Here is a 115343-nt window from a genome sequence, read left to right on the forward strand (position 1 = left end):
GGGGCTGAACGAATCGATGGAGATGCAGGAGCAAGCGCGGGAGCAGGAACGGGAGGCAGGGCAGTCCATGAAGCAGGCCATGGCTCACTCCACGGATCAGTCCAAGGATCGGTCCATGGAGCAGTCTGTGGGGCAGTCCATGGAGCAGTCCGTGAAGCTGGAGCGCCACGGTCAGGTCGCCATCATTACGCTGAATCGGCCTGGCGAACTGAATGCCTTCAATTATGAGGCCTTGGTGCGGCTGGGCGGGATCGTCGAGGAGATCCGGCAGGACCGCCAGCGGATTCGGGCCGTCATCGTGACGGGCGCGGGCCGCGCCTTCAGCGCGGGGGCCGATCTGAAGGAACGGCGCACGCTGAACGAGCAGCAGGTGCGCCGCAACGTGCGCGCGATCCGTGATGTGTTCACCGCCGTCGAGGAGCTTCCGCAGCCGACGATCGCGGCGGTGAACGGATATGCGTTCGGCGGCGGCTTCGAATTGACGCTGGCCTGCGACTTCCGCTTTGCGGTCCGGGATGCCCGCATGGGACTTACCGAGGTGAGCCTGGGCATCATTCCCGGGGCGGGCGGAACGCAGCGTCTGCCGCGGCTCATCGGACCGGCGCGAGCGAAGGAGCTCATCCTGACCGCGCGGAAGATTACCGCCGAAGAGGCGCTTCAATACGGGCTGCTGAGCGGAATAGCCGAGGATGCGGAGCAGCTCCGCCGGATGGCGCTCGAATTGGCGAATGAGATTGCCGCCAATGCGCCGCTCGCGGTGTATCAGGCCAAGTATGCGGTGAACCGGGGCGGCAGCGTTGATCTGCACTCCGGCTTGGAGGTGGAGGCGCAAGCCTACGAGATGATTATCCCGACGAAGGATCGGGCAGAGGCGCTGGCAGCCTTTGCGGACAAACGAAAGCCTGTCTTCCGTGGGGAGTAGGAGGGTAGCGCGTGATATTCAATGCCGAAATGGAAACGATGCCGCGCGAGCGGATGCGGGCGCTCCAGCTGGAGAGACTCCGGCACACCGTCAAGCGGGCCTATGACCGGGTGCCTTTTCATCGTGCGGCGCTGGATCGGGCCGGCCTGACGCCGGAGGACATTCGCGGTCTGGAGGACCTCCGCCGTCTGCCGTTCATGCAGAAATCCGATCTGCGCGATCATTATCCGTTCGGATTGTTCGCGGCCGAGATAAGCGACGTCGTGCGCATCCACGGCTCATCCGGCACGAGGGGCAAGCCGATTGTTGTCGGTTACACGAAGCGGGACATTGAAGTCTGGGCGGAGATTGTCGCCCGCGCCATTTGCTGCGCGGGCGGCCGGCCCGGGGATATTTTTCACAACGCGTATGGTTATGGCTTGTTCACGGGCGGCCTGGGCCTGCATTACGGCATCGAGCGCCTGGGCGCGGTCGCCGTGCCCGTGTCGGGAGGGAATACGCCCCGTCAGATTACGCTCATTCAGGATTTCAAGCCGCGCGGCCTGTCGGGCACGCCGTCCTATATTTTGAATCTGGTGGAGGAAATGCGCAAGCAGGGCATCGACACGCGGGCGACGAGCGTCGAGTACGGCATTTTCGGCGCGGAGCCGTGGTCGGAGGAGATGCGCCGCCATCTGGAGGATGCCCTCGGCATCAAGGCAATCGACATCTATGGCTTGAGCGAGGTGCTCGGGCCCGGCGTCGCGATCGAATGTCAGGAAGCGCAGGATGGTCTGCATATTGCCGAGGATCATTTTTTGGCGGAGGTGGTCGATCGGGATACGGGCGAACCGCTGCCGTACGGGCAGGAAGGCGAGCTGGTGTTCACTTCGCTGACCAAGGAAGCGTTCCCGGTTATCCGGTACCGGACGGGCGATATTGCGTCGCTTCACCCCGGCATATGCAAGTGCGGCCGCACGACGAGGCGGATGTCGCGGATTAAGGGAAGAGTGGACGACATGCTGATTATCCGCGGCGTCAACGTCTTCCCGACCGAGCTGGAGGCGGTGCTGCTCAACTTCTCCCAGCTCGCTCCCCATTATCAGGTCGTCATCGAGCGGGACAATGCCCTCGACCGCTTCGAGGTTCATTGCGAGCTTACGCCGGAATTCCGGAGCCGGGTAGGCGGAGTTCGGGAGAGCGGGGAAGTGGCCGAATTGGTGAAGGAGATCGGCAAGGCGATCAAATGCTCGCTTGGCGTCTCGGTCCTGCTGCATGTGAACGAGCCGAATTCGATCGCGCGCAGCGAAGGCAAAGCCGTCCGCATCGTCGATAACCGCAAGCGGGCGGCAGCCGTTCAAAAAAGCGAAGGAGTGGAGGCGGGATGACGAAGCTTGGCAGCTATGTGACCGTGTCGTCGGACGGAGCGGTGGGCGTGCTCGCCCTGAACCGGCCTGACGTGCTGAATGCGTTGAATCGCGAGCTGATGGAGGAGCTCGTGGCGGAGTTGGAGCGGATGGACCGGGACGAGGCCGTGAAGGCGATCGTCATTACGGGAAATGATCAGGCCTTCGCCGCCGGAGCGGATATTAAGGAAATGGCGGATGAATCCGCCGTATCGCTGCTGCGGAAGCGGCAGTTCGATGTCTGGGATCGCATCGGCGGCATTGCCAAGCCGATCATCGCCGCCGTGAGCGGGCATGTGCTCGGCGGAGGCTGCGAGCTGATGATGAGCTGCGATCTCGTCGTCGCCTCGGATACGGCGCGCTTCGGGCAGCCGGAGATTCGGCTTGGCGTCATGCCCGGCGCCGGCGGGACGCAGCGCCTGACCCGTGCGGTGGGGCTGCGCAAGGCGATGGAGCTGCTGCTGACCGCGGACACGATGACGGCGGAAGAGGCCCTGCGCCGCGGATTGGTTAACAAGGTGGCGCCGGTCGAGCTCTATCTGGAGGAGGCCCTGAAGCTGGCGCGCCGCATTGCCGCCCAGCCGCCGCTGGCGGTTCGCCTCATCAAGCAGGCGGTCCGCAAGGCGCAGGATCTTCCGCTGGCCGAAGGGCTGGATTATGAGCGCCAATGCTTCCATCTGCTGTTCGCGAGCGAGGATCAGAAGGAAGGCATGCGCGCTTTTCAAGAGAAGCGAAGTCCCCAATTCAAGGGCAGATAGGAGGAGACATGGCCGTGTACGAGACGATTCTGTATGAAGTATCGGCGGGCGTGGCCCGGATCACGATGAACCGGCCGGATAAGTACAATGCCTTCACCGGGCGGATGATCGCCGAAATGATCGATGCGTTCCGCCAAGCGGGCAAAGACGCGGCGGTGCGCTGCGTCATCCTGACCGGGGCGGGCAAAGCGTTCAACGCGGGACAGGATCTGGGCGACGTGCCGGGAGCAGGCGGGCAAGCTGCAGACGGGCGAGCCGCGGCCGGGAATCATGGCGACATGCTGCGATCGCGCTACAATCCGCTGATTATGCAGATCCGCAGCACGGAGCTGCCGGTGATCGCGGTCGTGAACGGGGTGGCGGCAGGAGCGGGGATGAGCCTCGCTCTCGCTTGCGACCTGCGCGTGATGTCCGAGCGGGCTTATTTCGTCAGCGCTTTCGTCAATATCGGGCTCGTTCCCGACTCGGGGGGCTGCTACTTCCTGCCCCGTCTCGTGGGCCTGGCCAAGGCGATGGAGATTGCTACGATTCGGGATCGCGTCACGGCGGAAGAGGCGCATCGAATCGGTCTCGTCAATCGCATCTGTTCCGCCGAACGGCTGGACGAGGAAGCGGACGCGCTTGCGGTTAAGCTGGCTCAGCTTCCGACGCGGGCGATCGGGCTGATGAAGCGGACGATGAACCGGGGGCTGGAGACGGATCTGGCGCAGACGCTGGAGCAAGAGGCGTATGCCCAGGAGATCGCCGGGCGCACGGAGGATCACCGGGAAGGCATGCAAGCTTTTCTGGAAAAGCGGCCGCCCGCGTTCAAGGGGGTGTAGCCGATGGAAGGCCATATTGCCGGGAGCAGCCCTGGCGCGGTCGGCATTGTCGGCGCAGGCACGATGGGAGCGGGAATCGCTCTCGTCTGCGCCCGGCGGGGCCGCCGCGTCTATTTGCAGGACATTAAGCCGGAGGTGCTGGATGCCGCGCAAGCCTATATCGATTCCATCCTGGCGAAGGACGTCGCGAAGGGGAGGATCTCCGAGGAGGAGAAGCGGAAGACGTATGATCTCGTCGAGCCGGTGCAGGACATGGCAGCGTTAAGCTCATGCCCGATCGTCATCGAGGCGGTTCCCGAAAAGCTGGAGCTGAAGCGCTCCGTGTTCGCCCGCTTAACGGAGCTGTGCGGCAGCGAGGCGCTGCTGCTGAGCAATACGTCCTCCCTCTCCATTACGGAGCTTGCGGCGGTCTTGCCCCATCCGGAGCGCATCATCGGCTTTCACTTTTTCAACCCCGCGCCGGTTATGCCGCTAGTGGAAGTCATTCGCGGGCACAAGTCGGGGGACGCTTGCGTCGCCGCCGCGCGCCGGTTCGCGGAAGAGCTGGGCAAGGTGCCCGTGCTGGCGGAGGATTCGCCCGGCTTCATTGTGAATCGCGTCGCTCGTCCCTACTATAATGAAGCGCTGCGCATCATGGGCGATCGGGTGGCTCGCCCGGAGCAGATCGACCGCATTATGAAGCAGGCCGGCGGCTTCAAGATGGGGCCGTTCGAGCTGCAGGACCTGATCGGCCTCGACGTGAATCTGGCGACGACCGAATCGGTCTACACCCGCTTTTATCACGAGAGCCGCTTCAAGCCGAGCCGCATCCAGCAGCGCATGGTGCAGGCGGGGAGCTTGGGCAGAAAGACAGGGGAGGGATTTTATCCATATGACCAATAATGCGGTCCTGTTGGCTGGAGCCAGCCCCTTTCGCGACGGCTTGCACGCGCTGCTGGAACGAAGCGGTTACCGGGTCGTGTCCCTGGCGGAGGCGGAGGAGAGCGGGGGTTCTCTCCCGGTGCGGTATGGCATGGAAGTAACCAATGATGATGCGGCGGAAAAACAGGCCAACATCGTGAGGATGGATCGGCTGCTCGGTCCGGCGGTGCCGATCACGGCTACCTCGCTCGCTCTCGCCGCCACCGAGATTGCGTCGTGGTCTGCCCGGCCGGAGCGGATATGCGGCTTCGGCACGTTCGCTCCGATCGAGGACCGCGGTCTGATCGAACTGGCTCCTGCCCTGCAGACGTCGAAGGAAGCGGTCCGTGGTCTGGAGGAGCTGTTCCGCACTCTGGGGAAGGAGGTGGAGATCGTGGAGGATGAGGCGGGGCTCGTCTTCCCGCGTATTCTCGCCTTGATCGTCAATGAAGCCGCCTTCGCCCTAATGGAAGGGACGGCTTCCGCCGCGGATATCGATACGGCCATGAAGCTGGGAACCGGATATCCGCACGGCCCGCTCGAATGGGCCGACCGCATCGGGCTGGATGACGTGCTGGCGGTCCTGCGCGGGCTGCACCGCGATCTGGGCGAAGAGCGGTATCGCCCGGCGCCGCTGCTGCGCAAGCTGGTGCTGGCAGGCCGGCTCGGCCGGCGCAGCGGTCAAGGTTTCTATTCCTATGAGATTGGGGGGGAACGAGATGGGAACACCTGTAATCATTGATGCGGTGCGGACGCCGATCGGACGCTACGGCGGAGCGCTCAAGGATGTGCGCGCCGATGATCTGGGCGCGCTCGTCATCCGCAGCCTGCTGGAGCGGAATCCGGTCGGCCCGGAGCGGATGGACGGCGTCATCCTCGGCTGCGCGAACCAGGCGGGGGAGGATTGCCGCAATGTTGCGCGAATGTCGCTGCTGCTGGCCGGGATGCCGGTCGAGGTGCCGGGCGTGACGGTGAACCGCCTGTGCGGCTCCGGCATGGAGGCTGTCCATCAGAGCGCCTATGCGATTATGGCGGGGGCGGGGCACGCGTATATCGCCGGGGGAACGGAGAGCATGACGCGGGCTCCGTATGTGATGTTGAAGCCGGAAGCGGCCTTTCAGCGGGGGCATCAGCAGATCTATGACACCACTTTGGGCTGGAGGATGACCAATGACAAGCTGGCCGCCCTCTATCCGCCGATCAGCCTGGGGGAGACGGCGGAGAACGTAGCGGAGCAGTACGGCATCACCCGGGAGGCGCAGGATGAGTTCGCGCTCTCCAGCCAGCGGAAATATGCCGAAGCCCAGGCGGCGGGAAGATTCGCGGCCGAGCTGGTGACGGTGGAGGTAACCGGGCGCAAGGGCGAGATCACGCGGTTCAAGCAGGATGAACACCCGCGCCCCGAGACGACGCTGGACCAGCTCCGGAAGCTGAAGCCAGCCTTCAAGCAAGGGGGAACCGTGACGGCCGGGAACTCGTCGGGTCTGAATGACGGGGCGGCGGCGCTGCTCATGATGGAGCAGGAGACGGCTCATTCGCTTGGACTGCGGCCGCGCGCTCGCGTGGTGGCTTCGGCGTCTGCCGGCGTCGATCCGTCCGTGATGGGAATCGGCCCCGTGCCGGCCGCGCGCAAGGCGCTCCAGCGGGCGGGGCTGACGACCGGGGATATCGATCTGTTCGAGCTGAATGAAGCGTTCGCCGCACAGACCGTTGCCAGCATGCGCGAGTTGAACATCGATCCGGAACGGGTGAACGTGAACGGCGGCGCGATCGCGATCGGCCATCCGCTCGGGTGCAGCGGGGCCCGGATTTTAACGACGCTGCTCTATGAGATGGAGCGCCGGGAAGCCCGTTACGGCTTGGCCGCGATGTGCATCGGCGTCGGGCAAGGCATCGCCACCATCATCAAGCGAGTATGACTGGATTAGGGCAACGAGAATGGACACGGTTGATTGTTAGCCAGGCGAGGAGGAATCGACATGAAGCCAGGATTGATTCCGGGCGCCGAAATTTCTTTTGTCGTGACTGTCACCCCGGATATGCGCCCGGCTTTTGACGGCATCGTCATTCACGAAGTAATGTCCACCGTCTCGATGATCTACTATATGGAGAAGGCAGGCCGCGAGATGATTGTTCCTTTTCTGGAGGAAGAGGAAGAAGGATCGGGGTTCGCCCTCAACATTAAGCATATAGGGCCGGCCGTGGTCGGGCAGGAGGTGACGTTCCGCGCCGTCTGCACCGAGGCGGGGCCGAAGCGCATCATCTGCGAGGTGACAGCGGAGACGACGTTCAATCTGGTCGGGACGGGAACGTTCACGCAGGCGATCTTCGACAAGAGAACGATGGCGGACCGGTTTGCGGCCCTGCGCCGCAAGGTGGAAGAAGAGCAGAAGGTGATCTGACGGCATAAGCGGCGGTTCCTCCACTCCGGCGGCGCCCCCCATTTTGCTTGAGCTATGGAGGGGCAAGTGATACAATTTGACAAAGATGCAGCATTTGGCAATCATACGAACGACTAGGAGTGGTGAACATGAGGCCGCAATCCATGCTGTTTACCATATACGGCGAGTATGTACGTCATTATGGCAGTGAAATCTGGGTCGGGAGCCTGACCGGCCTGATGGGGGAATTCGGCTTGACCGAACAGGCCGTACGGGCCGCCATCTCCCGGATGCTGCGCCAAGGTTGGCTGGAGTCGCGCAAAGTGGGGAACCGCAGCTATTATTCCATGTCCCCGCGCGGCAAGCGGCGCTTGAACGAGGCGGCGGCCCGCATCTATAAGCAGGAGACGGATACGTGGGACGGCAAGTGGTGCATTGCCAGCTACAACATTCCCGAGAAAGAGCGGGGGATACGGGATCAGCTTCGCAAGGAGCTGGCATGGCTCGGCTTCGGCATGCTGACGACAAGCACCTGGATTAGCCCGAATGATCTGACCGACAAGGTGAGGGATATCGTGGAATCTCGCGGGATTTCCGGATATGTGGAAATTTTCAGGGCGGACCATGTCGCTTGGAGCGAGCCTGGACAACTGGTGCAGAAGTGCTGGGACATCGATGAGATCAATGCGGCTTACGCCGAGTTCATTGAGGCGTACCGTCCGAGCTATGAGAGATTGCGGGCGATGACGGAGCAGGGGGAAGCCGTGCCTGACGGCTATTGCTTCGTAGAGAAGACAAAGCTGGTCCATCAGTACCGGAAGTTCCTGTTCATCGATCCCGACTTCCCTGAAGAGCTGCTGCCGGATGTATGGCTGGGCAAGGAAGCGGATCAATTGTTCCAGAACTACTACGATTTGCTGCACCCGGGCGCCAGCCGCTTTTTTGAGCAAGTCTATGAACCTTCGCCCGATGCGCTTTCGGTTCGCGACAGGGAGCATGCCTGAATGAGGCCCGTAAGGGAATATGACCGTAATGACGGCCAGGCGGACCTCCCGAATTTCCGTTCTTTCCGGCCTTTTGCGGCCTTTTTGCTTCCATGCTTTAACGTAGGGTCGCATTAGTGCCGGATATTTTTATGAAGGCTTTTGCTAACCATAGCAGGCATACGCCGGGATATCCGACTGAATGTACTCTTTTCTTTATTGATATGAGATACTGCATGTTCTAACTGTCTGAAAAGTTACCCATCACGACGAGCGGCTGATCCGCAGCCTGATCGATTCGATGGGGAGATGCGTATAGCCAGGCTGCATAAAAGTATCTTCTTGGCACACTTGTCCGTGATATACTAAGAAGTATGGTGGCGAAGCATGCCAAAGTTGGCCGAGACATTCGCACGGCCACTTCGGTGCGAATGTGAAGTGCACATGAAATCCCCGGGAGATTCGCACCAAATGTATTGAAATAATATCCAACAAAGTTAATTTATTTTGGTTTATTGAAGCTAAACTGATTTGTTTTCTTAAAGTTTTAACCAAGAAACGATTGTTTTGGTATGTTTTGTGCTATTTTTCGCTGTCGCATCCTATGTGGATGCGTGGATTGAAATTTAAGCTGATTGGCTACCCCATTCTCACATGCTTGTCGCATCCTATGTGGATGCGTGGATTGAAATTCGCTCAACCCCACAACCACACCATGCTCGTCCCGTGTCGTATCCTTATGATACCTTGCTTTCTTCTTGAGTCAGTCGGGCCGATTCGTTGGATACTTTGTTTGCCTGTGATATACTGGGCAAAGGAATGGTAAGAGGGGATGCCCAAACACGAAATAAGAGCGACATGTCCATTAACGACAGGTGCGAATGTGAAGTGCACATGAAATCCCCGGGAGATTCGCACCAATTTTATTGAAATGTTATCCAATAAAGTTAATTTATTTTGATTGTTGAATCTAAATTGATTTGTTTTCTTGAAGTTTTTAACCATAAAACAGCTTTTTTTGTATGTTTTGTGTTATTTTTCGCTGTCGCATCCTATGCGGATGCGTGGATTGAAATCACATGTACATGTTTATACCTCCCCGCGTACGCCCGTCGCATCCTATGCGGATGCGTGGATTGAAATCCCCTCAATTAAAATAGCCCCCACGCTGCCGTGGTCGCATCCTATGCGGATGCGTGGATTGAAATTCCTAATACCTTCTGCCGCGTTATTACTTGGAAGTCGCATCCTATGCGGATGCGTGGATTGAAATATCATCTGTCGGCGGCACCGGCTCGCCCGTAGCGTGTCGCATCCTATGCGGATGCGTGGATTGAAATCCGACATATGCGCTCGATGAAAACCCGGGCGGTCGTCGCATCCTATGCGGATGCGTGGATTGATCTTTAAACGCTGGCGGAGCACCGTCAAGGGGTAAATGTCACGTCCTAAGTGAATCCTTGCTAAACTGACTTGACGAGTGTTTACTTGCTCTAATCGCTTGGTACAAAATCGGTTGTTGGAGATGATAGGTGTTTGAAGGGATGAAGCGGTCATTGGGGTTCTATTGCGAGAGCCGCCCCAATAATCTTTCTAGTCCTCCTCCCACTATAAAGTAATATTTTCTCCTGTTTTCTCGCTCATTCTTAATATTTCAACAATTGACAGATTGAGAGGCGAGGGTAGCAAATGTGTTAATAGTCCCTTTTCCAGTAAGAGCGTAGGCAGGAATAGAGCTTAGGAATGTTTTTCCAAAACTTGGGTCGAATTATGATCGCACAGTGGATTTCCACGTCTGGGGTTTACCCTCCCATGTCACGCTGGGTCTATGCCCTCACATTCCTTCGTTCTACCTCTCAAGGGGTGGGATGCCGATTCTTGCTCCTTTACGGGGTCGTTGCCCTTATGGAATGTTGTTCGTCGGCTTCTCCGGTGCTTCCGTTGTCATTGTTGTACACATTACAGGCTATTGCTTCTTCTGATTAAGCTGCCTCTAGCTGCATCTGGCTTTGTCGAACAGGGCCAAGCATTTCATCGGCATTGTAGGCTCGTTGCTTTGTCCCCAGGGTATGGAGAACACGTATGAGTTTTCCACACAGAGCGATGAGGGACTGCTTCTTCTTGAGCGGATTTTGACTTCGGTTCGTGTAATGCTTTTGCAGTGTTTTAAACGCTTCATTCTTGGCCAACATGGGCATCACAGCACGGAACAGCAGCGCACGCAAGCGTGAACGCCCGCGCTTGCTTATTCCCGTTTTTCCCTTTCGTTTGCCTGAACTGTTTTCTTTCAGGTTTAGTCCTGCTAGTCGTATGATTTGCTGGCCATGATCATAGTTGCTCAGATCTCCAACTTCTGCCAGAAAACCGGCTACGGTGACCGTTCCAACCCCTGGCACGCTTAGCATGTGCTCTGCTCCAGGGATATTCTCAAGGATCTGCGTCACTTCTTTCATGATCCCTTCAAGCTGCTCACGGAACAATTCAAATTGCCCTAACAAGGTGCTTAGCTCGATTCGGGCGGCTGCCGAACCTTCTGTTAGCCCAATGGAGGCCGCAGCGGCGGCAACCAGTTTCTCTGCCCGTTTGATGCCTACGCCGCGCTTTACTTCCGTCTTCCAGTGAGCCAAGACCTCTCTAGCGCTCTTGGATACGATGTCCGATGGAAGCGGAAACGACCGCATCGTCATGAGCGATGTCTTGCCATCCCAGTCTTTACATACGGTGCTGTATTCCGGGAAGAACCGGTCAAACCAATGGCCAATGCGGCCTTTTACTTGCGTCAGGCTTGCAGATACCTTCTCCCGCAGGTTCATAAGGATTCGTAAATCTGCATACTCCTTCGTCGGCAGCTTCGGCTCGGAGTATTTCCCGTTTCGAATAAGATCCGCGATGACTTTAGCATCCTTGTAGTCACTCTTCGTCTGAGAGTTGTCCTCCAACTCTTTGCTCTTGTTGACATGATGCGGATTTACGACGACGATTTGAATGCCTTGCGCATGAAGATATGCCGCTAGCGGAAACCAGTAGTGTCCGGTTGGCTCGATGCCAAACACAATGTCTGTCTTGCTGTGTGCTTGCCCAAGCTCCTTCATCCACGTTGTTAGCTTCGTTAATCCTTGTTGGTCGTTAGGGAACACGCAATCTTTACCCAGTTCAATGCCCCGGAAATCCACGGCACGTGCGACGTGAATTTTCTTGGCGATGTCTGCACCAACGACTAGCGTCGAATCGGTAATTCTTGTGATACGTTGATTTTGTTTCTGTTTTAGCTTATGCTTCATGATGAGTGCCTCTTTTCGTATTGGGTTGTGTTCTTTGGCGGAACGTTTCCCAGTATACTAGAGGCGCTTTTTTCGTTTAAAGCTCAAATTACTTCATTACAGGAATGGCTTCTTTTGTGATCGCTTTATTTCCTTGGTTTCGCTTATCCGTGCCTATAAGGAATATTTCTTATATCGCGTTAAATACCCTGTCCATCAACCCATCCCCAGCGGGATGGGTTTCGCTTCGCTGCGGAACGACGACTTATCCGCGGCTATTACCACAGCCTTTGAATTAGTTGATTTTTCGCATTTCTTAGATGCTTTCCTCCTCTCCCTCCATTGTGTACGGAACTTGTCGAATCTCATCGTTTCACGTTATCGGTTCCTTCTCTCCCGACTATTTTTTAAGGCTAATGCTCCTTGTTCTTTCATGTGTCACAATTTAGCGAAAGATTGACAACTACAACTCTCACTCTCTCCACAATATGGTATTCTAATAGTGTTCGATGAGTAAATTTCAGGTGTGAATGGGAGGAAGAAGGATGCCGACCGAAGTAGAACGCTGTAAATCCGAAACGGAGATCAAAACGATAAACGACATTATTCACAACTATGTCGAAACCGAGCGTTCCATGGTGAGTCAATTATTTTTCAAGCATCAGCATGGAAGTTCAATTGGGGGATTTCGCGAAGAAATATGGAAGGAATTTTTTCAGCAGATTGTTCCCCGCAAATTTGTTGTTGAACAATCTGTGTTTATTATTGACTCGTTTGGACAAGTGTCGAATGAGGTCGATCTTGCCATCTTTGATGAAACGTATACGCCCTATATTTTTCGCAAGGGGAAATTAAAATTTGTTCCGATTGAAGCGGTTGCGGTAGCAGTTGAGTGCAAAAGTTTATCGGCTAACTATGACAATTTGAAAAAATGGAAAGAGAGCATTACAGATCTGAAGACGTCCCGCAATGCCATTGCGAGAATGCATAGTTATATCGCCACCGAAAATCATGAATATAAATCAACCCAGACAGGCACAAGACCACTGCTTGTTTATTGTTATATGGGCGAAGAGCAGTCTAAAAATGCCGGCCTGTTCGATTTTGCCTTGCGGGCTGATAAGGAGCATTGCCGCATCTCGATCCATCGTAATGATGAGCTATGCACGCTAAAGGAATGGTTTAATTCATTGAACCATAGTGATCCCGAAGTGGGAGAAAGCTTGATTAATGAAGGAACAGGGTTCGAGAACGATTCGAGTGAACAAAAACGGAGAACAAACTATTCCCTGGATGAATATCGGGTTTTTGTCGGCGATCAACAGGAAGTCTCGTTGTTGTCGTTCAACTTCCAGCTCAACCAGCTTCTGATGCTGATCAATAATCCTATGCTGTTTCCGCACAAAGCGTATGTGGATTTGTTTAACAAGAACACATGGATGGCTGCCAAGGCAGGCGTTGGGGAGGCTGCTCCATGAAGACATGCACTTTGAACTGTACGATCATCAGTCCCATGTTCAGTTATGGGAACCAGCGTACCGAATTACGTCCTTCCGAACTGAAGGGCCTTATGCGTTACATGTTCAGAGCGGCGATTCTTGAGCCGGATACAAAGAACTTGTATAAGTTGGAATCGAAATATTTTGGCAACGCTGAAAAAATTGCTTCTCCGGTTCGGCTGCAGATCAAGCCGCCAACGCTCCCGGCAACTAGCCAAAAATTTTTGTTACATAGAAAAGAAGAAACTAAAAATAGGCAGTTCGGTTTCCGGCGCGGCACTTTTGAGCTTGTGATCCGAACAAGGCATAACAATGACAAGGATAACAAGAAGTATCCGGACATCGGGGAATATAAGGAATGGATAGCCCTGTCTCTTGTATTGGGAGGAATGGGCAAGCGAACCCGCCGGGGGAGAGGTTGTGTCGCGCTCGATGAACAACATAGTGTCCCCAAGGAGAAGTTGCTGACTTGGATTGCCAAGAAACTGAACGAATGGAACCACAAAGCAGGCATCACCAACAGTGCGGCTTGCGGCGGTTTTTCCTATCGAGTCATAGACGATCATACAATAGAAACGGCTGAAACGGTTGATCTGAACGGGTTCTGTCGCCCTGTCATCGAAAAAATTATCCTTGGCAAGGAAATCAAGGACATAGATAAATTTCTGGCAGCAGTGGACCGAGCAACTCATACTCATCGCATAAATGAGCTTAAACTTAATCCGCTCAAGAAGAGATTCGCTACAGGATTTGCCGTCGGTAAGGAACGATTCGCTTCCTCTGTCATTGTCAGTGTAACGCGAACCGCCGATCAGATACTGCTGCCAGTGTATACGTATGTCAAGGCCGTCTATCAAAAAGACAATCAGAAAGACGATCAAGAAAACGGTGCTTTTGACACCGATTATAAAGAGCGCGATAAATTCATCTCAATTATCGAGGGGGGAAACTATTGAGCGACGCATTGTTTTTGTTCACGATCGGTCCGGTTAAATCATTGATCGAACAATCCAGAAAAACAAGGGATCTGTATGCGGGAAGCTTCCTGCTATCTTATTTGCTATCCGGGGCGATAGAGGAATTGGAAAAGCAGAGTGAAAATGTGGACATCATTTTTCCCTCCCGGCACAAGGATACGAATATACCGAACCGGCTTGTCGCTATTGTGAAGGGCTACGGTCCAGAGGAGCAAAAGAAGCTCGGACGAACGCTCGCCCGGTACGTCCAGGATCGTTTCATGGACATTTGCCGGGGTGTTTTTCACAGGGCGGGCGTAACGCCGAATCGTTGGGCGCTAGAGCAATTAGAACGGTTTCTGGAAGTTTATTGGGTGTTTGAACCGCTTGAACAATATGAATCATCTTATAAGCAGTTGATCCAGAGCATAAATAACATCAAAAGATTGCGCGTCTTTACGCAAAGCAATGAGCCTTACGGCCGCAAATGCGCGATTTATCCGGAATACAATGCCATTTTTATCAAGAGAACAAGAGATGGCAAGCTTCCTGATTTTGTAGTGCCGGATCATGCGGTGGACGTGTCCAGCGTCCCGGCTTGCATGTATGCGCTCAAACCGGAGGAAGGGCTCTCGGCCATCGCGTTCGTCAAGAGAATGCTCCATCTGTTGACTGAGCCTGAAGCCGGGGATAAGGCGGCGTTAAGCGGGTATCGGTTGAACATCTCATCGGTCGCTTATATGCTTCTGCAGAGCCGACTGGGTTCTTCTTATGCGGACAAGCTGGCACGGTTGAAGGATGAAGCATCGGAAGCGCTTTTTGATCTGCAAAATGGGCAGACGCTTTCCATCGAAGAATACAGTCCGGACAGTATCGGCATCGCACTAAAGTTATACCGTGAAATACAGAATCAGTACCGCATCAGTCCCTACTATGCTCTCGTTAAATTTGACGGCGACGGCATGGGCAGATTGTACCAGGATTATGCGGATAGAGCTGCGCATCGGCAGTTGAGTCAGGATATCAGTCATTTTGCTTCCAATGTCAGGGCGATCATTGCCGAGCATCGCGGCATTTGCATCTATGCAGGCGGAGAAGATTTTTTAGGCTTCCTTCCTTTGGATACGCTATTCTCCGCGCTATTGACATTGCGCGAGGAGTTTTCTCATCAGGTAAGGGCTCCTTTGGGCCACCCGAAGCCTTTAACATTTTCGGCGGGCATTGCCATTGCCCATCTTATGCAGCCGCTTCAGGAGGTTCTTGCCCGAACGGGAGAACTGGAATCGCTGGCTAAGGGGATTGATGAGGACAAAGATTCATGTGCGTTGTCTAGCGATGCCTGCAAGGTGGCCAAAAATGCGTTTGCGATTGAACTGATGAAGCGCAGTGGAGAAAATGTCACGATCAAAAATAAGTTCGGCGAGAAAGGGGAAAACCTGCAAGTTTTGCAACATGCGCTGGCCGCGATAACGAACAAGCAGGATTCCAAAGCGTTTATCCATAACTTATCCAGAATGCTCGCCCGGTTGCAAGACGAGGACGACCACCCTCTGGATGCTGCCGTTCGGGTGCTGATTCGGCAAGCGTATCAGCGTGCCACTCCGGGCATGGGACGGGATGAGCGCGATCAGCAGACGGAACGATTTTATGCGCTGTATCAGGCGTTCGGCGCCAACATTTCCCGCTTTATCCCGGTGTTGCAAATGACGGCATTTTTATCACGGGAGGTGGATCCATGTTCTATGCCATCGATGCGGTAGATACGCTGTTTTTTCGAAATGGCGCACCTTTTGACGCAGGGCTGAATCATGCCGCATCAAGCGCATTCCCTCCTTTGCCATCCGTCTATGCGGGAGCTTTGCGCACAGGGGGACTGTCCCTGGGTCAAAGCGATCAGAAAGCAGCAAGACGAATCAAGATTGGCTTCAGCGGATTAATGACAGGGAATCAGTTCCTGTTCCCAATGCCGTTGGATAGTGTCGTATGGAAGCAAGAGGGCTCGAAATGGTTGCTAAAACGGTTGCGGCTGACTCCAGCCCCGATAAGCAGCGCTCCTCTGGAATGGGGGTTATCGGCAGAACCTTCCGCTTCGAAGGAAGTCGTTCCTCGGGGCGGGGGATATATAAGCGAAAATGATCTGCAAGCTTATCTGGAAGGGAAGGAGTGGAATTGCTCCGTTCAAGCCCTAGCCGATTATATTCATGATGAACGCCATATCGGAATTCAGATCGATCCTGCGTCAGGCTCCGCTCGTGATCGGAGATGGTATTCCATTCACAAGGTGCGGCCCGCAGATCAACAGAATCGCAAGTGCAGTCTCGTCGTGGAGGCCGAAGGGCTGTCGATCAGTCACCCGACGGTTATTAAAATAGGCGGAGAATCGAAAACAGCCAGCCTCTATCCGATAGAACAGCGTTTTTCTCTTCCCCCGGTCGCGGATACGGGACGGTTGTTCAAGCTCTACCTGGCTACGCCGGCTATTTTTAAGCAGGGATGGCTTCCGTGGTGGATTGATCCGGCCACGATGGAAGGGTGGTTTGCCTATAAAAAACGCCGGATCAGGGTGCGGCTGCTCAGTGCTGCGGTTGGCAGGTATGTGCCTGTTGGCGGCTTCGGAACTTTCGAGCATAACGGCAAGTTCAAGTCGAAGCCTCGGGAAATGCGCTATGCGGTTCCGGCCGGGAGCGTTTATTTCTTTCAAATTGTAGACGGAACCTTCGAGGATGCGAGCAAACTTTTTCATCAAAAATGTATTAGCGATTATCGGGAAAACTTGGGGTTTGTCTACGATAACTGGGATCGGCTGCGTTATTGCGACAGAGGCTTCGGATACAGTCTGATTGGTAGGATTGGAGAAGAACAAGGAGGCATGATACCGTGTACAAAATAAAGAAAGCGATGTTTTTGAATGTATTGACTTCTATGCATGCCGGCGGAGGCAGCGAGCTAAGTGTCGTGGATCTGCCTATTCAACGGGAAGGACACACTGGTTTTCCCAAGATCGAAGCATCCAGTCTGAAAGGAAGCCTGAGAAGTGTTGCCCGGCATCGCTTCGAGAAGAGTACGATGGATCAAATATTTGGTTCAGATGATTTGGAAAACAGGGAGGATACGGAAAACAAGTTCGCGTCGGCTGTCGCCTTCTCGGACGCCCGCTTGTTGTTTTTCCCGGTTCGTTCAGCAAAAGGGGTGTTCGCCTTTGTCACCTGCCCGATGGTGCTTCGCCGTTTTTTCGATGATATGGAATTGGCGGGGATCGGCGAATTGGCGCAGCGTTTTGCGTTAACGCCTTGTCCCCTCGTGGCAGAGGGAAGCGCCTTGGTGCTGAAAGACAACAACAAAAAAACCGTGATGTTGGAGGAATATGTTTACGATGTTGCGGAGGAGCAAGGGGATGAGGCGCCTTTTGGAGCTTTCCTGGATCGGTTGTTGAAGGTCATGCCGTGCAATGAGTTGCTCCAGAATCGGCTAAAAACGAATGCGATTCTGGTGTCGGATGATGATTTTTCCGACTTTGTCCGCATGTCAACCGAGGTGGTCACTCGGATTAGGATAAATAATGACTCAGGAACAGTCAAGGGCGGGGCATTATTTAATGAAGAGTACTTGCCGTCTGAAAGCGTCCTGTACAGCCTTCTCTTCATCGCGGACGCGTATCAACCCCAATCCGGGCATCTGCAAGGTGCAGAGACGGTTGCATCGCCACGCACACAGGCTGCGGAGCTTGCCGAACAATTGAAAGAATGTATTCCGCCGACATTCCAGATCGGAGCCAATCAGACTTTAGGGAAGGGCTTTGTCGCATGCCAGCTTGTACCCGGAGGTGGGGCAGATGTCCAATAAATTGGAAAACGGCAGAGCGCTGTTTGCCTATGAGAAAGTTAACCTGGCTGCGAAAAAGAACTATGCCAAGGAGTATCGGGCGCTGGTTCGGGCATTGCCGGCCATGATACATACGAACGGATTCGGAGCTGCCGTCGGATTTTTATTTTCCAAAAGCAACAAAAAAAACGGGAAGGGGGCAGACAGTCCTCACCAGGCGGTGCTAATAGTTCTCGCAGAGTGGTTGAAAAGGCAAGGAATGATCGAGAATCCGAATCCGGATTTTTTGATGAAGGCCATTACCGAACAATCGAGAGACGGCTACAAACGGATGACGCGAGAAACGATGAGTCTGGTGATGTGGATGAAACGCTTTGCAGAAGGGATGATTGAAGGTGACGCGGGATCAGTCGAATAACCGTAATCATAAAAGTCATAAAGATGAAAAGCGTAAAGATGAAAACCATAATGATGGCAAAGGGTTTCTTCCAAAGGATACAGAGGAATTTATTAAAAATGCAAAAATCGATAACCTATTCTTGAGTCTCTATCGGTTGCCTCGCAAAAAAATAATAAAAGGTAAGGTTTCGATTGAGCCGCATGGTTATATTGCTTTGCAGAAGGAATTTCAATCGCGTGGCAAGACGACTATTGAGACGATCCTGAAGTCCCTTCGCAACCGGATGGAGCGGTTTGCGCAACAGTTTCCCAGCGGGATTCCTCCATTGCAATATGAGCCTGCCGACAAACTGTTGCTGGGCATCGGAGCGCTGTCGCCCTATAGCAATATTTTGCTGATGACGCTTCATCCCGTCTATGGGATTCCTTATATCCCGAGCAGTTCCTTGAAGGGAGCCGTTCGCCATTGCTGGATTCAAGAGAGGCATGAAGGCAGTGAAAGCGAAGCGCTGAAGGATGCTCTGTTTGTGAAATGCTTTGGCACGGGTGCTGAGAATGAGGACGCTGTGGCCGGGAAACTTATTTTTTTTGATGCGTTTCCTGCACCATCTTACACGATCGTTCTCGATGTACAGACGCCACATTTCAAAGGCTATTATGAAACCAAAGGGGAGGAGCAGCCAACGGATGCGATATCTCCCGTCCCTATCTTCATTCCGGCGGTCACGAAGACGAAGTTTACGATTTTCATTGGTTCTGCAGAGGGGTTGCTTGCAGAGCAAGAGATAAGCGAAGTGCGCAAGATGGTCGAGAAGACATTAAGCGAATATGGCTTGGGGGCGAAGACGGCTCTCGGTTACGGGCTGGGAAAATAGCAAGGGCTAGCGATTCAGGACACAAAGCAGCTGCTGCCAAGGCGCTGCGGATATTACAGCAGTATATCTCTCAATCATAAGAGGGGCATTCCGCCGCATCATGTCGGCTCGAATGCCCCTTGTTCATATGGCGATGGCTACGCCTGCAGCGCCTGCTTGAACTGCTCGGTCAGAAGCGGCACGACCTCGAACAGATCGCCGACGATGCCATAGTCGGCGATCTGGAAGATCGGCGCTTCCGGATCCTTGTTAATCGCGATGATGACGCGCGATTGGCTCATGCCGGCCACATGCTGGATCGCGCCGCTGATGCCGCAGGCGATGTACAGCTCCGGCGTGACGACCTTGCCGGTCTGGCCGATTTGGAGCGCATAGTCGCAATAGCCCGCATCGCATGCCCCGCGGGAAGCGCCGACGGCGCCGCCCAAGACCTCGGCCAGCTCCTCCAGCGGCTTGAAGCCGTCCGCGCTGCGGACGCCCCGGCCGCCGGAGACAATGATTTTCGCTTCGCTCAAATCCATCTTGCCGGCCGTGTTCTGCACCACCTCGCGAATGACGGCGGCCAGCGGCGGCTCGGGGTACGCGATGGCCGATACCGGGGCGGTCCGGCCCTCTTCGGCTGCCGGCGGCTGGATATTGTTCGGCCGGATGGTGACAATCCACGGGCCCGCCAGGAACTTTTTCTTCTCCATCGCTTTGCCTGCATACAGCGGGCGGGTGAATAACAGCTCGCCGCTGCCGTCCGCCTCAATGGCGATGACATCGGAGATCTGTCCCGCGCCTAATGCGGCGGCCAATTGCGGAGCCAAATCTTTGCCCTGCGCGGTATGGCCGAAGAATACGCCATCCGGCTTCGCTTCCTGCACGATGGCCTGCAGCGCCGCAAAATAAGCTTCCGGATGATAATGAATAAGAGCGGAATGCTCTACGGTATAAATATGATCCACGCCATAGGGGGCCAGATCGGCTGCATAGCGCGCTGCCTCCGCCCCTATCACGGCTGCGGCCACGGTGCCGCCATCGCCTGCGGCCATGCGGGCCGCGCTGATCGCTTCATAGGATACCTGCCGGAGAACGCCGCCTTTCGTCTCGGCTACGACAAGAATCGTTTTGGACATAGTATATCCGCCTCCTCGGGAATATGGGTCTGCTCAAAAAAACGTTTTGAACATGTACTGCTACCTACTGCTAACGGCAGCCCAGCCTGAACAAGACACCGGCTATACGACCTTGGCTTCCGTTCGCAATAGCCGGAACAGCTCCTGCGCCTGCGCCGCCGGCTCGCCGGAGATCAGCTTGCCCGCCTGCCGCTGCGGAGGCAGGAACAGCTCCGCCTGCGCGGTGCGCGCCTCGGCGGTGACGCCGAAATCGTCCAGCGTCAGCTCGCGAAGCGGCTTCTTCTTCGCCTTCATAATGCCCTGCAGCGAAGGATAGCGCGGCTCGTTCAGCCCTTGCTGGGCGGTGAACAGCGCCGGAAGCGGCAGCTCCACGACCTCGGTGTCTCCTTCGGCATCCCGGGAGCAGATGGCGCGCCCGTCGGCGATCTCCAGCTTCGTAATGGCCGACACATGCGGAATGCCGAGCAGCTTTGCTATCCGCACCGCCACTTGGCCCGCGCCGTTGTCGACCGAGAAGTTGCCTCCCAGCACGAGGTCGGCGGATTCCGTCCCGACGAAGGCGGCCAAGGCTTGCGCGACGGCATGTTCGTCCGTGCCGATGCGCTCGTCGTTGATCAAGACCGCTTCGTCGGCGCCCATGGCGAGCGCGGTGCGAAGGGCCTCGGTTGCCCGGTCGGACCCCACGGATACGACAGTGACTTTGCCCCCTTGATCATCGCGGATGCGAATCGCTTCCTCGACCGCATACTCGTCATAGGGGTTAAGCACGAATTTGACATCGTCGTCCACGACTTTGCCGTTTTCGATGACGATCTTTTCCTCCGTATCGAATGTCTGCTTGACTAATACGATGATATTCATCGTTCATTGCCCCTTTCGCTTGATTACCATGCAGGAAAGTGGAAAGTGCAATTCTGGATGAAGGGATGAAGCGCGCGTGGTGATTTTCCCCATGGCGGATAATTATAAGTATTTCTTTCATGGTTCAAAAAGTTCAAAAAGTGCGGTTTTCAGAGTCGAAAGGTTGAAAACCGGACTTTTTCAAAACCTCTAAAAAACTTAGGCCTCCAGTCCTTTGAGGAAGAAGCCGACCATGCCATCCAACTGGCCGATGAGCGAATATTTCTGCCCGGAAATAAGCCAGGACGTCACGACTTCGTCCATGGAGCCGAAGATCAGCAGGCGGGTAAGCTTGACGTCGAGATCGGCACGGAACACTTTCTCTTCGATGCCTTGCACGATAATTTTTTCAATGAGCACAATGTATGGCTTAATGATCTTACCGATTTCTTTGCGCAGCTCGAGCGAGCTTTGCCTCAGCTCGATTTGGGTGACGAAGGCAAGGTCCGGGTTATTCCCCAGTTCGGTAAAGTGAATTTCGCACACTTTGCGCAGCGCTTCCTTGGCTCCGGTCGTGTCTTCGAGGCTCGCGTGAAACTTGCCGATCAGCTCGCCAAGCTTCTCGCGGAACAAAGAAATAAGGATATCCTCCTTTCGCTTGAAATAAAGATAGATCGTACCGTCAGCGACTCCGGCCGTTTTCGCAATCCTGGAAACTTGCGAACGGTGAAATCCGTGTTCGGCGAAGACTTTGACCGCTGCTTCGAGGATTTGGGAATATTTTTCTTTTTTCTGACTTGCCATGGAATCACCTCGGTGCTAAAATGTGAATCACGAATGAATGAACGCTCATTCATTTTCTGCTGATATCATAAAATAGAACCGGATCCTTGTCAATGATTGGATCGGAAACCGGGGATTCGCCCAGCGGAAGAGCAGCGGTATGAGCGCGCTGAAAGCGCTTGCCGCGATGAGTTCATTCATTTGCAAAAGGGGAAAGGAGATGGTTCCGATGCCGGGAGCGATCGTGCAGCTCGTCCTGTTTTTAGCCGTCACGGGACTCGGCGTCTACGCGTTCGCCAAAGCGGTCATTCACCGGTATATGTATGTGAAGCTGGGGCAGCCGGTGGAATGGGGCGGGCGCGCGAAGCGCAATTTGCGCGACTTTGCGGTTCAAGTGTTCGGTCAGACAAAGCTGCTCAAGGATAAGAAGAGCGGTCTGATGCACATTGTCATTTTTTATGGGTTCATCATTTTGCAAGTCGGTGCGCTGGATATTATTTATAAAGGATTGTCCGGCCGCCCGCTTCCGATTCCCGGCTATGAGGCATTCGTGCTGCTGCAGGAAGTGACGGTGACGCTGGTGCTTGCCGCCATGGGATATGCCGCTTACCGCCGGTACGGCGAGAAGCTGGATCGGTTGAAGCGCGGATGGAAGCCGTCCATCGTCGTCTTCTTCATCTTCTCGCTTATGCTGTCGGTCTTGCTGACGATGGCGTTCGAGCGTCTTGTCGAAGGGAAGGGCTTCTCGCCTTACGCGCCGATTGCGTCTCTCATCACGATGCCGCTTCAAGGCATGTCCCAGACCGCCGCGGAGGTGCTGTACATGGCGTGCTGGTGGGCGCATCTGCTTATATTGCTTGCATTTCTCGTTTATGTGCCCCAGAGCAAGCATTTTCATCTGTTATCGGCTCCGGTCAACCTGCTGCTGCGCCGCACCGAGCCTGTCGGCCGCTTGCGGAAGCTGGATCTGGAGGATGAAGAAGCGGAATCATTCGGCGCCGGCAAAGTGGAGGATTTCACCCAAAAGCAGCTGATCGATTTGTATGCTTGTGTCGAATGCGGGCGCTGCACGAACGTCTGCCCGGCGGCGGGAACGGGCAAATGGCTGTCGCCCATGCACATGATCGTCAAGCTTCGCGATCATTTAACAGAGAAGGGAGCGGCCGTCACCTCGCGTTCGCCCTGGATTCCGTCCTTCGTGTTCTCATCGAACGGCACGCACGGCATGCGGGCGGACGGACTGGATCTCGGCGAGTGGCAGGGGGAGGGCGTGACCGACATCGGACCGACCATGCGGGCGCAAGCCACGGCGTGGCAGACGGCGGCAGATCGCGCTCCGGGCGAGCTGGAGCTGATCGGCGACGTCATGTCGGAAGCCGAGCTCTGGGCCTGCACGACGTGCCGCAACTGCGAAGACCAATGCCCTGTCGGCAACGAGCACGTCGACAAAATCGTCGACATGCGCCGCTATCTCGTGCTGACGCAGGGAAGCATGCCGCATGACGGACAGCGGGCGCTGCAAAATATCGAGCGCCAGGGGAATCCGTGGGGCATCAGCCGCAGCGACCGGGCCAAATGGGTGCGCGAGGTCGATCCCGAAGGCATGCTGCATGTGCCGACCGTGAAGGAGAACCCGGATTTCGACATCCTGCTGTTCGTCGGCTCGATGGGCTCGTACGACAACCGCAGCCGCAAGGTGACGCGCTCGTTCGTGCGGCTGATGAACGAGGCCGGCGTGAACTTCGCCATTCTCGGCAACGAGGAGAAGAACTCGGGCGATACCCCGCGGCGCATGGGCAATGAATTTTTGTTCCAGCAGTTGTGCGAGGAGAATATCGCCATATTCCAGAAATATAACGTGCGCAAGATCGTTACAGCCTGTCCGCATACCTACAACACGTTGAAAAATGAATATCCCGAATTTGGCCTGGAGGCCGAAGTTTTTCATCATAGCGAGCTGCTTGACGAGCTGGTCCGGACCGGGAAGCTCGTTCCGCGCCATGAGGTGGAGGAGCGCATCACGTATCACGATTCCTGCTATCTGGGCCGTTACAACGGCGTCTATGAACAGCCGCGCAACGTGCTGCGGGCCATCAAGGGAGTCACGCTGCTGGAGATGGAGCGCAGCCGCGAGAATGGCATGTGCTGCGGGGCCGGCGGCGGCATGATGTGGATGGAGGAGACGGCGGGCAAGCGCGTCAACCTGGCCCGCACGGAGCAGGCGCTGGCCACGAAGCCGACTGTCATTTCCTCGGCCTGCCCGTACTGCCTGACAATGATGGAAGACGGCACGAAGCTGCTGGAGGCGGAAGAAGCGGTGCAGACGCGCGACATCGCCGAAATTTTGGAGCTGGCCGTGTTCGGTTCCGTGAAATCGGACGACAGGCAGCCGGTTTCCGTCTAAAGGGATAACACAAAGCATCTTTTTTGTCATGGAAAGTCATTGAAAGTCATTAAAAGCTATCAAACAATCTCTTCTTATGTAATCGCAAAAAAACCTCTAAGATGCAACACCGCCAATGATTATCGCCAACCAAGACCTACCCAATATATTCATTCATCTATGCGTCAACATCAAGCATACCCAAGTACCTGCTTCAGCAGGGGCATCCAGAGCAAGCCAACCGCATATGTAACGTTGTTCTCATCATGTGAAACACAGACCATTTCAATTTGGGAGGGACTCGCATATGGTTCAACCGATTCAACGCGCCGCCGTCATCGGCTCCGGCGTCATGGGAGCGGCCATCGCCGCCCACTTGGCAGGAGCGGGCATTCACTGTCTCTTGCTTGATCTCGTGCCGGCCCGGCTCACCGAAGCAGAGGCGAAGAAGGGGCTCACGCTTGAGCATCCCGCCGTGCGCAACCGTCTGGCCGTTGACGCCATCGCGCGCTTGAAGAAAACGAAGCCGGCTCCGCTGTACAGCGAGGCATTCGCGGCACGGATTACGCCGGGCAATCTGGAGGACGACCTGCCGAAGCTGGCCGGCGTCGATTGGATTATCGAGGTCGTCGTCGAACGGCTCGATGTCAAGCGCGAGCTGCTCGGACGCATCGAAAAAGTATGGAAGCCGGGCACCATCGTGTCGTCCAACACCTCGGGCATTTCCATCAATGAGATGGTTGCTTCCTGCGGCTCGGAATTCAAACGGCATTTTTTAGGCACTCATTTCTTCAATCCGCCGCGTTATATGAAGCTGCTTGAGATTATTCCGGGAGAGACGACCGATCCGGAGATCGTGTCCTACATGCACGGGTTCTGCGAGCGCCGGCTGGGCAAAGGCGTCGTCGTGGCCAAAGACACGCCGAACTTCATTGCCAACCGCATCGGCACCTACGGCTTGCTCGTGACGCTGCGCAATATGATGGAACTCGGATACACCGTGGAAGAAGTCGACGCCGTGACCGGGCCGGCCTTGGGGCGGCCGAAGAGCGCCACCTTCCGCACGCTCGATCTGGTTGGGCTGGACACGTTCGTGCATGTGGCGGCCAATGTGCATGGACAGACGGCGGCGACGGCGGAGAAGGACGTGTTCAGCGCCCCTGACGTGCTGGGCCGCATGGTGGACCGGGGCTGGATTGGCGAGAAGCAGGGCCAAGGCTTCTATAAAAAAGTGAAGACGGAATCCGGCACGCAGATCCAGGCGCTCCGCTTCGATACGATGGAATACGAGCCGGTGCGCAAAGTCTCTTCCGCTTCGCTCGAAGCGGCCAAGGCCGTCAAGGGAGCCGGCAACAAAATCAAGGCCCTGCTCGGCACGAAGGATCGTTATTCCGAGCTTGCCTGGAACACGCTCAAGCCGGTGCTGCTCTATTCGGCGCACAAGCTGGGCGAAATCGCCGATTCGATCGCCGATATCGACAACGCGATGAAGTGGGGCTTCAACTGGGAGCTCGGCCCGTTCGAGGTATGGGACGAGATTGGCCTGGTTAAGGCCGCCCAGCGGATGGAGGCCGAGGGCGACGTGCTGCCGGAATGGGTCCGCGTCTGGATTGACGCGGGGCATACCAGCTTCTACGAGCAGCGGAACGACCAACGATTCTACGCCCATGGCGGGGCATGGAGCGAGCTGGAGACGCCGGCGGAGCATATTTCGCTGCGGCGGCTCAAGCAGCAGAACAAGGTCGTGCTGTCCAAGCCGGGCGCGAGCTTGATCGATATCGGCGACGGAGTCGCGTGCCTGGAATTCCATTCGCCGAACAACGCCATCGGAGCGGATATCCTGACGATGATTCAGCAGAGCGTCGAGGAAGTGCGCCGCAACTACCGCGGGCTTGTCATCGCGAATGAAGGGCGCCACTTCTGCGTCGGCGCGAATGTGATGCTGCTTCTGATGGAGGCCCAGGAAGAGGAATGGGATGAGATTGATCTCATCATCCGCCAGTTCCAGAATACGATGCTGACGCTGAAAAGACTGGAAAAGCCAGTTGTGGCGGCGCCGCATCAAATGACGCTCGGCGGAGGCGTGGAAGCGTGCCTGCCGGCCGACAAGATCATTTTCTCGGCGGAGACGTACTTCGGTCTCGTCGAGACGGGGGTCGGCCTCATTCCGGCGGGCGGAGGCTGCAAGGAGATGGCGCTGCGCTCCAGCCGGATGGCGGGCAGCACGGACGCCGACCTGCAGGCGTTCGTGAACAGCTATTTCGAGACGATCGCGATGGCGAAGGTCTCGACAAGCGGCCATGACACGAAGCGGATCGGGTATATGGGACCGCGCGATTCGGTCATCATCAATCAAGACCGCCGCGTCTATGAGGCGAAGATGGCGGTGCTGGAAATGGATCGCGCCGGATACGAGCCGATGGAAGAGGAGCGCATCCGCGTCGTCGGCGAACCGGGCAAGGCGGTGATGCAGCTTGGCGCCTATACGATGCAGTTGGGCAACTACATCTCGGATCATGATCGGCTGATCGCCAACAAGCTGGCCCATGTGCTGGCGGGGGGCAACGTGCCGGCGAACAGCCTGGTCAGCGAGCAGTACATGCTCGATCTGGAGCGCGAAGCCTTCCTGAGCCTGTGCGGCGAGCCGAAGACGCAGGCGCGCATGCAGCATATGCTCGCCAAAGGCAAGCCGCTGCGCAATTAATGTTATCCTTCCACACTATGAAATGAGGGGAGATCGCAATGAAAGAGGCAGTCATTGTATCGATGGCGCGCACGCCGGTAGGCAGAGCCAAAAAGGGGAGCCTCGCGCAGACGCGGGCCGAGGACCTGGGCCGCATCGTATTGGAGGAGGCTGTCCGGCGCGCAGCGGGCTTGAACAAGTCGGACGTCGAGGACGTCATCCTCGGCTGCGCCATGCCGGAAGGCGAGCAAGGATTGAATATGGCGCGCATCATCTCGCTGTATGCCGGTTATCCGGATACGGTGCCGGCCGTGACGATTAACCGGTTCTGCGCCTCGGGGCTGCAGTCGATCGCGTTCGCGGCGGAGCGAATTATGGCAGGGGGCGCGGAGACGATCATCGCTGGCGGCGTGGAGAGCATGAGCGCGGTGCCGATGACCGGGTTCAAGCTGGCTCCGCACCCGAAGATGGTGTCCGATATGCCGGAGGTCTACATGGGCATGGGATATACGGCGGAAAATGTGGCGAAGCGCTTCGGCATCAGCCGCGAAGAGCAGGATCGCTTTGCGGCGGACAGCCATCGCAAGGCGGCGGCCGCCATCGCCGCAGGGAAATTCCGCGACGAGATCGTGCCTGTCGCCACGATGCAGAAATGGATCGACAGCGACGGGCGGCCGTGGGAGAAGGAGCTCTCGTTCGACATGGACGAATGCGTCCGCCCGGATACGACGGAGGACGTGCTCGCCAAGCTGAAGCCCGCCTTCGCTCTCGGAGGCAGCGTCACGGCCGGCAACAGCTCGCCGATGAACGACGGGGCGGCGGCCTGCGTGTTGATGAGCGCCGAGCGCGCGCAGGATCTCGGGCTGAAGCCGCTCGCGGCGTTCCGCAGCTTCGCCCTTGCCGGCGTGGCGCCCGACATTATGGGCGTCGGGCCTGTCGAAGCGATTCCGAAGGCGCTGCGCAAGGCCGGCATTACGCTGGATCAGGTCGATCTGATCGAGCTGAATGAAGCGTTCGCCTCGCAGTGCTTGCAGATAATCCGCCAACTGGAGCTGGATGAGAGCAAGGTCAATGTGAACGGCGGCGCGATTGCGCTCGGCCATCCGCTCGGCTGCACGGGCTCGAAGCTGACGGCGACGCTGGTCCATGAGCTTCGCCGCCGGGGCGGCGGCTACGGCGTCGTCTCGATGTGCATCGGCGGCGGGATGGGGGCCGCCGGGGTGTTCGAAGTATTTGCTTAATCACACTTTAAAACGAAAGGAAGATAACGATGACTGTGTTGGATCAGAAAGTCAAAGGCGGCAGCTTTGTCATTGATGATATCGCGCCGGATGCGATCGTGACGCCGGAGGATTTCACCGAAGAGCAGCGCATGATGATGGATACGACTCGCGATTATGTGGAAGGAGAGGTGCTGCCGAACGATGAAGCGATCGAGAAGCTGAACTACGATCTGACGGTGAAGCTGATGCGCAAGGCCGGCGAGCTCGGCTTGCTCGGCGCCGACATTCCGGAAGAATACGGCGGCCTGGGGCTCGACAAGGTCAGCTCCACGCTGATCGGCGAGACGCTGACGAAGGCGTCGGCCTTCGCGCTCTCCATCGGCGCGCATGTCGGCATCGGCACGCTGCCGATCGTGTTCTTCGGCACGCCGGAGCAGAAGAGCAAATATTTGCCTGACCTCGCGACAGGGGCCAAAATCGCCGCTTATTGCCTCACCGAACCGTCATCCGGCTCGGATGCGCTGAGCGCCAAGACGACGGCGAAGCTGTCGGAGGACGGCAGCCACTATGTGCTCAATGGCTCCAAAATTTTCATCACGAACGCAGGCTTCGCCGATATCTTCATCGTGTATGCGAAGGTGGACGGCAAGGACTTCACCGCCTTTATCGTGGAAAAAGGCATGGAGGGCTTTACGATCGGACCGGAAGAGAAGAAGATGGGGATCAAAGGCTCTTCCACCTGCCCGCTCTTTTTCGAGGATGTCAAGGTTCCGGTGGAGAACGTGCTCGGCGAGATCGGCCGCGGCCACGTCATTGCCTTCAATATTTTGAATATCGGCCGCTTCAAGCTGGGCGCGGGTTGTCTCGGCGCATCGAAGGAGGCGATCGAGCTGAGCGTGAAATACGCGAACGAGCGCAAGCAGTTCGGCAAGGCGCTTACTTCCTTCCCGCTTATCGGCCAGAAGCTGGCGGATATGAACATTGCCACCTATGTGACCGAATCGATGGTGTACCGGACGTCCGGCCTGGTGGATTCTGCGCTCAAGGATATCGATTATAGACAGCCGGATTCGGGCCAACTGATGGCCAAGGCGATTGCCGAGTATGCGCTGGAATGCTCGATTAACAAAGTATTCGCCTCCGAGGCGCTTGATTTCGTCGCGGACGAAGGCGTGCAGATCCACGGCGGCTACGGCTTCACGCAAGAATACAAAATCGAGCGCATTTACCGCGACTCGCGCATCAACCGCATTTTTGAAGGAACGAACGAGATCAATCGCCTGCTTATTCCGGGCATGCTGCTCAAAAAGGCGGCCAAAGGCGAGCTTCCGCTGATGCAAAAGGCGCAAGCGCTGCAGGCCGAGCTGATGTCGATCGTCACCATGCCGGATTCGGGCGAAGCGTTGGCCCTGGAAGGACATCTGGTCTCGATGTCGAAAAAGGTATTTCTCATGGCCGGCGGTCTGGCGGCGCAAAAATACGGCACGTCGCTTGAGCAGCAGCAGGAAATCTTGAGCAACCTCGCCGATCTGATGATCCTCGTCTATGCGATGGAGAGCGCCCTGCTGCGCACGCGCAAGCTGATGGCGAAGAGCGGCGAGGAGAAGGCGAAGCTCGCCATGCAGATGACGTCCGTCTATGTGCACGAGACGCTCGCCGATATCGAGCGCATCGCCAAGAGCACGCTGGCGGCGATGGAATCCGGCGACATGCTGCGCACCCAGCTCTCGATTCTGAAAAAACTGACGAAAAGCTCGCCGATCGACGCGATCAGCATCAAGCGCGATATCGCGGCACGTGTCATTCAAGCGGAAAAATACGCGGTCTCGTAATACGCGGGGGAATTCTCCGCGAGGAAGGGATGGTTAGGTATGCCATTGGAGAAGCCATGGCTCCGTCATTACCCGCAGGAAATTGACCCGACGTATCAGTACCCGCGACATAACGTCGCTCAATTTTTAATCGATGCGGCGCGGGATTGTCCCAATCGTCCCGCGCTCGAATTCATGGGTAAGCAGCTGCGGTACGAACGGCTGCTGGAGGAGAGCTGCCGCTTCGCCAATGCGCTTGCGCGCCTTGGCGTCGGCCGCGGGGAGCGGGTGGCGATTATGCTGCCCAACTGCCCGCAGACCGTCATCGCCTATTACGGCACGCTGATGGCCGGCTGCATTGCCGTTCTCACCAATCCGCTCTACAAGGAGCGCGAGGTGGAGCTGCAGCTGGCCGATTCCGGCGCCGCGGCGATCGTGACGCTTGACGCCCTTTATCCGCGGGTGCGTGCCGTAATGGCGCGTACCCGGCTGCGTCATGTTCTCGTGACGTCGATTAAGGATTACTTGCCGTTTCCGAAAAACATGCTCTACCCGATCAAAGCGAAACGGAGCGGCCATGCGGTGGAAGTGGAGTATGGGGAGCAGGTCCATGCCTTCGCTTCGCTGCTGAAAAGCGTTCCGCCCTGGTTCACCTGCGTCGAGGTCGACCCGGAGCAAGATCTGGCGCTGCTGCAGTACACCGGGGGAACGACGAGCACGCCCAAGGGCGTGATGCTGACTCACGGCAACCTGGTGGCCAATACGATGCAATCGCGCGCCTGGTTCTATAAGGTGAAGCAGGGGGAAGAAATTTTTTTGGGAGCGCTTCCTTTTTTCCATGTGTTCGGCATGACCGTATTGATGAATCTATGCACGCTCTGCCGGGGAATGAACGTGCTCGTGCCGAAGTTCGAGCCTGCCGAGGTGCTCCGCATCATCCACCGGCTGCGCCCGACGGTGTTCCCGGGAGCGCCGACCATGTACATTGGGCTCATCAATCATCCCGATCTGCACAAATATGATCTGTCTTCCATCCGCACGTGCCTCAGCGGCGCCTCGTCGCTGCCGGTTGAAGTGCAGGAGCGATTCGAGGAGCTGACCGGCTGCGTGCTTATCGAAGGCTATGGCCTGACCGAAGCGTCGCCGATTACGCATGCGAATCTGTTGTGGGGCAAGCGCAAGCACGGCTCCATCGGGATTCCGTTCCCGGACACGGAGGCGAAGATCGTGGATGCGGAGACGGGAGAAGAGGTGGCCGAAGGCGAGGTCGGGGAACTGATCGTCCGCGGTCCGCAAGTGATGAAGGGGTACTGGAACAGGCCGGAAGAGACGATGAAGCAGCTTCGGGACGGCTGGCTGTTCACCGGCGACTTGGCGCGGCAGGACGAGGACGGATTTTTCTCCATTGTCGATCGGAAAAAAGATCTGATCATCGCCGGGGGCTTCAACATTTATCCGCGCGAGGTGGAGGAAGTGCTGTTCGAGCATCCGAGCGTGCAGGAAGCTGTAGTAGTCGGCATGCCCGATGCGTACCGCGGGGAGACGGTCAAGGCTTATATCGTGCCGTGCCCCGGAAGCGCGCTGACGGCAGAAGAGCTCAATGTCTGGTGCCGCGAACGGCTCGCTTCCTTCAAGGTGCCGCGCCAATACGAATTCCGCAGCGTGCTGCCGAAGACGATTGCCGGCAAGGTGCTGCGCCGCAAGCTGCTTGAGGAAGAAGAGATGCTGCTGAAACGGTAAATGCCGGCCGGCCGCCGCAGCGGCATTGAAGGAACGGCGGAGGTGAGAGAAGATGAAGCGACAATCGGCAGCTCCCGCGTCCATCGGCGGCGTGCCGCTTGAACAGTTGTTCGAGCAAGCGCGGGGCACCTTCTGGGAATATCTCGGCTGCGAATTGGTTACGGCCGAGCCGGGCAAGGTCGTCCTGAAGCTGGATGCCGGGCGGCATCATCTGAATGCCATCGGCATCGTGCATGGCGGCGTGCTGTCCTCCCTGCTCGACAACGCGATGGGCTTGGCCACGATGCTGGCTCGTCCCGGGGAGAATACGGTGACATCGAATTTGAACGTTCACTTCGTTGCCCCGCTGCATGAGGGCGAGCTGCGCGTCACGGCGGACATTGTGCATCAGACGCGCCGATCGATTACATGCACCGGCCAAGTATTCGGCGCCGATGGAAAGCTTGGCTCGCTTGCGACGGCGACGTTCCGCGTCATTTGACGCCGACGGCGGCCGGCAACAATGATAAGGAGAACGCCCCTGCACAGGTGATGTGTCAGGGGCGTTGTTGCGATCCGGCGAATCTGCGCTTGCAGCGCGTATGCGGTCAAGCGGGCGGCGGATTGCGAGCACCGTTCGATCAGAATGTATTTCGACAATACAAATGCATATCCTATCGGAGGTGTCCATGACGGAATCGATCAGCTTTGCCGCGACTGGCGACAGTCTTATCGCCCTTCCCTTTGGGGCGTATCTGTTTACAGGGGAGCATGAAGGGGCGTCTTGCCGGCTGCATCAGGGAGACGTGGACAGGATTGTCCGCTCCATTCGCGAGGCGGAAGACAGGCGGATTATGTCATCGTGAGCATCCATGCCCATCAGCCGCAAGGCCGGAGCTTCGAGCGCCCGGCCGGCTTCGTTGTCGAATTCGCCAGACTATGCATCGATGAAGGGGCTCATGCCGTCGTTGGCCATGGTCCCCATATCGTCAGGGGCATCAAGGTGTATAAGGATCGACCGATCTTTTACAGTCTGGGCAATTTCATTTTTCAGAACGATTCGTTCCTGCGAGAGCCTGCTGATTTTTTTCAGAAATATGGATTAGGACATCACATCAGCATCGTCCGGCAGATGCTTATGACGCGCGCAGCGAGTATGGCACAACCGGCCTTGCGGCCGATACGGAAGTCTGGCAATCCGTCATCCCTTATTGGAAGATGAGGAACGGCAAGCTGGCGGAATTGACCCTCTATCCGCTTGAGCTTGGCGGCGAGCGGCCAAGGTACCGGAGAGGGTGCCCCCAATTGGCGGCTTCCTGCGAGGTATTGACCAGGATGGCCGTCTTGTCGGAACCGTTTGGCGTAACGATTCAGGTAGATGATGGCGTAGGGAAAGTATCATGGTAGGCTACCTTGGTAGGATAGGCTGCTTGATGGGATGGAACTGATCGGCCTTGTCTATCGGCATGGCATACGCGAACGAGGAGGATGGAACGGGATGGGGCAATCGGGATTGGGCTTGCGCGTCCGCGGGACGCGGTTCATTGACGATGCTGGCCGGCAGGTGGTCGATGCCCCAAGCCCGGTGCTGCAAGCCTTCGAGGCCACGGCGCTCTCCGCGCTGCACCGGAAGGTAGCGGCGGCGATTCGGGAGACGGACCCGAACGGCATGCTGTTCCTGGAGACGAATTATTTCTCCAATCTGGGCACCCGCAGCATGATTGAGCCGGTGATCGGCCTGGACGGCATTCGCGACGAGCAGCAGGTATATGCGCCGCACCCCTATGATCTGGTGACCGATACGGAGCTGGCGCATACGGCGAACGATGCGCGCCTGGAGCTGATCCTGACCCGCCACGAAGAGACGCGGCAGCGGCTGGAGATGCCGATGCCTGTCGGCGAATGGGGCGCGTTCTACGGCTCGCGCGACACGGGGCATGTATCGCTTCACATCAAGCGCCTGCTGGAGAAGCTGCTCTGCAGCGCGCCTATTGGGATTACACGCCGGATATGGACCGCAGCCCGTCCTTCCTCGGCGTGCGGCGCGGCTATCCGATGGCGGTCGCCGGCACAACTGAAGCAGTACCGCTACGAGCATGCGCTCGGCTCCTTCAGCATGCGCTGGGAGGAAGCGGGCGAGAGCGCGGCGCCGACGATCGTCTATTTGCCGGATATATGCCATGTCGCGCCCGGGACCGTGACGCTGCAGCCGGAGGGCGAACGCTATACGGTCCAGCCCATCGAAGGCTCGCCTGCCGGATATATGATCATCCCGCCGGTTCAGCGCGGGAACCGCAGCTTGAGCGTTGCGGGCAAGCAGCCGGAAGGATGAGTTTTGACAGCGACAGGGGGTGTGTGATAGAGTGCTAGATATATTTACCATCATCATGATTGGAGAAGGAGTTATTTTTCAATGAAACGATCGATTCACCTCTAACACATTGCTTCCGCAGACCGGGCCCGGGCTCCTCCTGCTATCCGGCAAGATATTCCGGATAGGTTGTTAACACATTTGAGGAGGAGACAAGTATGAGTAAACCGGAAATGAACGTCGCCTTGGTGTGCGGCCCGGATTGCGATATGGACACGCAAGCGATCCGTGCGGCTTTGGAATATTTCGGAGCACGGGTATTTACGTATTGGATTGGAAGACCGAGTGATTTCAATGCGGTGCTGTCGGGAGAGGATCTGTACCCTGGCATGGACCTGATTATCCTCAACTTCCATGGCGATGAAGGACACTTCTGCATGCCGGAATTGGGAGAGGACGTCTATGAGGAGGACGAGCCGCGCGGGGATTACGGCCCGGAGGAGATTCGGCGGTATGCGAAGCTGGCTCATCACATCGTCATCGGCAACGGGTGCTCCCTGGGCGATCCGGCATTGGCGCAAGCCTTCCTGGACGCGGGATGCAAGATGTATATCGGACCGGACGACTACCCGGAAGGCACCTCGGCGCTTATGTTCGTACTGCGTCTCGGCTACGAGATGATTCAGAACAAGAAGAGCGTGCGGGAAGCCGTCGAGGCGGCCCGCGCGATGGATGAGGAGAACCTGTCGATGTACCGAATCTACACGGCTTAATGGATCCAATAGGTGAGAAAGAGGAGTCTTGGCGGTATCCGCCAAGGCTCTTTTTAATGGGCGCGCGCCTAGCCAAGCTAGGCACAACTAGCCGGTGTGAGTCCGGTCGAGGTAAGAGCCAAGTCGCCTCGTAGCTGACAGGCAACTGGTGGAGAGACCCTAAGGTTGAAGCCCTGTGACAAAGTAACTCTCAAGAGAGTGCGAGCAAATCAGCAGGCCGTAACATGAAGTGTGCCGCATCGTCAAAAAGAACCTGCAAAGGACAAGAGAGAGCCGAGCCTCGGAACATTGGGCGAAGGCCATGGAACGCGTGAAGCTCTTGGAAACGCAGCGCGGAAGAACTCTCCGGTGTATGGGGAACGGCATGTTGAGAAAGTTGTGTCTGGAACTGGGGAAACCCTACCTCGCACGGCAACGCCGTAAAGAGCGACCCTATAAGCCCGAAAGGTGAAGTGGCGAGCTGCGAGAAGGGTGGCGGAGGGGGTTGTAGTACCCGTGAAGCAAGGACAACACAACCTTGTGGAGGAAAGAGCCCCTGCTTTGTTCACGTACTGGAGGAGGTAAGAGTCAGTGAATGCCCAAAAGGCTAACTACGCCAAAGTAAAAGCTCAACAACTCCAAAACGTACTATATCTAGCGGCCAAGGAAAATCCGAGGCGGCGATTTCATGCGCTGTACGACAAGGTACACCGCGGCGACATTCTTTGGGAAGCATGGAAACGGGTCAAGGCGAAGGGCGGAAGCGGTGGAGTAGATGGCATAACCATCGACCACATCGTCAAAGAGTTCGGGGAAGAGCGATTTGTCGATGAAATCCAAGGTAAGCTGAGGAACGGAAAATACCATCCACAGCCTGCAAGACGGAAAGAGATACCCAAACCGGACGGCAAGATGCGCCCGCTTGGTATCCCTGTCATCCGAGATAGGGTCGTTCAAATGGCGACCAAGATGGTTATAGAACCGGTCTTCGAAGCGGATTTCAAGGATTGCTCCTACGGATTCCGGCCCAAGCGAAGCCAGCATGATGCAATCCGGCATATCCGCCGAGCAGTAAAGAAAGGCGTATACTGGGTCGTCGACATCGATATCACCGGATATTTTGACAATATCCCGCACGAGAAACTGATGCGACTGGTGGAACAGAGAATTAGTGATCGACGAGTGTTACAACTCATCCGCAAGTGGCTCAAGGCAGGATTCGTGAAAGATGATCAGTTTCATGAAACCGACCTCGGGAGCCCGCAAGGCGGAGTCATAAGTCCGCTCTTGGCAAATATCTACTTGAACTATCTGGATACCATCTGGGAGAAGAAGTTTGCGGAAGCAGGAACACTGGTGCGTTATGCCGATGATCTGGTCATCCTGTGCAAAACCAAAGAACAAGCTCTGAGGGCGATTGATGTCCTCAAAGCGGTATTTGGAAAGCTGGAACTTGAAATGAACAAGACGAAGTCCAAACTTGTTAACCTCTGGGGAGACAAAGAAGGCTTCGACTTTCTGGGGATGCATCACCGGAAAATACCGAGGATGATGAAAAGGAACAAGGAAGTTCATGTTCTTCGCAGTTACCCGTCAAAGAAGGCGATGAAGAACATGAAGCAAAAGGTAAAGGAAGCAACAGAACCGCGCAATCGTCTATTCTGGACGATGAACCGGATGGTAGATGAACTCAACCCGAAGATACAGGGATGGAGGAACTACTATGGTATAGACTCCTTTGCTGACCAGTACCTGAACAAAATCGATTGGTACATCCGTAAGCGTCTCACCCTGTTCTGGAACAAGAAACGTAGCCGTCGTAACAAACACAGCAATTCCCGGCAAGCAGCCATTGCTGCACAACTTGCGGGATTAAAGAAACTCGCCAGCTAAGGGAAGTACCGTAATGCCGGAGGAAGAAGAGCATCGGAAAGCCGTATGAGGGAAAACCTCACGTACGGTTTGATGAAGGGGGAACTGAAAAAGTAAAGAAGAGGGTTTTCGCCCTCCAATGAAATTTCAGTTCTCTACTCTACGTTCATTCAAGCGTGCGGCAGCTCCCCGTCTACGACCTGGGGAAGCGAGGCAATGCCGGCCGTATTCAAAAAGTTCCAAGGCTTGTTAAAGTGAGGCTGGAAGAAGAAGTCGACGAAAGCCAGCTCGTCGATCGTCATCCCGTTTTGGATGCATACCGACAAGGTGTTCACTGCTTGGGTCAGATCGACTTTGGACATGATTTGCGCACCCAGCAGACGGCGGCTTTCTTGTTCATACACAACCTTCAAGGTTACCGTCTCTGCCGTAGGCATAAATTCCGGCCGGTAGGCGTCGGTTACCGTAACCGCTTCGCCATTGATCTTTTCGTCGGCGCATGCGACTTCGGTAAGTCCCGTGGAAGCCAGGTTGAGATCGTATATTTTGAGGCCCGACGTGCCCTGCGTGCCCAAATATTTTGTCGTTGGCCCCATCAGATTGCGGGCCGCCAGCATTCCCATCCGCACCGCATTGGTGGCCAGCGGAATGTAAGCCGCCTTGCCGGTCGGATTGTAATGCACGGCACAGCTGTCGCCGGCGGCGAATACGTCCTGCTTGCTGGTTTGTATATATGGATCGACGATGATCGCGCCATTCGCCAGCATATCCACCTGACCTATAAGCAGTTCGGTCTTCGGGCGGAATCCGATACAAAGAATGACCATATCCGTTTCGATTTCGCCCTTGTCGGTGATGACGAGGTTGACAAAGCCGTCCTTGCCTTCAAAAGCTTTCACGGTCTGCCCAAGCGCAAGCTCGATGCCTTTGCCGCGGAACGCTTCCTCGATCTGGCCGCTGAATTCGGTATCCAGATACCGGTTCAAAATCCGATCTGCGCTGTCAATCAACGTCACCTGCTTGCCGCTTTGCTGGAACGCCTCCACAAGCTCTACGCCGATATATCCCGCACCGACCACCGTGATATGGTTCACCTGTTTTGCCTTTTCGATGATGGTGTTGGCATGTTCGTAGTTTTTGCACAGTAAAATGTTGCCAAGCTCCATGCCTGGAAGCTGTGGAATGAGCGGCCAGGATCCCGTCGTGACAATCAGCTTATCGAAACCATCTGTGAATTCCTCTCCGGTGAGCAGGTTGCGCACCTCAATGGTTTTCGCATCCGTATCGACCGAGAGGACCTCATGGCGCATGCGGGTGACGACGCCCAAATCCGCCAGCTGCTGCGGGGAGGAGTAAAATAGCCCTTCCGGCTCCTTCACGACGCCGCCCACATACAAAGCGATACCGCAAGATAAAAACGAAATGTTATCGTTGCGTTCGTACACGGTAATCCGGGCATCGGGGTAAAGCTTGGCGGCATTGACCACCGCTGCGGTTCCGGCATGAGTACATCCAATCACTGCAATATTCATCGTAAGTCCTCCTTGAGTATAAAATCTAAATAAACCAAATGGTTGAATCCTATTGTGATTTATTTCACACTCACAGTTTACTGTGATTTTTTTTCACAAATCAATAGTCCGAATTGTTCAAATTTTCACAATGCGTAAGTAAAGTATAGCTTCGAAGTGACGAGTTTGGGGATGGTCTTGAGGCAGTCAGTGGAAGGGTCGATACTTTCTGAAGTAAGGCTTAAGGTAAGGGCATGAATGCCTAATTTGTAGTTCAGTTCAATCAAAACGATATATTGTAAAAAAAGCAACACTTTTTCCCATCAACAGCCGTTATAAGAAGTAGGGCCTTTCACGATCCTATGAACCTTCTCGGATAGAAACATAGTCTAATCATTAGGTATCGGAAAAAGGCCTCGAAATGTGCAATCAGGCAGTTGAAAGGAGAAACTTATGAAGTCCGTATTTGAATCAGGAAAAGGCCGCTTCGGGTTTGGTTTGTCCGTTGTTTTTGCGATACTTATCCTTACATTATCGTGGCCGGCAAGCATGCAAGCCAAGAGCAATGCCGCGGCCGCTTCCTTTAAATTGAAGGCTGCGTCCAAATCATTTATTCTCGTCATCGGGAAAGAAACCGATCTTCCCAAGGTGAACGCCATATATAAGGACGGCAGAATCGAGGGCGTGACTGGATCCGTCACATGGCAGCCCAGTTCGGATGTGTTGACGATCAGCGGAGGCAAGGTGAGCGGCAGATATGGCGCCTCGGCGAAGCTGAAAGGCACATACGGCAATCAGACGGTTACCGTTCCCGTTCGTATACAAGAGGATTTCGTGAAATATGAAGCGGAGCCGTCTTCCGTCACAATAAGCGCGGGTTCCTCTAAGCCGATTAAAGTAACGGGTTATTACTCCAACGGGAAAAAAGTATCGATCGCAACGAAAATCCAATGGAAATCCGGAAACGATCAAGTTGCGCGGGTTAGCCGCGGAACGATAAAGGGAGTGGCGGAAGGCAGTACGACCGTTACGGGCATTTTCGGCCAGCAAAAGTTCGAAGTTCCCGTGCAGGTTACGCCGAAGATTAAAAAACTAACCGTAACGCCTGCGAAGCTGGTGCTGACTCCCGGTAAAGCGGCCACTTTTTCCGTTCAGGCGGTTTACGAAGGCGGGCGCACGGTGGATGTCTCCTCACAGGTGACGGCGAAAGTGGCCGGGAAAGGCATTCAAGCAAGCAACGGCACAGTTACGGCGGTGGGCCAGCCGCAGGGGCGTGCCAGCGTAAAACTGTATTATGGAGGAAAAGGAGTGTCGCTTCCAGTCGTCTTCCAGGAAAGCTTGGCTAGCATTGAGGTGCAGCCTGCGTCCCTCGTGATTGGAGCGGGATCCTCCAAACCCATCAAAGTGATCGGCACCTATTCCAACGGTAAAAAGGTGTCGCTTGCAAACAAAGTGGCATGGACATCCGAAAACGCGCAAATCGCCAAAGCAGCAGGCGCCAGCGTAAAGGGGCTGAAGGAAGGCACGACCAAAATCGTCGGCGTTTACGGTGATCGCACATTTGAAATCCCGGTTCAGGTCACACCTAAGCTGCAGAAGCTGACGGTTACGGCATCGAACCCGAAGCTTGCTCCATATCAAACGACGACTTACCGGGTACAGGCTATATCCAGCAGCGGAAACAGCACGGATGTAACGTCGCTCGCCCAGTCCAAGTCGAATGGCCAAGGCACGATTACCGCAGTGAGCAAAGGCAAGGCCGTCATTACCTTTACCTATGGGGGCAAAAAAGTATCCCTGCGCATAACGGTAGAGTAGCATGATTACCCCTCCATTTCTTTAACCGTTTGAATATGATGTGAAGTCTGAGGGCTGTTTCATAGTAGTTCATCTGCTTATGAACAGTCCTTTTTGTGATCCATCAATCCCCGTGCCTACATGTGCTTGATCTGTCAAAAGCACTCCTCTCTCAAATATTCACCAGTAACATTTGTCGTTTTCTTCCTCTGTTTTTAATTATACCCATCCATAAAACTATGTAAGTCGTTTGATTTTCATAGTTTCACGAACCGAAGAGACAACCCCCGAATATAGTAATCTCAGAAAGGCAAGAGGAGGTGATACCATGGCGTTATTTCAAATCGCTTCTATTTTGGGAATTGACCTCGCGGAGGCGCAGGAGGTTCTGGAAGGAATCCTGAACGGCGTCGTTCCTCCAGCGCTTGAGCCTGTCAAAGATTTGATTTTATTCCTTGTAAGCGCAGGCTTGAGCAACATTGCCGTTGTATTGTAAGGCACTCACGAGTTCTGCACAACGAAGCGCACCCGTTATCGGGTGTGCCTCTTTCAACCGCATCGACCTATTACTAGGTTGATCACTTCGGTGTACTTGAATCTAGCACGCATGTACGTTTTTCTACATATGATGTACTTGATTAGAACCATGGTAGAGGAAGGGAGCGGGTTATGTTGCGAATATTCTGGAAGAAGATTTGGCATGATGAAAAGAAGCTGATCCGGGCCGCGGCAATCTGGTTCTTCGCAGGCATTGCGCTCAGTCTATTCATTGGGAACCAGATTCATTTGGATAAATCCAATCTGATAACCGGGTTCGATTACGAATGGTACCAGATTGCGGCGAACAATATCGGTGCAGGGCTTCTCATTGCAGCCAGCGGGATTCTATTATCCGTTCCTGCCGTTCTGCTCACTCTCTTCAACGGGTTTATGCTAGGTTATCTCGTTATGTTGTCTGCCTCCCATTACTCTGCGGCGGCAATTATCGCGGCGTTGGCGCCCCATGGCATCTTTGAGCTTCCGGCCATCCTATTGGCCTGTACCATAGGCTTGAAGCCCTTTAGCTGGGTCCTTCGATACGTACGCACCAAGCAATCGGTTGATTGGAAGAAGGAATCGCGTACCATCGCGGCGCTGCTTGGCTTAATGGTCGCATTGTTTACGGTTGCGAGCTTGATCGAGACGTATGTCTCACCCGTCACTATGAGCTGGTTGCAATAATTCGGAGTTAATGTCTAGCTGATAATGCCAATGGGGGAACCAGCATTATGCTTCTTATTCCGCAGTGCCGTTAAGCTTGCTAGCGTACTACGCGAGCTTGACACGGGGCAATGATAAGACGCGTATTTTGGCGAAGTGTGGGACAGTGGAGTTATCTACGAATTTTATTTCAGGCTTTTTGTAGATTTAAAATAAAGTCGCGACGTTTATCAAAAAGTTGTGAAGCTTTACCCTTTTGGATATGATTATCTAAAGGGGTGTTTTTATGTCGAAAAGAATAAGAACATCTGAAATTGAAAGATCGATTGAGGAATAGTTGAGTGACAATAAGTTATTCCGTTAAAGGGCCAAATTGTTGAGTAGACATCCTGATTAGAGATTGTTTGTGAAAAGGAAGTGCAAAACTATGGATTTCGAAACAGTTATGCAGGAGCTTGAAGCCCTCGGTAAGGAACGAATTAAAAAAATGTACATTTCCAATGGTGCGCACGAGCCGCTTTTTGGTGTAGCTACAGGCGCTATGAAACCAATCGCAAAGAAAATAAAAATAAATCAATGTTTAGCTGAAGAGCTTTATTCCACAGGTAACTACGATGCAATGTACTTTGCAGGCATTATTGCAAACCCCCAAGCTATGAGTGAGTCTGATTTTAATCGTTGGATGGATGGGGCGTATTTTTATATGCTGTCCGATTTTGTGGTGGCAGTAACTTTATCAGAGTCAGATTTTGCACAAGACGTTGCTGATAAATGGATTGCAAGCGGTGACGAGCTGAGAATGTCAGCGGGCTGGAGCTGCTACTGCTGGCTTTTAGGGAATCGCCTAGATAATGAATTTTCCGAAAGCAAGATTTCCAATATGCTTGAAATTGTGAGAAATACGATTCATGATTCGCCAGAACGAACGAAATCCGCTATGAATAATTTTCTATACACCGTGGGGATTTCATATTTGCCGCTACATGAAAAGGCAGTCGAGACCGCAAAGGAAGTAGGTACAGTTGAAGTCAAACGGGACAAGAAAAAAAGCAGTTTCCTAAATGCTTACGAAAGTATTCATAAAGAAATTGATAGAGGGAGGCTTGGTTTCAAACGCAAATATGTAAGATGTTAAAAATTAGCTTAGTATCGGGGTGTTTATCCAAGAAGGATTGACACTCTGGGGAGGCCAATAGTGGTGAGGAAATTGATTCTTAAATCAAGGAAGGGCAGTCTTTTACGACTGTCCTTTTTTTCAGTTTCTCAGCCAAATCCGTTTTGGTTTTATATAACATTAGAAGAAAAGCTAGCCTTTTTCTAATAATAAGATCAGGGAAAGCCGATAAAATGAGAGTACTAAAAATATAGGTCCTAAGGAGTGTATCGTTACAGATTTACTTATACTCAATCACTACTTATTACCCAAAAAGATTCCTGGGGGAATCCAGAAGGGGCTGGCTACTCTTGTTTTGAGCACTAAAGAAAAATAAAAGTGGAGGTTTCAAATGATTGTTAGAAGTATTACCCGAAAAGTTTTGATGATCGTTCTAATAATGAATTTGATGTTTGTCTCAATCGGAGTTGCGTTCGGTGAAATGAATTAATTCCTAAGCCGTCAAGAAGCGGCAGTTATTGTAGCAAAACTATTGAATATACCTAACGAGGAAAAGGGAATAAATGTATTTAAGGATGCTTCATCAATAGCATTTTGGAGTAAAGGTGCAATAGGTGCGGCAGCTTCTCAAAAAATTATTATAGGTTATTCAGATCATAATTTTAAACCCGAGCAGAGGCCGTTGTGATGCTGGATAAAGCGAAAAACTCAACTCTAGAGTTGCCAACAAACAATGACGGCAAGACTCCTGCACCAGATACAAAGCCAGAATCTACCTCTAAAAGTGAACCTAGTAAACCCGAGTCTAAAACTAAAACTGAAGTAGTATATATATCTGAATCACAGCCAGAATCAAAACCGGAAACTAAACCGGAATCAAAACCAGAGCCGGAACCAGTTCCAGAACCAACGTTACCAACTGTTACCGGTGTGACATATACGACTAACGTAGAAAATTTATCGTCTATGGGTATCGCCCAAGTTGCAACGCTATCGATAACGAATGATGCAACAGCAGCGGGAGAACTTCGTGCAACGTTCACAGATGGAATGACACCAGCGACTGTAAATGTTAGATTGACTGGTACGGAAACAGCAGCTGATGTAGCAGCAGAAATTGCTATGAGATTTGGTTCCTCTATTAAGGGGTGGAATGTAACTTCAAGCGGTACAAATGTACTTTTTACAGCTGATACCCCTGCAGCGAATAATGCGAATGTGATAGCTACAGTAGAGGATATCGGAACAGGTGTGGGTACGTTACGTAGTACGATTACTACCTTAGGCGTTGAGGGAAGCGCAGGCACTGCGCAAGTCGCAACATTATCGATTTCTAATGGTGCAAGAGCGAAGGCTTCCTTCTATGCGGAATTCACAGACGGCACAAGGCCTGTTCGCGTACAAATCTACTTAGAAGGAATAGAAACCGCTGAGGAGGTAGCTGCGAAAATTGCTTCTGCATTTGGCAGTTCTATTCCGGGTTGGAATGTTGCGGCAACCGGCTCTGATGTCGAATTCATAGCGCAAACACCTGCCGACAATAATGAAAATGTTTCAATAATTATCTTTGTAGCGTCGGGAGTAGGCGCACCGACAAGCACAATCACTACTCCTGGTGACTTAAACACAAACACGGCACAGGTTGTATCATTGAAGCTTCCCGGGTCTTCAACAAATGCGGGACCTATTAACGTTAAATTTACAGACGGTGTGACATCTGTAACTGTAAACATTATGACATCGGATAAACCTGGAGAAGGGGGAATGCTGGCGGATACAGTTGCTGCAGCATTCGGGTGTTCGATTGCCGGATGGGATGTAGCAGCAGACGGTTCGAATGTACAATTTACAGCCCAAGCACCAGCAGCGAATAATGAGAAAGTTGCCGTAAAGGTAGAAGAACTGTTAACAGGAGTAGGAACGTCGAGTAGCACGATTACCACAGCTGGGGTTCCAGCGACTGAAGGGGGCACGAAAGTTGCAACATTAACGATTACGAATGGCGCCAAAGTAGCAGGAAAACTTCATGTAACGTTTACGGATGGATCGGCACCTATCTCTGTAAATGTGACACTAACGGAACTACGGTCTCTTCTTATATCCGCATATATTACAAACGATCTTCCAGCTATTCCGATTCATGACATCTTACACATATATAGAATTTAGAGCAAAACAGGAAAATCAACCAATATTTTATCGGTCTGACTCGGTTTACAATTCTGCTGAAAAGTTTTATAATAAAGAAGTAATGAGTTACGAAGACTATCACTTCGTGGTGCCGCTCACCATAATAGCTTCGTTCAATCGGGATGCAGAGATCCCCCTTGGACCCAGTATCGATTATGGGTTCTTAGCTCAGTTGGTAGAGCAGTTGACTCTTAATCATCAGGTCGAGGGTTCGAGCCCCTCAGAACCCACTAGTTATGTAAGCAAAACGGCAGAGATGCCGTTTTTTTGATCTTCTCTTTAGAATCTGGTTATACAGTCTGTTCATTATTTCGGTCCCGATGGATTGCATCGGGGCTTTTCTGTGTTTTTACACGTTTAGTAACTAAGGCGCGTTGTCCAAGGATTGGCGGCTACCGGACTAACAATCCGATATGCCCCGCTCCCTTTTTAAGGGCGTCCTTTTTTCGGCAGCCTAATCTCGACCGAGGTGCCTTGCGAAGGCTCACTCTCGACCGTAATGGTGCCGTCATGGGCTTGAGTCAGCTTATCTTGTCGCGTTTAGTCATTGAGGAATACAAGAGCAGCATGATTCAAATGTTGTTTACCTATCCGCTGCCACGGAAAAAAATCATGCAAGCCAAGCTATCCCACGGTTCGTCTCGATAAAATGGCGGCAACCATTCCAGCAACGTTGATGAATGCATTTATGACAGCTGGAATCAGCCTGATTCCTTTATCTATTGGCATCAGAAAAAAATCGACTGCTATACCCATTTGAAATGAATGGAGGGATAAACATTGAAAAAAACGATATTTGCTTCGCTTATCTTGATTACGGTTGGCGGGTTAGCTGTTGGCTGCCAAGGAGCGGGGGGACAGAGGATATTGAGTTCAAAAAACGGAATCCACACAAATCACCATTGCTTGTGAAGGGAAGCAGCAAGACAAGAAGAGCGACCCTGTGACCATTCGCCTGACGGGAATAAAATTGTGGTTACCCAGGAAGATCAGGGGGGATGGAAGGATTCACTTTTGGCAAGAAAGGCATTATCTATATACAGCAAATGAAGGCACCATTGGGGATGCCGCCAATAAATTGGAGCTCATCACCAGCAATGGAACGATAACCGTAAATTAGATGCGCTTTTTTGCGGGCCGCATGCCGGCAGAGCAAAGCCTGGGAGCAGACCCGGCTCGCATGAATGGATATGCGCGTATGGGAGATATGATTTAGAGGCATGCTACAGGAAAAGAATCGGGACAAGGGGTAAATTATGGAACAGCGGCATGCATTAGATCAGGTGGAGGTCTTGGCATTAAAAAAGAAGGCGGCGTGGGACTCCGGCAAGTTTCAGTATCTGCTTCGTTCCATCCTGGCAAGTATGTTTATCGGGTTCGGCATTGTCGTTGCGTTTAAGACGGGCAACCTGTTCGACGAAGGCGCTTCGCCGTTCGCCTATACGGCGGCTGCTGTGACATTCGGCGCGGCTATCGTTTTGATCGGCTACGCGGGCGGCGATTTGTTCACGGGAAATACCTTTTATTTTACCTTCGCTACGCTGCGCGGATCGACGACTTGGGGGGACGTGCTAAAGATGTGGAGCGCCAGTTATGCGGGCAACTTTATTGGCGCCCTCTTCGCCGCTCTCTTATGGGGCACCGGATTATTCCGCGAACCGAACAGCAACGTATTTTTCTATGATGTCGTTACGCATAAGATGGACGCGCCAACGCTGCAGCTATTTTTCCGGGCCATTCTGTGCAATTGGCTGGTCTGCATGGCGTTCTTCATCCCGATGAGTCTCCAGGGTGACGGGCCGAAGCTGTTTGCGATGATTCTGTTTGTGTATTGCTTTTTTATTTCCGGATTCGAGCACAGCATCGCCAATATGACCTCATTTGCGATCGCCTTGATTATGGAACACCGGCCCGGCATCTCGGTATACGGTGCTCTCCATAATCTGATTCCCGTCACCATCGGCAATATTATCGGGGGAAGCGTCTTTATGGGGCTGGTCTATTTCTATCTGGAAAAGGTGAAAACATAAAATCTTTGGAAGCGGGAAAACACAGAGAGGGGGTCTCTGTGTTTTTTTCGTGGCATAGTGAACGAAATCGGAGAAGTTGACATTAAAACGGATCAGAGTATGATAGAAACAAAGTTTTTTAGTATGAATATACTATTTTGTGTATAGGAATTTTAAATTTAAAGTAAATTGTTGATTTACCAGGCTCCTACATTCCTAACTCAATGGAATAAGCGACTGTGCCGCTTGGAACTAAAAATTATAATATTTTGGTTGAGCGGAGTACATATTGCTGTATAAGTATCCAGAGAGAGATATAGTCAAGGGGGCAGAAGCGGATGAAAACACCAAACAGATTAATCAAATTATACCAATATTTAGTAGATCATGAAGAATGGATAACAACTCAAGAATTAGCGGTGAAGATGGATTGCTCCGCCAAAACAGTCAGGAAGGATCTGGAACTTTTGAAGTCTTTCTTACCAGAGAATGGGTTTATCGTAAGCCAAAGAGGTAAAGGGGTTTACCTGCATCGGCCCGATAATCATTCGAATTTGGCTTTTGAACATGTCATCAAAGAAACCGACAAAATGCAAAATTTGATGTCCTTTTTGATTCAGAATGATTCAGGCTGTTCTTTGGTCGAGGTCAGCCGCGCGCTCTTCTATAGTGTAAGCACAGTCAGCAAATTATTAAAGATGGTAAGGAAAGAGTTGAAAAAATACCATCTTCGACTAGACATGAAGCCGCTTAAAATCAATGGAGAGGAATTTCATTTACGTCAATTTTATTATGATTATTACGTAACTAAAAACTGCACGGGATGGATTCAAAAGCAATCTTTAGATTTCATGTACACTTTTATGAAAAAGATTGAAAATGAAGGCGATTTTACTTTTTCAGATAATACGTATATACAGCTCCCGATCATGTTGTCGGTTTGGCAGAACCGGATGGCCAAAAAAAAATATATCACTGAGTTTGTTTACCCTCACTTGCTTGCGGAATTGGGGGAAACGATTGATTGGCTTCTTCCGCTTGTTGAGAGGTATCTGGCGTCATTGCACATTACGTTCCCCACTCATGAACTGCATTATGGCGCAGCGCTGATCCTTGGCGCGTCCAGAATTGCACCTAATCATTCAAGAAGAACCATTGTCCAACACCAATGGGATACGGTAGCGAATTCGGTACGATATATAGAAGAGCAAACCCAATTGCCGTTTTCGCAGGACCATATCTTAGTGCAGCAAATTCATGAATATTGTCTCTCTGCGAGGGTAAGATGGGTGACTCGGATACATAGCTACGTTAACCTGCACAAAGAAGTCATTAAAAGCAGAGAACCTGTGCTCTATCACACGATTGTGGAAGCTGTTCAACTTTACTCCAAGTATGCGGACTCGATCAGGGAAGATGACATTGCGGATTTTACGATGTACTTCGTAGCCAGCAGGAAAGGTCATCATCTCCAATTAAAAGAAAAAACCATATTATTGTATATGAGTGATCCCGGCGTCATGCGATATGCCATGTTGAAGCTGCTGGATCACTTAAATGGACAAATTAAAATAGTTACAACCAACCAAGCCCAAGAAATCGCCCATCTTGTTGCTCATCAATATGTAGATGTCATTATTACAACGAATAAGCATAACTATGCTCTCCTCACGAATGAGGTGCCTGTCATTCAAGTTAGTCCCTTACTCTCCAATTATGAAATTAATATGATTAAAGATACACTGCACCTATAGCGTGGTCATATCAATGGGATACTGTAAAGTATCCTTATTTTTATTCACTGGATGGATTGCCAATCCCTAAATCCGGTCGATGCATGATCTTGTCTCTTTATTAGAAACAGATTTTCATTTTCTAGGGCGTGTACGCAAACTATCGAAATAGCCAAATATCTGGTAAACTTATCCTATGAGAAGACGATATGAGATACGAGATGACCAATGGGAACGACTCAAAGACCTCTTGCCACCGGAACGGAAACCACAGGGTGGACGTCCGGCAATCGATAACCGAAAAATGTTCAATGCCATGCTTTGGGTGATTCGTTCTGGTGCGCCTTGGCGAGACTTGCCAGAGCATTATGGCTCCTGGAGCAGTGTCTACAGTCGTTTCCGCCGCTGGGAGAAAGCAGGCATCTTTGATCGAATGCTAGACGTTCTGGCTGCCAATCCCGATGACGAAAGTGTTATGCTCGATGCTTCCATCGTTCGTGTTCACCAACACGGCGCGGAGGCAAAAGGGGGCAGCAATTCCAAGCCATCGGACGATCACGCGGAGGATTAACCAGCAAGATTCATGCCGTTGTAGACGGCCTTGGCAATCCGCTACGCTTCGAAGTAACCGCAGGCAACATCAATGATTGTGTAACGGGTTATGAGATCCTGCAAACCCAAGACATACAAGGTAAACATGTTTTGGCGGATCGCGGATACGATACCGATAAAATCATTGCGCTTTTGGAAGAGAAACTGGCCCATTCCGTCATTCCCAGTAAGAAGAATCGCACGATCCAACGTACAACCGACTGGTGGTTGTATAAAGAGCGTCATCTGGTCGAATGCCTGTTCAACAAACTCAAACATAATCGTCGGCTGGCAACTCGGTACGATAAATTGGCCTGTACTTTTGTTGCCTTCTTAAAGCTGGCCTCTTCCATGATCTGGTTGGCTTAAGGTTTGCATACACGCCCTAGTACTTTCCTGCCATTTATTTTGCTTCGCAACGGAAAAAATGAGGAAGTTAGCGGTTGGATGTTGCCCTAAAATAAATTAAGTCTGAATCGGCAGCATGAATAATACAGCAAATGGAAAAACAGACGTTCATAGAGATGGAAGAAATGTAGCGCAGAAAGGGGGGGCTCACGGTTCGGGAATAGGGTCTGAACGTTGTACCGGCAACTCATATAAATAAAGGAGTAGTGGAGAAATGAAGACGAAAAAAGGTATAAAGAACGGCCTCAAGAAAGGTTTCTTATTATTCGCGACGATTCTGTTATTCGTGACGCCTGCAGTGGCAAGCGCGGAAGATGCAGGCACGGAGGAAGCGCCAAGCTCCTCTGCCACTTCTACAGGAAGCATTACGATAACGTCACAAGACGCTGTAACGCCGCCGCTTGAACCAAGTGTGCCGGACGGGGCTACGGGAAATGAAGGGACACTAACGATCGACAATGTCTCGCCGCTGCTTTTTGCTTCCCACACTCTATCAGGCGGAGATGTAACCTACACAACAACGACGACAAATCCAAACGTTCAAGTTACCGATATTCGCGGTACGGGAGCGGGATGGACATTGCAAGTATCGGCTACGCCCTTCAAAGATAAGAAGGATAACTCCAAAGTGCTGAAAGGAGCCATTGTCACGCTTCCGGTTGGTACGCTAATAACATCGTCAGATAATGTATCCACAGCCCCAACAGCGAGAGCCGTGCAATTGAGCACCGATTCAGATAGAACGGATCCGCAGAACTTGATGGTGGCGGCAGCCAACGCGGGCATGGGTACATGGGTCGATAAGTTCGACGCCAGCCAAGTGACGATTCAAGTTCCGGCCGGTAACTTGACCGGTGACTATGAATCCACTTTGTACTGGAGCCTGCTGGACGCTCCGCAATAAAGAGATTCAGGAGGGCAAAGAGATGAAGGTGCTTAGATTACTGGCATTAGGGATCATTTTGGCCGGAACGACGCTGTTAAGCTATACGGTAAAAGCGGCAGATGCCAGTACCGCCACTTCCACCAGCTCGATTCGATTTACGGCGAATGATGGACAGACGAAGCCGATCGATCCTGACAATCCGGACAATCCCAATCCAGGCGAGCCTGTTGATCCCCAAGATCCGGGCAATGGAGGCACGGGGAACAGCGGCGCATTGACGCTGGACTATGTCTCCAATATTCAATTCGGAACGCAGACCATCGGAAGCGGGACCATGTCGTATCACGCGAAAAATAAAAGTCCGTTCATCCAAGTCTCGGATAAGCGCGGTACGGGCGATGGGTGGACGCTGAAAGCAATGGCTTCCGAATTCAAAAGCGAGGATGGCAAAGTGCTGGCCGGCGCCGTGTTATCCTTGCGCAACGGTCAAGTCAAATCGCAGTCCGGCAATGTGTCTTCTCCTCCTGCAGCCCATGATGTTGTCTTCGAGAATAAGGATGCCCAATTGGTGATGGCCGCGAAGGAAGGCGCCGGCCGGGGAACCTGGATTGTCGTATTCCCGGGAACGGAGGGCGACAATCGCAATGTCAAGCTTCAGGTGTTGGCGGGTTCGGGGGAAGCGCTTGAAGATTACAGTGCCGTAATCACGTGGGAATTGTCTAACGCGCCAAGTTAACATCGTTGCATTCGTTGAACTTGGCGGTAAACATGTCGAGCCAAGTTCAACGTTACAATCTGGCATGAACATGCGTTCTATGAGGGTGAGGAAGGGGATATCGAATGAAAAAAGGTTTAAGGATGCTGTTAGTTTTATTATGGATTGGACTGGGAATCGTCACAAGCCATGATAGGGTCTTTGCCGGTTCGATGAATTACTCGGTCAAAGCGAATATCCCCGAAAATCAAATCAATAAAAATCTTACCTACTTTGACTTGAAAATGGAGCCCGGTTCAAAACAGACGATATCGTTAACCGTGAAAAACGGCTCGGCCGAACGAATCGAGTTAATGATTGAACCGAACACCGCGATAACGAATCAAAACGGCGTGATTGATTACAGCAAACACGAGCATGAAAAAGACAGTTCATTGAAGTATGCATTTTCCGAACTGATCTCTCCAAAACAAACGGTATCGGTGAAGGGAAAGGAAACGAAGGAAGTTCCGTTTACCATTCAAATGCCCGAAGAGCCGTTCGATGGAGTCATTTTAGGCGGATTCTATGTTTACCAACTCAATCAAACCGATGAACCTGAAAGCAGCAATCAGGTGCAATTAAAAAATCAATTTTCTTATGTCATTGGCGTCAAATTATCTGAAACGGAAAAAACGGTAGAGCCAGTTCTGAAGCTAAATGAAGTTCAGGCGGGCTTGATGAACTATCGTCCGGTAGTTACTGCCAACCTGCAAAATATAGAACCTGTTATTGTGAATAATCTGGAAGTCAATGCCAGAATCACAAAAGAAGGCAAATCAGAGTCGCTGTACGAAACGAAAAAAAGCGATATGTCTATGGCTCCGAACTCTAACTTTGAGTTCCCGGTTCGTTGGGAAGGCGGGCGGCTCGAATCCGGAAAATATCATTTATATGTAACGTCCAGTGACGGCAAGCAGAGTTGGGAATTCGATAAAATGTTCGAGATCAAAGGGGAAGAGGCGAAGCAAATCAACGAAAACTCCGTTACAACCGGGGCTAACACGGATGGCGGCAGCAAGGATATGTTCATCTTCCTCGGAATGGGCGCGATCATTGCAATATTGGCTTTCATTATTGTGTTATTGCTGCGGAAAAAAAGAGGAGAAAACTATGAAGAAGTTTAACCGAAAATTTCCTCGTCCTAAGTTGGCGGTGCTGTTAATCTTCTGCATGCTGCTCCCCAGCTTCGCGTGGTTCGGGCCAGTCAAGGGGGAAGCTGCGAATGCGGAGGCAGAAGATATATTCGTTACGATGCCCGATAATGGCAGTTCGGTCACGGATGCGACTTATGGCCATTCTGTCATGGATGTAACTTATGCAACCTTTCAGCGGATGGCGATGCCGCGCAATGCGAATCTTCCTCCGGCCAGTGTTACCCTGGAAAATATATTTACGACACCAACGGGTTCGAACAGTTCCGTAATTAACGGTTCAATCGTAGAAATCACGCCGAACGCGACGTATCAAAGGGGCGGAATCTGGTCAACCTCGAACAATATGATGGACTTGACGCACGATTTTATGGCATCCATGTATTTATATTTCGGCAACGCAAGAAATAACGCTGCGGACGGCATTGCATTTGTTATGCATAATGATCCGAAGGGCACCAATGCGTTAGCGAACAATGGCGCAAGCCTTGGTGTATGGGCATCACAAGATCATAACGGTCCGTATAATGGAATTCAAAACAGTTTGGCGGTTGAGTTCGACACGTATGTAAATAATAATGGCCTTGGTGATGGCCGGTTTGATACGGACAGTGCCGGCGGGAACCACATTGCATGGAACTATCCGGGAAAATCGAGTACGTATGAAGATTATTATATACCGCTGTTTGAGTGGGCAAGAAAAATGATTCATAAGGATCTTCAATATACGGGGACATTATCGGATGATACATGGCGTAAATTCGAAGTCAAGTGGAACGCGGTTGACAAGCAATTGACATATCATCTGCAAGGCACCAATCCGGTGACGATTCCGATTGATGTCCAGAATGTCTTCGGATCGAACCAGGTCTATTGGGGTTTTACCGGTTCAACCGGAAGTAAATATGCGCAGAATCGGGTTGTGTTCGAAAGCGTGCCGGGACTCGTCAATGGCGAAGTCACGGAAACGATAACGAGAGAAGACGGAAGTGTTGTCGGCCAGGGCGACTTCGTCTATAAGGGGGAGGAATTAACCTACACCATCACCGCGAAATATTTCTCGGGCAAACAGAACTGGAAAAATATATTCGGGATGACAACGATCAATGATCATGTCACCTACGTTCCGAATTCACTGACGTTCACCGATCGCCACGGGACGAAACCGGTGAATGATAGTTACTGGTCAGGGCAAACGTTGGCCGTTCCCCTTCAAGATATGAGCGCTGAATATGAGGAGCAGACAATTTCATTTCGGGTTAAAGTGAATAGCTTACCGCTAAACACACCCGTGACCGAAAAATTCACCGTCGTAGGAAGAAACAATATAAGCACCAGCGACGCCGTTGCTTATGAGATTCACGCCATCCGGGCGCCGGAAGTGACGATCCTTGATGAAGGGCCCGTTCTGTTAAATGCCGGTGAGGACTATATGGTGACGGGGACTTGGAAAGATCTTGATAATCCTGAAGGCAGGCTGCATTTTATCGTAAATTCTTCTCTGCTGCATACGGCGTTGCAGGGGGGCGGACAGTCAGCCGAACCTGTTGAATGGAGCTATATCTTGCTCCATCAACTATTCAGGCTTGGAGAAAATACGTTTGAAGTCTATGCCACGAATGATGACGGCCTGATTTCCAATACAGCCTCGCTCAAGATTATGGTAGGAAATCCGCCAACTATCACGTTAACCGATGCCGGACAGGAAATCCCTGTTGATGCCGGCACGGAATATAACATGACAGGGCATTGGAGCGACCTGGATAGCGACACCGTGGATTTGTATTATGCCATCGACGGCAATGAACCGGTGAACTTTGCTCCGCAAGCGGCCAATTCCGCGAACAAAGGAGAAGAAGTTGCTTATCAATACGCGATTCCGGCAGTTCAATTGCCAGTGGGCACGCATCAAATCGAAGTTTATGCCGTAGATGATACGGGCCGGAAATCCAATATTGAAATCGTAACGGTCCATGTGACGGGCAAACTGGTTTTCACGAATGCTGCAGAAAATATAAGCTTTGAACAAGCAAAAATAGCAAGCCAAGCTTCCTTGTCCACACGAAATCAGGATTGGGATATTCGCGTGAAAGACACCCGCGGAAAAGGCAGTTCATGGCGGCTCTCGGCGACGTTGGCCGAACCATTTACCGATGACCGGGGGAATGAGCTGAAGGATGCATTGATATATGTCGACGAGAATGGAATTGAAACCACGATGGAACCGGGAATTGCTGCGTATGTCTACACCCATGTTACCCAGGACGATCAAGAGATATCCATTGACTGGGCAGAGAAGCAAGGCATTTTGATGAAGATCAATCCCCATGCTTATGCGGGAAATTATAAGGGACGGATTCGTTGGGATTTAGTGGATGCCCCATAAACGAACGTTGGAGATATATCCGATATTCCAACCCAATGTTGATAAGCAGCAATCCACTATCGGATACGAGTCGTTCATTCGAGGGGCAGATTCCGGGAAGGTATTGGCCAAGCTCCTCGCCAGTTCTCTCGAAGAGATGGAGTGCATCAATGCCATTGATCTGCAATGCAAGGCACTGGCCCTCGAACAGTACTCGGGACGCCTGCCTCTATTTCTCAATTCACATCCGTTCTCAAGAAATCCGTTGCCGGAATCGCTGCCATACCATAACCAGTATCCGCTAATTATTGAATTCGCCGAGCCTGCGGCGATTCAAGACGAGCAGTTGGTATTCGGACATATCGAGCGCTTGTCCGCTGCGGGGATTCATTTCGCGATCGATGATTTCGGATACGGGTATATGTCTCTCCCCTTCATCCTGCGGCTGAGGCCACAGTATATGAAGCTGGCCAAGGAAGTCGTCCATGCCTGTGAAGACGACAGTGTCCTGCAATGGGTCGAGAAACTGATGCATCCCTTTCAGGAGATGGGGATTCAGATTATTGCAGAAGGTATCGAGACCGAACAGCATTTTCAGCGCATGCAGGAGGTTGCGGATGGTTTTCAAGGATATTGGATCTCGGAGCCGAAGACTTCGCTTTTGTAGAGTGGCCCATATCAACAGGTCAAACCGAAGCTTTGGCCTGTTTTTTGTACATCATTGCGTGAGGCTGGGGGTGGGCGGGCATGATTACGGTTAGGCGGGACGGGCAGACGTATCTTTTGGAGATGACGCAAGACGGGAATAATCGATGGATTGTCAAATATCAAAAAGTAAAGATTGCTACCTTTTATCGGACACCTTATTCCTGGCGAATGGAAACAAAGCGAAAAAGCGCGTTGCTGCCTGTCCTCTCAGAAGCTATCAAGGAGCTGAACCAACGCGATTTCAACGAGTTTCCCGTCGCAATCGACGAGGAGCGAATCAACCTACGCGTCATTTCGAGGCATCAATATGTCGTGATGATCCGGGAGAATATTGAGCTGCTAGTCTATTTCGATGGATATAAATGGAGGGTTAGAGGAGAGGGAGCGCTGAAGTACCGATCCATCGCAAATTCTGTGATTTCCTATTTGAAGAACTATGCTGCCGCATTTCCTCATCAGGACGATAGGTAAAGATCAAGCTTCTGCTCGAATGCTTGGGGCGGCGCAATGCCGCCCCGCATTCGAATCTATCATTGCGTTCTGAGTTGTGCACGCTTCTTGAGCTTGATAAGCTCGACCACCACGAGCGGGATGACCGACAGCACCGTAACCAGAACCCAGTGGGCCAAGCTCAGCGGCACGAGGTGGAAGATGTCCATCAGCGCCGGGATCACGGCTACGCCGAATACGATCGCCAGTGACAGCATCGCGCACCAGAACAATGGCCGGTTGGACATGAACCCGATCGTGAAGATCGACAAGGTGTTGCTGCGCACATTGAAAATATGAACGACAGAGGACCAGCCCAGAATGATAAAGGCCATCGTTTGTCCAACCTCGTAGGAAGGTCCGATTTGATCAGAGATTTGTACGAAGTTCCCTACATAGAAGCCAATTAACGTCAGAATCGTGTAAACTGTTGCTTGAAAGGCAATCTTCTTGCCTAAGCCATTGGAGAAAATGCCGGCATTCTTCGCGATTGGCTTCTGCTGCATCGCATCAGGCTCCATCTTCTCGCGGCTCAGGCAGAAGCCTGGAATACCGTCAGCGACGACGTTGATCAAGAGCAATTGAATCGCGATGACCGGCGCTCCCCATCCGAGCAGAATCGCAATAATCATAATCATGATCTCCGAGAAGTTGCAGCTTAGCAGGAAGTAGATCGTCTTGCGTATATTTTCGTAGACGCGTCTTCCTTCCCCAACGGCATCGACAATCGTTGCGAAGTTATCATCGGTCAATACCATGTCCGAAGCGCTCTTCGCTACATCTGTCCCGGTGATGCCCATAGCCGTACCGACATCCGCAGCCTTCAAGGCAGGGGCGTCATTCACCCCGTCGCCGGTCATCGCGACGACGGCATCATTGGCCTGCCAAGCTTTGACGATACGAATCTTGTCCTCCGGGGATACGCGGCCGTATACGGCAATATCTTTGACCTTGCGCGTGAGCTCCTCATCGGACATGCGCGCCAGCTCTTCGCCGGATATCGCGAGGTCTCCCTCTTCGAGAATGCCAATCTCGCGGGCAATGGCCGATGCCGTAGCCATATGATCTCCCGTGATCATGACCGTCTTGATTCCTGCATCCTTGGCGGCCTGCACCGCAGCCTTGCTCTCCGGGCGCGGCGGATCAATCATGCCTACGAGACCGGCGAAGCGGAGGCCCTGCTCCAATTCTTCGGCGTCCAGCCTCTCAGGCAGCTCATCATAGTGCTTGTACCCGAGCGCCAGGACGCGAAGGGCTTGCTCTGCGAATCGATCATGAACGCGATGTGCCTCTTCTTGGTGCTGACTCGTGCAGGCTGCATTCGGATCCAACGGAATACGGTCGAAGGCGCCCTTGGTAATGGAGATATAGCCATCCGCGGTGCGGTGCACCGTCGTCATCAGCTTCCGTGACGAATCAAAGGGAAGCTCATGCACACGCGGATATTTCGCTTCAAGCTCTGCCTTGGTCATTCCTTTATTCAGCATGAGACGAATAATCGCGGACTCGGTCGGATCGCCAATCACCGTCTCTTCTCCGTCCTTTTCTTCGATGGATGCGTTGCTTGCCAGGCTGAACATGACGAGAAGATCGTTCTCCGTGTCATTGAATTCAGCACCGGCGTCCTTCGGCTCATGAGAGACCGCCCAGATCTGCTGAATCGTCATCTTATTCTGTGTCAGCGTTCCCGTCTTGTCCGAACAGATAACCGAAGCGCTGCCAAGCGCCTCTACCGCCGGGATACGGCGAATGATTGCATTTTTCTTCACCATGTTCTGAATGCCGAATGCCAGGGTGATGGTGACGATAACCGGCAGTGTCTCCGGCACGGCCGCTACGGCCAAGGATACGGCGGTCATCAGCATTTCCATCATCGTCTCGCCGTGCATGAGGCCAATGAAGAAGACAAGCGCGCCAGATACGACAGCCACGACGCTTAGCTTCTTCCCGAGCTCCATGAGGCGCTTTTGAAGCGGGGTCTTGCTCTTCTTCGTATTGTTGAGAAGGGAAGCGATCTTTCCCATTTCCGTCTCCATACCGGTTGCTACAACAACGGCTCTGCCGCGGCCATTTGTGACCAAGCACCCGGAGAAGAGCATATTCACCCGGTCTCCGAGCGGAGCGGATTCCTTGACTTCGGCATTTGCGTTTTTCTCTGAAGGCACACTCTCGCCCGTCAAGGCAGACTCCTCAACAAGCAAATTGGAACTCTCTATAATACGGGCATCCGCCGGAACCATATCTCCAGCTTCGACCACGATAATATCACCAGGCACGAGCTCTTTCGCACTGATTGGCTGCAGCGTCCCATCACGCACAACCTTGGCCAGTGGAGCATTCATATTTTTAAGAGCGTCGAGCGCTTTTTCCGCGCTAAGCTCCTGACGGATGCCGAGCACCGCATTCAGAATAACAATGGCGATGATAACGATCGGCTCCGCATAGTCATGCCCCTCTGTCACCGCAAGATAAGTGGAAATGATGGCGGCGACAATCAAGATTAATGTCGTAACCTCTGACAACTGATGCAGCAGCTTCGCCCAGATGCTCTCTTTCTTCTCTTCTTCGAACTCATTGTAGCCCTTTTGCTCCAGCATCTCCGCTGCTTGCTTACTGCTGAGTCCGTTCTCTCTATTTGTTCGAAGCGTCTTAAAGATATCTTCCAGTGTTCTCTCCATCCATTTCATTCCATGCACCTCTCTTTATGAAATCTATCCGCCCCATAGGCGAAGCAAAAATTCAACGAGCATTTCCTTTTTCATATTCAATCGAACCGGATGCCCAAAACTTTCTGCCTTCACTTTTTCAAGAATGATGGTCAGCAGCACACTGTTCGCGATGAGCGCGATGCCGCTGATTTCATCCTCCGTGATCGAATCGTCCGCCATCTTGGCAATCTCTTTTTTGAGTTCCTCCGTAATATATTCGAAAATCGAAGGATACATAAATTCGAGCTCTTTGCTGCCCATTTCTCTAATGGTGACTAAGAAGAAAGCTTTATGCTGTTCATATATCTCATTGATAAATTCAATCTTCGCCAGCAGTAGTTCACGAATGTTTTCATGATCGGTGTGGAAAAAGGTATCGATTTTTGTTTTTATCATGGTCATTTGCTGCGCTAATGATTCATGAATGAGATCATCTTTGCCTTTGAAATGCTTGAATATCGTCGCTTCATTAATGGCTGCCTGCCGGGCGATACATTTGGTTGTCGTACCCTTGAACCCATGCACCGCCATATTCTCCAAGGCGGCTGACAGCATTTTTTCTCTTACCGTCTGTTTCACGAATATGGTCTCCTTTCTTTTCATCAAGTAAGTACTTGCTTGATTTTTAGTTTACGGATCTACAGCGCGCATTTCCGTGAAATAGATCACATTTTTTATTTTTTTGTTATCTGCTGTAACCGCAATGGGCAATATAAGAAATTTGTAAGAATCGAGTAAGAAATAAGCAAACAACGATTTTTATAATGAGGCTTGTAACGACGGGAAGCCATAAGATGCTCATCAGCCTGTATAGTGCGGCCGGAATTGGGATCCTAAGCGGAAGCGGATTGCTGGTCATGAGGAAAAAGGGGTAATCGGGAAGAGGAACGTCAAAATCATAACGGGGCTATCCTGAAGTCGATGATGACTATGGGGGCGGCCTCTTATGGAAATGGCGCATCTCTCTCGACGGCCGTCAGCTCGGGATACATAACTATACGCACCTGCCCAATTGGTTGATGACGACCGGGCAGGTGAGGGAGCGGCATGTGGAACGAACGGCTGATATTGTCGATGGTTCAGTCGGGACACGGTCAGGGACTACCCCAACTGTCTAAATGACACTAGGGTAGTCCCTGAAGTTCTTCTTTAATGGTTTCATTCTGTTACACTTCTTGATGATTCGTAAGGAGACGAATGAAGAATCCCCCTACAACCGATCGGTTCTGGAAGTTCATCTGCTTTCCTGTGATCGTATCATACCAATCCGTAACCGGAACTCGATCCGGAGTTTCATTCATGAAGTCCCACAGCGGAGAGATAAGCTGCTCGAATTGGGCAGGGTTCGATGCCATCGAAGCACACCAGACAAGCCAATCTGCTTTCGTATACGTATTTCTGCTGTCAAGCGGAGTTCCATATTTATTTTTCATTGCTTCGTAGAAGGCGAGTTCTTTTTCTATGACATGATTCGGGAATAAATGCAGTCCCAGCAGATGATCCCATACCAAGTTATACTTCATGCTCCACGAGTTCTCCGAACTATCAAAGGTCAACTTGAAGTGATCTCCCGCACTCGCCATGCTCACCCATTGCTCCGCCATCTTCTCTGCTGCGCTTCGATATAACACGCTCTCCTCGAGGTCTTGGAGAGAACACATGTAGGAATAAGCGCCAATTCCTAATATGGCTTTGACCGAGAGGTTAACGTTATGAGCAAGATGACCGGCAAAGTCATCCGTACATAACTGATTCTCAGGATCGAGACCGTACTTCAGCAAATAGTCCGCCCATTGAGTAAGCAGTTCCCAGTGATCCTTGGCAAATTCAGCGCGCTGTTCAAATCTGCATATCGCAGCAGCCATCAGCAGCATGTTGCCGCATTCTTCAATCGGCATCTGATATTCCAGTTTATTTTCACCATATACTTGACCGTTCGCCTTCGGATACGTGCCTACGTCATGCGGCGCAAATTCGAATGCCCAATTTCCGCTCCGGGCATAGTCAAAGATCGGTCTCATCATCCCTTTAATAAGCTCTGTATTATATCGCAAAAAGAGTGGAATCGAAGGATAGCTGACATCTACTGTCGCGATACAACCATTGCTGAAATTTTCTTTGGAGAAAAACAGCACTTCTCCGTTCTTGCTTTCGACGAGCTTGTGCGCCGCAATGGCTTGCCTATACGTTAAAGCTAGTATATCCCTGTATTTATCACCGCCAGCAGCCCGGCTCTCTTCGTTTAAATTCTGGTTAAAGTGTGAACACTTTTGCATAACCTCTTCATATTGTTGCGAGCAGGACAAGAGCATCTCATGGAATGTTGCACCTGTTCTTCTCCAATAGGGTTCTAATCGTGTCTTGCAGTACTCAATGGAATACACGTCATGATAAGCGAGAATCAGGTACTCCGATACTTGAGCGCCGCCAACTTGACCCATGTCGATCGTGGCAGCCATGACGGGCATATGGTCAGATACCTTCCGGGGCTTACTCGTATCATCTGCTTCAGAAAGCTCTCCGGTCTCGATAAATTGTGCTCGGATGTCATACGAATGAATCGCCGTCTGAATATGGTCTGCTTGAGGCACAGCAAGACACATGTACCCCCAATCGATTCGGGTATCGTCTCCGACACGCTGTAGAATGGGCTGATCTATCGTTCCCATGGTCATCAGATTCAGCTGCCGGCCAATGTGATGGCGGCTCCATTCAATCTCTTGCTCCGGTTCATGAACACACCATTCCCCCGTAACATCTATATAGAGCTTAACATCGTGAGATTGGCCATCTACCGCATACGTATGGAAGGTAACGTAGGTCGCTGGTCTGGATATCAGCTCCAGCTCATCCATTAATAGCGGCGTTGTAAATTGGACTTCAAGTACAATTCCATCTCCTTCGAACGTATACGTTGTCGTGAGCGGATCGATTTGTAGATTTGTCTGCGGGATAACTTCCAGCTCGGATTGCTGCATGCCATCCTCCAGATCCATTTTCCCCATGAATCTTCTGACCTTGCCGTCTATCTGAATAAGTCCGACCATTCCATGTCGCTTATTTGTCCAATGCCTGGTGTGATCATCATAGAGATGGTCAGCTCCAGACCAGACGCTAAAATACGGATCTACCGTAACAAGAGGGACAGATGGCGGTCTAAAGGTTGTCGTCATAATCGATATCTCCTTACCTGTGTGTGATTTTGTAGGGGGAGGAGAACGGATGAGCGCTCTCCTTTTTTTGGTCTTCTCATTTTCTAGTTATCTAATTGGAACCTTCTGACTTCCTTGCCTTTGAGTTCTTCATTCACATATTGCATTGCTTCGTTATAGCCTGTATTGACCATTTGTTTTCTGAGCTCATTGATCACCTTCAACGCATCCTCATCCGATTTGGCATAGATCGCTTCTCTCCACACATCGCCAATCTTATCCATCGATGGTTTCAGCGTCTCCCATTGCGGCGCGCTAATAATCACATCACCAGGGCTAATCTCGGTAACCATGCGAATACCGTTCGGGCGGAAAATCTTTCGCGTCTCTTCAATCGCTTTTTGGCGAACCGGGTCAGCATAAATGTCGCCGTTGCCAACAGACCCTAGACGGAATAGTCCGCTGATTGATTTAAAACCAATTTCAATCCCTTCATTCTGGCGTACTTTGCCTGTTGGGTCATTCGCGAATTTTTCGAACCACTCTGGTTTCGCTTTCGGTTTGCCATCTACCATTTCCCAGTGTACACCCTCGACTCCGTATACAGACAACAAGAATCCCTCGTCAGATGCCAGGAAGTCCAGCACTTTAAGAGCGGCATCGACATTTTTCGTCGTTTTCGGAATAACCGTAACGTTAGAACCCTGGGCACTTAAATCAGCGGGTTGATTCGGTTCCGCTCCCGCACGCTCCAATGGCCCGACAGGAACGAATTCTGTACCAGGATGTGCTTTGACATAATCCAAGGTAGCATCATATATTGCCGGGAAGTGTACTCCCAGAACAGCTACACGACCTTGATTGATCTTTTCTTTGGCAATTTGATCCGTCTGGGTGAAAGCCTCAAGATCTAATAATCCTTCTTCGATCAACTTGCGGTTAAATAAGGTATAATCTTCATAACTCTTCGTAAAAAAGCTGTGTTCAAAGGTGCCGTCGCCCTTATCGACATAAGTTGCCGGGAAAAATGCGGAATTCGTTAAATTGACCGCCCATCCGTTGCTGAATCCGCCTAATGGGATCATGGGCATTCCGTTGACCGTAAGGTTGGCATCCTTAATTTTTTTCAGAAATTGATAGAAATCTTCGACGGTCTTAACGGATTGAGGATTGACGCCAATTTGGTCGGCAATATCCTTGCGTACATAGAACCCATACAGCCAGTCTTGAATATCCTGGTCAGTGGCCGGATAGTTCTGATACAGTAAATAGGGCTTGCTGAACATATTGCCTTTTAGGCCACAGAGGCTGACGGCACAGATTCAGCAGCAGTCTGAAAATCGGCAAAAAGAGAACGCGCAGCTTGCGTTCGAGATTCATAACAAGCAGTTGCAGAGCAATGACCGTTTCGCTTGTCTCTCGAAGGCGTGCTCGAATACGCCCCAGTCCGTAGGAGCGTTTGCCTTCTCCGAATTTTCCTTCGATCGCGTTACGCGTTGAAGCATCCTGTCTGGCCTGGTTCCGATCGGGTTCCGCTTCTTTCTTCGGACGTCCTAAGTTTGGACCACTCAGACGGATGCCGTGCTCCTTACAATAGCGAAGGTTCTCCCGGTTTCGGTAGATTTGGTCGGCTAGAATGGCTTCCGGATAACATCCATATCGCTGGACGAACGACTCCACGGAAGCTTTCAGTGTCATGCTTTCGTTGAAGTTATCCCAGGACAGCTTCTCCATTCGAGCGTAACCGTCCACCAGACTGATCGCCAGCTTTGCCCCAAACTCGACGGGAGCATTCACTTTCCCGCGGACAATCGGCCGTACATGCGGTTGGGAAAGACTGACGATTCGATCTTCCACCGAGTGTGTCCGTTTGTCGTACATCTCTTGCTGTTGACGATACAGCTCGGAAATGACGAGCAATTGCCGATACTGCTGCGAACCCAGTTGATTCAAGCTGCTTTTCGCTGCCAGCATTTCGATGATGCCAAGATTACGCGAAACATAACGAAGCTGTTTGCCAACCGCTTTCCGGATGGATTTGGCACCCGTTCGCCGTTTCTTGGCGATCTCGAGGTAGCATTTGCGGGCGGTTTGACGATACGTTCTCGGTTTCTTGGCCTTCCCGACGAAAGGCTCGTGCAGAACATCGATGATCGCTTCGAGTTTTTCCCGCGCCTCGTTCAATAATTTCAAATCGGTCGGATACGAGATGTCGGCCGGTGCGCAGGTCGCGTCGAGCATCAAGGTGCCTTTGTTGCATGGTTTCTCTTTGCTTTTGCCGTCTTCATTAACGGATGTTCCATCAGAGCCATGGCCGCTGCCTGGAGGATCTTGAGGATCGCTCTTGTTTTGTTCCTGCTTCTTTCGCTCTGCGTCCTCTTCCAAAATCCAATCGTTGATTCGTTCAATGACATCCGCACCCAATCGCTTGCGGAAATGGGTCAACAGCGAGTGATGGAACGGAGGCTTATCTTGGAACGCCGGCAGCCCAAGGAAGTACTGGTAGTACGGATTTTCGGTGATCTGCTGGACCGTCTCTCGATCATCGAGCTGCATACGTTCCTGAATGTACAGCGCTCCCAAAGCCATACGAACAGACAAGGGGATCTGGCCGCGCATTGATTTCTTGAACGACTTCGCGTAGAATTCTTCTGCCCGCCACCACGGGATGATAGCGGCCAGTTGAACCCAACGGTTCTCCTTATTTAATTTACCGCCAAACGGCAAGTAGAAATCTTCGAACAACTGAAGCTGGCTTTCGGTTCTACGATACATGTTGGTTCACTCCACGTGCACGATTTTTTGCAAGAAATTCGCATTTTCCTTGCATTTTATTTCGAGTTAGAGTCCAGAAATCCTTGTAAAACCTTTGAAAAATGATTGTTCAGCAAGCCCTAAATATTTTTTTCCATCGTAAGCATCGATCGCATTCTTATAAATCGATTCGGGGAACGTTCTCTTTCTCGATGGTCTTGGCAAGGTTAGGATATTGATCTAACTTGTCCGACAAATCAACCAATTGTCCTTCCTTCGCCGCCTTGACAATGGCGTCCAACTCCCCGCCCCAAGCTGGCCCGGTATAGATATCCGGAAGATTTTGGGTGGCGAACATGACGTTTATTTTTTCCAGCTCACTGCCTTTCGTATAATCAAATTTGACGGTGACTCCTGTCTTTTCCTTAATCACTTCCTGTACGGGGGTCATGTCAATGTCAGCGCCACTGGAGCCATTCCAGTTATGAAGAATGGTCAACGTTACATCTTCATCTGAAGAGCTCTCGCTCTCGCTGCTCTTGTTCGTGCTGGAAGAACAGCCAAGTAAGGCGGTTGACATAAGGGCAGCCGTTAACAAAATGAGTGCACTTTTTTTGCACCATTTCTTAACCATCGTACATCCTCCTATATATCAATTTAGTAAATATAAAGAGCGTGAATAGACGTAAGGCGACGTCATCCTTTGACGGAGCCGATCATGACCCCTTTTACAAAATAACGCTGCAAGAACGGGTACACGCATAGGATCGGGAAGACCGTAATAACCAAAAGAGCCATCCGAAGCGACTCAGGCGTGCTTCCGCCCGTACTCGCGCTCATCGTCTGACCGCCCTGCTGAGCAGCGCGCTGCATCGAAGATGCCAAGGATTCCGCCTCCATCAACATTTCTTGAAGCAGGGTCTGTACCGGCAGCAAGTTTTTGTCGGATACATAGTAGGCGCCTGCAAACCAATCGTTCCAATGCGCCACGCCGTTGAACAACGCAATGGTTGCCAGAACGGGACCGGATAAGGGAAGAATAATCTTGAGGAAGATTTGAAAATCTCCGTATCCATCGATCCGTGCCGACTCTTCCAACTCCTCCGGTATTCCTTGAAGGAATGTACGGATAATGACAATATGCATAAAGTTATAAAGCATCGGAATCACATATACCCAGAACGTATTAATCAGGTGAAGCTTCTGGAGTGTAATAAAGTAAGGAATGAAGCCTGCACTAAAAATCGTTGGCAAAAAGATGAAAAAAGTAAAAAACGTTCGGCCCGGAAGTGTTTTTTTGGAGAGAGCATACGCCATGAGTGTACATAACGATACGTGCAGGAACACACCGAGCACGGTTCTCGTTAATGTGATTTTGTATGCTTGCCATATTCGCGGATTATTGAACACGTCTGCGTAATTATCTAACGTAAATTGGCGGGGGAAGAAATAGAGCGCCCCCATCATGGAATCTTTGCCATCATTCAAGGAATACACGAGAACATAAATAAAGGGATACAGCATCAGAAAACCGAATAACGTTAAAACGGTATAATTGACTATCGAAAAAACATTTATTTTTCGCAGCATCTCACCACCTCCTTAGAATAGCGATACGTCGCTTTTCTTGCGTGCGATTTGATTGACGATCAGAATAAGGACCAGTCCTATCAAGCTCTGGAACAGTCCAACCGCTGCCGCATAACTCAACCTTCCTTCTCTTAACCCGGCCGTGATTACATGTACATCCAAGACACTGCCGATACTAGCCGTTGCCGGTCCATTCAGCAGCAGAAGCTGCTCATATCCGGCATTCATGATGCTGCCGCAAGAGAGGATAAATAAGATGACCGCAACATTGCGAATGCCTGGGAGTGTAATATGCCATATCTGTCTGAAGCCGCCCGCTCCATCCATCTTCGCTGCTTCATAGAGCTGTTGGTCAATCCCTGCGATGGCTGCCATGTAGATGATTGAATTCCAGCCGATGTTCTTCCATATATCCGAACTAATGATAATCTGGTAGAACCATGTCTTGTTGTACAGAAATTGAATCGGGCCGATACCGAATAATTCGAGCAATCCGTTAACGGGACCGCCGTATGGGGTGAGCAACCGCTGCAGCAAGGTAACGACGACGATCCAGGAGACGAAATAAGGCAAATAGGAAAGCGTTTGCACCACTTTCTTGAATCTCGTGTTATGAACTTCATTGAGCAACACGGCTAATAGGATAGGCATTGAGAACCCGATCAATAATTTCAACAAACTAATCACAATCGTATTGCGGATAATCGCATTGGACTGATAATAATCGAAGAACTGTTTGAAATATGTAGGGCTTGCTGAACATATTGCCTTTTAGGCCCACAGAGGCTGACGGCACAGATTCAGCAGCAGTCTGAAAATCGGCAAAAAGAGAACGCGCAGCTTGCGTTCGAGATTCATAACAAGCAGTTGCAGGGCAATGACCGTTTCGCTTGTCTCTCGAAGGCGTGCTCGAATACGCCCCAGTCCGTAGGAGCGTTTGCCTTCTCCGAATTTTCCTTCGATTGCGTTACGCATTGAAGCATCCTGTCTGGCCTGGTTCCGATCGGGTTCCGCTTCTTTCTTCGGACGCCCTAAGTTTGGACCACTCAAACGGATGCCGTGCTCCTTACAATAGCGAAGGTTCTCCCGATTTCGGTAGATTTGGTCGGCTAGAATGGCTTCCGGATAACACCCATATCGCTGGACGAACGACTCCACGGAAGCTTTCAGTGTCATGCTTTCGTTGAAGTTATCCCAGGACAGCTTCTCCATTCGAGCGTAACCGTCCACCAGACTGATCGCCAGCTTTGCTCCAAACTCGACGGGAGCATTCACTTTCCCGCGGACAATCGGCCGTACATGCGGTTGGGAAAGACTGACGATTCGATCTTCCACCGAGTGTGTCCGTTTGTCGTACATCTCTTGCTGTTGACGATACAGCTCGGAAATGACGAGCAATTGCCGATACTGCTGCGAACCCAGTTGATTCAAGCTGCTTTTCGCTGCCAGCATTTCGATGATGCGAAGATTACGCGAAACATAACGAAGCTGTTTGCCAACCGCTTTCCGGATGGCTTTGGCACCCGTTCGCCGTTTCTTGGCGATCTCGAGGTAGCGTTTGCGGGCGGTTTGACGATACGTTCTCGGTTTCTTGGCCTTCCCGACGAAAGGCTCGTGCAGAACATCGATGATCGCTTCGAGTTTTTCCCGCGCCTCGTTCAATAATTTCAAATCGGTCGGATACGAGATGTCGGCCGGTGCGCAGGTCGCGTCGAGCATCAAGGTGCCTTTGTTGCATGGTTTCTCTTTGCTTTTGCCGTCTTCATTAACGGATGTTCCATCAGAGCCATGGCCGCTGCCTGGAGGATCTTGAGGATCGCTCTTGTTTTGTTCCTGCTTCTTTCGCTCTGCGTCCTCTTCCAAAATCCAATCGTTGATTCGTTCAATGACATCCGCACCCAATCGCTTGCGGAAATGGGTCAACAGCGAGTGATGGAACGGAGGCTTATCTTGGAACGCCGGCAGCCCAAGGAAGTACTGGTAGTACGGATTTTCGGCGATCTGCTGGACCGTCTCTCGATCATCGAGCTGCATACGTTCCTGAATGTACAGCGCTCCCAAAGCCATACGAACAGACAAAGGGATCTGACCGCGCATTGATTTCTTGAACGACTTCGCGTAGAGTTCTTCTGCCCGCCACCACGGGATGATAGCGGCCAGTTGAACCCAACGGTTCTCCTTATTTAATTTACCGCCAAACGGCAAGTAGAAATCTTCGAACAACTGAAGCTGGCTTTCGGTTCTACGATACATGTCGGCTCACTCCACGTGCACGATTTTTTGCAAGAAATTCGCATTCTCCTTGCATTTTATTTCGAGTTAGAGTCCAGAAATCCTTGTAAAACCTTTGAAAAATGATTGTTCAGCAAGCCCTATGTAAGACCCGCCCACGGGCTCCCTGTGATTCCGCCTGAAAACGTATAGTCGCGAAATGCAACCTGAATGCCAAAAAGAGGTATGTAGCTGAATAATATGAACCATATAATTCCAGGAAGTAAAAACAAGTAGAATACTTTGTGCTTCCATATCCGTTTCCAAAGTTGCGATTGTGTCATCTGCACCTTCAACCTCCTTCTGAACTAGTCACCTGTCATACTTTCAGGATAAGGGAGCTGCCAAGTGGCCGAAAGTCCAAAATCTTATGCTCAGGTAATACTTTTTTCGGATCGATCCTTGCAGCATAAAGAGACCGTCCTCGGTGATGAGAACGGCCGCGTTCGTTGTTTGCTACCTGATATGTGCTGAAGTGTCTTTTATTTTTCCTCTGTACTGGCTGGGCGTCATTCCGCAATAGTCTTTAAATACTTTGATAAAATATCTGTAATTGCTATACCCAATCTCTTCTCCTATCATGGCAATCGTTTTATCCGTTTTTTCCAGCAAATCCATTCCTTTTTCCATTCGAAGCCTCGTAAGATAATCAACAAACCGATATCCGCTTTCCTGCCTGAACAACGTGCTGTAATAAGTGGGGCTGACTCCTACATATTCAGCCACCTCTAACAGGGAAATATCGCGATTGAGCTTCAGCTTCATATACTCCATTCCCTTTGTTACGGGCCCCATTGTTTTGCTCTCCAACCGAATTGTATTCAGGATAAAGTCAATCAACTCATACAGTTTACGGGACATATCTTCAAAGGTCTCTGCACAGCGAATCTCTTGACAGAGAGACTCCATCACTTCTCTCATGACAGGCAATGATTTGATGTCTCTAAGCTCCTTCAGAAGCTGAGTGAGCATTTCGCTCGCAATAAACCGGATCGACGGAATGGAGCCTTCATCATATAGCTGCTTCAGCATTATGTTCAGAATTTGTTTGCCCTGTTCGTATTGGTGCTGCTTAAAGGCATTCAAGATTTCCTTTTCCCGTTGAACAGGGTAGGGGATATCCCGCGTGCGAATCATCGACGGATCGTAGATATGCATGGATTCCTTGCCTGAAAAAAACTTGTACGCGAGAGCGGTGCTCCCCTGGGCATAGAACTCAGGAATAGCTTCCCACGAGCCGCACACCCTGACACATCCAAGCGATAATTGTATCGGAAATAGACGTATATATCGTCGTAAAGACTCTTGAAAGCTTTGTCCTATCCGCTTCATCCCACAAGTATCAATGTCGTCGCTTGCGTTAATCATCACGATAAATTGGTTAGGCGCAAGGACGATACACTGTGAATTCCCATACCTTGACGCTACCTCATTTAAAATGTTCTGAATCATAAAGCGGCATAAGCTCAAATCCGTCTCGGACATGCCAGATGCCAGTTGGTCATAGCCATCCACCTCAGCAACGTACAGCAGCATACCGTCTCCTTCATAAGGAATCCCATACTTTTTCCAATCCTTCCATAGAACAGGTCCGGTGCTGCTCCCGGTTAACCAGCGGGCAAAAAATGCCTGCTTATCCCTTTCCTCATTTTCCTTCCGTTGTTGATGGGCATACAGCAGATTGTTCGACATCAGTTTACGCTTTTCTAGTCTTGCTACAATGTTCAGCAACAATTCGGTCAATTGCTCCTTGGTAATCGGCTTTAAGATATAGTCGTTCACCTGATATCGCAGCGCTTCCTGCGCGTATTTGAATTCTCCATAGCCGCTTAAAATGACAATTTCCGCGCGGTTACTTGAATGAGAGCGAATATGTTTAACGAGTTCGATGCCATCCATCTCGGGCATGCGAATATCGGTAATGACCAAATCAATGTCCCTATGTTCTTGGAGCAGTTCCCAAGCTTCAAGTCCATGCCGGGCGACTTTCACCAGTTCAAAGCCTAAATCGGTCCAGTTAATCATTTTCGAGAGCCATCTTCGTGTGGAGGCCTCGTCTTCAGCTATCAATACTTTATACACCCTTATCACTCTCCAAAATGGGCAAGATTAATGTTACCTCTGTTCCCTCATCAGGAGCAGACTTCAGGCAGATGCCATACTGATTGCCAAAATACATTTGAATGCGCTCTCGAATATTTTTAAGACCGACGCCACTGGACGACTCCGTCCGATTGAATACAGCATCAACCTGTTCCTCATTCATCCCTGCGCCATTATCCAGGATTTGAATGGCAACCGCTTGACTCGTCAATTTGCCTGTAATCCATATTTCTCCGGGTCCGTTTTTCAAGCCGTGCTTGATAGCGTTCTCAAGGATGGGCTGCAAGATGATTTTCAATGTATAGTAGTCATATATACGTGCATCAATATCCCAATGGATACGATATGGAGTATCAAAGCGAACCTTAAGAATATCCAAATAGTGACGAGCGTGCATAATTTCATCATTCCATCGAATAATGCTCTTTCCTTTAGAAACAGATACGCGAAATAAGTCTGCCAGCGCGACAACCATCCTCGTTGCATTATCTTTTTCATCCAAGTCAATCTCGTTTTTGATGGCATCCAGCGTATTGTACAGAAAATGAGAATCGATCTGTCCTTGAAGGAAGTTGATCTCCATCTCTCTTCGTTCCAGCTTGATCACATAATTTTGATGAATCAGTTCCTGGAGATTTTGTGTCATATGGTCAAATTTACGTTCCAGATAAGCGATTTCATCCAGCTTGCCACTCATTACCGCGCTAGGAGGACGATCATCGAAAACGCCTCTACCGATTCGAGAAACTTTGGTATGAAGCCGCCGAATTCCTTTTGTCATTTTTCTGGATATCAGCAGGACAAGCAGCGCGAACACAATCGCACAGATGGCGGAAATAACTACAGTCGTGCGGCGCATAGTTGATATATCTTCTTCGACGGCGGTTTTTGGAACGATCAGGAACGTACTCCAATCGACATTTTCCAATTTGCGATACCAAGCTACATAATCGTTGGAATCAACCGTGACCGGCAGCTCCTTGCCGCTCTGGGCGCTGGTACGGGAGAGTTGTACAATCTCGCTCGCAAGGGTCTCCCCAATCCGGTTGGATTCAGGGTGATACATGATCTTTCCATTCTGGTCAGTCAGGATCAAAGTACTCATTTTGTCGAGAGACGATGTTTCTTTGACTGTCGTGATGGAGGGGATCTCGATGGTCAGCTTGATATATCCGATCTTCTTATCGAACTCCTTTAGACTGTGGATAGGCCGAATCAGGGAATAATAGTTCTTTCCCTCGATGTGATCCAATCGCCAGAACTTGTGATCCGGAAGAGATTCCAGATGGTACATCCTTCGCATTCTATTATAAGGAAACAGGAACCTTCCGTCAGAGATCACATCCGAACCCAAGGAGTAAAATTCGATACTCTCCACGTCCGTCGCTTGATAAGCTTCGATATACTTAACCGCTTCTTTGATCTCCTTGTGGACTTGCAGCAATCCTTTTTGCTGATTCTTCTCATTGTCCGTAAGCAGGCTCTGAATACTCTCCGACACCGTTAACCGGTCCAAAATACTCTCATAGAAACGAATATTGTATTCAATGCCGCTGTTGGATTGCGTAAGGACTTGTTGATAAGAATCCGACACAAAGCGCGTAATTAACTGGCTCGTTTGCTTAAAAAAATAATTTGATAAAAATAGGATCGGAAGCAGGGTAGTCCCAATGAATACCAGCATGAGTTTTTGATGAATTCGCATTAAATGCTCCTTATCATCCTTATCCGTGCAGAAATTATGATATGCGACACGGTTGTAGCGATTCTGCACCTTAAGCGTGTGCCTTCCCTCCTTATAGCCAAAGTATAACGCAAACAGTAAGCCAGGAATATGATTGTCATATAAAAGACAAGCATACTTTTCCCGTGCGCGGCCTAGCTTGTTCCCATGGGGAAACACAACAGAGAGAGATGACAGGGGAGCAGTACTTGAGAAGGATTGTCAAAAAGATGCTGCCCCGTGTGCTCGCGGTATCGATCATGTTGACAGAAGTGACTGCGCCTGTATCGGCATCGTCGTACCGCGGTACGCAAGGACACTGGGGGCAAGCGGCGATTGACAAATGGAACGGCTATGGTGTTGTGCATGGATATGCTGGAGCATTCCGGCCGGGTGCACCGGTGACGAGAGCCGAATTTGCCGTCATGATGGATAGCCAGCTATACAGAGCTGCGGCAACAGAATTCCCTAAGCATCGGCACTCAAATCAATATGCCGATGAGAGAATAGATAATGACGGTGGAGAACAAGATGGTCATATAAAGGAATTTTCTCCTGTTTTTTTCTCGGTTTTTTGTTTATTCCTGCAAGTTGTCGAGGTAAAATAGATAGGCAATTGCTAGGCTGCAGATTCGAATCGAATAGAAAAGAGGAAGAAACGTGATTATCGTCAGTGCTTGTCTGGCCGGATTGGAAGTAAGATATGATGGAACGCACCGTCTCGATCATCGCATCGCGAAGCTGCTGGAGGAAGGGAAGGCCGTTACCGCCTGCCCGGAGCTGCTGGGAGGCTTCTCGACGCCCCGGGAACCGGCCGAGATTATTGGCGGAGACGGGGACGATGTCCTGGACGGGAAGGCCCGCGTCATCGAGCGATCAGGCAGAGACGTGACCGCCATGTATGTCGAAGGAGCTTGGGAGACGCTGAGACAGGCCCAGGCGATGAAGGCCACGCTGGTTGTGCTCAAAGAATACAGTCCTTCTTGCGGAAGCTCGATGATTTATAATGGCGAATTCGCAGGCAAGGCGAAGGCTGGCCTCGGCGTGACCGCTGCGCTCCTGAGAAGGCACGGAATCGAAGTGATATCGGAGGAGCGGTTCGCCAAGTGGAATATCGAGTAAGTCATTACCTTGCTGCCACAAGGAGATTCAATGGGCTGCCGTCATCCTTGTTCGACAGGCTTCCGGTACGGGTGACAGGCGTGCAGGCTCGTAAAGCCAGGCGTCGAATTTTCTATATGAAGACATGAACAAGTAGGATTCTCGATTCGGGAATCGCTTGATGTGATATCAGGACTGCAGCGTGCGACCTGAGTTGGATGCCAGGCAATGAAGTGGAAGGGGATCGGGAATGTTGTCGTTCAACCCCGGATCCCGAGATAAGGTGGATTATGGTTCATTTTGCGCAAAGAAGATTACTGAAAATGTGGTGGGAACGGCCCATCCTGTTTATTGTTCTGTACGGATTATGTTTATCGCTTACGATATGGATTGACGGATTCCTCTACCCGGATCAGGATATGTTCATCTGGTATCTCGTCGATATCGTGTTTGCCGGATTTGGGTTCTGGCGCAATCCGATGCTGCAGGTTCTCGCGGCGGCAGTGATTACATGGCTCCATTACGCGTTGGCGCCCTTTCCGTTCCCGCATGCCAATGTGTTTATATCCCAGGCTCTTATTCATTTATTGGCGATTTTATCGATATCTTTTGCCATTAAATATTACATCCGCGAAAAAGAGAATACGCTGAACCTGACGCTAACCTTAGCCAAGTCGCTGGATTCGAGAGATCCGTATACGGCTTTCCATTCGGAGAATGTGGCTTATTATGCCGTATGCATCGCGAAGGAGATGAGGCTGAAGCGCAAGCAGTGCGGCCATATTTATATCGGCGGACTTCTGCATGATATCGGAAAAATAGGCGTGCCCGAATCGATTTTGAATAAGCCGTCCAAGCTGACGAAGGAAGAGTATGAGGTGATTAAGCAGCATCCCGTCATCGGCTATGAGATGGTGAAGCATATTTCTTGTTTTCAAAAAAACGGCGTACTCGACATGATTCTGTTCCATCACGAACGCTATGACGGGACCGGATATCCGCATGGATTGCGGGGACCGAAATTCCGTTGGCGGCCCGTATTATGGCCGTGGCCGACTCCTTCGACGCGATGACCTCAAGGCGGGTCTACCGGCCTGAGGCCGATATCCGCTGCGCCCTGGAGGAGATTCGCAAGCATAAAGGCACCCAATTCGATCCCGATATCGCCGATATCTTCATTCAGATTGTCGAACGGGAAGGGGAGCGCATTCTGTCTCAACCTCGCAATATCCTTGCGAGAGCAAGGTGAAGGAAGGCCCAGAAGACAGAGTACAGATACCGTGATGAAAGGTCAGTGCTGTTATCGCCATCATAATGGCCCCCAGTCTCTCCGGATGCCTTCCCATATTACATCGAAATGCTACGGTCACAATAAATCAACGTGCAACAACTTATTGACCATATTATGGAGAGTTTTATTCTGCCGGATTATGTGCTCGAGCTCGACGAGAACGATATCTGCTATGATAGGGAATAGGGAATATATGTTCTAAGGATGAAGGAGGAGAGCGGGATGAGCCGACTCTATCGAGTGATCAAGCCCCATCGTTCCAATTACCCTCAGCCGATCCGGTTGTCAGCCGGACAGCGGGTGATTCTGGGGAAATTGGATGATGGCCCGCCGCTTCCGAAGGAGGCGAACAACCAGCCGCTGCTCTATGTCCGGTGGGTGGTCAATTCGGATGCAAGAACGTCGGGCGAGTCGGGCGGCGTCGGCAGCGCCGGCTCCAGCCGGATCAAAGACGTGCGCATCGCGGGCGAGCGCATGGACGGTTCGGAGCTGGTCGTTCCCACCATCGATAAATTCCGCTATCCGATGAACGGAACCGGCGATGCGGCCGGCAATGTCGCTGTGCAGGTGAAATTCAACAAGTCGATTACGGTCAATCCGGGATACAACGCCAGCATCGTGGACAGCGACAAGCAGGCGGTCGCCAATATTTCCGTCTCGGCGAGCAACGACATGCTGACGATTCAGCATCCGGCGCTGTCTCCGGGCAAGACATACACGGTCGCGGTGCCGAAGGAATTGGTGAAGGGGACAGATAACGGGCCGCTCGTGCGGGATGTCGTCTGGAGCTTCACGGTAAAGGATTCCCCGTATACGCCGCGGCTCGTCAATATGACGTTCAACGGCGATCCGAAGACGAGCATTGCGCTCGCCTGGTATACGGATCAGATGACGGGGACGGTGCTGCAGGTCGTGGAAGCGTCCAAAATGCAGGGAAGCGAATTCCCTGTCCAAGAGGCGCTGGTCTTCAACGGCAGCGCGGAAGCGATCAAGACGTTCATGAGCGCCAAGGATCGCGAGAAGAAAAAGTATACGACCTTCATCAGCCACCGGGCTTCCGCCGCCAACTTGAAGCCGGGCACCGCTTATAAGTACCGGGTCGGCAACGGGGATGACGCAGGCTGGAGCCGGATTGGGAGCTTCACGACCGATGCCGCGGGCAATCAGCCGTACCACTTTATCGTCGGGTCGGATTCCCAGGCTTCGAAGCTGTCCGCCTTCGAGAAGTGGCAGGACACGTTCCGCAAAGCGATTGACCAGATCGGCGATCCGAAGTTCCTGATCAACGTCGGCGACCTGGTCGACAACGGCGATTTGGAGGAGCAGTGGCAGTGGATGCTGGGCGTCGCTCAGGAAGAATTGGCCCAGGTTCCCTTCGTTCCGGTTCTCGGAGGGCATGAAGTGCAGGATTATGACGGCGACGAGACGACGCCGAACCGGAACTTCTACAATCATTTCAACCTGCCGCTGAGCGCCGGCGTGCCAGGGGCGCATGAAGGCTCGATCTACTCGTTCGAATATGGCGACGCGCTCTTCACCGTCATCAATTCGCAGTTCGAAGGCGAGCTGAAGTCCAACGGCAAGGATGTCGATTGGGCGGATGACGAGTTCTGGGCCCAACTGGATTGGATGCGCCTTCAGGTGGCCAAGACGGATAAGAAGTGGAAGTTCGTGTCGCTTCACAAAGGCCCTTATTCGGCAGGCGACAACGCGGGCCAGTGGGAGGACGGCCGGATTCAATTTTATAAAAAATATCTCGTTCCGGTGTTCGATGAGATGGGCATCGACGTCGTGTTCGAGGCGCGCGACCATATGTATATGCGTTCGTACCAGATGCTGAACGACGTTCCGGTGAAGAACGTGCAGAAGGATGGGCAGGGCCGCGTGCTGAACCCGCCGGGCAGCATCTATCTGATGCCGAATTCCCTCGGCGAGAAATTTTACACGAAATATCCGGGCTATGATGATTTTTTTGCGGTCATTAACGATCAGCCGTTCAAAAAAATGTTCGTCGATGTCTCGATTGCGGATGATGTGCTCAAGCTGACGGCCTATACGGCGGACAAGGCGAAGCCGGCGGTCTATGACGAGTATGCGATTAAGCGCACGGACGGCAAGCCGGACAAGGTCGAGCAGGCGAAGCTAACCTTCAGCGGCAAGCGGGCCGGCCTCTCGTGGAAGATGCCTTCTTCCAGCTCCGAGCCGGTCAGAGGCTTCCGCATCTATGAGAAGAACGGCCAGGCCGGCACCAACTGGAGCGCCTATATTCCGGCGGCCGCAGGACAGACCCGGTATACGTATTCCGTGAACAATCTCGACTCGAGCCGTTCCTATGAGTTCGTTATTAAAGCGGTCGGCACACGGAACAACTCGGACCCGGTATCCGTGAAGCGGTAACGAGAGACAGCAGCATCGTACGGTGCAGCTCCATGCAGCCCCTTGCTTGGCCGGAACGGCGAGCGAGGGGCTTCGCCAGCATGAGCGAGAGTCAGCGCCGTCTGAACTGCTCAAGCTTGCGATGGATAAGTGCAAGGTATGGTCCAGGCCGTTCTCTTGCCGTATCGTCTGGGCACTCGTGTGCGCGTTCCGGGACAGGCTCTCGTTCCAGGCAAGCTCCTTCACTCGGTCAGTGAGCGAGTCGACCGTCATTTCCTTCTCGCGGAGAGGGGCAGTCGCTGCGCCCAATTGCTGCCTTCGTCTCGCCCAGAACGGCTGATCGCCGACGAACGGGCAGACGAGCATCGGCTTGCAGCTCGGGGGTGAACAGCCTCCGAGCCGGCAAGCCGAGCGTCTCTCGTCTCCACCGGTTCAACAAGTTCAGGAAAGGAGCAGAGAGCAGACGATTCATGGAATAGCTCATCCGGTTCAACCAGCCCATGCCCGAATCGAACGGGAGGGCCGGATTCGCGAAGCGCGAGGTCGGCATAAGCAAAGGAACGGGATGAGCCGCGAATACCGGAATGTCCAACTTTTCAGCGATATCGGCGCCGGCCAATGCCTTCGGATGGAAGATAAGCGCTTCGGCTTCCTGAGTGTGAGAGGCCGCCCACAGATCGGTAAGCATCTGCTCCATCATCGGATAAATAAACTTCTTTATATTCCGCATGATCGCGAGCGGGTTCCCGCCTAGCATTTGCCTGCCTTCCTCGGACTCGGCCAGATCCAAAAAGCGGGCCCGTATCGGGCTGCAGGAGAGCCCATACCGCTCGACGAACGGCTTGAAGTTCTCCGCTGTTACTACATTGACAATATGTCCCGCTTCCTGAAGCTTCATCCCGATCGCGACGAAGGGCTGCACATCTCCGCGTGTCCCTAATGTGAGAAGATTAATCTTCATAACCGTCTTGTCCTTTTCTGTAGACTCCGTACTTTAACATATCAAGAAAAGGCGTCAGATCCGCGCCCCCTTCTATCGTGGCGCCGTCGCTCGAAGGGGGGCCGTGCTGTGCTATCTGATGCGCAACGAGCGCTTCCAAGGAGATCAGGATAAATTGGAGGGCTTGATCGGGATCGACCCCTTGGCGGAAATGTGCGCGTTTCACTCGCTTCTCCAGCAGCGGAACGTATTGATTCTCCATCTGCTGCTGCATATGGTTCAGTTCTTCCCGCAATGCATTTGGGGGCCTAACCGTCCTTTTTTCGGATCTTCTCGCCCTTGTGCTATAATCGGGACAACATGGAACGACTGCAGGAATAGGGAAGGGGCATGACGGTATGGAACCAAGAGAAGGCATGACATCGCCGGAAGGGCTGGAGATGCTGGAGCGGGTGCGCCGCATCTGCCGCACGCTGCCGGAAGTGGAAGAGATCATTGACGGATTCGGCCACAACACCTTCAAGGTGAAGGGCAAATCATTCGTCATTATGGGGGAAAACGGCAAAGCCCCCGGCCTGTCCTTCAAGTCGGACCGGGAGACGCAGGACATTTTGCTCCAGCAGGGCGGCTTTGTCAAGACGCCTTATATCGGCCATCATGGCTGGGTATCGGTCAAGACGGATGAGCCTTTGGATTGGGCTGAGCTCGGCGAGCTGATCGAGGAGGCTTATTTGCGTGCGGCCCCGAAGCGCCTCGTGAAGCAGGTGAAGCCGGAAGCTTGACGATCACGGAAAACCGCGGCGATAACACCTCGAGAATTGCCGTCTCGCCGGAGAACGGGTATGATGGGGAATACATCACTCATACTGGCGGAGTTGAGATTACTTATGAATTCATTCCCCAAATTGAAGTTGACGCTGTCGATGGCTATCTTCGGATCCGTCGGCTTTTTCTCGCAGCAGACGGGCTTGCCCGCGCTTGAATTGGTGTTTGTCCGCTGCATCTGCGCGGCCTTGTTCCTCAGCCTGTGCTGGGTGCTGACCGGCCAGGCCAAGCGGGAACGATACATTGGACGAGAAGTGATTCAGGTTCTGGCGTGCGGCGTGTTCCTCGTCCTGAACTGGGTCTTTCTGTTCCGATCCTTCGAGACGATGTCGGTCACCATCTCGATTTCGATCTACCATCTCGCGCCAGTCTTCGTCCTCATCCTGGGGAGCTTCCTGTTCCGTGAGAAAATGACGCTGCTGGCGGCGCTCTCTATCCTCGTCTGCTTCGCCGGCACGCTGTTCGTCATCGGCCTCGATCAGGGCTTGTCGTGGCGGGAGGTATGGTCTACGGGCGCCGGCTGGGCGCTGCTGGCCGCGCTGTTCTATGCCGGGACGACGCTGCTGGGCAAAGGCATCGACGTTATGAGCGCCTACCTGATGACGGTGCTGCAGACATTGTTGGGCGTCTTTCTGCTGCTGCCCTTTGTGGACTTCGGCGCGTTCCACAGCCTGACGCCATATAATTGGGCATATATTGCGGCGACCGGGCTGATCCATACCGGTTTTGTCTATTATTTGTTTTTTGACAGCCTCCGCAATTTGTCGGCCCGGATTATATCCGCGCTCATCTTTGTCGATCCGGCGGTCGCCATTTTGCTTGACACGGTCTTTACCGGATTTCGTCCGACTCTGCTGCAGGTTGCCGGCATCGTGCTTATTTTTGCCGGGATGGCCGGATCGCTGTGGAAGCCGCAATCCAAGCAAGACTACCTTTCGAGCTGACAATCGTAAGCTGCGCCAGGATACGGCAGATGTTCTTGCACCCGCAGGTCCAGACAAGTTTTTATGAAGCTTCGCATACAGCCGTGGAAGGAAATAGCCGCGAGGCAGGGAAGTATGTTCTTTATAACGGAAAACACCGGAGTGGAATGGGAAGGAGGCGCAAATGTGGCGATCAAAGCGATTGCGTTGGATTTTGACGGACTCATTGTAGATACGGAGACGGCCAGCTACGATTCCTTCTGCGAGCTCGTTCGGAGCTTGGATCTGGACATGCCGTTGGAGGTATGGAAGGAGTGGGTCGGCGGCATCAAGACCTGGCAGTTGGCCTGCGATTACTTGGATGAGCAGCTCGGCAAGCCTGTCGATCGGGAGGGGCTGCACCGCCGTCACCGGGAAATGTACACCGCCTTAATCGCGGAAATGGATGTGATGCCGGGCGTGAAGCAGCTCCTGGAGGATGCCCGCCGCATCGGCCTGCGCGTGGCCCTCGCCTCCAGCGCTTCGGCGGCCTGGGCCGTAGAGCATATCAAGCGCTGCGGGCTCCTTGATTATTTTGATGTGCTGCAGACGCGGGACGATGCCGCCAAGGTGAAGCCGGATCCGGAGATATACCGCAAGGCGGTGGAGAAGCTCGGCGTGAAGCCGGAGGAGACGATCGCGTTCGAGGATTCTCTTGTCGGGACGATGGCGGCAAAGGCAGCTGGTCTGTCTTGCGTCGCCGTGCCGAATCGGGTGACCCGCCTTTTCTCGTTCGAGCATGTCGATCTGCAATTGGCCTCATTGGCCGATATGAGTCTGGAGGAGATCATCCGCACGTTGGAGTATTCGGCAACATCATCCGCTCTTTCATGATCATCAGAAAGGCAGGCGAATGGATAGGTGGCGGCCGCGAATGACGCCGCCCGTTCCCTTGTGATTCAACGGGCGGCTTCGGAGCACATTGTCCCGCTGCAAGAGCTGTATCTGGAAGCTGCCCGCTGGAGAGCCAGCCGCGGCATTATGCTGTGGGATGAGCGCGCGTTTACGGCGGCGTATATGGAGCGCTTCATGCAGGAGAGAGAAGTGTTCATCGCCATGGCAGGCGGGGACGGAATCGGGTGCTTTGCCATTCAATGGAGCGATCCGGCGATATGGCGAGAACTTGATAAAGAGGAATCGGGCTACCTGCATCGGCTCGTCGTCAGCAGAAAATATAGCGGATTGAGGCTGGGATACAGGCTGCTGGAATGGGCCGAGAATTATGTGAAAAGCCAAGGAAAACGGTTCTTCCGGCTGGACTGCATGTCCGAAAATGAAGGCCTGAACCAGTATTATGGGGAGGCTGGTTTTTCTTTTGCGCGGACAGTAATCGGAGAAGGCTGGAGCGCCAATTTGTACGAAAAGAAGTTAGGCTAAACTCCCGGGGCTCGTTACCCTGGGCATAGAAGGGACAGACACAGGCTGCGGACGGCCTGTGTTTTTTTGCTGTGTGCAGCTATTCTGCGATTTTGCGGGTTGAAGCGGGGCTTAGGTTGTAATAAAATAGAGCTGTGATTAATAATGATAATCATTATCAGTTATCATTGTGAGATAAGGAGGAGTCCCATGTCATTGCCGGGCATACCGGTGCCGAAGGAACGGCTCAGTGATGAGGACATCGAACGGTTCGTCCGCTGCCGGCATTGTTATTATCGCAAGTGCCGGAATGCTCATGAATCGAGCTGGGTGTATGCGGCGCAAGCGTCGGTCAATCGGATCGTGCATGCGTATTATTCACGTGCACCCGAGGCGAGAACGGCCGCTTCCGTCCTGGGCGATATGGAGAGCTATTGGACGCCGGAGCGGGAGCGTTTCCCGTCGGAACAGCATTATTTGCGTACCAAGCGTTCGGTATTTCGCTTTTTAGATGAGTACTTGACGGGGGAAGCCCCCGGTCATGCGCTGCTGCTCGGGGAGAAGCTGTCCGTCCAGGCCGTGGAATTGGGAGCGGATCTGTCGATGACGCTCCAGGTGGCCGAATGCTCGGATTCGTCCTTCGTCATTCGGAAGTACGTGGTCGCCGATGAGCCGCAAGTGTTTAAAGCCTACGTTCAATTTGCACTCGTCTTCGCATACAAGGCTTTTGGCCGGCTGCCGGACCGAATCGAAATCTATGCCTTGATGAACGGCTCGGCGTATGCCTTCCGCCCGAAGGAGGAGCATTATCATTCTTCGCTGGATTTCATGCGCTTGATGCTCGGGGTCATGAATGAGGGGCCGACGGGCAGCGGCCTGTACCACTGAGTCAGCTATCATGTTACTTTTTGCAGGAGAAGGGGATTTACGCGCTTTGACGATATGATTCGCATACCGCCATTGGCGATGCCAGGGCGGTTATGGTCGAAATAAGGAAAGGATGGGATGAGAGAATGGCGAAGATCATTTTGATATATGCAAGTATGAGCGGGAATACGGAGGAGATGGCCGATGCGATTGCAGCAGAGGTTCGCGAAGCCGGAGAAGATCTCACGGTAATGGAGGTTACGGATGCCGATGCGGCCGACTTGGCCGGCTATGACGGAATTCTGCTTGGCGCCTACACTTGGGGAGATGGGGAGCTGCCGTACGAATTTCTCGATTTTTACGATGATATGGAAGGCCTTGATCTGAGCGGCACCAAAGCGGCCGTGTTCGGCTCATGTGATTCATGCTATGCCCAGGTGGGCAAAGCGGTCGATATTCTGATCGACCGGCTGCGGGAGTTGGGGAGCGACATCGTCCAGGAAGGCTTGAAGGTCGAGCTGACCCCGTCCGACTCTGACAAAGAATTGTGCCGGGCGTTCGGAAGGAATTTTGTGAACAGCCTCGTTCAGGGGACGGCCCTGCAGCAATAATGGGATACATGTGATTTATGGCGAGGAGTCTTCCGTGATGGAACGGAAGGCTCCTTTTGCCGTACATTCCTATGAAATACTTACCTATGAAATACTTAACCTGCGGGAAGCGAAGGCGGACGGAGACTGTAACGGAATTGACATTCAAGCGCCGTTCCCGCGTGTAACCGTATTGGCATACATTTCGCCTACCCCCGGCTGGCCAAAGCTGCAAAAGTACAGTATTTTTCACCAGAAAACGCTCATCGGTGGAGAAATCCTGCAGGGCTGCAGGAATTTCACGCTTTGACTGGCTCTGCTCCAATTTGAGAGCGAAAATGATGTAGTTTTGCAGGAACTCCCCAGAGCGGCATATCGCCGATCAGAAATGATGTAAAATCGCAGCATTTCCTACAAATAATCAAGCGCGCCCGGCCTAAGCTCATAACGCACGACATATTTGCCTGACCCTCCGGTGACAGCCTTAAACCAACCCTTGGAGGAGAGCGACTGCAGCGTTCTCACCGCTTTGCGATGGTTTACGCATAAATGGGTCTCCACGTCGATGGGGCGGATCGGACCGCCGAGCGTGCAGGCGAGCCGGATGGTTTCCCGTTCCGCCAGACTATGCAGGCTGACAGGAGCGGAGTCCGCGTGATAGCGGCTCATGACCATGCGCAGCAACGTCATGCACAGTTCGGGGCGGTCAGCGACGTCGTCATAAGCGAAGGAGATGACTTGGAACCCCATGGCCGACAAAAACGTCTCCCGGTTCAGCTCATTGCAATACTTCTGCCTGTCCATATTCCGGACGTGCGGTACGAAGCCTTTGATCTCGATGATCAGCTTGACATGCGGGGACAGCCAGGCGAAATCGCAGAAATAGGACAGGCCCCGCCAATCAAGCACTTCGTATTCCGGATGCAACTGGTCAAAGCTGCCCCGAAGCGGCCACCAAACGTTGCGGCAAAACAGCTTCTCCGCCTCACGACGTCCCCGCTCCAGCCGTCCCTTTCGCTCCCCCGTTCTTCTCTTCAAGTGATACTGGAAAAACGCATCATGCGCCTCTTCAAAACTCACCCTACCGCCTCCTTCGACAAAATAAAAACGTCCCGCTTCCCTTCGCGTGGGAAGGATCGGGACGTTCTTCGTCTCTTACGTTGATTATACTGTTAATACAGTTTCTTGACCAGTTCGGCTTCGTGACCGGCAGCGGCGAGCGAGCAGACATGGTGGAAGTCGCTTGCATTCCTTTGCCGCTTCGCTGCGCCAGGCAACTCGGATCATCGGCATTTTGTTCTCCGTTCGATTGCTACAGATCTTGAGCCAGCCGCACCATATCCCGCAGCAGCATGCCGTTCTCGTAGATTTCCTCCTCATAATGGCGAACGAAGAAATCGCGGTCAATGCCCGTCAACCGGAACCCGCATTTCTGGTAGAGCGCGAGCTGGCTTATGCTGGTGCTGCCTGTTCCGACTTCTATCGTCTGGTAACCGAGCGCCTTGCCGGTCTCGACCGCGTGAAGGACGAGCCGCTTGCCGATGCCCTGTCCTTGATGGCTCTCTGCGACGGCCACGTTGACCAGCTCGATCGTGCCCGGCCGGGTCGGCAGCAGCACATAGACGCCGATGACTTCTCCTTTCTGCTCCGCAACGAAGCAGGTTCCCCGCCCGAGATATTCCTGCACGAGCTCGGCAGAAGGGTCTGCCAGCAGCAGCAATTCCATCGGAGGCTGCTCCTCGGCATTCCATTTTCGAATCTGCATAATTGTCTTGTTCTCCTTTGATGCAGCATATTGCTCTATCTGTCTCTGTTTCTATCTATTTCGGCACTAGCGTTGCATAGAACCTGACATGAAGAAGACTTTAAACTCCAGATACGGAACTAATAATCATTATTTATATATATTTACAGTTTCTTTTTTCCTAGCAAAGCCAAAAGTCGATCTCCTACTAAACCATAGGAACATGTTACCATCAAATGTTAATATGCCATTATTACCTATTTAATCACCACTTTAACGGTCTTACATTGCTTTGGGTGTTTTCGTGGTCGACCACCCTTTCGTTTCTTCCGCCTGCCCTTCGAGTGCTTGGTTGGTTTGCGGTGCAGTGCCATCAAAAATTGATCCCACGTTTTATTCATATAGACCCGAAGCAGCTTTAGAAATGACCATAGCGTTTGAGTGGTGTCAGCCTCCTTCCGGACCAACATGACTAAACCATATGCGATGAAGGCTAAAAAAATCTGGTTCCATACTGCCTCTGGATGGAAACTGTACAAATGGACTAAGCTCATATGTTGCTTCATCCATTTAAAGAATAATTCAATCATCCAGCGGCGCCGATAAATCTCGCAGATTTGGGCTGCGGACTTATCCCAGACATTCGTAAGCACACGGTACTGGCGGTTCTTCTCATCGGTATACTCCACTAACCGGAGCTGGGCTTCTATCACATGGCCTTCTTCATCCTTGTAGCTCACGATCACGTCAGCATCACGCACCACAGGCGTCGTTTCATCGATCTCGTGCTCGCAGATGATCGCCGTCTTGTTGCTTTTCTTAATGCGTGCCACGAAGCGTAGATTATCATCCAGCCACTGCTTATAGTGACCATATGTGATGTACCCGCGATCCAAAACATGAATGGCATCTTTATCGATCACCAGATCCAAAGCCACTTCGCTGTCAGCAACGCCTCGTGTGGAACAAACAATGTTTTCGGGATAGACGGTATCCGGGTCGCAAACAGCAAGTTTGGTGTGGATCTTTACCCCGTTGCTGTGTTTGGAGCAGTAGGCCCATTTTCCAGCGACATCAGGGAGTGTAAGTACCGTTGAATCGACAATGCTCAGTTTCCCGATGCCGGGGATACCCTGCTTCGGATAAAGTTGTTGCAAACGTTGTGTCACTTGAATCCATAGCTGCTGCAACACCGGTAAAGGCAACGCTCTGAGTGTACGTACGAGTTGGGAAGCGCTAATGGATTTCAAGTGGATCGCCTGCTGCAGCTGTTCGTTCGCACGCAACGCGTTGCAGATATCTTCGAGGTCCGTGCGTTTATTCAATTGAGCATCAATGAGTAGTTTGATCGCTCTCACGAGTGTAAACTTTCGTCGATAATTGAAGATTGGGAATTCGTCGTCCGAGAGCTGAATCAAATTTAGGCATTTACAAATGACGGTCTGATCTGGTATAGTACCCATGGTCTTTTCTCCTTTTGGTGAGGGATTGGGTAACATGCCTATCCTTCAACATTAGGAGATTTTTTTATGAGTTACCAGATATAATCGATCAATAAATTGAAGAAAAAGTCATTAATGAGAAATATATTTTCATGTCAGGTTTGGTGCAATGCTAGTGCTATTTCGGGGCCGTTCCACGCATCTCCTGTTTTTTCTGAAAAGATTTCCGTCCCTCAATGGGCTTGGCGGGGACAGCGCTGCTGCACGGCGGGCGTCAGTACGCGCAGGACGACTGTCTGGCTCCTGCTGCGACAGCCGAGCGGCGTTAGCGGCGCGAATTGGCGGGTGGCTGGCCGCCTCCCTCGTCCGTCAGGAGGCTTCGTTCCCGCCGGCAGCCTTGGCGCGTGCGGCCCGAGTCTTTATCGCCTCCGTCACGACGAAGGCCAGATCATCGTTGCCGTATAGCGACAGGACGCCGAGCACCGTGTCGTCCGGAATGGGGCCGGCCTCTTCCTTCGGAACCGTGAGCCCGATGGCCTGGTGCAGCGCCGGATTGGCGCCCTGCCGCGGATAGGCCTGCTGATAGAGCTCGGCCGGATCAAGGTCATGATTGACGCACCACTGGGCGAATACGAGGATCATCATCTGCTCGTCCCGTTCATAGTTGCGGATAATCTGTTCTTCGATTTCTTTGCGAGACATTGATATATCTCCTTCCAGACGGTAATATGGGTTCATTATAGCGAATGGGCAGGAGGATTCACAATGATTAAGAACGAGAAGATACGGGCTGCCGAAGTCGAATTGACCGGTCTGAACGGGGAAAAGCTCGGCATCGTGCCGACCTCGGAGGCGCTCGCGATGGCCAAAAAGCTGAAGGTGGATCTCGTCTGCCTGTCGCTCATGAGCAGCCCGCCTCCCTGCAAGCTGATCGGAGCGGGGGCGGCCAAGCAGGAAGCGCAGCAGGCCCGCAAGACGGAGCGGCAGCCGAAGGTGAAGGAGATTCGCATGACGCCGCAGATTGAGGAGCATGACTATGAGACGAAGAAAAATCAGGCGGAACGGATCCTGCGCGCCGGAGATTCGGTGCAGCTCGTCATCCGCATCAAGGGCAAGGAAGGCGCGCTGGCGCAGCAAATCCTCGAGCGGCTGCTGCAGGATTTGCGTCCAGTGGGAACGAAGCGCAGCGGCATTCAACTGAGCGGGAAGCAGGCGATGGTACAGGTCGATCCGGCGCCAGGCGCGGAAGCATAATCGAAGCAATCCGCTCCCATCCGTCCGTGTACCGGACAAGATGGGAGTCATCATCGTCTTCATTCAAGCCCGGACCCGCTGCGCCGCGGAATCGGTCCGAGGCGTGATTGGCGCATGCCCCCGCGCCTTGGCCAGGCCGAACTTCGGCATATTGCCGTAGACGGCCTCGAACTGGCCTCCGCGCACGATATACGTTTCGTGATAGATGCCGACCGCATTCGTTTTCCCGACCGCCTGATAGAATCGCCGCCATGTCTCCAAATGCTTCGTCCCCCGCGCATAGGCGGTCAGTTCCTCGAAGGACCGCCAGTATTGAACCATCAAGATCGTTCTCAAATTGACGGTCGTCTCCAAGGAGAGAAAGCCAAGCTCCGGGTGCGTGTACAGTTCGCGAATCATTGGCGGCATCGCTTTAAAGACCGGCCACCATTGATGAACAGCCCGCCATTTATTGACCCTCATCCCGATCAGGAAGACGACAATATCCTGCTCTCTGTCCTCTACCGTGTAGCGTCCGCCAAAGATTGATTTTCCCATCGTGTCTCCTCCTCACCTTTTCAGTCGGAGCTTCCGCGTCGCCGCATCGCTCCACTCCATCTCCGCCCGCACGACGCGCTTGCCGTAGTCGAGCGTAAGCAGCCAATATTGCAAATCTTCTTCACCGGAACAGTGCGTCATGATCCGTTTTTCGATCGCCTCGTACATCTGATACCGCTCCTCCAGCATCGACTTGAAGCGCTCGATCTGCCGGATTGTCGTGTCCGCCTCTTGATGACGATGGAAGAACAGCTTGAGCAAAAATTCATTTTTGTACGTGTGGAGCTGTTGTAGCGGCTCCTGCAGCCAGGCCTGCAGCGCCTGGATTCCTTGGGGCGTAATATGGTACTCTTTTTTGTCGGGCTTCGATTCCTGGGCGGTATCGGTCACTACGGCCCACCCCTCCTCGACCAGCTTTTTCAACGTCGGATAGATTTGCCCGTAGCTGATCTTCCAGAAATGATTGAGGCTGGTATCCATCATCTGCTTGATCTCATAGCCTGTGTGGCAATCGGTCGTCAGCAGCCCGAGAATCGCATAGGCCGTGTCGCTGTGCTTAGCCATTGCATCACCTTCTAATGTATCATAATGATATATATCATTATGATACATAATTCATTGAAAGGTGGCAAGGGGGATTTTCCTGAGCAGTGGAGTAGGCAGAGAGGCGCTCAAATCGTTTTTGTGGGGCGAATAACAGACCCGACAACGTAACGCGCACGCAGCAGGGTTCCCCGCAGTTGATGATCGCGGTGCCGCATAAGGGAGATTCTGCTATAATGGGAATGAGGTGAGTGCGATGGCGAAGAAGAGAGGCCGGAACGCCGCTCCGCAAGGGACTGCCCCATCTGCCCAAGATAAGCCGGCGACGCTGAAGGATCTGCTGCGGCCGGATATCGTAGCGCAGCTGAAGGAGCAGGCTACCGTATTGAAGGCGGAGGAGACGCAGCGGAAGGAAGAGGAGAGACGCCAGGCGGAGGAAGCCCGTGCGGCCGAACAGAAGCGGCTGGACAATGACTTCAATTATTTGTTGAACAACAGCAGCATGGATTGGCGCAAGTATAAATAACATGATAAGAGAAGGTCCGATGATCTGTTCATCGGGCTTTTTTGTATTTGGTAATTGTCATTCGCATGCATGATATGTTAGTATATTGAAATGTGCTTGCAAGAGGAACATTTGTATTTATAGGGGAGACAAAATAGTAATCTTGTTTTTCTGAGGTAGGCAGAAGGGAGAAGGTCTATAAATATGCGATTGGGATTGTTTCCGCGCATTGTCATTGCGATTGTGCTTGGCATTGGAGCAGGACTTATTATGCCGGATTGGTTCATACGAATTTTTGCGACATTAAATCATGTATTCGGGCAGTTCTTGAGCTTCCTCATTCCGCTCATTATTTTGGGCTTCATTGTTCCGGGGATCGGGGAGCTTGGCAGGGGAGCGGGGAAGCTCCTCGGATTGACTGCATTTATCGTATATATATCTACGGTACTTTCCGGGATGCTGGCTTACGGCGTTGCGTCCTCGTCTTTTTCCTGGCTGCTGTCCGGGGCTTCCGGGCTGGCAGCCAAGAATCCGGAGGAGACGCTGCTGACCACCTACTTCGAGCTGCCTATGCCGCCCGTGTTCGACATTATGACGGCGCTGCTGTTGTCTTTTCTGATCGGGGTCGGCATCACCTTCGTGAAGACGAACGCGCTTCTTACCGCTTCGTTGGAATTCAAGGATATCGTAGCCAAGGCGATACAGGCGATTATTATTCCATTGCTGCCGTTTCATATCGCGGGGCTCTTTATGAATATGACGCAGGCCGGCGAAGTCGCGTTCATCCTGCAAGTGTTCGTGAAGGTATTTGCGGTCATTCTCGTCATGCATTTCGTGGTCATCCTGTGTCAGTATGCGATCGCAGGGGCCGTGAACAAGCGCAACCCGCTGGCAATGCTGCGCACGATGCTCCCTGCATACCTCACGGCGCTCGGCACGCAATCTTCGGCGGCGACGATTCCGGTGACGATGCAGCAGGTGAAGAAGCTCGGGACAGACGAAGAAGTGACGAACTTTGTCGTACCGTTATGTGCGACGATTCATATTACCGGATCGGCGGTTACGATTACTTCGGTCGCGAGCGCCATACTCTACATTCATGGCGTGCCGCTGACGGTGAGCACCATGGTGCCTTTCATATTCATGCTCGGCATCGCGATGATCGCCGCTCCCAGCGTGCCAGGCGGCGGAGTGATGGCGGCCATCGGATTGTTCCAGTCGATGCTCGGCTTCGATGAGGCGATGGTAAGCTTGGCGATTGCCCTGTACATCGCGCAGGACAGCTTCGGAACGGCGGCCAACGTCACCGGCGACGGTGCGATCGCACAGATCATTCACGCGATGAAAAAGCGGGTGCGCCAAGAGCCGTCTGCCAACTAGCTTATGACGACGATATCTAGGAGCAAGGGACGATCTGCTGACAGTCCAACCTCCTGATAGCCCGGTGATGCATTCACCGGGCTTTTTTTCGCAGGCGCAATCGGCCTTACAAGCGTGAAGAACAGCTTGCTGGTCCTCTTTTGGCGGGTATCACCGCGGCTCAGCACAGGCCGACAGACTAGCTTAGGCGGGCTCTTTTACAGCGCCGAAGTAGGGCCGCACCGCTTACGAACAGGCGGTTCGGAGCGGATGAAGCATCGCGTCATCCGCAGCCCATCCGATCGTTTTTATCAAATAATTTCACTATAATAACAATTCTAATTGAGAACGATAATCAATTATTTTGGCCAAATCCATTGACTTTCACGGGAGAACCGCTATAATCATAACTGTTACAACGCGTTAATGATAATGAATATCATTATTATACATGCGGGTGAACATGGGGAATGCAGACCATACATCCGGAACGCCTATACTCTGATTTATAAGGAACGAGACATGAAGAAGAGATATCTGGTTATTGCGCTTATCCTGTTTGCCTTCATCTCCCTGTTTATCGGGGTCATCGACATCAAGCCATGGGATTTGTTCAATCTGAACGACGATAAGGTTCATACTTTTCTCGTCAGCCGGGTGCCAAGGCTTATCAGCATCATTCTCGCCGGGGTCAGCATGAGCATCTGCGGCCTGATTATGCAGCAGCTCAGCCGGAACAAGTTCGTCTCGCCCACGACGGCAGGGACGCTTGACTCGGCCCGCTTGGGGATACTCGTCTCCTTGATGCTGTTCACGTCGTCGAGTCCGTTAGTGAAGATGCTCGTTGCGTTCGTCTTCGCTTTGGCAGGCACGATGCTGTTCATGAAAATACTGGATCGCATCAAATTCAAAGACACCATCTTCATTCCGCTCGTCGGATTGATGTTCGGGAATATTATTAGTTCCATTTCCACCTTTTTCGCGTACAAGTATGATTTGATTCAGAACATGTCCTCGTGGCTCCAGGGCGACTTCTCGATGATTATCAAGGGGCGCTATGAGCTGCTGTACATCAGCATTCCGCTTATCGTGGTTGCATACCTGTATGCGAATAAGTTCACGGTAGCGGGGATGGGCGAGGATTTCTCGAAAAATCTCGGACTCAACTACAAGCGCGTCGTCAACATCGGCTTGATCCTGGTGGCGCTTGTGACGTGCACGGTGGTGCTCACGGTGGGGACGATTCCTTTCCTGGGTCTCATTATTCCGAATATCGTCTCCATATACAGAGGCGATAATTTGAAAAATAGCTTGTCGCACACGGCGCTTCTCGGGGCAGTATTCGTTCTGTTCTGCGATATTTTGGGGCGCATCATCATCTTTCCGTATGAGCTGTCGATCAGCTTGACCGTCGGCGTCATCGGAAGTGCCATATTCGTCTATATGTTAATGAGGAGAAGGGCACATGGGTTATAAAGCGAAAACGGGGGTTCTTGCTGTCCTTGCTCTTGCGCTTATCGGGTTGTTCCTGTTCTTCAAGCTGGGGGACAACTGGGACTACGTGCTGCCGAAAAGAACAATCAAAGTATTGGCGATTGTGCTGACCGGCGCTTCGATCGCATTTGCCACGACCGTATTCCAGACGATTACGAACAACCGCATACTGACACCGAGCATTTTGGGCCTGGATTCGCTGTATATGCTCATTCAGACCATCGTCATCTTTGTTTTTGGCTCGAAGACGCTGATGATAATGAACAGCAATGTCGACTTTCTGGTGTCCGTCGGACTCATGGTTGTATTCTCGGGCCTGCTGTTCAAGCTTATATTCAAGGGCGAGAATCAGAACATATACTTTCTGCTGCTTATTGGCATTATTTTTGGCACTTTTTTCGGAAGCATGTCCACCTTCATGCAGGTTCTGATTGACCCGGCAGAGTTCATGATCGTGCAGGACAAAATGTTCGCCAGCTTCAACCATATCAACACGAAGCTGCTGCTTATGGGAGGCGTCCTGCTTCTGCTCGTCACGCTCTACTTTCTGCGCTTCATCAAGTATTTGGATGTGCTGGCGCTGGGCAGAGAGCAGGCGATTAATCTCGGCGTCAATTACGACTATGTCGTGAAGCGGCTGCTCTTTATCGTGGCCGTGCTGATCTCCATCTCCACGGCGCTTGTCGGGCCGATTACCTTTCTCGGCTTGCTTGTCGTGAACGTGACGTACCAGTTTCTGAAGACGTACCGGCACAGCTATCTTATCGCCGGCTCCGTCCTCATCAGCATTATCGCCCTTGTGGGCGGCCAGCTCATTGTGGAGCGGATATTCACCTTCTCCACGACGCTTAGCGTCATCATCAATTTCGTCGGCGGGGTCTACTTTATTTATCTTCTATTGAAGGAGAACAAATCATGGTAGAAGTAAGAGGAGTATCCAAACAATACGGCGGCAAAAACGTGATCGAAGACATCTCGGTTACGATTGCCAAAAGAAAAATCACGTCGTTTATCGGTCCGAATGGCGCAGGCAAAAGTACGCTGCTCTCAATCATAAGCAGACTCATTTCGAAGGATTCCGGAGAAGTGCTCATTGACGGGAAAGAAATCAGCCAATGGGACAGCAAGGAACTGGCGAAGAAGATTTCGATTCTGAAGCAGTCGAACCATATCAATCTGCGGCTCACGGTTCGGGAACTGGTCTCCTTCGGGCGCTTCCCTTATTCGCAGGGGAGATTGTCCGACGAAGACTGGAAGTACGTCGATGAAGCGATTGAATATATGGGGCTTGCCGAGATGCAGCACAAGTACCTGGATCAGCTGAGCGGCGGCCAGAAGCAGCGGGCTTATATCGCGATGGTCATCGCGCAGAACACGGAATACATTTTGCTGGACGAACCGCTGAACAATCTGGATATGAAGCATTCCGTGCAGATTATGAAAATATTGCGCAGACTCGTCAATGAGCTGGGCAAAACGATTGTCATCGTCATTCACGACATCAACTTTGCCTCCTGCTATTCCGACTATATCGTGGCGTTGAAGAACGGCAAAGTCATCAAGGAGGGCGCGACCGATGACATTATCGACAGCGCGGTTCTCCAGGACATTTACGATATGGATATGAGCATCGAGAACTTCAATGATAACAAGATCTGCGTTTATTATGCATAGCTCGACACAAAAAGGGGTCACACCGTTCGGTAATATCGCATTGTCGTGCCCGAATAGCACGAATTTGTGATATTAACGGCGATAAATATATTTTCAAAAAATATGTGGTAGAGGTGAAAAGAAATTGAAGAAAACAGTCCTAATTCTGGTCATAGCCATGATGGCAACCCTCGTTGCAGCATGTGGTTCCAATAAGACAGACAGCAGCAATGGTTCGACATCTACTGGAGCCGAAGCGAACAACACGGCGGAAGAAATCGTCATTAAGCATGAGCTTGGCGAAACGCCGGTGAAGAAGAACCCGTCCAAAGTCGTTGTATTCAGCTACGGAGTCGTAGATTCCCTGGACAAACTGGGAATTGACATCGCGGCGCTGCCGAAGAACAACCTGCCTCCTTATTTGAAAAAATTCGAAGACGAAAAGTATGTGAATGCGGGCGGATTGAAGGAGCCGGACTTCGAGACGATTCACGGCCTGAAGCCCGACCTGATCATCATTGCCGGCCGACAAGCGTCGTCCTATGAAGAGTTCAAGGAAATCGCGCCGACGATCTATATGGATATCGACACGGACCGTTATATGGAGTCCTTCAAAGAGAACGCGGAAACGATCGGCAAAATCTTCGGTAAAGAATCCGAAGTCCAAGCGGAGCTTGCGAAGATCGATACGGATATCAAGCAATTGAATGAGAAAGTGACAGCGGCGAACAAAAACGCGCTTATCATTTTGGCGAACGACGGCAAAATCAGCGCCTATGGCGCCAACTCCCGCTTCGGCATTATCCATGACGTATTCGGCTTCCCGCCGGTCGATCCGGACATTAAAGTATCGACTCATGGAGACCCTGTGTCCTTCGAATATATTGTGGAGAAGGATCCGGACTATCTGTTCGTTATCGATAGAGGCGCCGTCGTCGGCGGCGAATCGTCTGCGAAGCAAGTCGTAGAGAACGAACTGGTCATGAAGACCAAGGCTTACAAGGAAGGACATATCGTCTACCTCGATCCGAGCTACTGGTATCTGTCTGGAGGCGGCCTCATCTCCGTCGAGGAAATGGTGAAGGAAGTCGGAGCGGCCATTCAATAATCATCTGCCGGCTTGCAGCAAGCCGGAACGGCAACCGGGGCGCCTCGTGCGTCCCGGTTTGTTTAATTTGATGGAAAGAGAGATAGTAAGACGATATACGGCGAGGTTAAACGCCCTGATTTTCAAGCCATCTTGTCCATCGCTCCGGTATTAGACATTCCCCATAACGACATCGTGGAACAGTACATCGAGATTGGGCATAAGTCGGAAGTCATTTACTCTATTTTACAGAATGAGTTGATGACACTTGAACATCCTTCGCTGATACCGAAAATAGCCGCAAAGTTCCTTGAATCACCGAATGAAGACAGCCTGTATGTAGTAGGCAGATTGTTCCGCGATACAGACTCCATACATAACGACTCCATTAAACTTTCATTGTACGGCCTCATTGTTAATTACTCACGCGCTCATGGAATCATGCCTTACATTGCAAAAGGATTATTTCGGAAGTACATGATTGAACGAAATGATTTCAGCAGGCTGAAGGAAACTTACGAAAATGGATAGTATATTCTGCATTATGTTGATTTTCTATCGTCCGAGGAACGTGTGTGTTTGTATTATAAATTAGGCGTTCATGCATACACTCTGAGCAATCATTATGAGTGCATTGATTATTGCAAAGAAGTATTGAAATGTGGAGAAAGCCACTATAAAGCAGATGCGCTTGGTATCCTTATAGATGCGTATTTCAGTATTGGAGCGTATAAAGAGTCAGAATTGTACCTTATACAGTACAAAAATTTCACATACCCTCAAACAAAAGATAATGTCGTACTTATGGATACATTCTTCAATGCAAAAAAAGGTAATATCGGCCAAGCAATTAAACAGTTGGAATCATTTCTTGAAACGTGCAGAAGTGCCTCCGTTATTCCGGCGACCAAGCAACTTGTTCAATTGTACTTACAGCAGAACAACCTCGAAGGCGCTAAAGTTATTTTGGAGAACGACAAGGCCACTACCTCTGTCGTTGATGAGAGTACTCCATTAGTTTGCGCTACATATGCTGATTATATTCGAGTCAAGGGAGAATATTATTTGACTGCGGGTGACATCGACAAAAGCATTACGAATATGGTGGAATCTGCCTTTTGGTATTCCAAAGTAGATGATGCAGCCAAGGAAAAAGAAGCTCTCAATACTGCTATGCATATCCATTTAACGAATAACGTTTCACCTCAGTTTACGCTAGAAAAGTTAAGCAATTACTACCAACGAATCGTTAAAGAATTGGAGGAATTAGCGTGAGAAATAAAATGAAAAAACTCATTTTCAATACCCTTCTTAGCACTGTTCTTATAACAACAACCGCGTCATTGTTAACTGGCGGTTCAGGAAGTGTCCACCCTTGGTAAAGCACCTTAATGGTGCTTTTTTTAATACGCAAGTTCCGGACATCTATTCATATATCCACAAAAGTCGTGTTTTTGTACTAGAGTCTATTTAAGAAAAGAATGACCTTCACTGACCATGACCTTTTGAAGATCCCCCTCCTTTATAGAAAAAGGGTACTTTTCCCTATGCTGTCACAGAATCAGTCCTTGTCATATATGAAACTAGGTTGAATGTAAAATAAATCAGAAACAATATTACAATCGTTCAAACAATCTTTTCCGTTTTTGATTTCTTTTGTCTTCGTTTTCCATATCAACAGCTCCTATAATCAGTATATCAAAGGCGGATTCTATACTTGAACTGCTTCGGAATTATCTCACGTGTCTAGATCCATCCCAGAGCTGATATGATAGAATCATACGATAAAACGAGAAATCAGGTGGACGGTGTGGAGCTCCGATGGAAATGGCGGGAATGAGCGGCTTCTCATGAACCTTATCCGGCTTCGATAGCCAGGAGCGATTAGGCGATGACGTCCACCGCATACCATGCTTCTCCTATAAATCAGCAAAAACCCGATCTATTGTTCTTTCCGTTCCGCTTACATCCGTTTGTTTTATTCGGTATGGCGAAGATGATCCGCCTCTTCAACATATTCAGCCCAAACGTGTTGACTATTGCGCTTTGCTGCATCTTTGCTCTCGGTACATCGGGCCCGGAATGGACAAGCTTTACAGGCTCATTCCAGAACTCGAACTTCCAGATCACCGCTTTCCCTCCGGGCCGTAACGATTGAGGCAGTGACGCAGGACCGGTCCGCGGGCAGGCGCCATCGGTCGAGCGATTGCCGCGGGTTGCCGCAGCTTGACGCAGCCTGCTCGGCCATACGCGGCTTGACGCAATCTGCTCCGCCAATACTGCAATAATGCAGCAATTTCATTGACACGAGTATGCGAAAATAGGATTGCTGCAAAAATACAGCAATTCCACTGCGGCAAGCTATAGATAGCGTCTGAAATGGAAAAGTGATGTAATTTTGCAGGATTTTCTCGGAATTTAGCCTCTTATGATTAAAAATGCTGCGCCTGTGCAGCATTTTTAATATGGAGCAGCATGCTCTAACCTAACCTAACCTAACCTGCCCTGTCTTTCCCTGCCCCGCCCTTTATAAGAAAAAAGACTGTCGACAGGATTTTGCCGGCAGTCTGAAGCGGGGCGCATGAGGAACCACGCTTGTTCTATATCAGCCGGAACCGTTCGAGCTGCTCCCATTGCCGCTCCTGCCGCAGAATCTCCCGCTGGCGCGGGCCGATGAGATCAAAATGGGGAAAGGGGCGGCGGGCATGGATATAGCGCGGGTTCAGACCATGCTTTACGCACCAGGCGGTCAGGCGGGCCATGTCGGCACATCCGACCTTGGTGACGGTCGTGATTCCCGGGAAGCGTTCATCCTGCCAATAATGCGTCAAATAAGCGATTTCCCCGCGATCGACGCGACGCTTCCACTCGTTGAGCTCCGTGCGGGATATGCCGAAGGCCATCATACACCATCCTTATTGCTCTGAAGTGCTACCGCAAGCCGTGTCCCGGGCATCTTCCTCAGGAACGGAAGGTACCCGCTGCGGAGCAAGCAAGCACTCCTTCATTCTACTCCTCATTATATAACATCCGGGCTATCGCTTCCCGCCATTCCGCATTTTCCGGCTTGACCCTCTCGCCGCGTCACCCCGTACACTGCATAGGAGACGCCAGTTCAGCGCGTTGATGCGCAGTAAGAGCTACAGAAGCGCAGTAAGAGCTACAGAAGCGCAGTAAGAGCTACAGAAGCGCAGTAAGAGCTACAGAAGCGCAGTAAGAGCTACAGATGCGCAGTCGACAGATGCACAGTCAGAGCAGCAACGGCGCTACATAACAGGAGGGAATTACTATGAAAATAAACGTCATCGACACGATGGCCATGTATGAACGAATGTACGATTAACCGGCCGCAAAGCGGGAGCAGCTGTTCCGATATGATCTGATGAAGCCGTTCGAGCCGATGTGGACGACGATACAGGTGCCGCTCAAGGCTGCGCAGCCTGGCGGATATGATGTCGTGATGGCCGCCGGGATGCTCGGCTGCCTCGATGCCGGACGCGATGACCTCGGGCAGCCTGCGGTGAAGATGCTGCGGGAGCAGGGCTGGCCGGAGAAGGCAGGCCAAGTGCTGGAGCAGTGTGCCGCCTATGCCGGCCGCTTCGGATTGAAGGTGAAGGCGGATGAGATTTTGTGCGGCTTCTTCCTCGCCGATCCGGACAAGCTTCGCCTGCAGCGCAGCTACACCGGCTTCGGCGGCATCCCGGGGTATATCCAGATTATCGTGTATCCGACGGAATATAATCTGACTCGGCTGCCGTCGATCTTGGCTCATGAATTCCACCACAATCTCCGCTTCTCTTACACGGATTGGGATCATGGCAACGTGACGCTCGGCGAATACCTCATCATCGAAGGATTGGCCGAATCGTTCGCCCAGGAGATGTACGGGGAGGAGCAGTTGGGGCCGTGGGTCACCTCATTCGACGAAGAGGATCTCGCTTATTCGATTGAGGTGATTGGGAAACGGCTCACGATGAAGGGATTCGCCGAAGTGGCCGCCTATATGTTCGGCGACGAGATCGCCCGGGCGCAGGGCTTTCCGCCGGCGGGCCTGTCGGAATGCTCCGGATATGCCGTCGGATACCGGGCCGTCCAGTCATTCCTCGCGCGCACCGGCATGACTGCGGGCGAGGCGACGACGCTGGATAGCTGGGACATTGTGCGGGAATGCGGCTTGTTCTAAGGATGGATTTCCGACTTTTCTATTTTGCAAGCAAATGAAGGTCTAAATTTGTCTAATATGGGCGAAAAACGTTCATTTTCTGTGAAATCAGTGAATGAACGTTTTTCTGTTGCGGTTTTTTATTTGTTTTTCTCTTCCGAGAGCGGATTTATAAAATTCATATCATGCCCTATAGGGAAGGATATGGGAGGGATTTTTTGGATCCCTCCTCTAATCTCCCCTGTTCCCAGGTCAGGAGGGCTGAGGAGGAATAAAGTGGGAATATCAAGGGTGAGATACAGACAGGAACATGTTACCCTTGAATAGGGCCCCAAAAAAAGGAAAAAGGAGTTGTCGGATGAAGAAATGGTATTCGTATGCGTTATGCTGCGCCATGGCCATCCTGCTGGTAAGCTGTGCGCCGCAGCACGGCGATAGCCGGACCGAAGCCGACGGCGGAACATCGCCCCGGCAGGAGACGGCACTGGAGAAAGCGAGGCGGGAAGGATATGTTACCGTAGGCTTCGCGAATGAGAAGCCGTATGCTTATGCCACGCCGGATGGCCAACTGACGGGCGAGGCCGTGGAGGTGGCCCGGGAAGTATTGAAGCGGATGGGCATCGAGGAGATGAACGGCGTCCTGACGGAGTTCGGTTCTCTCATTCCGGGGTTGAAGGCGAAGCGGTTCGACATCATCACCGCGGGAATGTTCATCAATCCCGAGCGGAGCAAGGAAGTGGCCTTCGCGAACCCCGAATACAGCATTGGCGAGGCGCTGGCCGTCAAGAAAGGGAATCCATCCAATCTGCGCAGCTACGAGGATATTGCCGGCAGCAAGGATGTCAAAGTCGCCGTCATGGTGGGGGCCATCGAGCTCGAATATTTAGCGAAATCAGGTGTCTCGAAGGAGCAAATCGTAACGGTGCCGGATCAACCATCGGCCATCTCGGCTCTGCAGGCGGGACGAGTGGATGCGGTGACCATGACGGGACCATCCTTGCAGGCGATGCTTGACTCCACGAAGGATGATCAGTTGGAGCGAGTCATGGATTTCGAGCAGCCTGAGATAGAAGGCAAAAGCGTAAGAGGGTATGGCGCGGCGGCGTTTCGCAAGGAAGATGCCGACTTCCGGGAAGCATTCAATCAAGAGCTGGAAGCGTTGAAGCAGTCGGGCAAGCTGCTTGAACTGCTTGAGCCGTTCGGGTTCACGGAGCAGGAGCTGCCTGGAGATATGACGGCCGAACGGCTGTGGCAAGAGTGAAGCCATGAAGATCGCTTCCTCCATGCTTGAATATGTGCCTGCGCTGCTGCAAGGAGCATGGGTCACGCTGCAAATTGTATGCTTCTCTATGATACTGGCCTTTTTCTGCGCTTTTGCGGCAGGATTGGCCCGCCTGTCCAAGTACCGCATCATCCGCTTTGTCAGCGGGGTCTACGTAGAGGTGTTTCGGGGAACTTCCTTGCTGGTTCAGTTGTTCTGGTTATATTTTGCGCTGCCCATGCTGCTCGACGTCCGCATGTCGGCGATGACCGCGGCCGTGCTCGCGCTTGGCTTGAACTATGGCGCGTATGGTTCCGAGGTGGTGCGGGGTTCGATCCTGTCCGTGCCCAAGGGCCAATACGAAGCGGCCATGGCGCTGAATATGAGTCCGTGGCTCCGGATGAGAAGAATCATTTTGCCGCAGGCGATGGCGCTCATGCTGCCTTCGTTCGGCAATCTGCTTATCGAGCTGCTGAAGGGAACATCGCTTGTTTACCTCATCACCTTGATGGATTTGACCTACCAAGGGATGGTATTACGCTCCTTTGACAACTCCAGCACGCCGCAGATTTTTGCGTTATTGCTCCTGATGTATTTCATCATGGCCTATACCTTGACGCTCGGTATTCGATTTTTGGAGCGCAGGGCCGTGAAGGGGAGGATATAGCGTATGTGGAGTTGGGACTACGCATTGGAGATTCTTCCTCAGCTGCTGCAGGTGCTCCCGATTACGATCGGAGCGACGCTGCTCGGATTTGCGGCGGCATGCCTGCTCGGCTTGCCGTTGGCGCTGGCCCGCCGATCCCGATATCGAGCCTTATCCGTGCTTGCGAATGCGTGGATGGAATTCATCCGCAGCACTCCGCTGCTCGTTCAGTTGTTCGTGCTCTTTTATGCATTACCGCTTTACGGTATTTCATTCTCGCCGTTTGTCACCGGCGTCATCGGATTGGGCTTGCATTATAGCGCTTATCTGTCTGAAGTATTTCGCTCGGGAATCGAGGCGGTGCCCGCCGGTCAATGGGAAGCGGCCAAGGCGCTTAACTTCGGCAGGCGGCATTCGTGGACGAACATCATCCTTCCCCAAGCCATACCGCCAATCATTCCCGTCATGGGCAACTATTTGATTACGATGTTCAAGGAGACTCCCGTCTTATCGGCAATTACGCTGGTCGAACTGCTGCAAACGGCCAAAGCGATAGGTTCCGGCTCCTTCCGTTATCTGGAAGCCTTTACGCTGGTCGGTTTATTATTTCTGCTGCTTAGCTATCCGTCATCTCTGCTTGTGAGCAGGTTGGAGAAGAAGTTGCAGATCAAATAGGGGGTGGAGAGCAAAGATGGAGAGCGTTCCATGCAGGCCGCTGGCCCCGCACACGGCACATCATCCGATCGTCATTTATCGGGATATCTGCAAGTCATACGGCTCTGTGAACGTCCTGCAGGATATCAATCTGTCCATTTATTCGGGGGAAAAGGTTGCCGTCATCGGCCCAAGCGGATCGGGCAAGACGACGCTGGCCCGCCTCCTGATGACATTGGAGCGGCCCACCTCGGGAACGATTCAAGTCGACGGGGAGTGGCTCTGGCACCAGGAAGTGAAGGGCAAGCTTGTCGCGGCGAAGGAAAAGCATCTGCACAACGTACGCGGAAAAATCGGCATGGTCTTTCAGCACTTTCACCTTTTTCCGCATATGACCATTTTGCGCAATGTAACGGAAGCGCCGGTGCATGTACTAGGATGGAGCAAGCAGGAAGCCGAAGCGCGCGCGCTGGAGATGCTGGCCAAGGTCGGGCTGGCAGACAAGGTGAATGAATACCCTGCACGCTTGTCCGGCGGGCAGAAGCAGCGCGTCGCGATTGCCAGAGCCGTAGTCATGCGTCCGAAGGTGATGCTGTTCGACGAAGCGACCTCCGCGCTTGATCCGGAGCTGGTCGGCGAGGTGCTGGCGGTCATCAAGGACTTGGCGGCCGAAGGCGACATGGCGATGATGCTCATCACGCATGAAATGGATTTTGCCAGGGAGATTGCCGATCGGATCATCTTTACGGATGGCGGCTCCATCGTCGAACAGGGAACACCGGAGCAAATCTTCGAGAACCCGCAGAGCCCGCGTCTGCAAGCCTTTTTAAGCCGCTTCAGACAGACGTGGTACATGGGAGGAATTGAGCAAGCTTCACCATCTGCGGAAGAGGGGGGAATCTGAGTATGGAAGTCAACGTGACGCGATCCTTGCCCTGCACGATCCGCAACGCGCGAAAGGGCGATGGAACGGAATTATGGAAGCTGGTGACAGAGAGCGGGACGCTCGATGTCAACTCGGCCTATTGCTATATCATGCTGTGCGAATATTTCGCCTACACCTGCCTCGTGGCTGAACGCAATCGGAAACTTATCGGTTTTGTATCCGCGCTTCGGCCGCCAGAGAGGACGGACACGCTTTTCGTCTGGCAGATTGCGGTGCGCGACGGCTATCGAGGCAGAGGGATCGCCGAATCGCTGCTCCGCACCTTGTACGATACGGCATGCCGGGCTCAGGTGCGATTCATGGAGACGACGATCACGCCGAGCAACACGGCTTCCCAGCGCCTGTTCGCCAAGATGGCGAAAACATGGAAAAGCGCGCTCGTGACGAAGGAGGGATTCTCCGCTCACCTGTTTCCGGAAGGAGCGCATGAGACGGAGAAGCTGATCCGCATAGGGCCATTGCGCCACAATACACACGATAGAATGGAGACGGTGACATGAAGGTATTGGATGGAAGAACGCCATCGCTGCAAGTATTCGATTCGTTGGAGTCTGAGGTGCGAAGCTACTGCAGGTCGTTCCCGGCCGTATTTACGAAGGCGCAAGGCTATAAGCTGTGGGATGCCGACCATCGGGAATATATTGATTTCTTCGCCGGAGCCGGCGCGCTCAACTACGGGCATAACAACCGGGCGATGAAGCGGAAGCTGCTGGACTATATTCAGCAAGACGGCGTGACGCACAGTCTGGACATGGCCACGAAGGCGAAGGAACGATTTCTGCAGAAATTTCACCACGTCATTTTGAAGCCGCGCGGACTTGAATACAAGGTGATGTTCCCCGGACCGACCGGGGCGAACTCGGTGGAGAGCGCCTTGAAGCTGGCGCGCAAGGTAACGGGGCGAGCGACCGTCTTCAGCTTTACGAACGCCTTTCACGGCATGACGCTTGGCGCCTTGTCCGTCACGGGCAACAAGTTCAAGCGGCAAGGGGCGGGCATCCCTCTGCATCATACGGTCACGATGCCGTATGACGGGTATCTTGGTCCGGATATCGATACGCTCGACTATATGGAATGCTATATGAATGATAGCGGAAGCGGTGTGTCGCTGCCGGCCGCCATCATCGTGGAGACCGTTCAAGGGGAAGGCGGGATTAACGAGGCGAGCAATGAATGGCTGCAGCGGCTGGAGCGGATTTGCCGCAGCCACGAGATAGTGCTCATTGTGGACGATGTGCAGATGGGCTGCGGCCGGACAGGGACCTTCTTCAGCTTCGAACGGGCGGGCATTACGCCGGACATCGTCTGTCTATCCAAATCGATAGGGGGATATGGGCTGCCGATGGCGCTTACGTTAATCCGCCCCGACCTCGATATTTGGGAGCCCGGCGAGCATAACGGCACGTTCAGGGGGAATAATTTGGCTTTTATCACCGCGGCCGAGGCGCTTGATTATTGGAAAGATGAACGCTTTACGCAAGAAATTATGGCAAAAGGAAAGATCATTCGCTCTTGCTTGGAAGAGCTAGTCGCACAATATCCTGAACTACAAGGAACGGCGAGAGGCCGAGGATTGATGCAGGGGATTGCCTTCGGCATCCCGGGCATGGCGGAGCGACTCTGCGCCAGAGCCTTTGCGAAAGGGCTCATCATGGAGACATCGGGTACAGACAGCGAGGTGGCGAAGATGATGCCGCCGCTCACGATCGATGACACGGGTCTGCTTGCAGGCTTGGATATTTTGCGAACATGCATGAAGGAAATGGCGGAAGAGTTGTAGCAAGCCATCCTTTCACGACACATCGAATAGGAAAATGAACAAATAGGAGGAATTTGCGATGATCGTCAAGCAACTGTCTGATATTCTCGGCACGGAACAGGATGTGAAGGCGGAGACATGGAACAGCCGCAGATTGCTGCTCAAGAAGGACGGGGTCGGTTTTTCCTTGCATGATACGCTGATCAAGGCAGGCACGGAGACCGAAATCTGGTACAAACATCATGTGGAGGCGGTCTACTGCATTGAAGGAGAAGGGGAAATCGAGGTTGTTGAGAGCGGAGCCGTCTATCCGATTCAACCCGGCACGTTATATGTGCTCGATGGTCACGAGAAGCATCTGCTGAGAGGGAAGAGCCAGATGCGCATGCTGTGTGTCTTCAATCCGCCTTGCACGGGCAATGAGGTGCATGATGCGGAAGGCGCATATCCATTAGAAGTCTAATCGCGGGTGCATGTGAACGAAGGCTAGGTCATGACGTAAACAGCCGGAACGCGAACGGCCATACTTTTTCACGGAAGGAGCTTGATCATATTGACAGGACAAAGCCAAGTTCAGCAGGCCGCAAGAACGCCGGATCTGTATCCCTCCAGAGTGAATACGGAGACGTTATTGTTAAAGCGCCCGGACCCGGTTGTCTACAACCACACGCTCGGGCAGGCGGAGATAACAGCCGAGCAGCTTGCTTCTTATGAAGCGGACGGATACTTGTTCCTGGATTCGTTCTTCAGCGAGGACGAAGTGCAGGTATGGAAGCGGGAACTGCTCCGCATGTTCCAGGATCATAAGGACAGCGCGAAGCCGGAAGTGATTCGGGAGCCGGGCAGCGACGAGATTCGCTCGATTTTTGCCGTGCATCGGGAGGGCCTGTTCCGGCAGTTGGCCAATCACCCGAGAATCATACCGATCGTGGAGCAGATTCTCGGCAGTCAAGTCTATGTGCATCAATCGCGCATTAATTTCAAGCAGGGCTTTACGGGCAAAGAGTTCTACTGGCATTCCGACTTCGAGACATGGCATGTGGAAGACGGCATGCCGCGCATGAGGGCATTGAGCTGCTCCATTGCGCTGGAAGAGAACAATGCGAACAACGGTCCGTTAATGGTCATTCCCGGCTCCCACCGCACGTTCGTCTCCTGTATCGGGGCCACGCCGGACGACCATTATAAGTCATCGCTGCGCCGCCAGGAATACGGCATTCCCGATCGGGACAGTCTCATACATCTGGCCAATCAAGGCGGCATCGTGGCGCCTACGGGCAAGGCCGGCTCCATTCTCTTGTTCGACTGCAACGTGATGCATGGCTCGAACAGCAATATTACGCCGTTCCCGCGCAGCAATGTCTTCATCGTCTATAACAGTGTCGATAATCAGCTTGAACCGCCGTACTCGGGCAAGCCGCCAAGACCTGATTTTATTGCGGCCCGTTCATTCTAGCAGGAACAGAGAATGGCGCAGCATTTATGATATCAATATGGAGAAGACCCATCGCCCGATGGGTCTTCTTTTGTCGGTCCGCCCAGCATGAGCGTCATCGATTGCCTTGCGATAGCCGACACTATGAAATTGATAAAAAAACCAAATATGGATTTTATGATATAATTGGTATATAATGTGTATGCAAGAAAATATTACTAATGGAGGTAATAAGAGTGAAAAATTTTTTGAGCAAGTTGACCGGATTCCAGCCTGCCGCCGCACGTTGCATCTTAACGCGCAGAGTCGTCTCCTGCCGCTCTGACGCCCTTTGCCTTATCCAAAAAGTTTCCTCCTGGGAGTACTATGTGGATCGAGATACGGGAGAAGAGTGTACAACGCCAAGAAAGGTACGATGCGGTTGCTAGGAACAATCCTACTTTTGCTAGAATGAGAATGTGATGAACCCAGGGAAGCGATTTTGCCTCTGCCAAGATGCAAAATCGCTTCTTTTTTGCCCGTTCTTCTTACCATGCGAACTCTACTCATTCATCACCGGCAAGACCCGGTCATGGGTCCGCGCCGTTTCATTCTCCAGCATATTCCACAGCATGTTCGAATTCATTAACGAACGATGGGATTCAAGTATTCCGTTTTGATTCACTAGAAAAGCATAGGGAACTTTGGTTACGCCATAAGCTTCCATGATGTCCGCAGAGCGAATATATTCGATGTCGGAAGGGAGCATCGCCTGAATCTCTTCGTCATTGGATTGCTTATCCGTATTGATAACGACGATATGTATATCCCCATTCTCAGCCGCTCTTTTTAAGTCAGGCAATATGCTTTTACAGGTTTGGCATGTCGTATTGATAAAGAGAAGCAGCACTTTTTTTTGGCCGAATAATTCCCTTAAGATCACTTTGCGCCCATGTGAATTCCAGTCACGAAAAAGCGGAACTTGCTCACCGATTTGAAGCTCGGTTAACGAAATCCCGCCGACGCTTTTTATTTTCGCCAGAAATTGACCAATGAGCCTCGCCAGCATGTAGATAAGCAGCAGCTGGATGAGCACCAGCATTAAAGTGACGATAATGATAAAATCGGTCATTCGAATCTCACTCCCCGTTTGTTTTCAGGTGAACATCTTCATGAGGCGAACAAGTTTTTTCTTGATTTGGAACAAATCCTTGAACAGATAGAGCAGCGAAAAAAGGATGAGCGACAGCATGAACAGTTCAAGTTTGTGGATAAGCGCAATCTCTCCTGCGTATGATGAACGAAACTTCCATAGCACCACAACCGAAAAACTGAGAAGAAGATTACGAAGCACCAATCCCCAGTTCAACTGTTCATTTTCGAGTATCCCGCCACAGCCGCAATTGATATGCCGATGCCCGCGCATCAAATTGAAACCGATTGCAAAGGTATAAACACTCAGGAGTGAACATAGGGAAACCGCATGATAAACCGTTATGCCGCGCAAGAGAAGCGAGAGGCCTAGCGCAAGCTCGGCCGCGGCAAACGCGATAAAAGACGGAACGATAAATCGGGCTGGCACCATTTGATAGGCATTCATGATGCGAATGTGTTCGCGGTAGTTCAGCGCTTTATGCAAAAAGGTGGAGAGAAACAAGAAGGCAAGTACATTTTGGAACATAAACACGAGAGCCATGTTTAGACGAGAACCCCGCTTTCCTGGTTATAAATTTTGGTTTGCGCGCGATATAAACGATGGTATTCTCCCTGTCGGCGCAACAGCTCCTGATGTGTGCCTTCCTCGACGATTCGGCCTTCCCTCATCACCAAAATATAGTCTGCCTGCACGGCGACGCCAAGACGATGCGTTATGATTAGCACCGCTTTGTCATTGTTCCCTTGAAATAATTCATGGATAATATCAAGCTCCGATTCCGGGTCCATGGATGAGGTGGGCTCATCAAGTATGATTAGATCGCTGTTCTTGAATAGAGCTCTGGACAAGGCCAGCTTTTGCCATTGCCCGCCGGATAATTCATGGCCTCCTTCAAAATGACGCCCTAGCAATGACTCATATCGCTCAGGCAGCTTTGCGATATGTTCATGAATTTTCGTTTTTCTTGCGGCAGCGATCATTTCGGACTTACTCGGGTTGTTCAGATTGCCAAAGCCGATATTCTCCCGGGCGCTGAATTCATATTCAATGAAATCCTGAAATAAAGCGGCAATCCGTTGGTGATAAGATGCAATATCATAGCTGCGCAAAGGAATTTGGTTGACGCATATCGTATTTTCACCCGTTTCATACAGACCTAGCATGCATTTAATCAGCGAGGTTTTGCCGGAGCCGTTTTCTCCGATGATGACTACCTTTTGTCCTTTTTTAATAGACAGATGAATATTTTTGAGGGTCGGTTTTGTTTGATTCGGATAAGTAAACGTGAGATTTTGCACGCTGATCTGATGGATGGCGCCGCATTTGATGTGAGAAGATGAACTTTCCAGCTCCTTTTTTTGTTGAAAAGTTTTGAAATCCTCTATATACAAACTGATTTCATACATATTGGACAGCGATGCGGAAATTTCGGTCAAACTCGACTGAATATTTTGAATCGATTGCAGGGCCGCCACAAACGCCCCGATTTCTATCCTCTTGGCCGAGATCAGGAAGATAATGAGAATCCCGGAAACAATATAGGTTAACGTGAGCAGCATGCTGCCGGCAAGCTCCCATATGCCTTGATTTTTGGATAAATTGTATTTTTCTTGCGCGCTCCGCTTATAGAACGAAGACCATTTTTCGATCAGATGCGAGCCCAATCCAAAGAGGCGAATTTCTTTCAAAGAATCTCGTTGGCTCAGGAGATCGGATATGTACATTTCTCTTCTGTGGTAGGGAGTCAAAAAGCGAGTGAGAACATATCTTTTATTGCCAAAACGGATATGAATCATCAGGATCGGAATTGAAAATACAAAGATAATGACCAGCAAGCCCCAATGGATATTGGTAATGTAGCCAACTAAAGATAGAACCGTGACGATGGTGCTTCCTAAAGACATGATGGTCTTAACCATGGAAACGATCTGGAAGTGGCTATTGATAATTCGCTGGTTCTGATCGTAAAAAGACGGATCCTCAAAGGTGGAGTAGGGCAGATTCATAATTTTGCCGAAGATCTGTTTTTTGAGCACCAGTCCGAGCAGATTTTCAAGTTTTTGATCATTTAATTGAGAAAAAAATTGAAGAATATAAGCAGAAAGAATGATCACCATTTGGAAGCTTAAAATCGATAACGCCGTGGCAAATCCATGTCCAGGTTGAGCGATTAAAATAACCTCGTTCACGAGTTCTTGCATCGTCCATACGCTAAGCAAAGGCAATAAACCTAGTGCGAGATGAAGCGCAATGGAAACGTAAAAATAGGGTTTGTGCAATCTCCAAATATAAAGAATGGCAAACCGGGACCCGTGCCAAATATTTGAAAAGGAATACATCATTTCTCGCCTTTCATCAATATTTGCCATCATAGTAAAAAACAAGTATGATATGAATTGAGTATATACATAATTTGGTATATGCGCAAGGACGAGATTTTTTTGGCGGAGGTTGAATGTGGTTATCTATTTTCAATTCGCTTTGCTAGCGTGCGTTATATTCGCCACTATCTTTCTGTACAAATCCTTGTCCTCTATGCTTCATCGGACGAAAAGCATGGAAGGAGAAGGGGAGAGCCGCCGCCTCTACCCCTTGCTGCACCAGCAAGCTCCCTCGTTTGTCTTGCCGGATGCCGACGATACCCTCTTTGATTTAACCGATGCCATAGGGAAGAAGGGAATACTGCTTATTTTTATCGATTCAGACTGCCCTTATTGCATTCCTTCACTAGAGAGATGGATTCAAGCAAATATGGAGCAGGGATCCGATCTGCATGCTGCCGTTTTGCTCAAAGAAGGGGGAATTGGCGGCTACCAAGAGCTGTATAGCCATAGTAAAGGAATCCGTTTTTTGCAAGCCGGGTATAAAATATTTGAATCCTACCGGATTACGGAATATCCGTACTTTGTCTATGTGAATTCCAAGCAAGAGATTGAGTATGCTTCTCCGGATCCGGAGGGAGGGCGGGGAAGGCAGGAGCTGCTGCTTCACAGTTGCGCAGAGTAAAGAGGATAGAGACGGGGAGACGCGTCCTTGGCACAGCTCCCCGAATTGTGCTGCTAGAACCTGCCGGATCGGAAAATCGACAGGAGCAGCCAGATGAACATCAAGGCCGCGATGAGGAAGCCGATCTCGATCGCGGGAATGTCCCAGAGCAGCGTCGGCTTCCTGCTGAGCGAGGAGCCGACGATCAGCCCGACCATAATGATGCTGAAGGCAAGCAGCACAATGCTGAAGGAGAGCCGGTTGCTGATCTGATCGAGCTTGTGCAGCACATGCTCCAGATCGCGCAGCTCCATCTCGGCCTTGATCTTGCCCCGGCTGAGGAGGGAGGCGAGCCGATTCGCCTGCATCGGCAGATCGGACACCGCTTGCGCCAGATCGAGCGCGCCGCCGACAACCTTCTTCTGAATGCGGCGGAAGCTGTATTTCTCCTTCAGCAGCTTGACGCCGAACGGCTCGGCCATATCGAGGATGGAGAGGGTCGGATCGAGCCTCTCCACGATGCCTTCCAAGGTGAGCAGCGCCTTGGCCAACAGAATCAGATCGGGAGGGAACACGATCCGGTGCTTCTTGGCGACGGCGAACAAGTCATGGAGAGACTGGCCGAGGCTCATCTCGGAGAACGGCACGTCGTAGTACCGGTCCCGCAGCCGGTCCAGGTCGCGGCGAAGCGCATCCATGTCCGTCTTGTCGGAGATGAGGCAGAGCCGGGCAATCGCCCGGAGCATGCCCGACGTTCGATGCTGCATCAGCGCAATAATCAGCTCCGCTAAATTCTCTTTCATTTCCCCATTCAGTTGGCCGACCATGCCGAAGTCGATCAGGGCGATCCGGTTCTGATCGAGCACCATAATATTGCCCGGATGGGGGTCGGCGTGGAAGAAGCCGTCGATGAAGATCAGGTGCAGCATCGCATGCACGAGGCGCTCGGCGATCGACTTGCGCTCCGGCCCCTTCGGGAACCGTTCCGTATAGTGGTTCAGCATCATGCCGTCCACATATTCCATCGTCAGCACCTTGGCCGAGGATCGTTCCCAATCGATGCGCGGAATATGGATGCCGGGGTCTCTGCGCAGCAGCTGCGCGATCTTGTCGTTGTTGCGCCCTTCATGCTGATAGTCGAGCTCGGCAATCATCGATTTGGCGAATTCCTGAACCATCTCCGGGATCTGATACTCGGACACCCAGGTCCAGCGGCGCGTCGCCGCTTCGGTCAGCCCCTGGAGTATTTCCAGATCCCGCTCGATGATAGAGGTAATGCCGGGCCGCTGCACCTTGACGGCCACCGCTTCGCCGTTCGGCAGCCAAGCCTTGTGAACCTGGCCGATGGAGGCGGCGGCGAGCGGGATATCATCGAAGCGCAGAAAAAGCTGCCCAAGCGGCCGGCCCAGCTCGTCCTCGATGATGCGGCCGGCTTCGGCGCCCGTGAAGGGCGGCACTTGATCCTGCAGCTTCTCCAGCTCTTGAATGATGCTGCCCGGCAGCAGATCGGCCCGGGTGCTGAGCAGCTGGCCCAGCTTGATGAATGCCGGGCCGAGCTCCTCCAGCACGAGGCGAAGGCGTTCGCCCAGCGACTTCGTCTGCAGCGTCTCCTGCGTAACCCAGCGGCGGGGCAGAGACAATACCCGGCGCAATCCGATTTCCTCCACAACATAGCCGAAGCCATGACGCATGAGCGCCATGGCGATATCGCGGTAGCGGCCGGCGTGCCTAATCCGCACGGCCGTCCGTCTCCATATTCGGCTGTCCATCTTCTTCGCGGGGTTCTTCCGGGTCAGCCCCTTCGAGCGCGGCAACCCGCTGCTCCAGCATCATCACCCGCTGCTTCAGCGCGATCAGGTCGGAGCCGGCGGCCACATCCAAGTCCTGCAGCTTGCGCTTCACCATATCCTGAAGCGAGGCGCTGAAGGAGGCCTGCTCCTCTTCTCCCCGTTCCACCAGTTGGTTAACGAGCGCCTTGGACTGCTCGGGAGCGAGCTGTCCCTTCTGGACAAGCTCGTCGACGGCGGCTTCGATTTTCTCCTTGCTGACCACGGCGAGGCCCCAGCCCAGGGAGACCGCTTTTTTCAACAAATCACTCACGTTCCCAATCCCTCCCTTATCGTTATACCCCTAATATGCCCAGGAGGGTCCGATTTCATTGATACGCCAGAGAGGCGGGAGAGGGCGGGAACAGCGAGCCATCCGCTTCAATCAATCTTCCAGATTGGCCAGCTCATAGATGGCGCGGGCATAGATGGCGGTTGCCTTCAGCAGGTCGTCGATAATGATGTACTCATCGACCTGATGCGCGGTCTCTTCGCGTCCCGGGAAGAGGGGGCCGAAGGCTACGCCGTTGTCGAGGAAGGCCGCATAGGTTCCGCCGCCGGTCGTGAGCAGCGTCGGCTCCAACTGCGTCTCTTCCTGGTAGATTTGCTGGAGCGTCCGAATCATCGGATGGTTCCGATCGACATGATGCGGCTCTTTCAGATCAATCTCGCGATCCATCTCGATGCCGTATTCCGCAATCTTCTCCTCCAGCGGCTTCAGCACATCGGCAGAGCTGTAGGAGACCGGGAAGCGGATATTGAGATGGAAGAACGGATCCGACTCGCCATCGTATTGGAAAATACCCGCATTGACCGTGAGCGGCCCGGTAATGTCATCGACACAGGCAATGCCGAGGGCGGTGCCCAGATGATCATCGACCAGATGCTTGTCAATGAACCCGATATACCGCGCGGCATCCGGCTGGAAGGTGTACCCGCCCAGGAAACGGATGAGCTTCAAGGCGGCGTTAACGCCGACATGCGGCTCCATCCCGTGCGCCGATTTGCCCCGCATGCGCAGGGTTGCTTGACCATCGTTCATTTCCGCGGCGCCGGCCAGTCCCGCATCGGCGCAGTACGCCTCATAGCGCTCGGTAAGGGAAGCGAGCGCTTCTGCTTCGCCCGCGACGACGGCGACGGCCGATTCCGGCACCATATTGGCGATGCCTCCGCCATCGAAGCGGACGAGCTTGTATTGCGGCGCCGCAGAATTGCCGGATGAAGAACGGCCGAAGCCGCGAAGGCAGAACTTCGTATTGATCTGCCCCTTCTCCGCATGAGTAATCGGGAAATCAGCATCCGGCGCGAACCCGGACACCGGCATGGGTTCCCGCTCGGTATAAGTCTTCATGCACTCCATTCCGCTCTCTTCGTCCGTTCCGAAGATGACGCGCACCCGGCGCTTGAGCGGCAGGCCCAGGTCCTTGACGAGCTTGAGACCGTAGAAGGCGGCCATCGTCGGGCCCTTGTCATCGATCGCGCCCCGGGCGAACAGCTTCCCGTCGCGGATATCCGGCTCGAACGGCGGGGTGGTCCACTGTCCGGTCGCCGGGACGACGTCCAGATGGCACAGCACGCCCACATATTCCGGCGCCGCCTCATTCCCGTATTCGGCATAGCCGACATAGCCGTCGAGATTGCCGGTGCGGAATTGCTCCCGCTCCGACAGCCCGAGCATATAATCCAGCGCTTGGGCGATATTTCGTCCCATCGGCTGTCCCGGCCCGGCCGTAGCGTTGTCCTTCGTGCTCTCAATCCGGAGCAGGCCTTGCAGGTCTTGCAGCAGCTCTTCTTTTCTCTTCTCGACTTCAGCCAACCAGTTCATGTCAACACGCTCCTTCAGCATGGCGTTCGATTCAATGTAATATGTAAATCTGATCTTCTCCTTCCCGACAGCGGGGATGGATGCAAGCCAAGCCAAGCTTCGCTCTATACGTAGTATAAGGCGGGAGGCGCAAAATACTCAACTTTCTCATCCGCCGGGCCATCGTGTCACCGGGGCATCTTGTGCCGCGCGCCCGATAGGATCGGTACGGGAACGCAGGGAGGCGGCGCATTCGATATGGCCGCCGAGATTTGCTATAATCATCCATATCAGATATACCGGTTGGAACCGGATGAAGCAGGAGGGATTGAGATGAACAAACTCGTATTGCTGCGCCACGGCCAGAGCGTCTGGAATTTGGAGAACCGCTTCACCGGCTGGACCGATGTCGACTTGTCGGAGCAAGGCCTGAAGGAAGCGCGTCTGGCAGGAGAAATCTTGAAAAAGCATGGCTACACCTTCGACGAAGGGCATGCTTCGGTGCTGAAGCGGGCGATCCGCACGCTCTGGATCGTGCTGCATGAGATGGACCTCATGTGGATTCCGGTCCATAAGACATGGAAGCTCAATGAACGGCATTACGGAGCGCTTCAGGGCCTGAATAAGGCGGAGACGGCCGAACGGTACGGTCAGGAGCAGGTTCAGCTATGGCGCCGCTCCGTCGATGTGAGACCGCCTGCGCTGGACCCGAGCGATCCGCGGTATGAAGCGTCCGCTCCCCAATACCGGGATCTCCGCGAAGGAGAATTTCCTGTGACGGAAAATCTGGACGATACGGAAGCCCGCGTGCTCAGCTATTGGAATGAGACGCTCGCTCCCGCCATCTCGGGCGGCAAGCGCCTCATCGTGTCCGCTCACGGCAATACGATCCGGGCGTTGGTCCGGTATCTGGACAATCTGACGTCCGACGGCATCGTCAGTCTCAATATCCCGACCGGGACGCCGCTTGTCTATGAATTGGATGACTCGCTCGCGCCGATCCGGCGTTACTACCTGGGGCTCGACGGCGAGATTCCAATGGAGGACTTCCCTCATCTGCGTTGATATCGTCTTAACCGGAACGAACGGTTGACGCCGCGACTATGGGCTGTCCCAAAAGCAGTTTTTAGCTGCGGTGAGACAGCCCCCTCTTCTTCTTACAGCTCGACTTGCCGGAAAAACTGCGAAAATGCAGTTTTCCTTGTGGCGTTTACTCCGGTACCGATAGTTCTGCAAAACGGCATGGAATTTCAGTCATGCCAATGGATTGAAAGCAGGAATCGGCGAAAAGGATGCACTTTACAGGCTGTTGGAAAACCCCTGTTTTTTACGAAGTAATATCAATGTAATATCATTTTGCTGGGAAAAAGTGGTGTTTGGTGAGAGAGAATGGAGGGGGGATGGGGTCTTTGCTTTACCCCACCCTTCTGGCGAGATGTGTGGCTATCTTTTTTATGTTCTGTGCAGTGGCTGTCATCAGCACTTGCTCCTGCACCTTGTCTCTTCCCCGAAATCGGCAATAGCGAAGTCCATGGAGCACTTTGGCATCCGCGAAACTTCGCTCAATGGTTTGGGCGCGTAGGGCATAAACGGCTTTTCCGCTCTCACTCTGGAAGTTTTGAACTACTTTCTCTTTGTGTTCTTCCCAGATATGCCGTTGTATGGTGCGTTGTTTATTTTTGTTCTCGTTACACTTGCTCAATAATGGACAGGCAGCGCATTGTTTGGGATCGGATTTATAATCTCTGAATCCTTTTCGTGTTGTGGTGCGGTACGTGAGTTTTTGCTGGTTTGGACAGATAAAAACATTCTTTTCTGCATCATAATGAAATTTCTCTTTGGGAAATACACCGTGTTCACGGGTCGAACGCTCTGGAATAACTGCCGTGATGTTTAATTTGTTCGTACGGTAACAAACATAGGCCGTCATGTAACCAGAGTCGAGTGCAACGGCCTCCAGCGACTTTTCCCAGCCAAACTTCTCTATTTGATGTAGTAGACGATCCACATAAACAACCGAATCATTCACATTTCCAGGCGTAACGTAGCAGTCCGTAATCACGTTGTATTTATGATCTACGGTGCGGTGATCTAAATAATGAAACCCTTCCGGTTTTCCATCCCGATTCAGGTTTCCGCTATCCGGATCTGTTAAGCTAACTTTTTGTTCCTTGGTTTCGGCCTCCTCTTTGGGAGGCAGTGGCTTTTTTCCAAAAGCGACCCGATCCTCATTCACGGCTTGCTCCAGCTCTTGGAGATATTCATAAGGCGTACAAGTGACTTCTCGTTTCTCGTACCGTCCGTTATTGGCATTTGCCTTGATATGCGTGGAGTCGGTAAAGAGCAGCCGCCCTCCCACCATGTTGTGCTGAATCGCCTGCTGAACGATATTATCGAAGATATCTTGGAAGACGGTAGTATCCTTAAACCGATTTTTCCGGTTCCAGCTAAAGATCGAATGGTCAGGCGCTTTGCCGGAAAGCCCGAGCCGTAAGAACCACCGAAAAGCCAGGGAATCGTTGACGACTCGCTCCAGTTCTCGCTCTGAGCGAATGTTATACAAGTAGCCGATCAGCAGCATTTTAAAGAACACAATGGGATCCACAGATGGTCGGCCGTTCGACTCGCTGTAGTAAGGACGCACAAGGTCCAAAATAAAGGTAAAATCAATATGTTTATCGATATGACGAAGCAAGTGATCAGGGGCAACCATATGCTCAAGACAAACCAGTTCATAGTCCAGTTGTGGGTTGGGATCATTCGTGTAAAGCATACAAACACCGCGCTTTCCATGGATTATGATAAGAACATTATACCAAATTAACGCGGTGAATGGGTAATTAACATAGACTTTCTCAACACTCTGACTTTAGCAGGAATTCCATCAAATAGCGGCGAAACCATGTAAATTCCTATAAACGCAGGAAGGTCTCATGCCAATCGAGGGCTTTCCACGCCTTGAAGCCGATCTGGTTGCGGACATATTGTCCGAATCCGAAGGGGTCGACTTTTTTCTCCTGGACGGATCGTATCATCTCCTCGGCTTCCTTTTTGACATACTCGGTCATCAACCGGTCCAGCCGCCGCTGGTTCTCATAGTGCCTGGACGACAATTTCCCGGTGTATTCCAGAATGGAG

General features: G+C 52.2%; 105 protein-coding genes, 1 tRNA gene, 3 pseudogenes and 1 CRISPR repeat array (1 of these 110 only partly in view). Of the genes and pseudogenes, 76 read left to right on the forward strand and 33 right to left on the reverse strand.

All coding sequences use genetic code 11. The features are described 5' to 3' along the window. Window positions 1-139: 139 nt before the first annotated feature. The 9 genes from OCY70_RS25415 (at window position 140) to paaX (ending at window position 8171) form a co-directional block, all read left to right on the forward strand. Entirely contained in the window at window positions 140-922 is a 783-nt protein-coding gene (locus OCY70_RS25415) for an enoyl-CoA hydratase-related protein (protein ID WP_213427891.1), read from the forward strand. Between the two features lie 11 nt (window positions 923-933). Then, entirely contained in the window at window positions 934-2289 is a 1356-nt protein-coding gene (locus tag OCY70_RS25420) for a phenylacetate--CoA ligase family protein (protein ID WP_213427872.1), read from the forward strand. After that, complete coding sequence (locus tag OCY70_RS25425; protein ID WP_213427871.1) at window positions 2286-3065, forward strand: enoyl-CoA hydratase-related protein; 780 nt, start codon at window positions 2286-2288, stop codon at window positions 3063-3065. Before OCY70_RS25420 ends, OCY70_RS25425 begins: the two co-directional genes overlap by 4 nt. Window positions 3066-3079: 14 nt before the next feature. Beyond that, entirely contained in the window at window positions 3080-3886 is an 807-nt protein-coding gene (locus OCY70_RS25430) for an enoyl-CoA hydratase-related protein (RefSeq protein ID WP_213427870.1), read from the forward strand. 3 nt (window positions 3887-3889) lie between these two features. Next, window positions 3890-4768, forward strand: a complete 879-nt coding sequence (locus OCY70_RS25435) for a 3-hydroxyacyl-CoA dehydrogenase family protein (RefSeq protein WP_213427869.1) — start codon at window positions 3890-3892, stop codon at window positions 4766-4768. Beyond that, window positions 4758-5528: a 3-hydroxyacyl-CoA dehydrogenase family protein gene (locus OCY70_RS25440; RefSeq protein ID WP_213427868.1), complete on the forward strand. Its 771-nt coding sequence runs from the start codon at window positions 4758-4760 to the stop codon at window positions 5526-5528. Before OCY70_RS25435 ends, OCY70_RS25440 begins: the two co-directional genes overlap by 11 nt. Next, on the forward strand, window positions 5506-6705 hold the full coding sequence (locus OCY70_RS25445; RefSeq protein WP_213427867.1) for a thiolase family protein: 1200 nt from the start codon (window positions 5506-5508) through the stop codon (window positions 6703-6705). Before OCY70_RS25440 ends, OCY70_RS25445 begins: the two co-directional genes overlap by 23 nt. A 60-nt stretch (window positions 6706-6765) precedes the next feature. Beyond that, window positions 6766-7188: a thioesterase family protein gene (locus OCY70_RS25450; RefSeq protein WP_213427866.1), complete on the forward strand. Its 423-nt coding sequence runs from the start codon at window positions 6766-6768 to the stop codon at window positions 7186-7188. Window positions 7189-7316: 128 nt separating this feature from the next. Further along, window positions 7317-8171 (forward strand): phenylacetic acid degradation operon negative regulatory protein PaaX, encoded by an 855-nt coding sequence (gene paaX / locus OCY70_RS25455; RefSeq protein WP_213427865.1) that lies wholly within the window; start codon window positions 7317-7319, stop codon window positions 8169-8171. Window positions 8172-9194: 1023 nt separating this feature from the next. Further along, window positions 9195-9556: direct repeats of the CRISPR family, unit length 32 nt; unit sequence GTCGCATCCTATGCGGATGCGTGGATTGAAAT. 576 nt (window positions 9557-10132) lie between these two features. On the opposite strand, the gene OCY70_RS25460 is transcribed toward paaX, so the two are convergent. Then, window positions 10133-11431 carry an IS110 family transposase gene (locus tag OCY70_RS25460; protein ID WP_213427864.1) on the reverse strand — a complete coding sequence of 433 codons (1299 nt, stop codon included), beginning with the start codon at window positions 11429-11431 and terminating at the stop codon, window positions 10133-10135. Between the two features lie 524 nt (window positions 11432-11955). Between OCY70_RS25460 and OCY70_RS25465 the strand changes: the two genes are divergently transcribed. From OCY70_RS25465 to cmr6, 7 genes are read left to right on the forward strand one after another with little or no spacing between them, the layout of a single operon-like run. Next, entirely contained in the window at window positions 11956-12888 is a 933-nt protein-coding gene (locus OCY70_RS25465; RefSeq protein ID WP_213427863.1) for a DUF6602 domain-containing protein, read from the forward strand. Continuing rightward, entirely contained in the window at window positions 12885-13865 is a 981-nt protein-coding gene (gene cmr1 / locus OCY70_RS25470; RefSeq protein ID WP_213427862.1) for a type III-B CRISPR module RAMP protein Cmr1, read from the forward strand. Before OCY70_RS25465 ends, cmr1 begins: the two co-directional genes overlap by 4 nt. Next, the gene (cas10, locus tag OCY70_RS25475; RefSeq protein ID WP_213427861.1) at window positions 13862-15625 is read left to right on the forward strand and encodes a type III-B CRISPR-associated protein Cas10/Cmr2; all 1764 of its coding nucleotides are present in this window, start codon (window positions 13862-13864) and stop codon (window positions 15623-15625) included. Before cmr1 ends, cas10 begins: the two co-directional genes overlap by 4 nt. Further along, window positions 15601-16755: a type III-B CRISPR module-associated Cmr3 family protein gene (locus tag OCY70_RS25480; RefSeq protein WP_213427860.1), complete on the forward strand. Its 1155-nt coding sequence runs from the start codon at window positions 15601-15603 to the stop codon at window positions 16753-16755. The genes cas10 and OCY70_RS25480 overlap by 25 nt, the downstream gene beginning before the upstream one ends. Window positions 16756-16763: 8 nt before the next feature. Further along, entirely contained in the window at window positions 16764-17708 is a 945-nt protein-coding gene (gene cmr4 / locus OCY70_RS25485) for a type III-B CRISPR module RAMP protein Cmr4 (RefSeq protein WP_213427890.1), read from the forward strand. Continuing rightward, window positions 17698-18105 carry a type III-B CRISPR module-associated protein Cmr5 gene (gene cmr5 / locus OCY70_RS25490; RefSeq protein ID WP_213427859.1) on the forward strand — a complete coding sequence of 136 codons (408 nt, stop codon included), beginning with the start codon at window positions 17698-17700 and terminating at the stop codon, window positions 18103-18105. Before cmr4 ends, cmr5 begins: the two co-directional genes overlap by 11 nt. Then, on the forward strand, window positions 18083-18961 hold the full coding sequence (gene cmr6 / locus OCY70_RS25495; RefSeq protein ID WP_213427858.1) for a type III-B CRISPR module RAMP protein Cmr6: 879 nt from the start codon (window positions 18083-18085) through the stop codon (window positions 18959-18961). The genes cmr5 and cmr6 overlap by 23 nt, the downstream gene beginning before the upstream one ends. Before the next feature lie 137 nt (window positions 18962-19098). Here the strand turns inward: cmr6 and OCY70_RS25500 are convergent, their stop codons facing one another. The 3 genes from OCY70_RS25500 to OCY70_RS25510 all read right to left on the reverse strand — a co-directional run bounded on the left by OCY70_RS25500 (window position 19099) and on the right by OCY70_RS25510 (window position 21723). Then, entirely contained in the window at window positions 19099-20079 is a 981-nt protein-coding gene (locus tag OCY70_RS25500; protein WP_213427857.1) for an electron transfer flavoprotein subunit alpha/FixB family protein, read from the reverse strand. 102 nt (window positions 20080-20181) lie between these two features. Further along, the gene (locus tag OCY70_RS25505) at window positions 20182-20940 is read right to left on the reverse strand and encodes an electron transfer flavoprotein subunit beta/FixA family protein (RefSeq protein WP_213427856.1); all 759 of its coding nucleotides are present in this window, start codon (window positions 20938-20940) and stop codon (window positions 20182-20184) included. A 198-nt stretch (window positions 20941-21138) separates the two neighbouring features. Beyond that, window positions 21139-21723, reverse strand: coding sequence for a TetR/AcrR family transcriptional regulator (locus tag OCY70_RS25510; RefSeq protein ID WP_213427855.1), 585 nt, complete (start codon window positions 21721-21723; stop codon window positions 21139-21141). A gap of 208 nt (window positions 21724-21931) precedes the next feature. On the opposite strand from OCY70_RS25510, the gene OCY70_RS25515 reads away from it, so the two are divergent. The 12 genes from OCY70_RS25515 (at window position 21932) to ltrA (ending at window position 36477) form a co-directional block, all read left to right on the forward strand. After that, window positions 21932-24106, forward strand: a complete 2175-nt coding sequence (locus OCY70_RS25515; RefSeq protein ID WP_213427889.1) for a (Fe-S)-binding protein — start codon at window positions 21932-21934, stop codon at window positions 24104-24106. A 286-nt stretch (window positions 24107-24392) separates the two neighbouring features. After that, window positions 24393-26789, forward strand: coding sequence for a 3-hydroxyacyl-CoA dehydrogenase/enoyl-CoA hydratase family protein (locus tag OCY70_RS25520; RefSeq protein WP_213427854.1), 2397 nt, complete (start codon window positions 24393-24395; stop codon window positions 26787-26789). Window positions 26790-26827: 38 nt separating this feature from the next. Beyond that, the gene (locus OCY70_RS25525; protein ID WP_213427853.1) at window positions 26828-28009 is read left to right on the forward strand and encodes an acetyl-CoA C-acyltransferase; all 1182 of its coding nucleotides are present in this window, start codon (window positions 26828-26830) and stop codon (window positions 28007-28009) included. A gap of 29 nt (window positions 28010-28038) precedes the next feature. After that, window positions 28039-29823 carry an acyl-CoA dehydrogenase family protein gene (locus OCY70_RS25530; protein ID WP_213427852.1) on the forward strand — a complete coding sequence of 595 codons (1785 nt, stop codon included), beginning with the start codon at window positions 28039-28041 and terminating at the stop codon, window positions 29821-29823. A 39-nt stretch (window positions 29824-29862) separates the two neighbouring features. Continuing rightward, the gene (locus OCY70_RS25535; RefSeq protein WP_213427851.1) at window positions 29863-31542 is read left to right on the forward strand and encodes a long-chain-fatty-acid--CoA ligase; all 1680 of its coding nucleotides are present in this window, start codon (window positions 29863-29865) and stop codon (window positions 31540-31542) included. Window positions 31543-31594: 52 nt separating this feature from the next. Further along, window positions 31595-32023, forward strand: coding sequence for a PaaI family thioesterase (locus OCY70_RS25540; protein ID WP_213427850.1), 429 nt, complete (start codon window positions 31595-31597; stop codon window positions 32021-32023). A 187-nt stretch (window positions 32024-32210) separates the two neighbouring features. Beyond that, window positions 32211-32387 carry a hypothetical protein gene (locus OCY70_RS25545; protein WP_213427849.1) on the forward strand — a complete coding sequence of 59 codons (177 nt, stop codon included), beginning with the start codon at window positions 32211-32213 and terminating at the stop codon, window positions 32385-32387. Then, on the forward strand, window positions 32384-32743 hold the full coding sequence (locus OCY70_RS25550) for a CapA family protein (RefSeq protein ID WP_213427848.1): 360 nt from the start codon (window positions 32384-32386) through the stop codon (window positions 32741-32743). Before OCY70_RS25545 ends, OCY70_RS25550 begins: the two co-directional genes overlap by 4 nt. Next, entirely contained in the window at window positions 32740-32928 is a 189-nt protein-coding gene (locus tag OCY70_RS25555) for a hypothetical protein (protein ID WP_213427847.1), read from the forward strand. The genes OCY70_RS25550 and OCY70_RS25555 overlap by 4 nt, the downstream gene beginning before the upstream one ends. A gap of 31 nt (window positions 32929-32959) precedes the next feature. Then, window positions 32960-33853 carry a cellulase family glycosylhydrolase gene (locus OCY70_RS25560; RefSeq protein ID WP_213427846.1) on the forward strand — a complete coding sequence of 298 codons (894 nt, stop codon included), beginning with the start codon at window positions 32960-32962 and terminating at the stop codon, window positions 33851-33853. Between the two features lie 197 nt (window positions 33854-34050). Beyond that, the gene (locus OCY70_RS25565) at window positions 34051-34605 is read left to right on the forward strand and encodes a delta-aminolevulinic acid dehydratase (protein WP_213427845.1); all 555 of its coding nucleotides are present in this window, start codon (window positions 34051-34053) and stop codon (window positions 34603-34605) included. Window positions 34606-35175: 570 nt separating this feature from the next. Continuing rightward, window positions 35176-36477: a group II intron reverse transcriptase/maturase gene (ltrA, locus tag OCY70_RS25570; protein ID WP_261945274.1), complete on the forward strand. Its 1302-nt coding sequence runs from the start codon at window positions 35176-35178 to the stop codon at window positions 36475-36477. A gap of 149 nt (window positions 36478-36626) precedes the next feature. Here the strand turns inward: ltrA and OCY70_RS25575 are convergent, their stop codons facing one another. Then, entirely contained in the window at window positions 36627-37988 is a 1362-nt protein-coding gene (locus OCY70_RS25575) for an FAD-dependent oxidoreductase (protein WP_213430819.1), read from the reverse strand. 432 nt (window positions 37989-38420) lie between these two features. On the opposite strand from OCY70_RS25575, the gene OCY70_RS25580 reads away from it, so the two are divergent. From OCY70_RS25580 to OCY70_RS25655, 17 genes and pseudogenes are all read left to right on the forward strand, one after another. Beyond that, a complete protein-coding gene (locus tag OCY70_RS25580; RefSeq protein ID WP_213430818.1) occupies window positions 38421-39785 on the forward strand; it encodes an Ig-like domain-containing protein in 1365 nt (454 codons plus the stop codon). Window positions 39786-40092: 307 nt separating this feature from the next. Continuing rightward, window positions 40093-40260, forward strand: coding sequence for a hypothetical protein (locus tag OCY70_RS25585; RefSeq protein ID WP_213430817.1), 168 nt, complete (start codon window positions 40093-40095; stop codon window positions 40258-40260). A 173-nt stretch (window positions 40261-40433) separates the two neighbouring features. Then, on the forward strand, window positions 40434-40985 hold the full coding sequence (locus OCY70_RS25590) for a stage II sporulation protein M (RefSeq protein WP_213430816.1): 552 nt from the start codon (window positions 40434-40436) through the stop codon (window positions 40983-40985). A 406-nt stretch (window positions 40986-41391) separates the two neighbouring features. After that, entirely contained in the window at window positions 41392-42099 is a 708-nt protein-coding gene (locus OCY70_RS25595) for a DNA alkylation repair protein (RefSeq protein ID WP_213430815.1), read from the forward strand. Between the two features lie 511 nt (window positions 42100-42610). Next, window positions 42611-42766: an S-layer homology domain-containing protein gene (locus OCY70_RS36295; RefSeq protein WP_213430814.1), complete on the forward strand. Its 156-nt coding sequence runs from the start codon at window positions 42611-42613 to the stop codon at window positions 42764-42766. Continuing rightward, window positions 42763-44247 carry a hypothetical protein gene (locus tag OCY70_RS25600; RefSeq protein ID WP_261945273.1) on the forward strand — a complete coding sequence of 495 codons (1485 nt, stop codon included), beginning with the start codon at window positions 42763-42765 and terminating at the stop codon, window positions 44245-44247. Before OCY70_RS36295 ends, OCY70_RS25600 begins: the two co-directional genes overlap by 4 nt. Window positions 44248-44425: 178 nt before the next feature. Continuing rightward, window positions 44426-44498: transfer RNA gene (locus OCY70_RS25605), tRNA-Lys, on the forward strand. A gap of 94 nt (window positions 44499-44592) precedes the next feature. Further along, a pseudogene (locus OCY70_RS36300) lies at window positions 44593-45010 on the forward strand (hypothetical protein); the annotation flags it as partial. A gap of 514 nt (window positions 45011-45524) precedes the next feature. After that, entirely contained in the window at window positions 45525-46298 is a 774-nt protein-coding gene (locus tag OCY70_RS25615) for a formate/nitrite transporter family protein (protein WP_213430812.1), read from the forward strand. 317 nt (window positions 46299-46615) lie between these two features. Next, window positions 46616-48031 (forward strand): BglG family transcription antiterminator, encoded by a 1416-nt coding sequence (locus OCY70_RS25620; protein WP_213430811.1) that lies wholly within the window; start codon window positions 46616-46618, stop codon window positions 48029-48031. Window positions 48032-48206: 175 nt separating this feature from the next. After that, window positions 48207-48970 (forward strand): IS5 family transposase gene (locus tag OCY70_RS25625; RefSeq protein WP_390955176.1). Its coding sequence is split into 2 segments (ribosomal slippage): window positions 48207-48537 and window positions 48537-48970, totalling 765 coding nucleotides; the frame shifts between segments, so codons are not numbered across the junction. Window positions 48971-49223: 253 nt separating this feature from the next. Then, window positions 49224-49913, forward strand: coding sequence for a WxL domain-containing protein (locus OCY70_RS25630; RefSeq protein WP_213430690.1), 690 nt, complete (start codon window positions 49224-49226; stop codon window positions 49911-49913). A gap of 22 nt (window positions 49914-49935) precedes the next feature. After that, complete coding sequence (locus OCY70_RS25635; protein WP_213430691.1) at window positions 49936-50631, forward strand: WxL domain-containing protein; 696 nt, start codon at window positions 49936-49938, stop codon at window positions 50629-50631. A gap of 104 nt (window positions 50632-50735) precedes the next feature. Next, a complete protein-coding gene (locus OCY70_RS25640; RefSeq protein WP_213430692.1) occupies window positions 50736-51776 on the forward strand; it encodes a DUF916 and DUF3324 domain-containing protein in 1041 nt (346 codons plus the stop codon). Next, the gene (locus OCY70_RS25645) at window positions 51763-54189 is read left to right on the forward strand and encodes an L-type lectin-domain containing protein (protein WP_213430693.1); all 2427 of its coding nucleotides are present in this window, start codon (window positions 51763-51765) and stop codon (window positions 54187-54189) included. The genes OCY70_RS25640 and OCY70_RS25645 overlap by 14 nt, the downstream gene beginning before the upstream one ends. Beyond that, window positions 54179-54835 (forward strand): EAL domain-containing protein, encoded by a 657-nt coding sequence (locus tag OCY70_RS25650; RefSeq protein WP_213430694.1) that lies wholly within the window; start codon window positions 54179-54181, stop codon window positions 54833-54835. The genes OCY70_RS25645 and OCY70_RS25650 overlap by 11 nt, the downstream gene beginning before the upstream one ends. Before the next feature lie 80 nt (window positions 54836-54915). Continuing rightward, window positions 54916-55347 (forward strand): hypothetical protein, encoded by a 432-nt coding sequence (locus OCY70_RS25655; RefSeq protein ID WP_261945271.1) that lies wholly within the window; start codon window positions 54916-54918, stop codon window positions 55345-55347. 59 nt (window positions 55348-55406) lie between these two features. On the opposite strand, the gene OCY70_RS25660 is transcribed toward OCY70_RS25655, so the two are convergent. From OCY70_RS25660 to OCY70_RS25710, 11 genes are all read right to left on the reverse strand, one after another. Next, window positions 55407-58052 (reverse strand): cation-translocating P-type ATPase, encoded by a 2646-nt coding sequence (locus OCY70_RS25660; RefSeq protein WP_213430696.1) that lies wholly within the window; start codon window positions 58050-58052, stop codon window positions 55407-55409. Between the two features lie 24 nt (window positions 58053-58076). Continuing rightward, on the reverse strand, window positions 58077-58652 hold the full coding sequence (locus OCY70_RS25665; RefSeq protein ID WP_213430697.1) for a TetR/AcrR family transcriptional regulator: 576 nt from the start codon (window positions 58650-58652) through the stop codon (window positions 58077-58079). 587 nt (window positions 58653-59239) lie between these two features. After that, a complete protein-coding gene (locus OCY70_RS25670; protein WP_213430698.1) occupies window positions 59240-61246 on the reverse strand; it encodes a glutaminase family protein in 2007 nt (668 codons plus the stop codon). A gap of 83 nt (window positions 61247-61329) precedes the next feature. Beyond that, window positions 61330-62511 (reverse strand): extracellular solute-binding protein, encoded by a 1182-nt coding sequence (locus tag OCY70_RS25675; protein WP_249725555.1) that lies wholly within the window; start codon window positions 62509-62511, stop codon window positions 61330-61332. Beyond that, the gene (locus tag OCY70_RS25680; protein ID WP_261945270.1) at window positions 62465-64000 is read right to left on the reverse strand and encodes an IS5 family transposase; all 1536 of its coding nucleotides are present in this window, start codon (window positions 63998-64000) and stop codon (window positions 62465-62467) included. Before OCY70_RS25680 ends, OCY70_RS25675 begins: the two co-directional genes overlap by 47 nt. 157 nt (window positions 64001-64157) lie before the next feature. Beyond that, window positions 64158-64613, reverse strand: a complete 456-nt coding sequence (locus OCY70_RS25685; RefSeq protein ID WP_261945269.1) for an extracellular solute-binding protein — start codon at window positions 64611-64613, stop codon at window positions 64158-64160. Between the two features lie 62 nt (window positions 64614-64675). Next, on the reverse strand, window positions 64676-65569 hold the full coding sequence (locus OCY70_RS25690; protein WP_213431466.1) for a carbohydrate ABC transporter permease: 894 nt from the start codon (window positions 65567-65569) through the stop codon (window positions 64676-64678). Between the two features lie 12 nt (window positions 65570-65581). Beyond that, complete coding sequence (locus OCY70_RS25695; protein WP_261945268.1) at window positions 65582-66220, reverse strand: ABC transporter permease subunit; 639 nt, start codon at window positions 66218-66220, stop codon at window positions 65582-65584. 120 nt (window positions 66221-66340) lie between these two features. Then, entirely contained in the window at window positions 66341-67822 is a 1482-nt protein-coding gene (locus tag OCY70_RS25700; RefSeq protein WP_261944494.1) for an IS5 family transposase, read from the reverse strand. Between the two features lie 474 nt (window positions 67823-68296). Beyond that, window positions 68297-69922 (reverse strand): response regulator transcription factor, encoded by a 1626-nt coding sequence (locus OCY70_RS25705; protein WP_213430467.1) that lies wholly within the window; start codon window positions 69920-69922, stop codon window positions 68297-68299. Further along, window positions 69915-71648 (reverse strand): sensor histidine kinase, encoded by a 1734-nt coding sequence (locus OCY70_RS25710; RefSeq protein ID WP_213430466.1) that lies wholly within the window; start codon window positions 71646-71648, stop codon window positions 69915-69917. The genes OCY70_RS25705 and OCY70_RS25710 overlap by 8 nt, the downstream gene beginning before the upstream one ends. A gap of 227 nt (window positions 71649-71875) precedes the next feature. Here OCY70_RS25710 and OCY70_RS25715 point away from each other — a divergent pair, with 227 nt between their 5' ends. The 4 genes and pseudogenes from OCY70_RS25715 to OCY70_RS25735 all read left to right on the forward strand — a co-directional run bounded on the left by OCY70_RS25715 (window position 71876) and on the right by OCY70_RS25735 (window position 76455). After that, window positions 71876-72274: an S-layer homology domain-containing protein gene (locus tag OCY70_RS25715; RefSeq protein ID WP_213430465.1), complete on the forward strand. Its 399-nt coding sequence runs from the start codon at window positions 71876-71878 to the stop codon at window positions 72272-72274. A gap of 52 nt (window positions 72275-72326) precedes the next feature. Then, entirely contained in the window at window positions 72327-72788 is a 462-nt protein-coding gene (locus tag OCY70_RS25720; RefSeq protein ID WP_213430464.1) for a DUF523 domain-containing protein, read from the forward strand. Between the two features lie 458 nt (window positions 72789-73246). Continuing rightward, window positions 73247-74016 (forward strand): annotated as a pseudogene (locus OCY70_RS25725) (HD-GYP domain-containing protein). Window positions 74017-74280: 264 nt separating this feature from the next. Next, the gene (locus OCY70_RS25735; RefSeq protein ID WP_213430461.1) at window positions 74281-76455 is read left to right on the forward strand and encodes a fibronectin type III domain-containing protein; all 2175 of its coding nucleotides are present in this window, start codon (window positions 74281-74283) and stop codon (window positions 76453-76455) included. Window positions 76456-76684: 229 nt separating this feature from the next. Here OCY70_RS25735 and OCY70_RS25740 read toward each other — a convergent pair whose 3' ends face one another. Together OCY70_RS25740 and OCY70_RS25745 are read right to left on the reverse strand one after the other, a co-directional pair. After that, the gene (locus OCY70_RS25740; protein WP_249725526.1) at window positions 76685-77395 is read right to left on the reverse strand and encodes a glycosyltransferase; all 711 of its coding nucleotides are present in this window, start codon (window positions 77393-77395) and stop codon (window positions 76685-76687) included. Next, entirely contained in the window at window positions 77385-77648 is a 264-nt protein-coding gene (locus OCY70_RS25745) for a hypothetical protein (protein WP_213430460.1), read from the reverse strand. The genes OCY70_RS25740 and OCY70_RS25745 overlap by 11 nt, the downstream gene beginning before the upstream one ends. A gap of 124 nt (window positions 77649-77772) precedes the next feature. Here OCY70_RS25745 and OCY70_RS25750 point away from each other — a divergent pair, with 124 nt between their 5' ends. From OCY70_RS25750 to OCY70_RS25780, 7 genes are all read left to right on the forward strand, one after another. Beyond that, the gene (locus OCY70_RS25750; protein WP_213430459.1) at window positions 77773-78156 is read left to right on the forward strand and encodes an MmcQ/YjbR family DNA-binding protein; all 384 of its coding nucleotides are present in this window, start codon (window positions 77773-77775) and stop codon (window positions 78154-78156) included. A gap of 105 nt (window positions 78157-78261) precedes the next feature. Next, window positions 78262-79143: a DMT family transporter gene (locus OCY70_RS25755; protein ID WP_213430458.1), complete on the forward strand. Its 882-nt coding sequence runs from the start codon at window positions 78262-78264 to the stop codon at window positions 79141-79143. A 165-nt stretch (window positions 79144-79308) separates the two neighbouring features. Beyond that, window positions 79309-79995 carry an HAD family hydrolase gene (locus tag OCY70_RS25760; RefSeq protein WP_249725525.1) on the forward strand — a complete coding sequence of 229 codons (687 nt, stop codon included), beginning with the start codon at window positions 79309-79311 and terminating at the stop codon, window positions 79993-79995. 27 nt (window positions 79996-80022) lie between these two features. Then, on the forward strand, window positions 80023-80538 hold the full coding sequence (locus tag OCY70_RS25765; protein ID WP_213430456.1) for a GNAT family N-acetyltransferase: 516 nt from the start codon (window positions 80023-80025) through the stop codon (window positions 80536-80538). 189 nt (window positions 80539-80727) lie between these two features. Further along, window positions 80728-81405, forward strand: a complete 678-nt coding sequence (locus OCY70_RS25770) for a cobyrinic acid a,c-diamide synthase (protein WP_213430455.1) — start codon at window positions 80728-80730, stop codon at window positions 81403-81405. Window positions 81406-81530: 125 nt separating this feature from the next. After that, window positions 81531-81995 carry a flavodoxin gene (locus OCY70_RS25775; RefSeq protein ID WP_213430454.1) on the forward strand — a complete coding sequence of 155 codons (465 nt, stop codon included), beginning with the start codon at window positions 81531-81533 and terminating at the stop codon, window positions 81993-81995. 37 nt (window positions 81996-82032) lie between these two features. Beyond that, window positions 82033-82284 carry a hypothetical protein gene (locus OCY70_RS25780; RefSeq protein ID WP_213430453.1) on the forward strand — a complete coding sequence of 84 codons (252 nt, stop codon included), beginning with the start codon at window positions 82033-82035 and terminating at the stop codon, window positions 82282-82284. Window positions 82285-82385: 101 nt separating this feature from the next. On the opposite strand, the gene OCY70_RS25785 is transcribed toward OCY70_RS25780, so the two are convergent. The 4 genes from OCY70_RS25785 to OCY70_RS25800 form a co-directional block, all read right to left on the reverse strand. Continuing rightward, window positions 82386-83054 carry a DUF559 domain-containing protein gene (locus OCY70_RS25785; RefSeq protein ID WP_213430452.1) on the reverse strand — a complete coding sequence of 223 codons (669 nt, stop codon included), beginning with the start codon at window positions 83052-83054 and terminating at the stop codon, window positions 82386-82388. Between the two features lie 232 nt (window positions 83055-83286). Then, a complete protein-coding gene (locus OCY70_RS25790; RefSeq protein ID WP_213430451.1) occupies window positions 83287-83739 on the reverse strand; it encodes a GNAT family N-acetyltransferase in 453 nt (150 codons plus the stop codon). Between the two features lie 236 nt (window positions 83740-83975). After that, window positions 83976-85181, reverse strand: coding sequence for an IS4 family transposase (locus OCY70_RS25795; RefSeq protein WP_261944567.1), 1206 nt, complete (start codon window positions 85179-85181; stop codon window positions 83976-83978). Window positions 85182-85529: 348 nt separating this feature from the next. Further along, window positions 85530-85862 carry a hypothetical protein gene (locus tag OCY70_RS25800; RefSeq protein WP_213429707.1) on the reverse strand — a complete coding sequence of 111 codons (333 nt, stop codon included), beginning with the start codon at window positions 85860-85862 and terminating at the stop codon, window positions 85530-85532. A 63-nt stretch (window positions 85863-85925) separates the two neighbouring features. On the opposite strand from OCY70_RS25800, the gene infC reads away from it, so the two are divergent. Next, entirely contained in the window at window positions 85926-86414 is a 489-nt protein-coding gene (infC, locus tag OCY70_RS25805; RefSeq protein WP_213429708.1) for a translation initiation factor IF-3, read from the forward strand. Window positions 86415-86477: 63 nt separating this feature from the next. Here infC and OCY70_RS25810 read toward each other — a convergent pair whose 3' ends face one another. Beyond that, a complete protein-coding gene (locus tag OCY70_RS25810) occupies window positions 86478-86951 on the reverse strand; it encodes a DUF4188 domain-containing protein (RefSeq protein WP_261945267.1) in 474 nt (157 codons plus the stop codon). A gap of 12 nt (window positions 86952-86963) precedes the next feature. Continuing rightward, entirely contained in the window at window positions 86964-87515 is a 552-nt protein-coding gene (locus tag OCY70_RS25815) for a PadR family transcriptional regulator (RefSeq protein ID WP_213429710.1), read from the reverse strand. A 235-nt stretch (window positions 87516-87750) separates the two neighbouring features. On the opposite strand from OCY70_RS25815, the gene OCY70_RS25820 reads away from it, so the two are divergent. The 8 genes from OCY70_RS25820 to OCY70_RS36610 all read left to right on the forward strand — a co-directional run bounded on the left by OCY70_RS25820 (window position 87751) and on the right by OCY70_RS36610 (window position 95750). Then, on the forward strand, window positions 87751-88020 hold the full coding sequence (locus tag OCY70_RS25820; protein WP_213429711.1) for a YqkE family protein: 270 nt from the start codon (window positions 87751-87753) through the stop codon (window positions 88018-88020). Window positions 88021-88203: 183 nt separating this feature from the next. Then, window positions 88204-89379 carry a dicarboxylate/amino acid:cation symporter gene (locus OCY70_RS25825; protein WP_213429712.1) on the forward strand — a complete coding sequence of 392 codons (1176 nt, stop codon included), beginning with the start codon at window positions 88204-88206 and terminating at the stop codon, window positions 89377-89379. A 501-nt stretch (window positions 89380-89880) separates the two neighbouring features. After that, entirely contained in the window at window positions 89881-90834 is a 954-nt protein-coding gene (locus OCY70_RS25830; protein WP_168178157.1) for an ABC transporter permease, read from the forward strand. Further along, window positions 90824-91774, forward strand: a complete 951-nt coding sequence (locus OCY70_RS25835) for an iron chelate uptake ABC transporter family permease subunit (RefSeq protein ID WP_213429713.1) — start codon at window positions 90824-90826, stop codon at window positions 91772-91774. Before OCY70_RS25830 ends, OCY70_RS25835 begins: the two co-directional genes overlap by 11 nt. Further along, window positions 91768-92526, forward strand: coding sequence for an iron ABC transporter ATP-binding protein (locus tag OCY70_RS25840; protein WP_213429714.1), 759 nt, complete (start codon window positions 91768-91770; stop codon window positions 92524-92526). Before OCY70_RS25835 ends, OCY70_RS25840 begins: the two co-directional genes overlap by 7 nt. A 124-nt stretch (window positions 92527-92650) precedes the next feature. Continuing rightward, complete coding sequence (locus OCY70_RS25845) at window positions 92651-93613, forward strand: siderophore ABC transporter substrate-binding protein (protein ID WP_213429715.1); 963 nt, start codon at window positions 92651-92653, stop codon at window positions 93611-93613. Between the two features lie 558 nt (window positions 93614-94171). After that, window positions 94172-94867: a hypothetical protein gene (locus tag OCY70_RS25850; protein ID WP_213429716.1), complete on the forward strand. Its 696-nt coding sequence runs from the start codon at window positions 94172-94174 to the stop codon at window positions 94865-94867. A 616-nt stretch (window positions 94868-95483) separates the two neighbouring features. Continuing rightward, window positions 95484-95750 (forward strand): hypothetical protein, encoded by a 267-nt coding sequence (locus OCY70_RS36610; RefSeq protein WP_213429717.1) that lies wholly within the window; start codon window positions 95484-95486, stop codon window positions 95748-95750. 442 nt (window positions 95751-96192) lie between these two features. Here the strand turns inward: OCY70_RS36610 and OCY70_RS25860 are convergent, their stop codons facing one another. Beyond that, window positions 96193-96495 carry a hypothetical protein gene (locus tag OCY70_RS25860; RefSeq protein WP_213429718.1) on the reverse strand — a complete coding sequence of 101 codons (303 nt, stop codon included), beginning with the start codon at window positions 96493-96495 and terminating at the stop codon, window positions 96193-96195. A gap of 386 nt (window positions 96496-96881) precedes the next feature. Here OCY70_RS25860 and OCY70_RS25865 point away from each other — a divergent pair. The 9 genes and pseudogenes from OCY70_RS25865 to thpD all read left to right on the forward strand — a co-directional run bounded on the left by OCY70_RS25865 (window position 96882) and on the right by thpD (window position 104476). Then, a pseudogene (locus tag OCY70_RS25865) lies at window positions 96882-97775 on the forward strand (DUF2268 domain-containing protein). Window positions 97776-98112: 337 nt separating this feature from the next. Continuing rightward, entirely contained in the window at window positions 98113-99015 is a 903-nt protein-coding gene (ehuB, locus tag OCY70_RS25870; protein ID WP_213429719.1) for an ectoine/hydroxyectoine ABC transporter substrate-binding protein EhuB, read from the forward strand. Window positions 99016-99019: 4 nt separating this feature from the next. Further along, window positions 99020-99682, forward strand: a complete 663-nt coding sequence (ehuC, locus tag OCY70_RS25875; protein WP_213429720.1) for an ectoine/hydroxyectoine ABC transporter permease subunit EhuC — start codon at window positions 99020-99022, stop codon at window positions 99680-99682. 3 nt (window positions 99683-99685) lie between these two features. Next, window positions 99686-100336, forward strand: a complete 651-nt coding sequence (gene ehuD, locus OCY70_RS25880; protein WP_213429721.1) for an ectoine/hydroxyectoine ABC transporter permease subunit EhuD — start codon at window positions 99686-99688, stop codon at window positions 100334-100336. A gap of 16 nt (window positions 100337-100352) precedes the next feature. After that, on the forward strand, window positions 100353-101219 hold the full coding sequence (ehuA, locus tag OCY70_RS25885) for an ectoine/hydroxyectoine ABC transporter ATP-binding protein EhuA (RefSeq protein ID WP_213429722.1): 867 nt from the start codon (window positions 100353-100355) through the stop codon (window positions 101217-101219). A gap of 2 nt (window positions 101220-101221) precedes the next feature. Further along, on the forward strand, window positions 101222-101761 hold the full coding sequence (gene ectA, locus OCY70_RS25890; protein ID WP_213429723.1) for a diaminobutyrate acetyltransferase: 540 nt from the start codon (window positions 101222-101224) through the stop codon (window positions 101759-101761). Beyond that, window positions 101758-103041: a diaminobutyrate--2-oxoglutarate transaminase gene (ectB, locus tag OCY70_RS25895; RefSeq protein WP_213429724.1), complete on the forward strand. Its 1284-nt coding sequence runs from the start codon at window positions 101758-101760 to the stop codon at window positions 103039-103041. Before ectA ends, ectB begins: the two co-directional genes overlap by 4 nt. A 58-nt stretch (window positions 103042-103099) precedes the next feature. Continuing rightward, entirely contained in the window at window positions 103100-103483 is a 384-nt protein-coding gene (locus OCY70_RS25900) for an ectoine synthase (RefSeq protein WP_197258379.1), read from the forward strand. A 90-nt stretch (window positions 103484-103573) separates the two neighbouring features. Continuing rightward, on the forward strand, window positions 103574-104476 hold the full coding sequence (gene thpD / locus OCY70_RS25905) for an ectoine hydroxylase (protein WP_213429725.1): 903 nt from the start codon (window positions 103574-103576) through the stop codon (window positions 104474-104476). Window positions 104477-104996: 520 nt separating this feature from the next. Here thpD and OCY70_RS25910 read toward each other — a convergent pair. Genes OCY70_RS25910 through OCY70_RS25920 form a run of 3 tightly spaced genes read right to left on the reverse strand, consistent with a single transcriptional unit; the run spans window position 104997 to window position 107779 of the window. Beyond that, a complete protein-coding gene (locus tag OCY70_RS25910) occupies window positions 104997-105566 on the reverse strand; it encodes a TlpA family protein disulfide reductase (protein WP_213429726.1) in 570 nt (189 codons plus the stop codon). Between the two features lie 24 nt (window positions 105567-105590). Further along, entirely contained in the window at window positions 105591-106130 is a 540-nt protein-coding gene (locus tag OCY70_RS25915) for a MauE/DoxX family redox-associated membrane protein (protein ID WP_213429727.1), read from the reverse strand. Window positions 106131-106132: 2 nt separating this feature from the next. Then, entirely contained in the window at window positions 106133-107779 is a 1647-nt protein-coding gene (locus OCY70_RS25920) for an ABC transporter ATP-binding protein (RefSeq protein WP_213429728.1), read from the reverse strand. Window positions 107780-108146: 367 nt separating this feature from the next. On the opposite strand from OCY70_RS25920, the gene OCY70_RS25925 reads away from it, so the two are divergent. After that, window positions 108147-108596 carry a peroxiredoxin family protein gene (locus tag OCY70_RS25925; protein ID WP_213429729.1) on the forward strand — a complete coding sequence of 150 codons (450 nt, stop codon included), beginning with the start codon at window positions 108147-108149 and terminating at the stop codon, window positions 108594-108596. Between the two features lie 53 nt (window positions 108597-108649). On the opposite strand, the gene OCY70_RS25930 is transcribed toward OCY70_RS25925, so the two are convergent. The 3 genes from OCY70_RS25930 to pepV form a co-directional block, all read right to left on the reverse strand. Beyond that, window positions 108650-110344, reverse strand: coding sequence for an ABC1 kinase family protein (locus OCY70_RS25930; RefSeq protein WP_261945294.1), 1695 nt, complete (start codon window positions 110342-110344; stop codon window positions 108650-108652). Then, entirely contained in the window at window positions 110304-110675 is a 372-nt protein-coding gene (locus OCY70_RS25935; RefSeq protein ID WP_213429730.1) for a phasin family protein, read from the reverse strand. The genes OCY70_RS25930 and OCY70_RS25935 overlap by 41 nt, the downstream gene beginning before the upstream one ends. A 111-nt stretch (window positions 110676-110786) precedes the next feature. Beyond that, complete coding sequence (gene pepV, locus OCY70_RS25940; protein ID WP_213429731.1) at window positions 110787-112226, reverse strand: dipeptidase PepV; 1440 nt, start codon at window positions 112224-112226, stop codon at window positions 110787-110789. 312 nt (window positions 112227-112538) lie between these two features. Here pepV and gpmA point away from each other — a divergent pair, with 312 nt between their 5' ends. Next, window positions 112539-113270, forward strand: coding sequence for a 2,3-diphosphoglycerate-dependent phosphoglycerate mutase (gpmA, locus tag OCY70_RS25945; protein WP_213429732.1), 732 nt, complete (start codon window positions 112539-112541; stop codon window positions 113268-113270). 349 nt (window positions 113271-113619) lie between these two features. On the opposite strand, the gene OCY70_RS25950 is transcribed toward gpmA, so the two are convergent. Together OCY70_RS25950 and OCY70_RS25955 are read right to left on the reverse strand one after the other, a co-directional pair. Further along, the gene (locus OCY70_RS25950) at window positions 113620-114978 is read right to left on the reverse strand and encodes an IS1182 family transposase (protein WP_261945018.1); all 1359 of its coding nucleotides are present in this window, start codon (window positions 114976-114978) and stop codon (window positions 113620-113622) included. 139 nt (window positions 114979-115117) lie between these two features. Next, a protein-coding gene (locus tag OCY70_RS25955; RefSeq protein WP_373871494.1) for a Ger(x)C family spore germination C-terminal domain-containing protein crosses the window boundary here: on the reverse strand, window positions 115118-115343 show its 3' portion. 224 nt of this gene lie beyond the right edge of the window; the window shows 226 of its 450 coding nt (coding positions 225-450); its start codon lies beyond the right edge, outside the window; it ends in the stop codon at window positions 115118-115120.

Origin of the sequence: Paenibacillus melissococcoides (genome assembly GCA_944800085.1) — a bacterium.
In the GTDB taxonomy this organism is placed as follows: domain Bacteria; phylum Bacillota; class Bacilli; order Paenibacillales; family Paenibacillaceae; genus Paenibacillus_B; species Paenibacillus_B melissococcoides.

What these genes read in the sequence shown, in the direction of transcription:
- OCY70_RS25505 (WP_213427856.1), bottom strand. Translation starts at nt 20,940, where the DNA reads ATGAATATCATCGTATTAGTCAAGCAGACATTCGATACGGAGGAAAAG.
- OCY70_RS25780 (WP_213430453.1), top strand. Translation starts at nt 82,033, where the DNA reads ATGGAACGGAAGGCTCCTTTTGCCGTACATTCCTATGAAATACTTACC.
- OCY70_RS25680 (WP_261945270.1), bottom strand. Translation starts at nt 64,000, where the DNA reads ATGTATCGTAGAACCGAAAGCCAGCTTCAGTTGTTCGAAGATTTCTAC.
- OCY70_RS25735 (WP_213430461.1), top strand. Translation starts at nt 74,281, where the DNA reads ATGAGCCGACTCTATCGAGTGATCAAGCCCCATCGTTCCAATTACCCT.
- ehuA (WP_213429722.1), top strand. Translation starts at nt 100,353, where the DNA reads ATGGAGAGCGTTCCATGCAGGCCGCTGGCCCCGCACACGGCACATCAT.
- OCY70_RS25795 (WP_261944567.1), bottom strand. Translation starts at nt 85,181, where the DNA reads ATGGGTACTATACCAGATCAGACCGTCATTTGTAAATGCCTAAATTTG.
- OCY70_RS25690 (WP_213431466.1), bottom strand. Translation starts at nt 65,569, where the DNA reads ATGCTGCGAAAAATAAATGTTTTTTCGATAGTCAATTATACCGTTTTA.
- OCY70_RS25675 (WP_249725555.1), bottom strand. Translation starts at nt 62,511, where the DNA reads ATGTTCAGCAAGCCCTATTTACTGTATCAGAACTATCCGGCCACTGAC.
- OCY70_RS25445 (WP_213427867.1), top strand. Translation starts at nt 5,506, where the DNA reads ATGGGAACACCTGTAATCATTGATGCGGTGCGGACGCCGATCGGACGC.
- OCY70_RS25480 (WP_213427860.1), top strand. Translation starts at nt 15,601, where the DNA reads ATGTTCTATGCCATCGATGCGGTAGATACGCTGTTTTTTCGAAATGGC.
- OCY70_RS25925 (WP_213429729.1), top strand. Translation starts at nt 108,147, where the DNA reads ATGGAAGGAGAAGGGGAGAGCCGCCGCCTCTACCCCTTGCTGCACCAG.
- OCY70_RS25900 (WP_197258379.1), top strand. Translation starts at nt 103,100, where the DNA reads ATGATCGTCAAGCAACTGTCTGATATTCTCGGCACGGAACAGGATGTG.
- paaX (WP_213427865.1), top strand. Translation starts at nt 7,317, where the DNA reads ATGAGGCCGCAATCCATGCTGTTTACCATATACGGCGAGTATGTACGT.
- OCY70_RS25775 (WP_213430454.1), top strand. Translation starts at nt 81,531, where the DNA reads ATGGCGAAGATCATTTTGATATATGCAAGTATGAGCGGGAATACGGAG.
- ehuC (WP_213429720.1), top strand. Translation starts at nt 99,020, where the DNA reads ATGAAGATCGCTTCCTCCATGCTTGAATATGTGCCTGCGCTGCTGCAA.
- OCY70_RS25650 (WP_213430694.1), top strand. Translation starts at nt 54,179, where the DNA reads ATGCCCCATAAACGAACGTTGGAGATATATCCGATATTCCAACCCAAT.
- ectB (WP_213429724.1), top strand. Translation starts at nt 101,758, where the DNA reads ATGAAGGTATTGGATGGAAGAACGCCATCGCTGCAAGTATTCGATTCG.
- OCY70_RS25790 (WP_213430451.1), bottom strand. Translation starts at nt 83,739, where the DNA reads ATGCAGATTCGAAAATGGAATGCCGAGGAGCAGCCTCCGATGGAATTG.
- OCY70_RS25560 (WP_213427846.1), top strand. Translation starts at nt 32,960, where the DNA reads ATGGAACTGATCGGCCTTGTCTATCGGCATGGCATACGCGAACGAGGA.
- ehuB (WP_213429719.1), top strand. Translation starts at nt 98,113, where the DNA reads ATGAAGAAATGGTATTCGTATGCGTTATGCTGCGCCATGGCCATCCTG.
- OCY70_RS25585 (WP_213430817.1), top strand. Translation starts at nt 40,093, where the DNA reads ATGGCGTTATTTCAAATCGCTTCTATTTTGGGAATTGACCTCGCGGAG.
- OCY70_RS25450 (WP_213427866.1), top strand. Translation starts at nt 6,766, where the DNA reads ATGAAGCCAGGATTGATTCCGGGCGCCGAAATTTCTTTTGTCGTGACT.
- OCY70_RS25545 (WP_213427849.1), top strand. Translation starts at nt 32,211, where the DNA reads ATGACGGAATCGATCAGCTTTGCCGCGACTGGCGACAGTCTTATCGCC.
- cmr4 (WP_213427890.1), top strand. Translation starts at nt 16,764, where the DNA reads ATGTTTTTGAATGTATTGACTTCTATGCATGCCGGCGGAGGCAGCGAG.
- OCY70_RS25530 (WP_213427852.1), top strand. Translation starts at nt 28,039, where the DNA reads ATGACTGTGTTGGATCAGAAAGTCAAAGGCGGCAGCTTTGTCATTGAT.
- OCY70_RS25655 (WP_261945271.1), top strand. Translation starts at nt 54,916, where the DNA reads ATGATTACGGTTAGGCGGGACGGGCAGACGTATCTTTTGGAGATGACG.
- OCY70_RS25580 (WP_213430818.1), top strand. Translation starts at nt 38,421, where the DNA reads ATGAAGTCCGTATTTGAATCAGGAAAAGGCCGCTTCGGGTTTGGTTTG.
- OCY70_RS25465 (WP_213427863.1), top strand. Translation starts at nt 11,956, where the DNA reads ATGCCGACCGAAGTAGAACGCTGTAAATCCGAAACGGAGATCAAAACG.
- OCY70_RS36610 (WP_213429717.1), top strand. Translation starts at nt 95,484, where the DNA reads ATGACGTCCACCGCATACCATGCTTCTCCTATAAATCAGCAAAAACCC.
- OCY70_RS25415 (WP_213427891.1), top strand. Translation starts at nt 140, where the DNA reads ATGGAGCAGTCCGTGAAGCTGGAGCGCCACGGTCAGGTCGCCATCATT.
- OCY70_RS25460 (WP_213427864.1), bottom strand. Translation starts at nt 11,431, where the DNA reads ATGAAGCATAAGCTAAAACAGAAACAAAATCAACGTATCACAAGAATT.
- OCY70_RS25500 (WP_213427857.1), bottom strand. Translation starts at nt 20,079, where the DNA reads ATGTCCAAAACGATTCTTGTCGTAGCCGAGACGAAAGGCGGCGTTCTC.
- OCY70_RS25635 (WP_213430691.1), top strand. Translation starts at nt 49,936, where the DNA reads ATGAAGGTGCTTAGATTACTGGCATTAGGGATCATTTTGGCCGGAACG.
- OCY70_RS25435 (WP_213427869.1), top strand. Translation starts at nt 3,890, where the DNA reads ATGGAAGGCCATATTGCCGGGAGCAGCCCTGGCGCGGTCGGCATTGTC.
- OCY70_RS25840 (WP_213429714.1), top strand. Translation starts at nt 91,768, where the DNA reads ATGGTAGAAGTAAGAGGAGTATCCAAACAATACGGCGGCAAAAACGTG.
- ehuD (WP_213429721.1), top strand. Translation starts at nt 99,686, where the DNA reads ATGTGGAGTTGGGACTACGCATTGGAGATTCTTCCTCAGCTGCTGCAG.
- OCY70_RS25755 (WP_213430458.1), top strand. Translation starts at nt 78,262, where the DNA reads ATGAATTCATTCCCCAAATTGAAGTTGACGCTGTCGATGGCTATCTTC.
- OCY70_RS25860 (WP_213429718.1), bottom strand. Translation starts at nt 96,495, where the DNA reads ATGGCCTTCGGCATATCCCGCACGGAGCTCAACGAGTGGAAGCGTCGC.
- OCY70_RS25825 (WP_213429712.1), top strand. Translation starts at nt 88,204, where the DNA reads ATGCGATTGGGATTGTTTCCGCGCATTGTCATTGCGATTGTGCTTGGC.
- OCY70_RS25440 (WP_213427868.1), top strand. Translation starts at nt 4,758, where the DNA reads ATGACCAATAATGCGGTCCTGTTGGCTGGAGCCAGCCCCTTTCGCGAC.
- OCY70_RS25565 (WP_213427845.1), top strand. Translation starts at nt 34,051, where the DNA reads ATGAGTAAACCGGAAATGAACGTCGCCTTGGTGTGCGGCCCGGATTGC.
- OCY70_RS25510 (WP_213427855.1), bottom strand. Translation starts at nt 21,723, where the DNA reads ATGGCAAGTCAGAAAAAAGAAAAATATTCCCAAATCCTCGAAGCAGCG.
- OCY70_RS25615 (WP_213430812.1), top strand. Translation starts at nt 45,525, where the DNA reads ATGGAACAGCGGCATGCATTAGATCAGGTGGAGGTCTTGGCATTAAAA.
- OCY70_RS25630 (WP_213430690.1), top strand. Translation starts at nt 49,224, where the DNA reads ATGAAGACGAAAAAAGGTATAAAGAACGGCCTCAAGAAAGGTTTCTTA.
- OCY70_RS25575 (WP_213430819.1), bottom strand. Translation starts at nt 37,988, where the DNA reads ATGAATATTGCAGTGATTGGATGTACTCATGCCGGAACCGCAGCGGTG.
- OCY70_RS25910 (WP_213429726.1), bottom strand. Translation starts at nt 105,566, where the DNA reads ATGACCGATTTTATCATTATCGTCACTTTAATGCTGGTGCTCATCCAG.
- OCY70_RS25425 (WP_213427871.1), top strand. Translation starts at nt 2,286, where the DNA reads ATGACGAAGCTTGGCAGCTATGTGACCGTGTCGTCGGACGGAGCGGTG.
- OCY70_RS25950 (WP_261945018.1), bottom strand. Translation starts at nt 114,978, where the DNA reads ATGCTTTACACGAATGATCCCAACCCACAACTGGACTATGAACTGGTT.
- OCY70_RS25830 (WP_168178157.1), top strand. Translation starts at nt 89,881, where the DNA reads ATGAAGAAGAGATATCTGGTTATTGCGCTTATCCTGTTTGCCTTCATC.
- OCY70_RS25670 (WP_213430698.1), bottom strand. Translation starts at nt 61,246, where the DNA reads ATGACGACAACCTTTAGACCGCCATCTGTCCCTCTTGTTACGGTAGAT.
- OCY70_RS25695 (WP_261945268.1), bottom strand. Translation starts at nt 66,220, where the DNA reads ATGCCTATCCTATTAGCCGTGTTGCTCAATGAAGTTCATAACACGAGA.
- OCY70_RS25745 (WP_213430460.1), bottom strand. Translation starts at nt 77,648, where the DNA reads ATGCAGCAGCAGATGGAGAATCAATACGTTCCGCTGCTGGAGAAGCGA.
- OCY70_RS25835 (WP_213429713.1), top strand. Translation starts at nt 90,824, where the DNA reads ATGGGTTATAAAGCGAAAACGGGGGTTCTTGCTGTCCTTGCTCTTGCG.
- OCY70_RS25640 (WP_213430692.1), top strand. Translation starts at nt 50,736, where the DNA reads ATGAAAAAAGGTTTAAGGATGCTGTTAGTTTTATTATGGATTGGACTG.
- OCY70_RS25750 (WP_213430459.1), top strand. Translation starts at nt 77,773, where the DNA reads ATGGAACCAAGAGAAGGCATGACATCGCCGGAAGGGCTGGAGATGCTG.
- OCY70_RS25915 (WP_213429727.1), bottom strand. Translation starts at nt 106,130, where the DNA reads ATGGCTCTCGTGTTTATGTTCCAAAATGTACTTGCCTTCTTGTTTCTC.
- OCY70_RS25815 (WP_213429710.1), bottom strand. Translation starts at nt 87,515, where the DNA reads ATGGCTAAGCACAGCGACACGGCCTATGCGATTCTCGGGCTGCTGACG.
- OCY70_RS25595 (WP_213430815.1), top strand. Translation starts at nt 41,392, where the DNA reads ATGGATTTCGAAACAGTTATGCAGGAGCTTGAAGCCCTCGGTAAGGAA.
- ectA (WP_213429723.1), top strand. Translation starts at nt 101,222, where the DNA reads ATGGAAGTCAACGTGACGCGATCCTTGCCCTGCACGATCCGCAACGCG.
- OCY70_RS25810 (WP_261945267.1), bottom strand. Translation starts at nt 86,951, where the DNA reads ATGGGAAAATCAATCTTTGGCGGACGCTACACGGTAGAGGACAGAGAG.
- OCY70_RS25820 (WP_213429711.1), top strand. Translation starts at nt 87,751, where the DNA reads ATGGCGAAGAAGAGAGGCCGGAACGCCGCTCCGCAAGGGACTGCCCCA.
- OCY70_RS25645 (WP_213430693.1), top strand. Translation starts at nt 51,763, where the DNA reads ATGAAGAAGTTTAACCGAAAATTTCCTCGTCCTAAGTTGGCGGTGCTG.
- OCY70_RS25700 (WP_261944494.1), bottom strand. Translation starts at nt 67,822, where the DNA reads ATGTATCGTAGAACCGAAAGCCAGCTTCAGTTGTTCGAAGATTTCTAC.
- OCY70_RS25685 (WP_261945269.1), bottom strand. Translation starts at nt 64,613, where the DNA reads ATGGTTAAGAAATGGTGCAAAAAAAGTGCACTCATTTTGTTAACGGCT.
- OCY70_RS25515 (WP_213427889.1), top strand. Translation starts at nt 21,932, where the DNA reads ATGCCGGGAGCGATCGTGCAGCTCGTCCTGTTTTTAGCCGTCACGGGA.
- OCY70_RS25540 (WP_213427850.1), top strand. Translation starts at nt 31,595, where the DNA reads ATGAAGCGACAATCGGCAGCTCCCGCGTCCATCGGCGGCGTGCCGCTT.
- OCY70_RS25660 (WP_213430696.1), bottom strand. Translation starts at nt 58,052, where the DNA reads ATGAAATGGATGGAGAGAACACTGGAAGATATCTTTAAGACGCTTCGA.
- gpmA (WP_213429732.1), top strand. Translation starts at nt 112,539, where the DNA reads ATGAACAAACTCGTATTGCTGCGCCACGGCCAGAGCGTCTGGAATTTG.
- cmr5 (WP_213427859.1), top strand. Translation starts at nt 17,698, where the DNA reads ATGTCCAATAAATTGGAAAACGGCAGAGCGCTGTTTGCCTATGAGAAA.
- infC (WP_213429708.1), top strand. Translation starts at nt 85,926, where the DNA reads ATGATTAAGAACGAGAAGATACGGGCTGCCGAAGTCGAATTGACCGGT.
- OCY70_RS25930 (WP_261945294.1), bottom strand. Translation starts at nt 110,344, where the DNA reads ATGGACAGCCGAATATGGAGACGGACGGCCGTGCGGATTAGGCACGCC.
- cmr1 (WP_213427862.1), top strand. Translation starts at nt 12,885, where the DNA reads ATGAAGACATGCACTTTGAACTGTACGATCATCAGTCCCATGTTCAGT.
- OCY70_RS25770 (WP_213430455.1), top strand. Translation starts at nt 80,728, where the DNA reads ATGTCATTGCCGGGCATACCGGTGCCGAAGGAACGGCTCAGTGATGAG.
- OCY70_RS25555 (WP_213427847.1), top strand. Translation starts at nt 32,740, where the DNA reads ATGAGGAACGGCAAGCTGGCGGAATTGACCCTCTATCCGCTTGAGCTT.
- OCY70_RS25535 (WP_213427851.1), top strand. Translation starts at nt 29,863, where the DNA reads ATGCCATTGGAGAAGCCATGGCTCCGTCATTACCCGCAGGAAATTGAC.
- OCY70_RS25800 (WP_213429707.1), bottom strand. Translation starts at nt 85,862, where the DNA reads ATGTCTCGCAAAGAAATCGAAGAACAGATTATCCGCAACTATGAACGG.
- OCY70_RS25520 (WP_213427854.1), top strand. Translation starts at nt 24,393, where the DNA reads ATGGTTCAACCGATTCAACGCGCCGCCGTCATCGGCTCCGGCGTCATG.
- OCY70_RS25590 (WP_213430816.1), top strand. Translation starts at nt 40,434, where the DNA reads ATGTTGCGAATATTCTGGAAGAAGATTTGGCATGATGAAAAGAAGCTG.
- OCY70_RS25525 (WP_213427853.1), top strand. Translation starts at nt 26,828, where the DNA reads ATGAAAGAGGCAGTCATTGTATCGATGGCGCGCACGCCGGTAGGCAGA.
- OCY70_RS25710 (WP_213430466.1), bottom strand. Translation starts at nt 71,648, where the DNA reads ATGCGAATTCATCAAAAACTCATGCTGGTATTCATTGGGACTACCCTG.
- OCY70_RS25620 (WP_213430811.1), top strand. Translation starts at nt 46,616, where the DNA reads ATGAAAACACCAAACAGATTAATCAAATTATACCAATATTTAGTAGAT.
- OCY70_RS25740 (WP_249725526.1), bottom strand. Translation starts at nt 77,395, where the DNA reads ATGAAGATTAATCTTCTCACATTAGGGACACGCGGAGATGTGCAGCCC.
- pepV (WP_213429731.1), bottom strand. Translation starts at nt 112,226, where the DNA reads ATGAACTGGTTGGCTGAAGTCGAGAAGAGAAAAGAAGAGCTGCTGCAA.